104 protein-coding genes and 2 tRNA genes (2 of these 106 cut by a window edge) are annotated in these 115,343 nt (G+C 71.0%); 72 read left to right on the plus strand and 34 right to left on the minus strand.

Annotated features, from left to right (window positions below; genetic code table 11):
• The 4 genes in view from KZJ41_RS11945 to KZJ41_RS11960 are tightly spaced (at most 31 nt apart) and all read left to right on the plus strand, a layout consistent with a single transcriptional unit that may run on beyond the window.
• Nucleotides 1–472: the 3' portion of an XdhC family protein gene (locus KZJ41_RS11945; protein WP_006946618.1), read on the plus strand. Its footprint begins 416 nt before the window's first position; 472 of the gene's 888 nt are visible here — the last part of the coding sequence; its start codon lies beyond the left edge, outside the window; the stop codon is at nucleotides 470–472.
• 25 nt (nucleotides 473–497) lie between these two features.
• Nucleotides 498–1,367, plus strand: coding sequence for a MoxR family ATPase (locus tag KZJ41_RS11950; protein ID WP_006946617.1), 870 nt, complete (start codon nucleotides 498–500; stop codon nucleotides 1,365–1,367).
• Complete coding sequence (locus KZJ41_RS11955) at nucleotides 1,364–2,584, plus strand: VWA domain-containing protein (protein ID WP_185712688.1); 1,221 nt, start codon at nucleotides 1,364–1,366, stop codon at nucleotides 2,582–2,584. Before KZJ41_RS11950 ends, KZJ41_RS11955 begins: the two co-directional genes overlap by 4 nt.
• A 31-nt stretch (nucleotides 2,585–2,615) precedes the next feature.
• On the plus strand, nucleotides 2,616–4,649 hold the full coding sequence (locus KZJ41_RS11960) for a cytochrome c oxidase assembly protein (RefSeq protein WP_006930510.1): 2,034 nt from the start codon (nucleotides 2,616–2,618) through the stop codon (nucleotides 4,647–4,649).
• Here KZJ41_RS11960 and KZJ41_RS11965 read toward each other — a convergent pair.
• Entirely contained in the window at nucleotides 4,646–5,479 is an 834-nt protein-coding gene (locus KZJ41_RS11965; RefSeq protein ID WP_044475557.1) for a tryptophan-rich sensory protein, read from the minus strand. The genes KZJ41_RS11960 and KZJ41_RS11965 overlap by 4 nt on opposite strands.
• A 98-nt stretch (nucleotides 5,480–5,577) precedes the next feature.
• Between KZJ41_RS11965 and KZJ41_RS11970 the strand changes: the two genes are divergently transcribed.
• The 8 genes from KZJ41_RS11970 to KZJ41_RS12005 all read left to right on the plus strand — a co-directional run bounded on the left by KZJ41_RS11970 (nucleotide 5,578) and on the right by KZJ41_RS12005 (nucleotide 17,329).
• Nucleotides 5,578–6,705 carry a S9 family peptidase gene (locus tag KZJ41_RS11970; protein WP_006930518.1) on the plus strand — a complete coding sequence of 376 codons (1,128 nt, stop codon included), beginning with the start codon at nucleotides 5,578–5,580 and terminating at the stop codon, nucleotides 6,703–6,705.
• Nucleotides 6,706–6,779: 74 nt separating this feature from the next.
• Nucleotides 6,780–7,844, plus strand: a complete 1,065-nt coding sequence (locus tag KZJ41_RS11975) for a lipase family protein (RefSeq protein WP_044475560.1) — start codon at nucleotides 6,780–6,782, stop codon at nucleotides 7,842–7,844.
• 78 nt (nucleotides 7,845–7,922) lie between these two features.
• Nucleotides 7,923–9,050: a lipase family protein gene (locus KZJ41_RS11980; RefSeq protein WP_029543063.1), complete on the plus strand. Its 1,128-nt coding sequence runs from the start codon at nucleotides 7,923–7,925 to the stop codon at nucleotides 9,048–9,050.
• Nucleotides 9,051–9,131: 81 nt separating this feature from the next.
• A complete protein-coding gene (gene ettA, locus KZJ41_RS11985) occupies nucleotides 9,132–10,805 on the plus strand; it encodes an energy-dependent translational throttle protein EttA (RefSeq protein ID WP_006930524.1) in 1,674 nt (557 codons plus the stop codon).
• Entirely contained in the window at nucleotides 10,798–11,214 is a 417-nt protein-coding gene (locus KZJ41_RS11990) for a thioesterase family protein (RefSeq protein ID WP_168579522.1), read from the plus strand. Before ettA ends, KZJ41_RS11990 begins: the two co-directional genes overlap by 8 nt.
• 108 nt (nucleotides 11,215–11,322) lie before the next feature.
• Nucleotides 11,323–16,146 carry an NAD-glutamate dehydrogenase gene (locus tag KZJ41_RS11995; RefSeq protein ID WP_006930528.1) on the plus strand — a complete coding sequence of 1,608 codons (4,824 nt, stop codon included), beginning with the start codon at nucleotides 11,323–11,325 and terminating at the stop codon, nucleotides 16,144–16,146.
• Between the two features lie 51 nt (nucleotides 16,147–16,197).
• On the plus strand, nucleotides 16,198–16,632 hold the full coding sequence (locus KZJ41_RS12000) for a thioesterase family protein (protein WP_006930531.1): 435 nt from the start codon (nucleotides 16,198–16,200) through the stop codon (nucleotides 16,630–16,632).
• Entirely contained in the window at nucleotides 16,625–17,329 is a 705-nt protein-coding gene (locus KZJ41_RS12005) for a hypothetical protein (RefSeq protein WP_006930539.1), read from the plus strand. The genes KZJ41_RS12000 and KZJ41_RS12005 overlap by 8 nt, the downstream gene beginning before the upstream one ends.
• Here KZJ41_RS12005 and KZJ41_RS12010 read toward each other — a convergent pair.
• The 3 genes from KZJ41_RS12010 to KZJ41_RS12020 are packed head-to-tail and all read right to left on the minus strand — an operon-like array spanning nucleotide 17,316 to nucleotide 20,264.
• A complete protein-coding gene (locus KZJ41_RS12010) occupies nucleotides 17,316–18,239 on the minus strand; it encodes a DMT family transporter (RefSeq protein WP_006930541.1) in 924 nt (307 codons plus the stop codon). The two genes, KZJ41_RS12005 and KZJ41_RS12010, sit on opposite strands and share 14 nt — an antisense overlap.
• Nucleotides 18,227–19,816, minus strand: a complete 1,590-nt coding sequence (locus KZJ41_RS12015; protein WP_043798962.1) for a glycoside hydrolase family 13 protein — start codon at nucleotides 19,814–19,816, stop codon at nucleotides 18,227–18,229. Before KZJ41_RS12015 ends, KZJ41_RS12010 begins: the two co-directional genes overlap by 13 nt.
• A 55-nt stretch (nucleotides 19,817–19,871) precedes the next feature.
• Nucleotides 19,872–20,264 carry a globin gene (locus KZJ41_RS12020; RefSeq protein ID WP_251550804.1) on the minus strand — a complete coding sequence of 131 codons (393 nt, stop codon included), beginning with the start codon at nucleotides 20,262–20,264 and terminating at the stop codon, nucleotides 19,872–19,874.
• A gap of 174 nt (nucleotides 20,265–20,438) precedes the next feature.
• Here KZJ41_RS12020 and KZJ41_RS12025 point away from each other — a divergent pair, with 174 nt between their 5' ends.
• From KZJ41_RS12025 to KZJ41_RS12040, 4 genes are all read left to right on the plus strand, one after another.
• Nucleotides 20,439–21,062, plus strand: coding sequence for an HNH endonuclease (locus tag KZJ41_RS12025; protein WP_251550807.1), 624 nt, complete (start codon nucleotides 20,439–20,441; stop codon nucleotides 21,060–21,062).
• A 64-nt stretch (nucleotides 21,063–21,126) separates the two neighbouring features.
• Nucleotides 21,127–21,390: a hypothetical protein gene (locus KZJ41_RS12030; protein ID WP_006930550.1), complete on the plus strand. Its 264-nt coding sequence runs from the start codon at nucleotides 21,127–21,129 to the stop codon at nucleotides 21,388–21,390.
• Entirely contained in the window at nucleotides 21,377–21,853 is a 477-nt protein-coding gene (locus KZJ41_RS12035; RefSeq protein ID WP_006930552.1) for a DUF5130 family protein, read from the plus strand. The genes KZJ41_RS12030 and KZJ41_RS12035 overlap by 14 nt, the downstream gene beginning before the upstream one ends.
• A gap of 88 nt (nucleotides 21,854–21,941) precedes the next feature.
• The gene (locus tag KZJ41_RS12040; RefSeq protein WP_338020941.1) at nucleotides 21,942–23,105 is read left to right on the plus strand and encodes an IS30 family transposase; all 1,164 of its coding nucleotides are present in this window, start codon (nucleotides 21,942–21,944) and stop codon (nucleotides 23,103–23,105) included.
• 49 nt (nucleotides 23,106–23,154) lie between these two features.
• Here KZJ41_RS12040 and pepN read toward each other — a convergent pair whose 3' ends face one another.
• Both pepN and KZJ41_RS12050 read right to left on the minus strand, forming a co-directional pair.
• On the minus strand, nucleotides 23,155–25,737 hold the full coding sequence (gene pepN, locus KZJ41_RS12045; protein WP_251550809.1) for an aminopeptidase N: 2,583 nt from the start codon (nucleotides 25,735–25,737) through the stop codon (nucleotides 23,155–23,157).
• 62 nt (nucleotides 25,738–25,799) lie between these two features.
• Nucleotides 25,800–27,044 carry an NAD(P)/FAD-dependent oxidoreductase gene (locus tag KZJ41_RS12050; RefSeq protein WP_006930554.1) on the minus strand — a complete coding sequence of 415 codons (1,245 nt, stop codon included), beginning with the start codon at nucleotides 27,042–27,044 and terminating at the stop codon, nucleotides 25,800–25,802.
• Between the two features lie 139 nt (nucleotides 27,045–27,183).
• Between KZJ41_RS12050 and KZJ41_RS12055 the strand changes: the two genes are divergently transcribed.
• The 3 genes from KZJ41_RS12055 to KZJ41_RS12065 all read left to right on the plus strand — a co-directional run bounded on the left by KZJ41_RS12055 (nucleotide 27,184) and on the right by KZJ41_RS12065 (nucleotide 29,186).
• Nucleotides 27,184–27,804: a DsbA family protein gene (locus tag KZJ41_RS12055; protein ID WP_006930555.1), complete on the plus strand. Its 621-nt coding sequence runs from the start codon at nucleotides 27,184–27,186 to the stop codon at nucleotides 27,802–27,804.
• Between the two features lie 84 nt (nucleotides 27,805–27,888).
• Complete coding sequence (locus KZJ41_RS12060) at nucleotides 27,889–28,368, plus strand: ribose-5-phosphate isomerase (protein ID WP_029543077.1); 480 nt, start codon at nucleotides 27,889–27,891, stop codon at nucleotides 28,366–28,368.
• Nucleotides 28,369–28,388: 20 nt separating this feature from the next.
• A complete protein-coding gene (locus KZJ41_RS12065) occupies nucleotides 28,389–29,186 on the plus strand; it encodes an Fpg/Nei family DNA glycosylase (protein ID WP_006930558.1) in 798 nt (265 codons plus the stop codon).
• Here the strand turns inward: KZJ41_RS12065 and KZJ41_RS12070 are convergent.
• The 4 genes from KZJ41_RS12070 to KZJ41_RS12085 form a co-directional block, all read right to left on the minus strand.
• Nucleotides 29,183–29,974 (minus strand): GA module-containing protein, encoded by a 792-nt coding sequence (locus KZJ41_RS12070; RefSeq protein ID WP_065922672.1) that lies wholly within the window; start codon nucleotides 29,972–29,974, stop codon nucleotides 29,183–29,185. The genes KZJ41_RS12065 and KZJ41_RS12070 overlap by 4 nt on opposite strands.
• A gap of 50 nt (nucleotides 29,975–30,024) precedes the next feature.
• A complete protein-coding gene (locus tag KZJ41_RS12075; protein WP_029543084.1) occupies nucleotides 30,025–31,398 on the minus strand; it encodes a wax ester/triacylglycerol synthase domain-containing protein in 1,374 nt (457 codons plus the stop codon).
• A gap of 166 nt (nucleotides 31,399–31,564) precedes the next feature.
• Nucleotides 31,565–32,443: a sulfite exporter TauE/SafE family protein gene (locus tag KZJ41_RS12080; protein ID WP_006930561.1), complete on the minus strand. Its 879-nt coding sequence runs from the start codon at nucleotides 32,441–32,443 to the stop codon at nucleotides 31,565–31,567.
• A 2-nt stretch (nucleotides 32,444–32,445) separates the two neighbouring features.
• Nucleotides 32,446–33,045 carry a rhodanese-like domain-containing protein gene (locus KZJ41_RS12085; protein ID WP_006930562.1) on the minus strand — a complete coding sequence of 200 codons (600 nt, stop codon included), beginning with the start codon at nucleotides 33,043–33,045 and terminating at the stop codon, nucleotides 32,446–32,448.
• 259 nt (nucleotides 33,046–33,304) lie between these two features.
• On the opposite strand from KZJ41_RS12085, the gene KZJ41_RS12090 reads away from it, so the two are divergent.
• The 5 genes from KZJ41_RS12090 (at nucleotide 33,305) to KZJ41_RS12110 (ending at nucleotide 37,290) form a co-directional block, all read left to right on the plus strand.
• On the plus strand, nucleotides 33,305–34,684 hold the full coding sequence (locus tag KZJ41_RS12090) for a rhodanese-like domain-containing protein (RefSeq protein WP_006942079.1): 1,380 nt from the start codon (nucleotides 33,305–33,307) through the stop codon (nucleotides 34,682–34,684).
• 33 nt (nucleotides 34,685–34,717) lie between these two features.
• Nucleotides 34,718–35,092, plus strand: a complete 375-nt coding sequence (gene trxA / locus KZJ41_RS12095; RefSeq protein ID WP_043796566.1) for a thioredoxin — start codon at nucleotides 34,718–34,720, stop codon at nucleotides 35,090–35,092.
• Nucleotides 35,093–35,129: 37 nt separating this feature from the next.
• On the plus strand, nucleotides 35,130–35,300 hold the full coding sequence (locus KZJ41_RS12100) for a hypothetical protein (protein ID WP_164528111.1): 171 nt from the start codon (nucleotides 35,130–35,132) through the stop codon (nucleotides 35,298–35,300).
• Between the two features lie 169 nt (nucleotides 35,301–35,469).
• Nucleotides 35,470–36,861, plus strand: a complete 1,392-nt coding sequence (locus KZJ41_RS12105) for a wax ester/triacylglycerol synthase family O-acyltransferase (protein ID WP_232334079.1) — start codon at nucleotides 35,470–35,472, stop codon at nucleotides 36,859–36,861.
• A 60-nt stretch (nucleotides 36,862–36,921) separates the two neighbouring features.
• On the plus strand, nucleotides 36,922–37,290 hold the full coding sequence (locus tag KZJ41_RS12110; protein ID WP_029543093.1) for a carboxymuconolactone decarboxylase family protein: 369 nt from the start codon (nucleotides 36,922–36,924) through the stop codon (nucleotides 37,288–37,290).
• A gap of 8 nt (nucleotides 37,291–37,298) precedes the next feature.
• Here KZJ41_RS12110 and KZJ41_RS12115 read toward each other — a convergent pair.
• A tRNA-Gly gene (locus KZJ41_RS12115) sits at nucleotides 37,299–37,372 on the minus strand.
• 138 nt (nucleotides 37,373–37,510) lie between these two features.
• Between KZJ41_RS12115 and KZJ41_RS12120 the strand changes: the two genes are divergently transcribed.
• From KZJ41_RS12120 to clpX, 5 genes are all read left to right on the plus strand, one after another.
• A tRNA-Pro gene (locus KZJ41_RS12120) sits at nucleotides 37,511–37,587 on the plus strand.
• Nucleotides 37,588–37,666: 79 nt separating this feature from the next.
• On the plus strand, nucleotides 37,667–39,043 hold the full coding sequence (tig, locus tag KZJ41_RS12125) for a trigger factor (protein WP_065923492.1): 1,377 nt from the start codon (nucleotides 37,667–37,669) through the stop codon (nucleotides 39,041–39,043).
• Nucleotides 39,044–39,223: 180 nt separating this feature from the next.
• On the plus strand, nucleotides 39,224–39,850 hold the full coding sequence (locus KZJ41_RS12130) for an ATP-dependent Clp protease proteolytic subunit (protein ID WP_003938127.1): 627 nt from the start codon (nucleotides 39,224–39,226) through the stop codon (nucleotides 39,848–39,850).
• 49 nt (nucleotides 39,851–39,899) lie between these two features.
• A complete protein-coding gene (locus KZJ41_RS12135; RefSeq protein WP_006937299.1) occupies nucleotides 39,900–40,562 on the plus strand; it encodes an ATP-dependent Clp protease proteolytic subunit in 663 nt (220 codons plus the stop codon).
• Between the two features lie 228 nt (nucleotides 40,563–40,790).
• Nucleotides 40,791–42,068, plus strand: a complete 1,278-nt coding sequence (gene clpX / locus KZJ41_RS12140; protein ID WP_003938129.1) for an ATP-dependent Clp protease ATP-binding subunit ClpX — start codon at nucleotides 40,791–40,793, stop codon at nucleotides 42,066–42,068.
• A gap of 217 nt (nucleotides 42,069–42,285) precedes the next feature.
• On the opposite strand, the gene KZJ41_RS12145 is transcribed toward clpX, so the two are convergent.
• Both KZJ41_RS12145 and KZJ41_RS12150 read right to left on the minus strand, forming a co-directional pair.
• A complete protein-coding gene (locus tag KZJ41_RS12145; protein WP_029543097.1) occupies nucleotides 42,286–43,629 on the minus strand; it encodes an MFS transporter in 1,344 nt (447 codons plus the stop codon).
• Nucleotides 43,630–43,795: 166 nt separating this feature from the next.
• Nucleotides 43,796–44,446 (minus strand): TetR family transcriptional regulator, encoded by a 651-nt coding sequence (locus KZJ41_RS12150; protein ID WP_029543099.1) that lies wholly within the window; start codon nucleotides 44,444–44,446, stop codon nucleotides 43,796–43,798.
• A gap of 102 nt (nucleotides 44,447–44,548) precedes the next feature.
• On the opposite strand from KZJ41_RS12150, the gene KZJ41_RS12155 reads away from it, so the two are divergent.
• Nucleotides 44,549–45,421, plus strand: coding sequence for a shikimate dehydrogenase (locus KZJ41_RS12155; RefSeq protein ID WP_043796574.1), 873 nt, complete (start codon nucleotides 44,549–44,551; stop codon nucleotides 45,419–45,421).
• An 83-nt stretch (nucleotides 45,422–45,504) separates the two neighbouring features.
• Here KZJ41_RS12155 and KZJ41_RS12160 read toward each other — a convergent pair whose 3' ends face one another.
• Complete coding sequence (locus KZJ41_RS12160) at nucleotides 45,505–46,173, minus strand: TetR/AcrR family transcriptional regulator (protein ID WP_029543103.1); 669 nt, start codon at nucleotides 46,171–46,173, stop codon at nucleotides 45,505–45,507.
• Nucleotides 46,174–46,235: 62 nt separating this feature from the next.
• Here KZJ41_RS12160 and KZJ41_RS12165 point away from each other — a divergent pair, with 62 nt between their 5' ends.
• On the plus strand, nucleotides 46,236–47,414 hold the full coding sequence (locus KZJ41_RS12165) for a S9 family peptidase (RefSeq protein WP_102800220.1): 1,179 nt from the start codon (nucleotides 46,236–46,238) through the stop codon (nucleotides 47,412–47,414).
• Nucleotides 47,415–47,433: 19 nt separating this feature from the next.
• On the opposite strand, the gene fdhD is transcribed toward KZJ41_RS12165, so the two are convergent.
• Nucleotides 47,434–48,246 (minus strand): formate dehydrogenase accessory sulfurtransferase FdhD, encoded by an 813-nt coding sequence (gene fdhD, locus KZJ41_RS12170; protein WP_006937291.1) that lies wholly within the window; start codon nucleotides 48,244–48,246, stop codon nucleotides 47,434–47,436.
• Nucleotides 48,246–50,555 (minus strand): FdhF/YdeP family oxidoreductase, encoded by a 2,310-nt coding sequence (locus KZJ41_RS12175; protein ID WP_203329294.1) that lies wholly within the window; start codon nucleotides 50,553–50,555, stop codon nucleotides 48,246–48,248. The genes fdhD and KZJ41_RS12175 overlap by 1 nt, the downstream gene beginning before the upstream one ends.
• A 239-nt stretch (nucleotides 50,556–50,794) precedes the next feature.
• On the opposite strand from KZJ41_RS12175, the gene KZJ41_RS12180 reads away from it, so the two are divergent.
• Entirely contained in the window at nucleotides 50,795–52,147 is a 1,353-nt protein-coding gene (locus KZJ41_RS12180) for an ammonium transporter (RefSeq protein WP_102800218.1), read from the plus strand.
• 167 nt (nucleotides 52,148–52,314) lie between these two features.
• Here KZJ41_RS12180 and KZJ41_RS12185 read toward each other — a convergent pair whose 3' ends face one another.
• The 5 genes from KZJ41_RS12185 to glnT all read right to left on the minus strand — a co-directional run bounded on the left by KZJ41_RS12185 (nucleotide 52,315) and on the right by glnT (nucleotide 57,550).
• Nucleotides 52,315–52,962: an XRE family transcriptional regulator gene (locus tag KZJ41_RS12185; RefSeq protein ID WP_029543111.1), complete on the minus strand. Its 648-nt coding sequence runs from the start codon at nucleotides 52,960–52,962 to the stop codon at nucleotides 52,315–52,317.
• Between the two features lie 134 nt (nucleotides 52,963–53,096).
• Nucleotides 53,097–54,422 carry an FMN-binding glutamate synthase family protein gene (locus KZJ41_RS12190; protein WP_102800217.1) on the minus strand — a complete coding sequence of 442 codons (1,326 nt, stop codon included), beginning with the start codon at nucleotides 54,420–54,422 and terminating at the stop codon, nucleotides 53,097–53,099.
• A 34-nt stretch (nucleotides 54,423–54,456) separates the two neighbouring features.
• On the minus strand, nucleotides 54,457–55,185 hold the full coding sequence (locus tag KZJ41_RS12195; protein WP_373566472.1) for a protein glxC: 729 nt from the start codon (nucleotides 55,183–55,185) through the stop codon (nucleotides 54,457–54,459).
• A 44-nt stretch (nucleotides 55,186–55,229) separates the two neighbouring features.
• Nucleotides 55,230–56,117: a glutamine amidotransferase gene (locus KZJ41_RS12200; RefSeq protein ID WP_006937281.1), complete on the minus strand. Its 888-nt coding sequence runs from the start codon at nucleotides 56,115–56,117 to the stop codon at nucleotides 55,230–55,232.
• A 56-nt stretch (nucleotides 56,118–56,173) separates the two neighbouring features.
• Nucleotides 56,174–57,550 (minus strand): type III glutamate--ammonia ligase, encoded by a 1,377-nt coding sequence (gene glnT, locus KZJ41_RS12205; RefSeq protein WP_010592825.1) that lies wholly within the window; start codon nucleotides 57,548–57,550, stop codon nucleotides 56,174–56,176.
• Nucleotides 57,551–57,851: 301 nt separating this feature from the next.
• On the opposite strand from glnT, the gene KZJ41_RS12210 reads away from it, so the two are divergent.
• The 9 genes from KZJ41_RS12210 (at nucleotide 57,852) to KZJ41_RS12250 (ending at nucleotide 64,992) form a co-directional block, all read left to right on the plus strand.
• Nucleotides 57,852–58,229: an ethanolamine utilization protein gene (locus KZJ41_RS12210; protein ID WP_029543116.1), complete on the plus strand. Its 378-nt coding sequence runs from the start codon at nucleotides 57,852–57,854 to the stop codon at nucleotides 58,227–58,229.
• Between the two features lie 10 nt (nucleotides 58,230–58,239).
• Complete coding sequence (locus KZJ41_RS12215) at nucleotides 58,240–58,752, plus strand: dimethylamine monooxygenase subunit DmmA family protein (protein ID WP_230304459.1); 513 nt, start codon at nucleotides 58,240–58,242, stop codon at nucleotides 58,750–58,752.
• Entirely contained in the window at nucleotides 58,752–59,747 is a 996-nt protein-coding gene (locus KZJ41_RS12220; RefSeq protein WP_010592824.1) for a PDR/VanB family oxidoreductase, read from the plus strand. Before KZJ41_RS12215 ends, KZJ41_RS12220 begins: the two co-directional genes overlap by 1 nt.
• Nucleotides 59,744–60,751, plus strand: coding sequence for a DUF3445 domain-containing protein (locus tag KZJ41_RS12225; protein ID WP_065922668.1), 1,008 nt, complete (start codon nucleotides 59,744–59,746; stop codon nucleotides 60,749–60,751). The genes KZJ41_RS12220 and KZJ41_RS12225 overlap by 4 nt, the downstream gene beginning before the upstream one ends.
• On the plus strand, nucleotides 60,748–61,224 hold the full coding sequence (locus KZJ41_RS12230) for a dimethylamine monooxygenase subunit DmmA family protein (RefSeq protein WP_006937269.1): 477 nt from the start codon (nucleotides 60,748–60,750) through the stop codon (nucleotides 61,222–61,224). Before KZJ41_RS12225 ends, KZJ41_RS12230 begins: the two co-directional genes overlap by 4 nt.
• Before the next feature lie 24 nt (nucleotides 61,225–61,248).
• Nucleotides 61,249–62,256, plus strand: coding sequence for a DUF3445 domain-containing protein (locus KZJ41_RS12235; RefSeq protein ID WP_050035069.1), 1,008 nt, complete (start codon nucleotides 61,249–61,251; stop codon nucleotides 62,254–62,256).
• Nucleotides 62,257–62,326: 70 nt separating this feature from the next.
• Nucleotides 62,327–63,487, plus strand: a complete 1,161-nt coding sequence (locus KZJ41_RS12240; protein ID WP_231771671.1) for a lycopene cyclase family protein — start codon at nucleotides 62,327–62,329, stop codon at nucleotides 63,485–63,487.
• A 99-nt stretch (nucleotides 63,488–63,586) separates the two neighbouring features.
• Nucleotides 63,587–64,474: a DMT family transporter gene (locus KZJ41_RS12245; protein ID WP_029543126.1), complete on the plus strand. Its 888-nt coding sequence runs from the start codon at nucleotides 63,587–63,589 to the stop codon at nucleotides 64,472–64,474.
• 278 nt (nucleotides 64,475–64,752) lie between these two features.
• On the plus strand, nucleotides 64,753–64,992 hold the full coding sequence (locus KZJ41_RS12250; protein ID WP_044476011.1) for a WhiB family transcriptional regulator: 240 nt from the start codon (nucleotides 64,753–64,755) through the stop codon (nucleotides 64,990–64,992).
• Nucleotides 64,993–65,033: 41 nt separating this feature from the next.
• Here KZJ41_RS12250 and KZJ41_RS12255 read toward each other — a convergent pair whose 3' ends face one another.
• A complete protein-coding gene (locus KZJ41_RS12255; RefSeq protein ID WP_251550811.1) occupies nucleotides 65,034–67,046 on the minus strand; it encodes a SpoIIE family protein phosphatase in 2,013 nt (670 codons plus the stop codon).
• A 97-nt stretch (nucleotides 67,047–67,143) separates the two neighbouring features.
• The gene (locus KZJ41_RS12260) at nucleotides 67,144–68,334 is read right to left on the minus strand and encodes an FAD-binding oxidoreductase (RefSeq protein ID WP_006937253.1); all 1,191 of its coding nucleotides are present in this window, start codon (nucleotides 68,332–68,334) and stop codon (nucleotides 67,144–67,146) included.
• Nucleotides 68,335–68,484: 150 nt separating this feature from the next.
• Between KZJ41_RS12260 and KZJ41_RS12265 the strand changes: the two genes are divergently transcribed.
• From KZJ41_RS12265 to KZJ41_RS12285, 5 genes are all read left to right on the plus strand, one after another.
• Complete coding sequence (locus KZJ41_RS12265) at nucleotides 68,485–69,099, plus strand: N-acetyltransferase (RefSeq protein WP_029543133.1); 615 nt, start codon at nucleotides 68,485–68,487, stop codon at nucleotides 69,097–69,099.
• Between the two features lie 136 nt (nucleotides 69,100–69,235).
• Nucleotides 69,236–69,652: a toxin-antitoxin system YwqK family antitoxin gene (locus tag KZJ41_RS12270; protein WP_251550812.1), complete on the plus strand. Its 417-nt coding sequence runs from the start codon at nucleotides 69,236–69,238 to the stop codon at nucleotides 69,650–69,652.
• 19 nt (nucleotides 69,653–69,671) lie between these two features.
• The gene (locus KZJ41_RS12275) at nucleotides 69,672–70,298 is read left to right on the plus strand and encodes a maleylpyruvate isomerase family mycothiol-dependent enzyme (protein WP_006937247.1); all 627 of its coding nucleotides are present in this window, start codon (nucleotides 69,672–69,674) and stop codon (nucleotides 70,296–70,298) included.
• A 13-nt stretch (nucleotides 70,299–70,311) separates the two neighbouring features.
• Entirely contained in the window at nucleotides 70,312–70,632 is a 321-nt protein-coding gene (locus KZJ41_RS12280; protein ID WP_029543137.1) for a helix-turn-helix domain-containing protein, read from the plus strand.
• Nucleotides 70,633–70,726: 94 nt separating this feature from the next.
• A complete protein-coding gene (locus tag KZJ41_RS12285) occupies nucleotides 70,727–72,730 on the plus strand; it encodes a S9 family peptidase (protein WP_006937243.1) in 2,004 nt (667 codons plus the stop codon).
• Between the two features lie 118 nt (nucleotides 72,731–72,848).
• Here the strand turns inward: KZJ41_RS12285 and KZJ41_RS12290 are convergent, their stop codons facing one another.
• Entirely contained in the window at nucleotides 72,849–73,799 is a 951-nt protein-coding gene (locus tag KZJ41_RS12290; RefSeq protein ID WP_065922663.1) for a TIGR03621 family F420-dependent LLM class oxidoreductase, read from the minus strand.
• Nucleotides 73,800–73,900: 101 nt separating this feature from the next.
• On the opposite strand from KZJ41_RS12290, the gene KZJ41_RS12295 reads away from it, so the two are divergent.
• The 9 genes from KZJ41_RS12295 to proB all read left to right on the plus strand — a co-directional run bounded on the left by KZJ41_RS12295 (nucleotide 73,901) and on the right by proB (nucleotide 85,956).
• Nucleotides 73,901–76,576: a valine--tRNA ligase gene (locus KZJ41_RS12295; protein WP_251550846.1), complete on the plus strand. Its 2,676-nt coding sequence runs from the start codon at nucleotides 73,901–73,903 to the stop codon at nucleotides 76,574–76,576.
• On the plus strand, nucleotides 76,573–78,006 hold the full coding sequence (locus KZJ41_RS12300; protein ID WP_006937237.1) for a folylpolyglutamate synthase/dihydrofolate synthase family protein: 1,434 nt from the start codon (nucleotides 76,573–76,575) through the stop codon (nucleotides 78,004–78,006). The genes KZJ41_RS12295 and KZJ41_RS12300 overlap by 4 nt, the downstream gene beginning before the upstream one ends.
• Entirely contained in the window at nucleotides 78,003–78,428 is a 426-nt protein-coding gene (locus tag KZJ41_RS12305; protein WP_006937236.1) for a DUF4233 domain-containing protein, read from the plus strand. The genes KZJ41_RS12300 and KZJ41_RS12305 overlap by 4 nt, the downstream gene beginning before the upstream one ends.
• A 16-nt stretch (nucleotides 78,429–78,444) precedes the next feature.
• Entirely contained in the window at nucleotides 78,445–78,864 is a 420-nt protein-coding gene (gene ndk / locus KZJ41_RS12310; protein WP_006937234.1) for a nucleoside-diphosphate kinase, read from the plus strand.
• A gap of 385 nt (nucleotides 78,865–79,249) precedes the next feature.
• Entirely contained in the window at nucleotides 79,250–82,348 is a 3,099-nt protein-coding gene (locus KZJ41_RS12315; RefSeq protein ID WP_251550849.1) for a translation initiation factor IF-2 N-terminal domain-containing protein, read from the plus strand.
• A gap of 205 nt (nucleotides 82,349–82,553) precedes the next feature.
• The gene (gene rplU, locus KZJ41_RS12320; protein WP_006937230.1) at nucleotides 82,554–82,865 is read left to right on the plus strand and encodes a 50S ribosomal protein L21; all 312 of its coding nucleotides are present in this window, start codon (nucleotides 82,554–82,556) and stop codon (nucleotides 82,863–82,865) included.
• Nucleotides 82,866–82,901: 36 nt separating this feature from the next.
• Nucleotides 82,902–83,165, plus strand: a complete 264-nt coding sequence (gene rpmA / locus KZJ41_RS12325) for a 50S ribosomal protein L27 (protein ID WP_006937229.1) — start codon at nucleotides 82,902–82,904, stop codon at nucleotides 83,163–83,165.
• Between the two features lie 200 nt (nucleotides 83,166–83,365).
• The gene (gene obgE / locus KZJ41_RS12330) at nucleotides 83,366–84,823 is read left to right on the plus strand and encodes a GTPase ObgE (protein ID WP_006937227.1); all 1,458 of its coding nucleotides are present in this window, start codon (nucleotides 83,366–83,368) and stop codon (nucleotides 84,821–84,823) included.
• A gap of 32 nt (nucleotides 84,824–84,855) precedes the next feature.
• Nucleotides 84,856–85,956, plus strand: a complete 1,101-nt coding sequence (proB, locus tag KZJ41_RS12335; RefSeq protein ID WP_006937225.1) for a glutamate 5-kinase — start codon at nucleotides 84,856–84,858, stop codon at nucleotides 85,954–85,956.
• 10 nt (nucleotides 85,957–85,966) lie between these two features.
• Here proB and KZJ41_RS12340 read toward each other — a convergent pair whose 3' ends face one another.
• From KZJ41_RS12340 to KZJ41_RS12365, 6 genes are all read right to left on the minus strand, one after another.
• On the minus strand, nucleotides 85,967–86,800 hold the full coding sequence (locus tag KZJ41_RS12340) for an NAD-dependent protein deacetylase (protein WP_072635053.1): 834 nt from the start codon (nucleotides 86,798–86,800) through the stop codon (nucleotides 85,967–85,969).
• A 21-nt stretch (nucleotides 86,801–86,821) separates the two neighbouring features.
• A complete protein-coding gene (locus KZJ41_RS12345) occupies nucleotides 86,822–87,757 on the minus strand; it encodes a D-isomer specific 2-hydroxyacid dehydrogenase family protein (RefSeq protein ID WP_029543149.1) in 936 nt (311 codons plus the stop codon).
• Between the two features lie 49 nt (nucleotides 87,758–87,806).
• A complete protein-coding gene (locus tag KZJ41_RS12350) occupies nucleotides 87,807–88,202 on the minus strand; it encodes an ectoine synthase (RefSeq protein WP_006937217.1) in 396 nt (131 codons plus the stop codon).
• Between the two features lie 55 nt (nucleotides 88,203–88,257).
• On the minus strand, nucleotides 88,258–89,538 hold the full coding sequence (gene ectB / locus KZJ41_RS12355; protein ID WP_006937215.1) for a diaminobutyrate--2-oxoglutarate transaminase: 1,281 nt from the start codon (nucleotides 89,536–89,538) through the stop codon (nucleotides 88,258–88,260).
• A 43-nt stretch (nucleotides 89,539–89,581) separates the two neighbouring features.
• Nucleotides 89,582–90,013 (minus strand): diaminobutyrate acetyltransferase, encoded by a 432-nt coding sequence (gene ectA, locus KZJ41_RS12360; RefSeq protein WP_306430614.1) that lies wholly within the window; start codon nucleotides 90,011–90,013, stop codon nucleotides 89,582–89,584.
• A gap of 249 nt (nucleotides 90,014–90,262) precedes the next feature.
• On the minus strand, nucleotides 90,263–92,365 hold the full coding sequence (locus KZJ41_RS12365) for a RecQ family ATP-dependent DNA helicase (RefSeq protein ID WP_251550853.1): 2,103 nt from the start codon (nucleotides 92,363–92,365) through the stop codon (nucleotides 90,263–90,265).
• A 466-nt stretch (nucleotides 92,366–92,831) separates the two neighbouring features.
• On the opposite strand from KZJ41_RS12365, the gene KZJ41_RS12370 reads away from it, so the two are divergent.
• On the plus strand, nucleotides 92,832–94,385 hold the full coding sequence (locus KZJ41_RS12370; RefSeq protein ID WP_029543155.1) for an acetyl-CoA hydrolase/transferase family protein: 1,554 nt from the start codon (nucleotides 92,832–92,834) through the stop codon (nucleotides 94,383–94,385).
• A 20-nt stretch (nucleotides 94,386–94,405) separates the two neighbouring features.
• On the opposite strand, the gene KZJ41_RS12375 is transcribed toward KZJ41_RS12370, so the two are convergent.
• The gene (locus KZJ41_RS12375) at nucleotides 94,406–94,999 is read right to left on the minus strand and encodes a DUF3515 domain-containing protein (RefSeq protein ID WP_251550855.1); all 594 of its coding nucleotides are present in this window, start codon (nucleotides 94,997–94,999) and stop codon (nucleotides 94,406–94,408) included.
• Between the two features lie 145 nt (nucleotides 95,000–95,144).
• Here KZJ41_RS12375 and KZJ41_RS12380 point away from each other — a divergent pair, with 145 nt between their 5' ends.
• From KZJ41_RS12380 to KZJ41_RS12390, 3 genes are read left to right on the plus strand one after another with little or no spacing between them, the layout of a single operon-like run.
• On the plus strand, nucleotides 95,145–96,056 hold the full coding sequence (locus KZJ41_RS12380; RefSeq protein WP_251550966.1) for a thiamine-phosphate kinase: 912 nt from the start codon (nucleotides 95,145–95,147) through the stop codon (nucleotides 96,054–96,056).
• Between the two features lie 10 nt (nucleotides 96,057–96,066).
• Complete coding sequence (locus tag KZJ41_RS12385; protein WP_006938031.1) at nucleotides 96,067–96,588, plus strand: gamma carbonic anhydrase family protein; 522 nt, start codon at nucleotides 96,067–96,069, stop codon at nucleotides 96,586–96,588.
• Between the two features lie 17 nt (nucleotides 96,589–96,605).
• The gene (locus KZJ41_RS12390) at nucleotides 96,606–97,283 is read left to right on the plus strand and encodes a uracil-DNA glycosylase (protein ID WP_006938032.1); all 678 of its coding nucleotides are present in this window, start codon (nucleotides 96,606–96,608) and stop codon (nucleotides 97,281–97,283) included.
• An 11-nt stretch (nucleotides 97,284–97,294) separates the two neighbouring features.
• Here KZJ41_RS12390 and KZJ41_RS12395 read toward each other — a convergent pair whose 3' ends face one another.
• Together KZJ41_RS12395 and rpmB are read right to left on the minus strand one after the other, a co-directional pair.
• Complete coding sequence (locus KZJ41_RS12395; protein ID WP_251550858.1) at nucleotides 97,295–98,086, minus strand: enoyl-CoA hydratase-related protein; 792 nt, start codon at nucleotides 98,084–98,086, stop codon at nucleotides 97,295–97,297.
• Nucleotides 98,087–98,200: 114 nt separating this feature from the next.
• Entirely contained in the window at nucleotides 98,201–98,392 is a 192-nt protein-coding gene (rpmB, locus tag KZJ41_RS12400) for a 50S ribosomal protein L28 (RefSeq protein ID WP_003939060.1), read from the minus strand.
• A gap of 195 nt (nucleotides 98,393–98,587) precedes the next feature.
• On the opposite strand from rpmB, the gene KZJ41_RS12405 reads away from it, so the two are divergent.
• From KZJ41_RS12405 to coaD, 5 genes are all read left to right on the plus strand, one after another.
• Nucleotides 98,588–100,228, plus strand: coding sequence for a DAK2 domain-containing protein (locus tag KZJ41_RS12405; RefSeq protein WP_251550860.1), 1,641 nt, complete (start codon nucleotides 98,588–98,590; stop codon nucleotides 100,226–100,228).
• 60 nt (nucleotides 100,229–100,288) lie between these two features.
• Nucleotides 100,289–102,586, plus strand: a complete 2,298-nt coding sequence (gene recG / locus KZJ41_RS12410; RefSeq protein WP_029543165.1) for an ATP-dependent DNA helicase RecG — start codon at nucleotides 100,289–100,291, stop codon at nucleotides 102,584–102,586.
• A 184-nt stretch (nucleotides 102,587–102,770) separates the two neighbouring features.
• Nucleotides 102,771–106,172 (plus strand): pyruvate carboxylase, encoded by a 3,402-nt coding sequence (locus KZJ41_RS12415; protein ID WP_006938037.1) that lies wholly within the window; start codon nucleotides 102,771–102,773, stop codon nucleotides 106,170–106,172.
• Entirely contained in the window at nucleotides 106,075–106,761 is a 687-nt protein-coding gene (gene rsmD / locus KZJ41_RS12420; RefSeq protein WP_255326740.1) for a 16S rRNA (guanine(966)-N(2))-methyltransferase RsmD, read from the plus strand. Before KZJ41_RS12415 ends, rsmD begins: the two co-directional genes overlap by 98 nt.
• Complete coding sequence (coaD, locus tag KZJ41_RS12425) at nucleotides 106,758–107,252, plus strand: pantetheine-phosphate adenylyltransferase (protein ID WP_006938042.1); 495 nt, start codon at nucleotides 106,758–106,760, stop codon at nucleotides 107,250–107,252. The genes rsmD and coaD overlap by 4 nt, the downstream gene beginning before the upstream one ends.
• On the opposite strand, the gene KZJ41_RS12430 is transcribed toward coaD, so the two are convergent.
• A complete protein-coding gene (locus tag KZJ41_RS12430; protein WP_251550862.1) occupies nucleotides 107,162–107,491 on the minus strand; it encodes a hypothetical protein in 330 nt (109 codons plus the stop codon). The genes coaD and KZJ41_RS12430 overlap by 91 nt on opposite strands.
• Before the next feature lie 97 nt (nucleotides 107,492–107,588).
• Between KZJ41_RS12430 and KZJ41_RS12435 the strand changes: the two genes are divergently transcribed.
• From KZJ41_RS12435 to KZJ41_RS12470, 8 genes are all read left to right on the plus strand, one after another.
• On the plus strand, nucleotides 107,589–108,350 hold the full coding sequence (locus KZJ41_RS12435) for a DivIVA domain-containing protein (RefSeq protein ID WP_251550863.1): 762 nt from the start codon (nucleotides 107,589–107,591) through the stop codon (nucleotides 108,348–108,350).
• Between the two features lie 122 nt (nucleotides 108,351–108,472).
• Nucleotides 108,473–109,087, plus strand: a complete 615-nt coding sequence (locus KZJ41_RS12440) for a DUF177 domain-containing protein (protein ID WP_006933624.1) — start codon at nucleotides 108,473–108,475, stop codon at nucleotides 109,085–109,087.
• Between the two features lie 2 nt (nucleotides 109,088–109,089).
• Nucleotides 109,090–109,272: a 50S ribosomal protein L32 gene (rpmF, locus tag KZJ41_RS12445; protein WP_003939052.1), complete on the plus strand. Its 183-nt coding sequence runs from the start codon at nucleotides 109,090–109,092 to the stop codon at nucleotides 109,270–109,272.
• Nucleotides 109,273–109,292: 20 nt separating this feature from the next.
• Nucleotides 109,293–110,054: a ribonuclease III gene (gene rnc, locus KZJ41_RS12450; protein ID WP_029543170.1), complete on the plus strand. Its 762-nt coding sequence runs from the start codon at nucleotides 109,293–109,295 to the stop codon at nucleotides 110,052–110,054.
• Nucleotides 110,055–110,060: 6 nt separating this feature from the next.
• Nucleotides 110,061–110,930 (plus strand): bifunctional DNA-formamidopyrimidine glycosylase/DNA-(apurinic or apyrimidinic site) lyase, encoded by an 870-nt coding sequence (gene mutM / locus KZJ41_RS12455; protein WP_006933632.1) that lies wholly within the window; start codon nucleotides 110,061–110,063, stop codon nucleotides 110,928–110,930.
• Nucleotides 110,931–111,021: 91 nt separating this feature from the next.
• Complete coding sequence (locus KZJ41_RS12460; RefSeq protein ID WP_006933635.1) at nucleotides 111,022–111,507, plus strand: hypothetical protein; 486 nt, start codon at nucleotides 111,022–111,024, stop codon at nucleotides 111,505–111,507.
• Between the two features lie 194 nt (nucleotides 111,508–111,701).
• Nucleotides 111,702–112,928, plus strand: a complete 1,227-nt coding sequence (gene nhaA, locus KZJ41_RS12465; RefSeq protein WP_037201635.1) for a Na+/H+ antiporter NhaA — start codon at nucleotides 111,702–111,704, stop codon at nucleotides 112,926–112,928.
• Nucleotides 112,929–113,099: 171 nt separating this feature from the next.
• Nucleotides 113,100–115,343, plus strand: the 5' portion of a protein-coding gene (locus KZJ41_RS12470; protein WP_065923490.1) for a UPF0182 family protein. It continues 771 nt past the right edge of the window; 2,244 of the gene's 3,015 nt are visible here — the first part of the coding sequence; it begins with the start codon at nucleotides 113,100–113,102; the stop codon falls past the right edge of the window.

Here is a 115,343-nt window from a genome sequence, read left to right on the forward strand (position 1 = left end):
CACCCGCCCCGGCCCGGGCGCCGCCCCCGACGCCGACGCCACCGCCGTCGTCGTCGCGAGCCTCGGCGGCGAGGAGGCCGGGATGATCCGGGCCGCCCTCGACGCCGGCATCGGCTACGTCGGCCTCGTCGCCAGCCGGCGGCGCGGCGCCGACGTGCTCGCGCAGGCCGAGGTGCGCCCCGACGAACGGGCCCGCGTGCACACCCCCGCGGGTCTCGACATCGGTGCGCGCACCGCCGCGGAGATCGGGCTGTCGATCGTCGCCGAACTGGTGCAGGCGATCCGCCGCGAGAGCCTCGGTGCGCCCGTCGCGCCGGCCGCGCCGCCGCACACCGCGGTGGACCCCGTGTGCGGGATGACCGTCACCGTCACCGCCGACACCCCGCACCTGACCGACGCCGGCACGGACGTGTGGTTCTGCTGCCCGGGCTGCCGCCGCACCTACCAGAAGGAACACGCCGCGTGTTCGTGACGGGACCGGCCCCGGGAGCCGGCCGATGAGCGTGTTCGGCGGCGTCGACGATGTCATCCGCCGGTTCGACGACCAGGATTACCTGCTCGACGAGGGCACCGCCACCGCCCTGTACCTCGCGGTGGAGCTCGGCCGGCCGCTGCTGCTCGAGGGCGAGCCCGGCGTCGGCAAGACCACGGCCGCCAAGGCCCTCGCCGCCGCCGTGGGCACCGAGCTGATCCGGCTGCAGTGCTACGAGGGCCTCGCCGCGAGCGAGGCCCTCTACGACTGGAACTACCAGCGGCAACTGCTCGCGATCCGGCTCGCCGAGACCCGGGGTGAGAGTCTGAGCGAGGCCGACCTCTACACCGAGGAGTTCCTGCTCGAGCGGCCGGTGCTGCGCTGCGTGCGGCACCGCGGCCCCACCGCGCCGGTACTGCTCATCGACGAGATCGACCGGGCCGACGACGAGTTCGAGGCGCTGCTGCTCGAGTTCCTCGGCGAGTTCTCCGTCACGATCCCCGAACTGGGCACCCTCACCGCCGCGCGGCCCCCGATCGTCGTGCTCACCTCCAACCGCAGCCGAGACCTGCACGACGCTCTGCGCCGGCGCTGCCTCTACCACTGGATCGACTACCCGGACCGGGACCGCGCCGTCGCGATCCTGCGCCGCACCGTCCCCGCCGCGAACCTCGCGCTCGTCGAATCGGCCGCCGACTTCGTCGCCTCCGTGCGCCGGCTGGACCTGGACAAGGCGCCGGGCATCGCCGAGACCATCGACTGGGTGTCCGCGCTCGTCGCGCTCGGGGTGGGGGATCTGGTCCACCCGGGCGCGGTGGCGACGCTGACCGCGCTCGCCAAGACCCCCGACGACCGGACCACGATCCGTGCCGAGTACGAGGAGTACCGGGCGTGAGCACCGCGCTGCTGCTGCGCGGCGTCGACCTCGCCGCGTTCACCGTGGCGCTCACCGACCGGTTGCGCCGCGCCGGCGTGCCCGTCGCCGCGACCGCCGCCGCGACCTTGGTGCGGGCGCTGCGGCTGTACCCGCCGCGCACCCGCAGCCGGCTGTACTGGACCGCGCGGGTGGCCCTCGTCGATCGGCAGGACGCGCTCGCGGCATTCGACGCCGTGTTCGCCGAGGTCTTCGACCACCAGGTCCTCGCCGTCGACCCGCACGCCCGCCGCACCGGCCCCGACGGGACGGTCGGTGCCGGCGACGCCGTCGTGCAGGGTGCGGCGCCGAACCCGGCGCCGGCGTCGCCGCAGCCGGGCGTGCCGTGGCACACCCGCAGGCCGCGCCGGTCCGGCGAACCGCCCGAGACGGTCCGGCCCGGGCCGTGGGCCCCGAGCCCCGTCGAGATCCGCGCCGACCAGCCGTTCGCCGACCTGCGGCCCGAGGACCTGCGCACCCTGGGACAGTGGCTCGAGCAGGCCCGGGTGCGCTGGCCGCGGCGCCTCGGCCGCCGCCGCATGCCGCACCACCACGGCCGCCTCGACGTGCGCGCCACCCTCGACGCGTCCCGGCACACCGGGTTCGAACTGGTGCGCCTGCGCCGCGCCCGCCCGATCCGCCGTCCGCGCCGGATCGTGGTGCTGTGCGACGTGAGCCGCTCCATGCACGGCTACGCCGACATCTACCTGCACCTGATGCGGGCCGCGGTGCGCGCCGGCGACGCCGAGGTGTTCGCGTTCTCCACGAGCCTGACCCGGCTCACCGCGACCCTGGCGCACCGCTCCGCCGAGCACGCGGTCGCCCGCGCCAACGACACGGTCGTCGACCGCTACGGCGGCACCCACATCGCCGGCAGCCTCGAGGCGTTGCTCGCCTCCCACCACGGCAACCTGCTGCGCGGCGCCGTCGTGTTCGTCGCCTCCGACGGGTGGGACAGCGACCATCCGCAGGCCCTCGGCCGGGCCGTCGCGCGGGTGCGCCGCCGCGCGCACCGGCTGATCTGGCTGAACCCGCGGGCCGGCCGGCCCGGGTACCGTCCCGAGACCGGGCCGATGGCGGCGGCGCTGCCGCACTGCGACGCCCTGCTGGCGGCCGACACCCTCGATGCCCTGCGCGCGGTGTTCGATCTCGACCCGGCCGCCGGCCGGGTGGCGCACGTCTCCGACGGCCCGTCGTAGCGGCGCTCGTCGAGGTCCTACCCTGTTAGGTATGGCATCACCCGAGCTCGCGTCGGCCGCGCCGACGTCCTCGCCGCCGGCCGGGCGGCGCAACACGTCGGCACTGTACGTCCTCCTCGGGCTCGTCGCCGCGGTCGTCGCGCCGATCGTGGTCGGCCTGTCCGCCGCGCAGGCGCTGGTGCTGCTGGGCATCCCCGACCCCGGTCCGCTCACTACCTACGGGCTGCCCGCGGTGCGGGCGATCGCGGAGGTCGCGGCCGTCGCCGCGGTCGGTTCGCTGTTCTTCGCCGCGTTCCTGGTACCGCCGCAGCGCAGCGGGGTGCTCGACGTGGACGGCTACCGGGCCGTGCGCACCGCGGGCGCCGCCGCCCTGATCTGGGCGTTCTGCTCGGCGGTGCTGGTGCCGCTGACCCTGTCCGACACATCCGGGCAGCCGCTGGCCGAGGCGCTGAAGCCGGAGAACCTGTGGGGTGCGATCGGGCAGATCGACACCGCGCTCGCGTGGGCGTGGACGGCGGCGCTCGCCCTGATCCTGGCGGTGCTGATCCGCGCCGCGGTGCGCTGGTCGTGGGTGCCGTACCTGCTCCTGCTGTCCCTGGTGACGCTGATGCCGCTGGCCCTGACGGGGCACTCGTCGTCGGGCGGATCGCACGACATGGCCACCAACAGCCTGGTGCTGCACCTGGTCGCGGCGGCGGTGTGGGCGGGCGGCCTGTTCGCCCTGCTCGCCCACGGGTGGCGCCGCGGCGCGCACACCGACCTCGCCGCCCGCCGGTTCTCGTTCGTCGCCGGGGTGGCCTTCGCGGTGATGGCCCTGAGCGGCATCGTCAACGCCGCGGTGCGGCTGCCGGCCGACGAGTTGCTCACCAGCACCTACGGCCGGCTCGTCCTGGCCAAGGCGCTGGCGCTGATCGCCCTGGGCGCCCTCGGATGGATGCAGCGGCGCCGCGCGCTGCCCGCGCTCGAGGCGAACCCCGACGACCGGGGCGCGCTTGTCCGGTTCGCGGCCGTCGAGGCCGTCATCCTGGCCGCCACCGTCGGACTGGCCGTGGGGCTGGGCCGTACCCCGCCGCCCCCGCCGGCGACGGTGCCGTCGCTGCTCGAGGTGGAGCTGGGCTACAACCTGGACGGCCCCCCGACGGTCGGCACCCTCTTCTTCGGCGCGTGGCGCTTCGACCTGATCTTCGGCACGATCGCCCTGGTTCTCGCGGTCGGCTACGCGATCGGGCTGTGGACGCTGCGCCGGCGCGGCGACAGCTGGCCCGTCGGCCGGTCGATCGCCTGGTTCTCCGGCTGCTTCGTGCTGCTGGTCGCCACGTCGTCGGGCGTGGGCATGTACTCGCCGGCGATGTTCAGCGTGCACATGGGCGCCCACATGGCGATGTCGATGCTGGCGCCCGTGCTGCTCGCCCTCGGCGGGGCGATGACCCTGGCGCTGCGGGCCTTCAAACCGGCGGGCCGCGACGGCTACCCCGGCCCGCGTGAATGGCTCCTGGCGTTCCTGCACAGCCCGCCGTCGCGGTTCTTCACCCATCCGGTCGTCGCGTCGGTGATGTTCGTCGGCGGCTTCTACGCGCTGTACCTGGGCGGGATCTTCGAGGCCAACGCCGACAGTCACGCCGCGCACGTGCTGATGAACCTGCACTTCCTGATGAGCGGCTACCTGTTCTACTGGGTCGTGATCGGCGTGGACCCGTCGCCGCGCGACGTGACGCCGGTGACGAAGCTGGCGATGGTGTTCGGCTCGCTGCCGTTCCACGCGTTCTTCGGTGTGACCCTGATGAGCATGGGCACGGTGATGGCCGAGTCCTACTACCGCGGTCTCGGCCTGGCCTGGAACAGCGACCTGTTCGCCGACCAGAAGGTGGGCGGCAGCATCGCCTGGTCGGCCGGGGAGATCCCGCTGGTGCTGGTGATGCTGGCCCTGCTGGTGCAGTGGTCGCGCAGCGACGAGCGCACCGCGCGACGGGTGGACCGCGCCGCCGAGCGGGACGACGACGCCGATCTCGCCGCCCACAACGCGATGTTCGCCGAGCTGGCGCGGCGGGACCGCGAGGGCCACTAGGGCCGCCGGCGCCGCGCGGTCTCGGTGCGCAGTCGCACGCCGACCGCGGAGAGCAGCGCGACGGCCGCCGCGCCGCCGGCCGCGACGGCGGCCGGGGTGGAGGTGAAGCCGGTGTCGCCGCTGCGGGCCACCGCGATCCACACCAGCCCCCACGCCATGGCCGCGGCGACGGCGAGCCGCCCGTGCCCGGCGACGGCGAGGAGCACCGACACCGCGGCGACCACGACCAGGACGAGCACCGCCCAGGTGTCGGCGCCCAGCGCGAACGGGTCGACCTCCGCGGCGCGCAGCGCCGCCGCGGTGTTCGCGACCGTGGCCACCGCCACCCAGCCCAGGTACAGGAACATGGTGCCGTCCACGACGACGCCCTCGAGGCGGGACGACGGCGCGGTGCGGGTCAGGCCGAGGAAGATCCGGACCAGCACGGCCAGCAGCGCGGCGATGACCGCGACGCTGACCGCGAGCAGTTCGAGCTGCACGACGAGGATCCACGCGGCGTTGAGCAGCATCGACGCGGCGATCCACCGGCCGAGCGTCCGCTGGCGAGGGTCGGCGTGGTGCGCGGGCAGGGCCTGCCACACCGCGAGCGCCAGCAGGCCCAGGTAGATCACCGACCAGATCGAGAACGCCGGACCGCCCGGCGCCACCGCCGTCGCGTCGGCGGACAGCGCCCCACCGGCCACCTCGGAGATCGGTGTGCCCACCACGGCCCCGGATCCCAGGAAGGAGACGGCGACCGCGGTGATCGCCGACACGGCGACGCCTGCGACGCGGAGCCGGTCGGCGGAGGTGGCCTGGGGTCGCGTCGAGCTCGCCGGGGAAGTCGTCATCCCCGGAAGATGCCCGGCGTCGCCGTGTCCGAAACGTCCCGTCCGTTCGGGCTCGGCTGTTAACTTGAGCGCCTGGCACCGACGACGGAAGGAGTGCGATGAGGGGTACGGGGTGGCGGCTGCGGGCGCTCGCGTGCATCGGCGCCGTGGCGGCCGGGCTGGTCGTGCCCGCGACGGCCGGCGCGCAGCCCGCGCCCGGCGAGGTGGTCGCGGTCGAGTCACTGCCCGGTGCGCTGTCGGTGCCGGGTGCGGCCACGGCCGAGCGGCTGACCTTCCGCACCCAGTGGCGGTCCGGTGCGGAGACCACCGCGTCGGGTGTCCTGTACCTGCCGCCCGGCCAGGCCCCCGCGGGCGGCTGGCCGGTCGTGTCGTGGGCGCACGGCACCGTCGGCATCGGCGACGACTGCGCCCCGTCGCGCAACCCGCGCAGCGACCGCGACCGGGGGTACCTCGGGCACTGGTTGTCCCAGGGCTACGCCGTGGTCGCCTCCGACTATCCCGGCCTGGGCGGCGACGGCCTGCACACGTATCTCGACGGGCCGAGCGCCGCGAACAGCGTCGTCGACGTCGTCCGGGCCGCCCGCGCCGCCGAGCCCTCGCTGTCGAACCGGTGGATCGTGATCGGCCAGTCGCAGGGCGGTCACGCCGCCCTGCACACCGCGCGCCTGGCCACGACGCGGGCGCCGGAACTCGACTTCCGCGGCATGATCGCCACCGGCGCGCCGTCGAACCTCGAGACGGTGTTCCCGTTCGGCGGTCCCGGCTTTCCGGATCTGGGCCTGGACGGCACCACCGTGTTCCTGTCCTACGTCCTGGCCGGCCTGCGGGTCGCGCGGCCCGACCTGGACGTGAACAGCTACCTCACCCCGGTCGGGCGGGACGTCGTCGACGACGCCGAACGGCTCTGCTACGCCGACCTCGGCGACCGCGTCCGCGGCATCGGCGTGGGGGAGATCCTCGCCCGCCCGCTCGGCGACGACCGCATGCGTGCCGCGCTCGCCGACTACATGGGGGTGCCCACCCGCGGCTACGATCGGCCGCTGTTCCTCGGTCAGGGGCTGCGGGATCAGGTCGTGCCGGCGCCGCTGTCGTTCAAGCTCGTCGCCGACCTGTGGTCCGGGGGCACGAACGTCGACTACCGCACCTACCCCAACGGGCATTCCGAGACCATGTTCGACGCCCTGCCGGCCACCACGCCGTTCGCGGCGACATTGCTCGGCAGGTAGAGCAGAGGGGTTGCGCCGTGAGCAGGTGGGGAGTGCGCCGGTCGCTGTGGGCGGCCTGCGCGTCGGTGGCCGTGATGTGCCCGGCCGTCGCGGTCGCCGAACCCGTGCCCGGCGCGGTGATGTCGGTGGAACCGTTGCCGGCCGAACTCTCCGTGCCCGGTGCCGTGGTCGCCGAGCGGCTCACCTACCGGACCCAGTGGCGGTCCGGCGTCGCCGCCGTCGGCACGGGGGTGCTGTTCCTGCCGCCGGGTGAGGCACCCGACGGAGGCTGGCCGGTCGTGTCGTGGGCGCACGGCACCGTCGGCATCGGCGACGACTGTGCGCCGTCGCGCAACCGGCGCATCGAACGGGAGCGGCGGTATCTCGCGCACTGGCTGTCGCAGGGCTACGCGGTGGTGGCCGCCGACTATCCCGGCCTCGGTACCGAGGGCCTGCACACGTATCTCGACGGGCCCACCGCCGCGAACAGCATCGTCGACGTCGTCCGCGCCGCCCGGGCCGCCGAGCCGTCGCTGTCGCAGCGGTGGGTGGTCGTCGGCCAGTCGCAGGGCGGGCACGCGGCGCTGCACACCGCGCGCCGGGCCACGGCGCGCGCGCCGGAGCTCGACTTCCGCGGCGCGGTCGCCACCGGTGCGCCGTCCAACCTCGAGCTGCTGTTCCCGTTCGGGGTGCCCGGCTTCCCCGACCTCGACCTCGACGGGCTCGTCTCGTTCAGCGCCTACATCATGGCCGGGCTGCGGGCGGCACGCCCCGACCTCGACGTGAACAGCTACCTCACGCCCGTCGGACGCGATCTCGTCGACGCCGCCGAGTACCTCTGCTATGGGGATCTCGAGGACCGCGCCGCCGACGTGGATGTGGGGCAGTTGCTGTCCCGGCCGCTGGGCGACGACCGGATGCGGGCCGCGCTCGCCGACTACCTCGGTGTCCCGACCCGCGGTTACGACCGGCCGCTGTTCGTCGGCCAGGGATTGCGGGACCGGATGGTTCCCGCGCCGCTGTCGTTCAAGCTCGTCGCCGACCTGTGGGCCGGTGGCGCCGACGTCGACTACCGCACCTATCCGGACGACCACTTCGCCACCCTCTTCGCCGCGCTCCCGGACACGACACCGTTCGTGGCCGCCCGATTCGTCCGGTAACGCGGGACGGCCGGCGACCGACGTGCGAGGTGGCGCATGCCGACGATCGGCACGCCCCTCGGACGAGCGGAGGACTTCATGGGCCGGAACAGACGGTGGCGACGGGCGCTGGGCGCGATCGGCGCGGTGCTGGCGGGCGTGCTCGCCCCGTCCGTCGCGGCCGCCGACCCCGCGCCGGGCGCGATCGTGTCGGTCGAGCCGCTGCCGGCCGAGATGTCGGTGCCGGGTGCCGCGGTCGCCGAGCGGCTCACCTACCGCACCGAGTGGCGCTCCGGCGCTCCGGCCGTCGGCACCGGCGTGCTGTTCCTCCCGCCGGGGCCGGCCCCGGCGGGCGGCTGGCCGGTGGTGTCCTACGCGCACGGCACCGTCGGCATCGCCGACGGCTGCGCCCCGTCGCGGCACCCGTGGTCCGATCTCGAGCGTCCGTACCTCGAGCATTGGCTCGCCCAGGGCTACGCCGTCGTCGCGGCCGACTATCCGGGCCTGGGCACCGAGGGCGTCCACCCGTATCTCGACGGGCAGAGCGCCGCCAACAGCGTCGTCGACATCGTGCGCGCGGGCCGTGCCGCCGAGCCGTCGCTGTCGCAGCGCTGGGTCGTCGTCGGCCAGTCCCAGGGCGGGCACGCGGCGCTGCACACCGCGCACCGGGCCTCGTCGCGGGCCCCGGAGCTCGACTTCCGCGGCACCGTCACCACCGGGGCGCCGTCCAACCTCGAGCAGCTGTTTCCCATGGGCGGACCCGGATTCCCGGATCCGGGCTTCGAGGGTCTGGTGGCCTTCAGTTCCTACATCTTCGCCGGGCTCCGCGCCGCCCAGCCCGACCTGGACGTGAACAGCTACCTGACCCCGACCGGGCGGAAGTTCGTCGACGCGGCCGAACAGCTCTGCTACAACGAGCTGAACGCGCTCGCCGACGGGGTGCGGGTGGGTGAGCTGGCGGCGCTGCCGCTGTCCGCGGGCCGGTTCCCCGCCGTATTCGCCGACTACCTCGGCGTCCCGACGAGCGGGTACGACCGGCCGGTGTTCCTCGCCCAGGGCATCCACGACACGATGGTTCCGGCGCCGCTGTCGGCCAAACTCGCAGCCGACCTGCGGGCGGGGGGCGCCGACGCCGACTACCGGGTGTACGTGGCCGGGCACAACACGACCATGACCCGGTCCCTGCCCGACACCACCCCGTTCGTGGCGCGGCTGTTCGGGTCGTAGCCGGCCCGCTCCCGGGTCCCGCCGGGCGGGCCCGGTCGTCCGGGATGTGGGTTCTGCGGGTCCGCCCGATACGCTGGACCTATGGCGGAGTTCATTTACACGATGAAGAAGGTGCGCAAGGCGCACGGTGACAAGGTCATTCTCGACGACGTCACCATGAGCTTCTACCCGGGTGCCAAGATCGGTGTGGTCGGACCGAACGGCGCGGGCAAGTCGTCCATCCTCAAGATCATGGCCGGGTTGGACCAGCCCAGCAACGGCGAGGCCTTCCTCGACCCGGAAGCCTCCGTCGGCATCCTGCTGCAGGAACCGCCGCTCAACGAGGAGAAGACCGTCCGCGGCAACGTGGAGGAGGGTCTCGGCGAGATCAAGGTCAAGCTCGACCGGTTCAACGAGATCGCCGAGCTGATGGCGACCGACTACTCCGACGAGCTGATGGAGGAGATGGGCAAGCTCCAGGAGGAACTCGACCACGCCAACGCCTGGGACATCGACTCGCAGCTCGAGCAGGCCATGGATGCCCTGCGCTGCCCGCCGCCGGACGAGCCGGTCACCCACCTCTCCGGCGGTGAGCGCCGCCGCGTCGCCCTGTGCAAGCTGCTGCTGAGCAAGCCCGACCTGTTGCTGCTCGACGAGCCCACCAACCACCTCGACGCCGAGTCGGTGCTGTGGCTCGAGCAGTTCCTCGCGAGCTACCCGGGCGCCGTCCTCGCCGTCACCCACGACCGGTACTTCCTCGATCACGTCGCGCAGTGGATCTGCGAGGTCGACCGCGGCAAGCTGCACCCGTACGAGGGCAACTACTCCACCTACCTGGAGAAGAAGGCCGAGCGCCTCGAGGTGCAGGGCAAGAAGGACCAGAAGCTGCAGAAGCGCCTCCGGGAGGAGCTCGAGTGGGTCCGGTCCGGCGCCAAGGCGCGCCAGACCAAGAGCAAGGCCCGTCTGGCCCGCTACGAGGAGATGGCCGCCGAGGCCGAGAAGTTCCGCAAGCTGGACTTCGAGGAGATCCAGATCCCGACACCGCCGCGCCTGGGCGACGTCGTGGTCGAGGTCGACCACCTCGACAAGGGATTCGAAGGCCGCGTGCTGATCAAGGACCTGTCGTTCACGCTGCCGCGCAACGGCATCGTCGGCGTGATCGGTCCCAACGGTGTCGGCAAGACCACCCTGTTCAAGACCATCGTCGGCCTCGAGAAGCCCGACTCGGGCACCGTGAAGGTCGGCGACACCGTCAGGCTGAGCTACGTCGACCAGTCCCGCGCGAACATCGACCCCAACAAGACGGTGTGGGAAGTGGTTTCGGACGGACTCGACTACATCGAGGTCGGCCAGAACGAGATGCCCTCGCGCGCGTATGTCAGCGCCTTCGGGTTCAAGGGCCCGGACCAGCAGAAGAAGGCCGAGGTGCTCTCCGGTGGTGAGCGCAACCGCCTGAACCTGGCACTGACCCTCAAGGAGGGCGGCAACCTGATCCTGCTCGACGAGCCGACCAACGACCTCGACGTCGAAACCCTGAGCTCGCTCGAGAACGCGCTGCAGAAGTTCCCCGGCTGCGCCGTCGTGATCTCCCACGACCGCTGGTTCCTCGACCGCACCTGCACCCACATCCTCGCGTGGGAAGGCAACGTCGAGGAGGGCAAGTGGTTCTGGTTCGAGGGCAACTTCGAATCGTACGAGGCCAACAAGGTCGAGCGGCTCGGGGCGGAGGCGGCGCGTCCGCACCGCGTCACCCACCGGAAGCTCACCCGTGACTGAGCCGGGGCAGAAGACCTTCACCTGCACGCTGGAGGTCCGCTGGGCCGACTCCGACCGTCTCGGGCACGTGAACAACACGAAGTTCGTGGAGTACATGCAGGAAGCCCGGATCAAGTTCCTGCAGAGCGGCCCGTTCGCGCGCGGCGCCGTGGTGGTGCGGAAGATGGACGTGGAGTTCCTGCGTCCGCTCAAGGACGACTCCGGCCCGATCACCGTCGCCATCTCGGTACTGCACGTGGGCAACAGCTCGTACACCCTGCGGCACGTGATCACCGACGTGCAGGGCAATCCGTGCGGCTCCGGGGACGCGGTGCTCGTCGGGTTCGACCCGCGCACGGAGACCTCCCGGCCGCTGTCCGCCGAGGAGCGGGCGGTTCTCGAGGAGTACGTCGCCGCGCCGGTCGCCTGACCACCCGGCGCGGGATTCCCCCCTCACACCCGGCGCCGCGGATAGGCTCGAACCAGAGCCTGTCCGCGGCGCTGCCGGTTTCCGGCGGCGAATGAGGGAGTGAGCACCATGGCCGAGTCCGCCACACCCCAGGGGGTTTCGTCGAACCGGCGCGGTGAGCTCTCGGCGGCCGCGCTCGAGGACGTCTACCGCCGCTACGCGGACACCCTCGACGCCCCCGATCCGGCCCTGTCCGCCCACCTGGACCTCGGCCGCGAGCGGAGTGCCGACGCCGTCCTGACCCGCGTCTACCGGCCCGGCGATCGGTGGGGCGTCGGCGCCGCCCTGCAGATCGTCACCGACGACATGCCGCTGCTCGTCGAATCCGTCATCGCGCTGCTGACCCGGCTCGGCGTCGCCATCCGCGAACTCGTCCATCCCGTCGTGTCCGTCCGGCGCGACGAGGACGGACGCCTGCTCGAGATGGTGGCCGACACCACGCCCCCGCACGGCTTCGTCGCGGAGTCGTGGATTCACGTCCAGCTGCACCCGGCCACCTCCGAGGCCACCCTCGACACCGTCGGCACCGAGATCGGCGGTGTGCTCGCCGACGTGCGGCAGGTCGGGGCCGACACCGCCGCGATGCTCGCCCGCGAACGCGATCTCGCCGTCGAACTCGACGCGCTCGCCGAGAACCCGCCGCCGCGGCACGCCGCGGAGGAGTTGCGGGAGACGGCGGCGCTGCTGCGCTGGCTCGCGCGTGGCAACTACACCGTCCTCGGTTACCGGCGCTACGACATCGTCGCCGACGCCTCCGGGACGCGGCACGCCCGCGCCGTGCCCGGCAGTGGTCTCGGGGTGCTGCGTTCCGACCTCGCCGCCGACGACGTGATCGACATGTCGGCGACCGTCGAGGCCACCGACCGGCCGCTGCTGGTGCTCACCCAGGCGTCCCTGCCTGCCACGGTGCACCGCTCGGTGTACCCGTACTTCGTGGGCGTTGCCGTCCTCGGCCCGGACGGTCGCGTCGTCGGCGAGCACCGGTTCCTCGGTGTGCTGGCCGTGACCGCGCTGCACGAGAACGTGCTCGACATTCCCGTGCTGGCGCGCCGGGTCCGGGAGGTGGTGGCCCGCGCCGGCGTGGAACTGTCGTCCTTCACCGGACAGGCGATGCTCGAGGTGCTGCAGGCGCTGCCCCGGGTGGAACTGTTCTCCGCCGACACCGACACCCTCTACGAGACCGTCACCGCGGTGGTCGCGATGCGCCGGCAACTGCGGTTGTTCCTGCGGGTCGACCCCTACGGCCGCTTCGTCTCGTGCCTGATCTACCTGCCCCGCGACCGCTACAACACACGGGTCCGGGTCGCGATGCAGCAGATCCTGATGCGCGAGTACGGCGGGGGTTCCATCCACTACACCGCCCGGGTCACGGAGGGCGACCTGGCGCTGCTGCACGTGACCATCCGGACCCCGCCGGGACAGGCCCTGCCGCGGATCGACACCTCCGAGGAGAATCGCCTGCGCATCCAGGCCCTGCTCACCGAGGCCAGCCGCAGCTGGGACGACCACCTCGCCGACCTGGCCGCCACCGACCACACCGTCGATCCCGTGCTGGTGCAGCGCTACGCGGAGGCGCTCCCCGACGGTTACAAGGAGGACTTCGACGCCGTCCGGGCGCTGGCCGACATCGCCCGCCTCGAGGCACTGCGCGACGGCAGCATCGACCTGCTGCTGTACCGGCCCCCCGGCGCCGACCCGCGCCGGTGGCGCTTCACGCTCTACATCGGCAGCGAGGGCATCACCCTCAGCCAGGTGCTGCCGGTGCTGCAGAGCCTCGGCGTCGAGGTGCTCGACGAGCGCCCGTACCAGATCATCCGCGCCGACCGGATGAGCTGCTGGATCTACGATTTCGGCCTGGTCCTGCCCGTCGACCTCGAACCCGACCCGAGGGTGACCACCCGTGTCACCGCGGCGTTCGCCGCCGTGTGGCACGGGCTCTCGGAGCCGGACCGGTTCAACGAACTGGTCCTGCGGGCCGGGCTGGGCTGGCGGCAGGCCATGATGCTGCGCGCCTACGCGAAGTACCTGCGGCAGGCCGGCTTCCCCTACAGTCAGTACCACATCGAAGGTGTGCTGCTCGCCGACCCGGACACCACCGCGCTGCTCGCCGAACTGTTCGAGGCGATGTTCGACCCCGACGAGGCGTCCGCCGACCGCGAGCAGGACGCCGCCGCCGAACTGGTCGGCCGGATCGACGCCGTCGTCAGCCTCGACGCCGACCGGATCCTGCGCGGTCTCTTCGGCCTCATCCGGGCGACGTTGCGCACCAACTACTTCGTGTCCGGCGACGACGGGGCCGTCGCGCTCTCGCGCGCCGACGCCGCGCCCGCCCGGGTCCTGTCGTTCAAGCTCGACCCGACCCGCATCAACGAACTGCCCCAGCCGCGACCGAAGTTCGAGGTGTTCGTCTACGCACCCGACGTCGAGGGTGTGCACATGCGCTTCGGCTCCGTTGCCCGCGGCGGCCTGCGCTGGTCGGACCGGCGCGAGGACTTCCGCACCGAGATCCTCGGGCTCGCCAAGGCCCAGGCCGTGAAGAACGCCGTCATCGTCCCCGTCGGTGCCAAGGGGGGCTTCGTGGTCAAGCGCCCCGTCGCGCCGACCGGGGACGCGGCCGCCGACCGGCAGGCGGTGCGCGCGCAGGGGGAGGCCTGCTACCGGCGGTTCATCGCGGGCCTGCTCGACGTCACCGACAACCTCGACCGCGCCCGCGGCGTGGCCGTGCCGCCACCGCGGGTGGTCCGCCGCGACGGGGACGACACGTACCTCGTGGTCGCCGCGGACAAGGGCACCGCCACCTTCTCCGACCTCGCCAACGAGGTCGCCCGCGAGTACGGGTTCTGGCTCGGCGACGCCTTCGCCTCCGGCGGATCGGCCGGCTACGACCACAAGGCGATGGGCATCACCGCGCGCGGCGCGTGGGAGAGCGTCAAGCGACACTTCCGCGAACTGGGCGTCGACACGCAGAGCGAGGACTTCACGGTCGCCGGCGTCGGCGACATGAGCGGCGACGTGTTCGGCAACGGCATGCTGCTGAGCACCCACATCCGGTTGGTGGCCGCGTTCGACCACCGGCACATCTTCCTCGACCCCCACCCGGAGCCCGCCGCCTCGTACGCCGAGCGGCGCCGCCTGTACGACCTGCCCCGCTCGTCGTGGGCCGACTACGACGCGGACCTGATCAGCACCGGCGGCGGGGTGTGGGAGCGCTCGCTCAAGTCCGTCCCGCTCAGCCCCCAGGCCCGTAGCGTGCTCGGACTCGACGACGACGTCACCGAGCTCTCGCCCCCCGAACTGATCCGCGCCATCCTCCGGGCGCCGGTGGACCTGCTGTGGAACGGGGGGATCGGCACCTACATCAAGGCCGCCACCGAAACCGACGCAGACGTCGGCGACAAGGGCAACGACGCGGTCCGCGTCGACGGCGCCACCGTCCGCGCCCGGGTGGTCGGGGAGGGCGGCAACCTCGGCGTCACCCAGCGCGGCCGCATCGAGTACGCCCGGGCCGGCGGCAAGATCAACACCGACGCGATCGACAACTCCGCCGGTGTCGACTGTTCCGACCACGAGGTCAACATCAAGATCCTGCTCGACTCGATGGTCACCGCCGGCGCCCTCACGTCCACCGACCGCAACCCGCTGCTCGAATCCATGACCGAGGAGGTCGGGCGAATCGTTCTGAAGGACAACATGTCCCAGAACAATCTGCTCGGCTACTCCCGCACCGGCGCGCCCACGATGCTCGGGGTGCACCAGCGGCTGATCGCCGACCTCGTCGCCGAACGCGGTCTCGACCGTTCCCTCGAGGCACTGCCCGGCGACGCCGAGATCGAGCGGCGCCGCCTCGAAGGGGAGGGACTCACCTCCCCGGAGCTGTCCACCCTGCTCGCCCACGTCAAGCTCGCACTCGCCGACGACCTGCTCGACACCGACCTGCCCGACAGCGACACCTTCGCCGGCCGGCTGCCCGGGTACTTCCCGCGGCAACTGCGCGAACCCTTCCGCACCGGCATCAAGTCCCACCCGCTGCGCCGGCAGATCGTCGCGACGATCCTCGCCAACGAGACCGTCGACAACGGCGGGATCACCTACGTCTACCGGCTCTCGGAGGAGGCCGGCGCGTCGAGCACCGACGCCATCCGCGCCTACGCTGCCGTCACCGAGATCTTCGGCCTGCCCGGCCTGTGGGCGCGCATCCGCGCGGCCGACACGACCGCGGCCGTCGCCGACGACCTGCTGCTCGAATCGCACCGCGTCCTCGACCGGGCGTCGCGGTGGCTGCTGTCGAACCGGCCGCAACCCCTGGCCGTCGGTGCCGAGATCAGCCGGTACCGCGCGATGTTCGCGCGGCTCGCGCCGCGCGTGGAGGAGTGGATGCAGGGCCACCACGTACAGGACCTGAAGGAACGCGCCGAGCCGCTGCTCGCGCGTGGCGCCCCGGAGGAGCTGACGTGGGACGTGTTCCGCCTCCTCGACCAGTTCCCGCTGCTGGACGTCATCGACATCGCCGACATCGCCGAACGCGACGAGGCCGAGGTCGCCGAGCTGTACTACGCGATGGACGCGCACATGGGGATCGACTGGCTGCTGTCCGCGGTCACGGCCCTCGAGCGCGGCGACCGGTGGCACTCGCTGGCCCGGCTCGCCCTGCGCGACGAACTGTACGGTTCGCTGCGCACGCTCACCCTCGACGTGCTCGGCACCGCCGAACCCGGCGAGAGCACCCGCGAGATGATCGAGGACTGGGAGCTGACCAACGGCTCGCGGCTCGGGCGGGCGAGGTCGGCGCTCGAGGAGATCTTCCTGTCTGGAAATCTGGACCTCGCGACGCTGTCCGTGGCGGCGCGTCAGGTCAGGAGCATGGTGCGCGCCGGCGCACCCGACAGGAGGTAGGCAGTTGAAGCACGCCGGGGTGGAGCACCGTGGAGCCGCGGGGCCCGCGCAGTGAGGGACGCGACCGAGCAGTTCGGCTTCCACACCGCGGTGGAGGTGCGCTGGTCCGACATGGACGCGTTCCAGCACATCAACCACGCGCGCATGGTCACCCTCCTCGAGGAGGCCCGCATCCCGTGGCTGTTCGCCGACGGCCGGCCCACCGTGAACCTGCGGGAGGGTGCCGTCATCGCAGACCTGCACGTGCGGTACCGCGGCCAGTTGCGGCACGAGGACAGCCCGCTGGACGTGCTGATGTGGGTCGAGCAGGTGCGGGCGGTCGACTTCACCATCGGCTACGAGGTCCGGCCCGGCGGCGCGCCCGCCGACGCCACGCCCTCGGTGGTCGCCTCCACCCAGATCGCGGCGTTCGACATCGGCACCCAGCGGCTGCGCCGGCTCACCGGCCCCGAACGCGAGTACCTGCAGCGGTGGCGTCGTGGCTGATTCCCTCAGTGCGGCCGGGACGTCACCCGAACGGTGGCTGCAGGTCCCGGACCCCGCCGACCGCTCCGACCTCGTCGCGTTCCTGACCCGCGCGGTCCGGCTCGACGAGGCCGCTGTCGTGCGGCTGCGGCAACGCCCCGACGGGCTGCTCTCGGCGTGGGTGAACACCGGGTTCGACGCCCTCGCCGCCCGGGTGCTGCGCGGCACGATCGCCCCGGCGGACACGACCGTCGCCGCGGACGGGCTGCGCGCGGCCCTCGTCGCCGCCGGCGGCGACGGGATGGACCCGGGGTGGGCGATGGACTCGGCGTGGCGCGGGGCCCTGCCTCCGGATGCCGGGTACGTCCACCTCGACGACGTCCCCGCCCGCGTCCTCGTGGACCTCGCGCAGCGCGGCGTCACGCTCAGTCGCGAGCAGGGGCAGGGACCGCCGTCGTCGCTGCTGGCGCAGGAGGTGCTCGAGGTCGCCGGTGGGGGAGAGCGGGCCGGGGTGCCGATGCGGCTGGTGTTCGCGCTCAACGCCATGGGCTTCGTGCCCACGGGCGGTGCCCCCGCGACAGCGGAGATCGACCTCGACCGGATCGACCCGGCCGAAGTGGTGCGCGTGCGGGCGTCGGCGACATGGCTGCGGCTCGACGCCCGCTACGGATCCGTGTACCTCCGCCGCGGCGGAGGTCTCGGCCTCAGCGTGCGCTGACACCGCCGCCGAGATTCCGGCCCAGCAGCGTCAGCGCCGCGACCACGACCACCGTCCCCGCGAGGGCCACCGGGCCGAGCCGCTCGCCGAGCACCAGCACACCGAGCACGGCCGCCACCACCGGTTCCGCGAGCGTGAGGGTGGTCACCGCCGCGGGCGACAGCGTGCGCAGGCCGAGCGCGAACAGCAGGTAGGCGAGCACCGTGGGGACGAGGGCGAGATAGACGACGGTCGTCGCGCCGGCCGCGCTGTCGAGACCGCCCGGCCACTGTGCCAGCAGGATCGCCGCCATGGGCACCGCCGCCAGCCCGAACATCGCGCCCATCGACGCGGCCGGGGTGGCGCCGCGGCCGAGCAGCGCGGCACCCGCGACGGTGTACGTCGCGTAGCCCAGGCCGGCCGCAAGCGCGGGCAGGGCCCCGGCCGCGACGGAACCGGCGCCCGCGGAGGTGCCGCCGCCCGATCCGGCGACGATGAGGACGAGCCCGACGACCGCGATCGCCGTCGACACCGCCCACACGCGGCCGGGGCGGCGCCGGGACACCAGCCACTGCAGCAGCCCGGTGAACGCCGGTCCGGACCCGAGCGCGATCATCGTGCCCGCCGCGACGCCCGCGGTCTGCACCGCGGTGAAGAACCCCAGTTGATACATCACCACGCCGCCGGCGCCGAGCAGCGTCGGCAGCCGGCGGCCCGCCGGGAACAGCGGGCCACGGGCCCGCGCGAACAGCGCGAGCACCGTCCCGGCCAGCACGATGCGGCCCGCCCCGACCGCGACGGCGTCCAACGGGACACCGAGCGCACGCGAACCGAGGGCCTGCGCGGTGCCCGTCGTCCCGAACAGGGCGGACGCCGCCAGCACCAGGGCGACCGCGCTCGCCGGCGAGCGGTGTGCGGTCAGATCAGCCACGCCGCGCCGTTGCCGGGCAGCTGCCCGTCCACCAGCGGCGCGCTGGACAGGATCACCGTGCCCGGCGGCATCTCCACCGGGTGCTCGGTGGTGTTGAGGGCGCAGATCAGCCCACCGGAGCGGCGGAACGCCAGGCACCCGGGCGGACTGCCGTACCAGTCCACGTCGGCGCCGTCGAACTCCGGCCGCCGACGTCGCGCCTCGAGCGCCGCCCGGTACAACGACAGGGTGGACGAGACGTCCTCGAGCTGCGCCTCGACGGTCAGCCCGGCCCACGTGTCCGGCTGCGGCAGCCACGTCTGCGATGCGCTGGTGAAGCCGAACGGCGGCTGCGTGCCCTCCCACGGCATCGGGACCCGGCACCCGTCCCGGCCGCGGTCGGTGTGCCCGGACCGCTCCCACACCGGATCCTGCAGCGCGTCCTCGGGCAGGTCGTCGACGTTGGGCAGGCCGAGTTCGGCACCGTTGTAGAGGAAGGCCGCACCGGGCAGCGCCAGCTCGACGAGGATCATCGCCCGCGCGCGGTCGCGCCCGAGCGGACCGCCGCCGTAGCGCGTCACCTCACGCTCGATGTCGTGATTGGACAGCGTCCACGTCGCGACCCCGCCGCTCGGCGCGACCGCGGCGAGCGACACGTCGATCGCCTCCCGGATCTCGGCGGCATCCCACCGCGCGAGCGCAAGATGGAAGTTGAACGCCAGGTGCAGTTCGTCGGGGCGCAGGTACTCCGAGAACAGCACGTGGTCGTGCACCCAGATCTCACCGACGGCCACCGTGTCCGGATACTCGTCGAGCACCGAGCGGATCCGGCGGTGGATGTCGTGGACCTCGGCGTTGTTGAACCGCGGGTCGTCGTCGAAGTGCCGCAGCAGCCGGTTCTGCTCCCAGTGGTCGAAGTCGGGTAGCCCGCCGGGCTTGGCCATGCCGTGGGCGACGTCGATGCGGAAGCCGTCGATGCCGCGGTCCAGCCAGAACCGCAGGGTCTTCTCCAGGTCCTCGAACACCTCGTCGTTGCGCCAGTTCAGGTCCGGCTGCTCCGGTGCGAACAGGTGCAGGTACCACTGTCCGGGGGTGCCGTCGGGTTCGGTCACGCGGGTCCACGCGGGGCCGCCGAACACGCTCGGCCAGTTGTTGGGCGGCAGGTCGCCGTTCGGCCCGCGGCCGTCGCGGAAGTGGTACCGGGCCCGCTCGGGGCTGTCGGGTGCGGCGACCAGCGCCTCCCGGAACCAGGGATGTTCGGAACTCGTGTGGTTGGGGACCAGGTCCATCATGACGCGGATCCGGCGGGCGTGGGCGGCCTCGACGAGGGCGTCCAGAGCGGCGAGGTCGCCGAACAGGGGATCGACGTCGCGGGGGTCGGACACGTCGTAGCCGTGGTCGGCCATCGGTGAGCGCATCACCGGGTTCAGCCAGATCGCGTCGACCCCCAGCAGCTCCAGGTATCCGAGCTTGTCGCGGATCCCGTCGAGGTCGCCGACGCCGTCTGCGTTCGAGTCGGCGAACGAGCGGGGGTACACCTGGTAGAAGACGGCGTCCGCCCACCAGCGTTGTGCAGGGGTGCCGGGGGGAGTGCTCACAGCCACCCATAGTGCCAAACCGACAGGTGGGCCACGACTCGAACGTGGCCGGCCCTCAGATCGGCGAGTTCATCATCGAGTCCGCCGCCATCTCCATGTACGCGATCAGCTGGCTGCGGTGCTCGTCGTCGACCGTCTGCGAGTCGATCGACGCGATCGCCGTGTGCATGCAGCGCAGCCAGGCGTCGCGTTCGAGCGGGCCGATCCGGAACGGGTGGTGACGCATCCGCAGCCGCGGGTGCCCGCGCTCGTCCGAGTAGGTGCGCGGTCCGCCCCAGTACTGCTCGAGGAACATCCGCATGCGCCGTTCCGCCGGGCCGAGGTCCTCCTCCGGGTACAGCGGGCGGACGATCTCGTCCTCGGCCACTTCCTCGTAGAAGCGCGCCGTGAGCTTGCGGAATGTCTCGGCGCCGCCGACCGCGTCGTAGAAGGTCTGCTCGTCACTCATCAGTTCTGCTCACCGTCCCTCTCGCTCGTCCATTGTGCCGGTTCCGGGAGTGCGCGCCCCAATCGGACGTCTCCGGCACGGGATGTTCACCTCCGGGACCCGGAAAGTCGTCAGAATCGGCGTGCGACGTGCGTAGATCCGTGGTCCACTTGTGAGCAGTCTTCCGGAGGTCGTATGAAGCACCGACGCATCGCACATCGACAACTCCCGCCCGCCGACGCCCACAACGGGGCGCCGGGGGCCAACTCCCTGTGTGTCGTACGCGACGACGCTATCCCGGACTGGGTCAAACGCCGCGTACTTCTGCTCAACGCCACCTACGAACCGCTCACCGCGCTGCCCGCCCGTCGCGCGGTCGTGCTCATGGCCGGCGGCAAGGCCGACACCGTGCACGAGGATCCGCTCGGCCCGCTGGTGCGATCCGCGGAATGGGCGGTGCAGATTCCGTGGGTGATCCGGCTCCGGAGCTTCGTGCACGTGCCGTACCACGCGCGGGTGCCGATGACCCGCGCCGCGCTCATGCACCGCGACCGGAACCGGTGCGCCTACTGTGGCGCCAAGGCCGAGACCATCGACCACGTGGTCCCGCGCAGCCGCGGCGGTGAACACTCGTGGGAGAACTGCGTGGCGTGCTGCGCGTCGTGCAATCACCGCAAGGCCGACAAGTTGCTCAGCGAACTCGGCTGGACGCTGCGCGCCGCGCTCGTGCCCCCGAAGGGCCGGCACTGGCGGCTGCTGGCGACGCTGCCGGAGCTGCATCCGACCTGGTTGCCGTACCTGGGCGAGGGCGCGGCCTGATCCCCGTCGCCGCAAGTCGGGGCAAGCGCGCCGGGATCGCACATGCTGGGCTACCGTTTGCGATGTGAGCATTCTCGAGACAACCCTCATATTCGTTGCCATCCCGGTGGCGATCATCGTGATACTCGGGGTCTTCTCCGTCTTCACGAAGCCGGTTCCGGGCACGCGGCCCGCCGAGTACAAGCTCGGGGACAAGTGGGACCACGATCCGATGCTGTGGAGCGCGGTCGACGAGGTCACCACGCACGGCCACCACGGTGGGCATCATGAACTCGTCGCCGGCGCGCCGGTCGACCCGATCGGAGGTAGGGCAAGTGGCAAGTGGTGACGTGATGCACAGCCGGACGGCTGTGGCTCCCGCGGAACTGCCGTACGGTGCGGCGCTGACGGCGAGTGGCCGGATCTCCCGGACCCGCCCCCTCGACGGCCTGTTCGAGGGCCCGCCGTTCCGCGACCGCGACATGATCGCTCTCGACGATGCGCTCACCGAGGCCACCCGGGCGACGAAGGTGCGCTTCAACGTCTACGTCGCGGACGCCACCGACCCGGCGGCAACCACCGACGCGGTGTTCCCGACCACGCCGGAGGCGCCGAACTCGGTGCTCATCGCCGTGTACCCGAACCAGCGCTCCATCGAGATCCGCAGCGGCCGCGGCGTCGCGGACCGCGTCGACAACCGGGTCACGCAGCTCGGCGTGACCGCCGCGATCTCGTCGTTCGGGCAGGGCGACCTGATCGACGGCATCGTCAGCGCAATCCGCGTCATGGCGAACGCGATCACCGCGCCGTAGTTCCCCTCGCCTCTGTGGCCGAATGTCACATCACGTCGATCGGGGCTGACTCAGGTGGTCCATGCGACACGCTCCCTGACCAGGGGAGATGTCAGTGGGTCGAGCAGCACGAGAGGCGAAGAAGGCTAGGTTCTTCGCCATGCGCATGACGAAGGTGTCGATCGCCAAGGCCGCAGCCGCGGTCGGTGTCAGCCGACAAACCGGCTACCGGTGGGAGGACGAGGCCAACGGCACCGTCCGCCGTGCCCCGCACTGGGAGCACGGCGGACGGTCGTTGTCCCTGGGCGAGCGGGAGCTTGTCGCCCTCGGACTCGCCCGCAACGAGTCGGTCCAGACGATCGCCGCGCACCTGGGCCGGCACCGGTCGGTGATCTACCGGGAGATCGAACGCAACAGCAACCGCGACGGTAGCTACCGCGCCGTGTCGGCCCACGCGCGGGCCTGGACCCGAGCACTGCGACCGAAAGTCGCCAAGCTGATGGCCGCACCCGAGTTGCGCGCGTATGTCGTCGCCAGGCTGAAGCTGCGCTGGTCCCCGCAGCAGATCTCGGCCAGGCTGGTGGTCGACTTCCCCGACCGAGCGGAGATGCGGGTGTCCCACGAAACCATCTACCAGGCCGTGTATGTGCAACTGAAAGGCGAACTGCGAAAAGAGCTTTCGGAGTATCTGCGGCGCCGGCACACCCGTCGGGTGCCGCAGGGGCGAGTGCCGAGCAGTGCCCGCCATATTCCCGACAAGATCCTCATCTCCCAGCGGCCCGCCGAGGTCGAGGACCGGGCGGTGCCCGGGCACTGGGAGGGAGATCTGATCATGGGGGCGCGCAACCGCTCGGCGATCGGCACCCTGGTCGAGCGCACCACCCGGTACGTGGTGTTGCTGCACCTGCCGAAGGTCCGCGACGTGTCCGGCGTCCGCGATGCGATGATCGCCGCGATGCGGTCGTTGCCGGAGGTGATGCAGCGGTCGGTGACCTGGGATCAGGGCCACGAGATGCGTGCTCATGCCCAGATCACCATGGCCACCGACGTCGCTGTCTACTTCTGCGATCCGCACTCGCCGTGGCAGCGCGGCACCAACGAGAACACCAACGGTCTGCTCCGGCAGTACTTCCCCAAGGGCACCGACCTGTCGGTGTACACGCCCGAGGACCTGCAGCAGGTCCAGGACGAGATCAACGGCCGCCCCCGGCAGACGCTACGCTGGCGCACGCCAACCGAAGCGTTCACCGAGCTTGTCGCATCGGCCGCCTGAAACCGCCCGGATCGACACGATGTGACATTCGGCCACACGCGTGTTGCGGCTAGGACGCGTCGAACGCCCGCGCCTTCAGCGACCGGACGATCCCCGCGCGTCCCTCGCTGATCAGCCGGCGCAGCGCGGGCGGATGCTCACCGGCGAGGAACTCGTCGGCCGCGGCGACGGAGGACTCACTGATCGACCACGACGGGTACAGGCCCACGACGACGGTCTGCGCGACCTCGCTGGAGCGGCGCTCCCACACGCCCGGAGCGTCGGCGAAGTACCGCGCGACGAAGGGCTCGAGCAGCTCCGACTGGCCGGCCGGAGCGAAGCCGCCGATGATCGCGCGGGCGGTGATGTTCGGGATCGAGTCGTCGCCCACCACCGTGTCCCACACCTGTTCCTTGACGGCCTCCTGCGGGCGCGCCGCCCGCGCGGTGGCCGCCTGTCGTGCACCGGCGGCCGTCGGATCCCGCTCGGCCTCGGCGTCGATGAACGGCGACTCCACGCCCTCCGCGTCGATCTCCCCGGCCGCGGCCAGCGCCTGCACGATCCGCCACCGCAGATCCGTGTCGACGACCAGTCCGGCCAGCCCGACGCTGGAAGGCTCGGCGCCGAGCAGTTCCCCGAGCACCTCGGTGTGCCACGGCGCGAGCCGGGCCGTGGTCAACGCGTTGACGAACGCGAGCTGATGGTCCGAGCCCGGTTGCGCCTCGCGGGCCAGTTCCAGCAGCCGGTTCGCGTAGTCGGTCCAGCCTCGCTCGGCCGCCCAGCCGGGATCGGCGTAGCTGCCGAGGGCGGTGTGCGCCTGCATCAGCAGCCGCTGTACCACGCCGACCTCCGTCTCGGTCGCGACGCCGCGCTGGACCAGCGCCACGAAGTCGCGGGCCTTCAGCTCGGCCTGCCGGGTCATCTCCCATGCGGCAGACCATGCCAGGGTGCGCGGCAGCGGCTCGGCGATGTCGCCGATCCGGTCCATCAGCACCTCGAGCGACTGGGGATCGAGCCGCACGGAGCAGTACGTGAGGTCGTCGTCGTTGACGAGCACCAGCTTGCCGCGGCCGACGCCGACGAGCTCCGGCACCTCGGTGCGCTCGGTGGCATCGAGGTCGATCTCGACGCGATGTGTGCGGAGCAGCTTGCCCGAACCGTCGTCGTCGTACACCCCGATCGCGAGCCGGTGCACCCGGCGTTCCCCGGCGCCGGGGTCGGCGCCCTCCTGGATCACCGCGAAGCGGGTGAACCGCCCGTCGTCGTCGACGTCGAAATCGGGGCGCAGGATGTTCAGCCCGGTGGTCTTGAGCCACTGCGCGCCCCACCCCGACAGGTCCCGGCCCGACGACTTCTCGAGGGCCGCCAGCAGGTCGTCGAACGTGGCATTGGCGAACGCGTGCTCACGGAAGTAGTCCCGCAGCCCCGCGAGGAACGGTTCCTCGCCGACGTAGGCGACGAGCTGCTTGAGCACGGACGCGCCCTTGGCGTAGGTGATGCCGTCGAAGTTGACCTCCACCGCCGCGAGGTCGGGGATGTCCGCGGCGATCGGGTGGGTCGAGGGGAGCTGATCCTGGCGGTAGGCCCACGACTTCTCGACGTTCGCGAACGTGGTCCACGCGTTCGTGTACTCGGTGGCACGCGACTGGCACAGCACCGAGGCGAAGGTCGCGAACGACTCGTTGAGCCACAGGTCGTCCCACCAGCGCATGGTCACCAGGTCGCCGAACCACATGTGTGCCATCTCGTGCAGCACCGTCTCGGCGCGACGCTCGTACGAGTAGCGGGTGACCTTGGAGCGGAACACGTAGTCCTCGAGGAAGGTCACCGCGCCGGCGTTCTCCATCGCGCCGGCGTTGAACTCGGGAACGAACAGCTGGTCGTACTTCCCGAACGCGTAGGGCATGCCGAAGTTCTCGTGGTAGAACCCGAAGCCCTGCTTGGTCTCGGTGAACAACCGCTCGGCGTCCATGAACTCGGCCAGGGAGGCACGGCAGTAGATGCCGAGCGGGATGGTGCCGTGCGCGTCGCTGTAGGTGTCGGTCCACTCGGTATACGGTCCGGCGATCAGCGCCACGAGGTAGGTGCTCATCCGGGGCGTGGTGCGGAAGACGTGCCGTCCGGGGTCGGCGGCGACGGTGTTCACCGTCGCGGCATTGGAGATCACCTTCCAGTCGGCGGGCGCGCTCACCGAGATGTCGAACCTGGCTTTCAGGTCCGGCTGGTCGAAGCACGCGAACATCCGCTTGGCGTCGGCCGTCTCGAACTGCGAGTACAGGTAGACCGCGCCGTCGGTGGGATCGACGAAGCGGTGCAGGCCCTCGCCGGTGTTGGTGTAGAGGCAGTCCGCCTCGACGGTCAGTTCGTTGCGCGCGGCCAATCCGCTCAGCGCGATCCCGCTCTCCTCGGTGTATCCGGAGACGTCGACGGGCTTGCCGTTGAGGGTGGCCGAGTGCACGGTCTGCGCGATCAGGTCGACGAAGGTCGACGCGCCCTCCGTGGCGTCGAACGTGACGGTGGTGGTCGAACGGAACGTGGTGGTTCCCGGAGCGCCCGCGCCGTCGGTCAGGTCGAGTTCGATGCGGTAGTTGTCGACGGTCAGGACCGCGGACCGCTCGGCCGCCTGCTCGCGGGTCAGATTCGGTGGTGCCACGGAAAACTCCTTCTCACGACGGGATGCGACTCGCCTGCCATCCCATCATGTGAGGGACCGGTTCACCCGGCGACCTCCGCGAGTGGCACCTCCGGATCGGAGAGCCGGTGGGGGTCGACGGATTCGCCGGAGGAGATCAGCGCGCGGATGTCGTCACCCGCGTCCCAGATGTTGACGTTCATCCCGGCGCAGACCCGCCCGGCCGCGTCGAGCCAGAACGCGAGGAACTGCCGGGAGTCGACGTCGCCGCGCGTGATCACCCGCGCGTCGCCGGGTGCGTGCCCGACGTACTCCATGCCGAGGTCGTACTGGTCGGTGAAGAAGTACGGCAGACGGTCGTAGGAGGCGGGCCGGCCCAGCATGGTGGCGGCCGCGACGTCGGGCTGGTGGAGCGCGTTCGCCCAGTGCTCGACCCGGATCCGGGTCCGGAGCAGCGGATGCTCGGCGGCGGCGATGTCACCGACCGCGACGATGTCCGGATCGCTGGTGGCCAGGGACGCATCGACCAGCACTCCGCCGTCCTCCGTCGCCAGTCCGGCGTCGCGGGCCAGTTCGACGTTGGGCGCTGCGCCCACCGCGAGGAGGACCGCGTCGGCCCGGATCTCGGTGCCGTCGCCGAGACGAAGCCCGCTCGCGCGGTTCTCGGCGGTGAGGATCTCCGACACCGTCGTCGAGGTGCGCAGGTCCACGCCGTGATCGCGGTGCAGCTTCGCGAAGACGGCTCCCATCTGCTCACCGAGCGCGGCGGACAGGGGCTGGGGGGCTGCCTCGACGACGGTGACGTCCGCGCCGTGCCCGCGCGCGCCGGCGGCGATCTCGAGACCGATCCAGCCGGCACCGACGATCGCCAGGTGCGCCGCCGGCCCCGCCTCGCGGCGGACGGCGGCAAGCAGCGCGTCGGACTGCTCGACGGTGCGCAACATGTGCACGCCCGCGGCGTCGACGCCCGGCAGCGGGATGCGCCGCGAGCGCGAACCGGTCGCGAGGGCGAGCTTGTCGTAGCGCACGGTGGAACCGTCGGGCAGCGTGACCGTGTGGGCGGCAGGATCGAGCGCGGTGACGGTGACGCCGAGTTCGACCTCGACCCGGTGGTCGCGGTACCAGTCACCGTGCTGCACGGTGAACTCCGCAAGCTGCTTCTTGCCGGCGAAGTAGTCCTTCGACAGCGGTGGTCGCTCGTAGGGAAGGTGTTCCTCCTCGCACAGGAGGAGGATCCGGCCGGGGAAGTCGCGGGCGCGCAACTGCTCGGCCGTCTTGGCCCCGGCGAGCCCGCCGCCGACGATGACGAAGAGTTTCTCGTTGGACATCGCGCATCCCCGTTCCGTGCGGCACCGGTTCCTCGACGGTACGTCGGCGACGGCGCGGGAACCGGCGGTTCGGGAAGAATTGGGCGACGGCCGACGTTGAATCGGACCGTAGTCCGATTTTCTGCAGCGAGGAGACCCCGTGAGCGACCCGATTTCGAAGGACACCGCCGACTTCTGGTTCGACCCGTTGTGCCCGTGGTGCTGGATCACCTCGCGCTGGATTCTGGAGGTGGCGCAGGTCCGCGACATCGAGGCGAAGTTCCACGTCATGAGCCTGGCCGTGCTCAACGAGGGCAAGGACGACCTGCCCGAGGTCTACCGCGAACTGATGACGCGGGCGTGGGGTCCGGTGCGGGTGGCGATCGCCGCGGCGCAGAAGTACGGCGACGAGATCCTCGAGCCGCTGTACACGGCAATGGGCACCCAGATCCACAACGAGGGCAACAAGGACTTCCCGGCGGTGATCGCCAAGTCCCTCGCGGACCTGGGCCTGGATCCGCACCTGGCGCAGGCCGCCGACACCGACGCCTACGACGAGGCGCTGCGCGCCAGCCACGCCGCCGGCATGGATGCGGTCGGCCCGGACGTCGGCACGCCGACCATCCACGTCAACGGCGTGGCGTTCTTCGGTCCGGTGCTCTCACGGATCCCGCGCGGCGAGGACGCCGGCCGGATCTGGGACGGGGTGGTGGCCATGGCGTCCTATCCCCACTTCTTCGAACTCAAGCGCACGCGCACCGAGGACCCGAGCTTCGAGTAGGCGCCTGCGGCGCCGGTGCGTCCTTTGGGCGGTTGCTGCCGCCCAAAGGACGCACCGGCAGCAGCGCTGCCTACTATCTGACGCATGCGCGTTTACCTGGGTGCCGACCACGCCGGCTTCGAACGTAAGAACCAGATCATCGAACATCTCACTGCCAACGGCCACGAGGCCGTCGACTGCGGCGCGTACGAGTACGACGCCCTCGACGACTACCCGGCATTCTGCATCGAGGCCGCTCGCCGCGTCGTCGCGGACGAGGGCAGTCTCGGCATCGTCCTCGGCGGCAGCGGCAACGGTGAGCAGATCGCCGCGAACAAGGTGCCGGGCGCCCGCTGTGCCCTCGCCTGGAGCGTGGAGACCGCCAAGCTGGCCCGTGAGCACAACAACGCGCAGCTCATCGGCATCGGTGGTCGCATGCACAGCCTGGAGGAGGCCCTCGCCATCGTCGATGCGTTCGTCGCCACCCCGTGGTCGGGGGAGGAACGGCATCAGCGGCGCATCGACATCCTGAGCGAGTACGAGAAGACCGGCGTGGCCCCGGAAGTTCCCGGCGCGCCGGCCTGACGAACGGAGCCTGATCCACCGTGCCGGAGGGACCAGCCCTGCACCGGCTCGCCCGGCTGCACCAGCGACGTTTCGCGGGTGCCTCGGTGCGGGTGTCGAGCCCGCAGGGCCGCTTCGCCGACGACGCGGCGCTCGTCGACGGCCGGGTGCTGCTCCGCGCCGAGGCGCTGGGCAAGCACCTGTGGCACCACTACGACAACGGCCTGACGGTGCACGTGCACCTGGGTCTGTACGGCTCGTTCACCGAGGCGCCGGTTCCGCTGACGGATCCGGTCGGTCAGGTACGGATGCGCATGGTCGGCGCCGAGTTCGGCACCGACCTGCGCGGTCCGACCGCGTGCGAGGTCCTCACCCCGGGCGAGGTGCAGGCGATCGCCGCGCGGATCGGTCCCGACCCGCTGCGGCGGGACGCCGAACCCGAACGGGCGTGGACGCGAATCACCAAGTCCCGCAGCGCCATCGGCTCGTTGCTCATGGACCAGTCCGTGATCTCGGGGGTGGGCAACATCTACCGCGCGGAGGTCCTGTTCCGGCACGGCATCCATCCGCAGCGCCCCGGCCGTGATCTCACCAGAGCCGAGTTCGACGCCGTCTGGGACGATCTCGTCGTTCTGATGCGGACGGGGGTGCGACGCGGCGCGATCCACGTCGTGCGGCGCGAACATGACCACGGCGCACCGGCTTACGCCAAGGGCCGTCCCCGGACCTACGTCTACCGGCGTGCGGGTGAGCCGTGCCGGTTGTGCACCACGCCGGTGCTGCACTCGGTCATGCAGGGCCGCAACCTGTTCTGGTGCCCCGCCTGCCAGGTGGGCTAGAAGTCGAACCCGCCGAAGTCCCCGCCGGCCCCGAAATCGCTCCCGCCGTAGTCACCACCGCCGTAGTCACCACCGCCGTAATCGCCGCCGGCGTCGCCGTAGTCCCCGCCGTCCTGGCCGGCCTCGAGACCCTGGTCGTATCCGGAGTCGAAGCCCTGCTCGAAGGCCTGCGCGTCGTACGGCACCCCGGCCATGCCGGAGAACATAGCCGAGAACAGCAGCATCGATCCGACGCCCCACGCCCCGGCGACGAGGGCGGGCTTCCACCACGGCTCCGAGTACCAGCCCGCCGGCACGGGCCGGCCCGCGACGCGCCCGCCCGGGAAGTAGTTCGGGGTGCGCGACGAGGGGGCCGGTGAGGCTGCCACCGTGCGTCCCTCGAAGTCGATCTCGCGGTTCTCGGTCACGCGGCCGGCCGTCTGCTGGCCCTCGAGCGTGGGGATATCGGGACCGGGGTCCATGCCCATCGCGAGGCGGGCCGCCCGGATGTAGTACAGCCCCTCGAGAGCGGTCTGCTTGGCCAGCCGTGCCTGCACCGGTGTGCGGGCCTGCTCGATCTGTGACCCGGCGGCGTTGTAGCGCTCGGACGCATCGGCGAGGGCCTGCTTGGAGGCGGTGTCGGTGCCGGTGAGGTTGTAGATCTGGCCGCCGAGCCGCTCGATGGCCTGCCGGGCGTCGGCCTTCGCGTCGTCGAGTTCGTGGGCGCCACGCCCCGACTTCTTCCGCTGCGCCGCGGACACCAGGAACACGACGGCGACGAGGACGGCGACGATCAGCAGGAGTTCCACGGCGGTCCCTTCCGGCGGACTGGACGGTCACCGTCCAGCCTACCGGCGGGTCAGGCTTCGAGGACGGCGTGGAATCCGTCGCGCATGCAGTCGTCGAACACCTCGAGGTCGGGGATCGCCCCCGTGTCGAGGGTGAACCCGACGCAGCACGTGTGCAGATACGACATCAGGGTGACGTTGAACGCCGAGCCGAGGGTGGGGCCGAAGGCGTAGTACCGTTCCACCTTCGCGCCGGCGACGTACAGCGCCACCGGGGAACCCGGCACGTTGGAGGCGAGGAAGTCGACGTGCTTGAGCATCTCGCCGACGACGGCCGGGGGGAGCAGATTGAGGGGGGTGGCGAGGGTCTGCGCCATCGGCACCGCCGGCTCGTGGCGCCAGCCTTCGACGATCCTGTTCACCTCCTGCATGAGCGTGAGGGGGTCGTCGGAGCGCACGGGAAGCGGGAAACGCGCGAGGTTGATCCGGTTGCCGCCGAGGGTGTCCTGATCGGTGCGGATGCTCAGCGGCATCGTGACCCGCAGCTCGTCGACGTCGGATCCGTGGCGGTGGTGGTATTCGGCCAGGCCGACGAGGACGGCGGTCAGGAAGGCGCTGTTGAGGGTGGCGCCGCCGCGGTGGGCGGCGTCGCGCAGCCGGTCGAGCGGGACGTCGATCACGTGGAGCCGGCGGCTGAGGGTGCGTTCCGTCATGACCGGGGATTCGAGCCGCAGGATCGGGCGCAGGTAGCGGGCGACGGACGCCGCAACCCCCGCGGCGTTGCGGGCGGAACCGATCGGGTTGGTGACCACCGCCCGGGTGGTCGGCCAGATCGAGGCCAGCCCGCGGCCCGCGAGTCCGCGGAGCTGGGACCAGTCCCAGCCGATCGCCTCGGCGGCCAGGTCGAGGCTGTCCGGTGATTCCGGGGCGGGCGGTTCCGGGGCCGGATCGCGGGGCGTGCCGTCGCGGTCGAAGTCGACCAGCCGCGCGGTGATCTGCATACCGCCGATTCCGTCGGTGAGGGCGTGGTGCACTTTGATCAGCAGCGCGGCCTGGCCGCCGGCGAGTCCGTCGACCACCGTCATCTCCCACAGCGGCCGGTCCTTGTCGAACGCGGCCATGGCCGTGGTCCGGGCGAACTCGAGGACGTCGTCGAAGTTCGCCGGCCCGGGAAGGGAGACCCGGCGCATGTGCCAGGACAGGTCGAAGTTCGCATCCGCGACCCATCGCGGCGGCGCGAGACCGAACGGCACCTCGACCACGCGATGCCGGAAGCTGGGCACCTCCCGGGTGCCGCGGTCCATCATCTCGCACAGACGGTCCCAGTCGGGTGAGGCGTCGAGCAGGACGACGGCCACGATCGTCGACCGGAGCGCGGGATCCTTCTCCATGCTCCAGGTGAGGTAGTCCGTCTGCTGCATGTGGCGGTCGGATGCGTTGCTCATCTCGGTAACTTCTCACACGGGCCGCCGCGACAGTCGGGTTTCGCTCCGGCCGCACCTCGAACCGGGACGGCATCACGGCCCGGCGCGGGAATCCGGAGCGGATACTCCGAACTCTAGGCGCCGGGCCGTGATGCCGATAGTGACTTTCGTCCGGGTTGTGAGTCCGTCAGGCGGCCGAGGTGGCGGCTTCCGTCCGTCGTCCGAGCCGCTGCAGGGGGCAGCGGTCGCTGCGGCTGCAGGCGTAGGTGGTGCCGGCGGCGAGGAGGGTGAGTGCCGCCGCGGTGATGCCGACGAGGGGGTGGATCTCCTGGGCGAGGATGACCGAGGACATGATCAGGACGAACCAGCCGAAGCCCTTGCGCAGCGCGTCCGGGTCGACCATGGCGGTCAGGCGGCCGCCGATGAGGCTGCCGACGACGGCGGCGCCGGTGACCATTGCCGCCAGGCGCCAGTCGATCTGCACCGTGGACAGGTAGCCGCCGAGGCCGGCGAACGACTTCATGGCGATCACGATCAGCGAGGTGCCGACGGCGATGGGCATGGGCAGGCCGCCGAGCAGGGCCAGGGCCGGCACGACCAGGAAGCCGCCCCCGGCGCCGACGAGGCCGGTGACCAGGCCGACGACCACGCCGTCGAGCAGGATCTTGCCGACCGGCATGGAGTGGGTGCCGTCCGGGCCCGTGGTCTTGTTCTTGCGGCCGCGGAGCATGGCGATGGCGGTGGCGATCATCATCGCGGCGAAGGCGAGCAGGAGGATGCTGCCGGGGATGAAACGCGAGAGCAGGCCGCCGGCGTAGGCACCGGCCATGCCGGCCAGGCCGAACAGGATGCCGGTGCGCCACTGGACGCGGCCTGCCCGCGCGTGGGAGATCGCGCCGACCGCGCTGGTGACGCCGACGACGAGCAGCGAGGTGGCGATGGCTTCCTTGGCATCCATGCCCGCGACGTACGCCAGCAGCGGGACGGTGAGGATCGAACCTCCGCCGCCGAGCAATCCGAGGGTGACGCCGACGAGGACCGCCAGCGCAACGGTCAGCGCGATCATGATCAGTTCCTTTCGGCCGTAGCGGTCTTCGAGTCGACCAGCTGGGCGACGATGGTCTGCGGATCACACGAGGCGCCGCGGTTGTAGGGCAGCTTGGAGAGCACCATGCCCATCGCGCAGGTGTTGGAGAGCGCGGCGAAGCTCAGGCCGCCGCCGACGCCGGCGGCGAGCCACTTGAGCTTGGGTACCGCGATGCTGCCGAGGACGGAGGTCAGCACGATGGAGCCGGCGACGAGGCGGACCTGGCGTTCGAGGTCCCAGCGCTCGGTGCCGCGGTTGACGGTGAAGCCCTTGGCTTCCCAGCCCATCATGCCGCCCTCGAGGATGTGCACGTTGAACAGCCCGGCGGTGCGGAGAGTCTCCTCGGCCTGGGTGGCGCGCTGGCCCGACCGGCACACGAGGACGACGTTCTCGTCGAGGTGGGCGAGGAACTCGTCGCGGTGCTCGCGCAGCAGGTCCAGGGGGACGTTGTAGGCGCCGGGAATGTGCACGGACTCGAACTCGCCGGGCGTGCGGACGTCCACGACGCGGACGTTCTTGCCGGAGTCGAGGAGCTCGCGCAGGGCGGTGGGATCGAGGGTGGCGGGACTCGGCTCGGTCATGGGGGCCTTTCGGATCGGTGGTCGTGATCGCGGGGTGTGCGATCGGGCTTCGTGCATAAACCCCGGGGGGTATGTCCGCAGCAATGATAAGCATACGGGAGGGGGTATGTGCAAGGCGTGCCGGCGGGGTCGTGGCGGCGGTGCGACGTGCTTCGCCGGTATACCCCAGGGGGTACTTGACATACCCATGGGGGTATATGTCAGGATGGGTCAACGCAGAACGCCACCGGTCTTGGTGACCGAGGAGAGGGAGATCCGAATGATTCTCGAGCAGTACTACATCGAGTGCCTGTCGCACGCGTCGTACCTGATCGGTGACGAGGGCACCGGCCGGGCGGTGGTGGTCGATCCGCGCCGCGATGTCACCGAGTACCTCGACGACGCCGCGCGGCACGGGCTGCGCATCGAGGGTGTGATCAACACGCATTTCCACGCGGATTTCGTCTCCGGGCATCTGGAGCTGCTCGAGGCGACCGGGGCGTGGATCGGGTTCGGGGAGGCCGCCGAGGCGGACTACCCGATCCGGCGGCTGCGCGACGGGGAGCACCTGTCCCTCGGGGAGGTGGACCTCGAGATCCTGGCCACCCCGGGGCACACCTGGGAGTCGATCTCGGTGCTGGTGCGCGAGCATCCGGGGGCGACCCCGGCCGCGGTGCTGACCGGGGACTCGTTGTTCATCGGTGATGTGGGCCGTCCGGACCTGGTGAATCTGGGGGATTCGTCGACCGAGGATCTGGCGCGGGCGATGTACCACACGGTGCACGAGAAGCTGCTGACCCTGCCCGATGCGGTCACGGTGCTGCCCGCGCACGGTGCCGGCTCGTCGTGCGGGAAGAACCTGTCGACGGAGCTGACCTCGACGATCGGGGAGCAGCGGGTGAGCAATCCGTCGGTGCAGCCGATGAGCGAGGAGGCGTTCGTGGCGTTGGTCACCGAGGGGCAGCCGGCCGCGCCGGCCTACTTCTCGGTCGATGCCGGGTTGAACAAGAGCGTGCATCCGCTGCTCGATCGGGGGCGCACCATCCCGGAGCTGAGCCCGGCGCGGGTGCGGGCGGAGCTGGCCGCCGGGACCCGGGTGCTCGATGCGCGCGGTGTGGACGATTTCGCGGCGGGGCATCTGCGTGGGTCGGTCAACGTCGGGTTCGACGGCCGGTTCGCCGAGACCGGCGGGATGGTCGCCGAGGTGGGGGAGAAGATCGTGTTGATCACCTATCCGGGGGAGGAGCAGGACGCGGCGGTGCGGCTGGCCCGGATCGGGTCGGACAACGCGGCCGGTTATCTCACCGTCGATCACGACGGGGTGTTCCCGGCGGAGCTGGCGGATCTGGTGCAGACCGCGCCGCGGACCACCGTCGCGCAGCTCGACGAGTTGCTCGCCGCCGATGCGGTGACGCTGGTCGACATCCGTAATCCCGGTGAACGCGAGTTCGGGGTGATTCCGGGGGCGGTGCCGATCCCGTTGGCGCAGCTGCGGACCCGGCTCGGGCAGGTGCCGACCGGCAAGCCGATCGTGGTGCACTGCGCCGGTGGGTGGCGTTCGAGTGTGGCCGCGTCGCTGCTGCGGGCGCAGGGCTTCGACAACGTCTCGGACCTGCTCGGCGGTTACAACGCCTGGGCCGAGGCCCACGTCCCCGCCTGATCCCGCACCCGAGGAAAACGAAAGGAACCCCCGATGGCAACGACGAATCTCACCCTCGCGGACTTCGAGTCCACGATCACCGACAACGACATCGTCCTGGTCGACTTCTGGGCCTCGTGGTGCGGTCCGTGCCGGGCGTTCGCCCCCGTGTTCGACAAGTCCTCGGCCGCGCACCCGGACGTCGTGCACGCCAAGGTCGACACCGAGGCCGAGCAGCAGCTCGCCGCCATGGCCGACATCCGCTCGATCCCCACGATCATGGCGTTCCGCGAGGGCGTGCTGGTCTACGCCCAGCCCGGCGCCCTGCCGGCGGCCGCCCTCGAAGACCTCATCGGGCAGATCAAGGCCCTGAACATGGCCGAGGTCCACGCCCAGGTCGCCGAACACAAGGCCGCCGCCGGCGCCTGACCCGCCGCCCCCGTTACCCGTCCCGAGGAGGACCCCTATGTGTTACCCCGTCACCTGCCCGAACTGCGGAAAGACCGGCTGGGGCGGCTGCGGCCAGCACGTCGACGCCGTCATGCGCTCCGTGCCCGCACCCGACCGCTGCGCGTGCGGCCAGGACACCGCCGCGGGGGCGCAGGCACGCACCCTCGGCGCGCTCTTCCGACGCTGACCGCACCTCGAGGAGACTGCGCCTCCACCGCACTCTCCGCCGCGGCAACACCCCGCCCTGCTCGAGCAGGGCGGGGTGTTCGCGTAGCAGGCCGAGGGCCAATTACCCTTCCGCGGTCGGCCGACCGGTGAAAAACTCGTAAACGCCCACTCGAGAAGGGACGGCCACGGTGAACAGAGCGATGGGGCCGGTGGACACCATCTGGCTCAACATGGACCGACCCGAGAACCTCATGATCATCGACTCGCTGATGTTCTTCGAGGGCCCCGTCGACTGGTCGCGCGTGGTGTCCCTCGTGCAGCGACGATTCGTCGACACCTACCCGTCGTTCCGGCAGCGGCCGGTGCAACCGCGCACGCATGTCGGGTCGCCGCATTGGGAGGACGACCCGGAGTTCGACCTCGACGACCACCTGATCCGGACGACCCTGCCCCGCAGCGACGACGCGACGCTGCAGCGGTACATCGAACGGCGGATGCCGGTGCCGTTCGATCGTCGCCGCCCGCTGTGGGAGATGCACCTCATCGACGGATACCGGCACGGAGCCGTGATCTACACCCGGCTCCACCACTGCATCGGTGACGGCATCGCCCTCAACCAGGTGATGCTCTCGATGACGGGGGAGACCCCGGACAGCGACCTCGACGACGCCCCGACCGCCGTGCCCGAGCACCATGCCGGTCTCCTCGAGGGGGCCGCCAAGTTCGCGGGGGCCGCGGTGTCGAACACCGCCAGTGCGGCGTCCGGCGCTGCGCACATGCTGCTCGACCTGCCCAAGCTGCTCGATCCGCATGTCCTCGGCGACGCCTTCACCCAGGCCGAACGCACCGGCGAGATCGCGAACAAGCTCGTGCTCGGCCCCAAACCGCACACTCCGCTCAGTGGCGAACCAGGAACGGCCAAACGGGCGGTGTGGTGTGAGCCCTTTCCGCTCGACGACATCAAGCACATCGGTCACCGGACCGGCACCACCGTCAACGACGTGCTCATGGGAGCCGTCGCCGGGGCGCTCGCGACGTACATCCGCGAGCACGGCGGCAAGCCGCAGGACGTGCCCACGATGGTGCCGGTCAACGTTCGCCCCCTCGACAAGCCCCTGCCGAAGGAACTCGGGAATCAGTTCGCTCTGGTGCTCTTCAAGTACCCGTCGGCACTGGAGACCCCGCTCGAACGCATCGTCGAGACCCACCGGCGGATGGAGGTCATCAAGCACTCTCCCGAGGTGACGCTCACGTTCGGCCTGATCAAGGCGATCGGACGGACCGGTCCGGAGCTGGAACGGTTCTTCGTGGACTTCTTCTCCGGCAAGGCGATCGGGGTGACCACCAATGTTCCCGGTCCCACGAGCGACCGGTACATGGCGGGGGCGAAGATCCGCGGTGTGCTCGCCTGGGTGCCGGGCGCCGGCGATCAGACCCTCGGCGTCTCGATCTTCAGCTACAGCGGCAAGGTCCGGGTGGGGTTCAAGGCGGACGCGGACCGGGTGCCCGATCCCGAGAATCTCGTCCGCGCCTTCACCGAGGAGATCGACGGGCTGCTCCGCCTCTCGCACGCCGTGTGACGGCGACGTGAATCCGCCGATTCGGTGTCCGTTCCGGGTGAGGATGTCTACGGTCGGCTCATGAGCGAGCACGGGCACTACCAGGAAGTCCTGAACGCACTGAATCCGCAGCACCGGGCGCTGCGCGCGGCGATTCCCGAGGTGTATCAGGGTTTCAATGCCCTCAGCAAGGCCGCCTTCGCCCCCGGGGCCCTGGATACCAGGACCAAGGAACTGATCGCGCTCGCGATCGGCGTCGTCGACGAATGCGACGGCTGCATCGCCTCCCATGCGCGCAGCGCCGTCCGGGCCGGGGCGAGCAGGCAGGAGGCGGCCGAGGCGATCGGGGTCGCATTTCTGATGCAGGGCGGCCCGGCGACGATCTACGGGTCGCGGGCCTACACCGCGTTCTGCGAATTCGCCGACGCCGAGGAACAGCGGGACCGGTGACGGTCCGGTGGAGGGGATGACGGGAATCGAACCCGCGTAGCCAGTTTGGAAGACTGGGGCTCTACCATTGAGCTACATCCCCATGCATGCGATCGACCCGGGATCGCCGGGTCTGCCGCGTGCAGGAACAGACTGTACCGAACCTCGCTTTGGATTTCATAATCGGGGGGCCGTAGGATTCTCCCTCGGGTCCCCGGAAGGTTCCGGGTGCCGGTGTTGACGGGATGTGGCGCAGCTTGGTAGCGCATCCGCTTTGGGAGCGGAGGGTCGCAGGTTCAAATCCTGTCATCCCGACCAGGAAGAACCGGGTGGACGACCGAGCACCCGGTGACAGCTTGATCGAACGACCAACGAGCACGACAGAAGGAGCATGTCCGTGAAGAGCACCGTCGAGCAGCTCAGCCCGACGCGAGTCCGTATCAACGTTGAGGTGCCCTTCGAGGAGCTCCAGCCTGATTTCGACCGCGCGTTCAAGGCCCTCGCCAGCCAGATCCGCCTTCCCGGCTTCCGGCCCGGCAAGGCCCCGCGCAAGCTGCTCGAGGCCCGCGTCGGACGTGGCGCCGTGCTCGAGCAGGTCGTCAACGACGCCATCCCGGCCCGCTACAGCGAGGCCGTGACCGCCAACGAGGTCAAGGTCATCGGCCAGCCCGAGGTCGACATCACCAAGCTCGAGGACAACGTCGAGCTCGTCTTCACCGCCGAGGTCGACGTCCGGCCGGAGATCACCCTCCCCGACTTCTCCGCCATCGCGGTCACCGTCGATCCCGTCGAGGTCACCGACGAGGCGGTCGAGGAGCAGCTGCTGTCGCTGCGTCAGCGCTTCGGCACCCTCACCGGTGTCGAGCGGCCGGTGCAGGACGGCGACTTCGTGTCCATCGACCTGTCCGCCACCGTCGGCGGCGAGGAGGTCCCCGAGGCCTCCACCACCGGTCTGTCCCACGAGGTCGGTTCGGGCCAGCTCATCGACGGCCTCGACGAGGCGCTCGTCGGCCTGTCCGCGGGCGAGTCGAAGGAGTTCACCACCACGCTCGTCGCCGGTGAGCATGCCGGCGAGGAGGCCGTGGTCACCGTCACGGTGAACAGCGTCAAGGAGCGCGAGCTGCCCGCCGAGGACGACGAATTCGCGCAGCTCGCGAGCGAGTTCGACACCCTCGAGGAGCTCAAGGCCGACCTGCGCGAGCGGGTCTCCCGCGTCAAGAAGGTCGAGCAGGCCGGTCAGATCCGCGACAAGGTTCTCGACGCCCTGCTCGAGGCCGTGGAGGTGCCGCTGCCCGAGGCCGTCGTCCAGGCCGAGATCGACGGCGCCCTGCACGATGCCATCCACGCGCTCGACCACGACGAGACCAAGCTCAACCAGCTCCTCGAGGAGCAGGGCTCGAGCCGCGAGGAATTCGACAACGACACCCGCGAGTCGGCCGAGCGCGCCGTGAAGGTGCAGCTGCTGCTCGACGCGATCGCCGAGGCCGAGGGCACCACCGTCGAGCAGGAGGAGCTCACCGAGCGCATCTTCTTCCAGGCGCAGCGCTACGGCATCCCGCCGGAGCAGTTCATCCAGCAGATCGGCCAGGCGAACCAGCTCGGCGCCGTCTACGCGGACGTCCGGCGCGGCAAGGCCCTCGGCAACGTCGTGGACCGGGCCACGGTCACCGACACCAGTGGCGCCACGATCGACACCTCCGAGCTGTTCGGCACGAAGAGCGACGCCGAGTCCGAGGACGCCGAGGCTCCGGCCGGCGAGGGCGACTCCGAGTAGTAGAGCGAGACCCGTTGCCGCGCCGCGCGATTGCATGTGCGACGTCGCAACGGTTCTGCGCAGGGAACGCAGAGCGGAAATTTCCGCTTTGAGCGAAGTGGGGCGGCACCGGGCATCCGGTGCCCCCCACTTCGTTACTGTCAGTGTCAGCAATCCACGATTGACGAGAAGGCAGGTACCGTGACTCCTCAGAATCCGGCGACATCCATCGGTCCCACGATGACCTCGGCCACCGCTGGGCTCAACCTCAGCGACTCGGTCTACGAGCGGCTGCTGCGCGAGCGGATCATCTTCCTCGGTACCCAGGTCGACGACGACATCGCGAACAAGCTCTGCGCGCAGATCCTGCTGCTGTCCGCGGAGGACCCGACGCGCGACATCTCCCTCTACATCAACTCCCCGGGTGGATCCGTCACCGCCGGTATGGCGATCTACGACACCATGAAGTTCGTCGAGTGCGACGTGGCGACCTTCGCGATGGGCCTGGCCGCCTCCATGGGGCAGTTCCTGCTCTCGGCCGGCACGCGGGGCAAGCGGTACGCCCTGCCGCACGCGCGGATCATGATGCACCAGCCGTCCGCCGGTATCGGCGGCACGGCCAGCGACATCGCGATCATGGCGGAACAGTTCGCGCACACCAAGCGGGAGATGGCGGAACTGATCGCCGAGCACACCGGCCAGACCGTCGAGCAGATCACGAAGGACTCGGACCGCGACCGCTGGTTCACCGCCAAGGAAGCACTCGAGTACGGCTTCGTCGACCATGTCGTCTCGCGGGCGCAGCAGGCCGGCGGCACCGGCAACTAGTTCCGAGCCCTCCGATCCGCTCTACGCCCCACGAATTCCTGGAGAAGCGATGACCAACCTGTTCGATCCGCGCCAGCTCGGCGGCCAAGCTCCGGCTTCCCCCGCGAGCCGCTACATCCTGCCCTCGTTCATCGAGCACTCGAGCTACGGGGTCAAGGAGTCCAACCCGTACAACAAGCTGTTCGAGGAACGCATCATCTTCCTCGGCGTGCAAGTGGACGACGCCTCGGCCAACGACGTCATGGCGCAGCTGCTGGTGCTCGAGTCGCTGGACCCGGACCGCGACATCACGATGTACATCAACTCGCCCGGCGGCTCGTTCACGTCGCTGATGGCGATCTACGACACCATGCAGTACGTGCGTGCCGACATCACGACCGTGTGCCTCGGCCAGGCCGCCTCGGCCGCGGCGGTGCTGCTCGCCGCCGGTACCCCCGGCAAGCGGCTCGCCCTGCCCAATGCGCGCGTGCTCATCCACCAGCCCGCCACCGGCGGCATCCAGGGCCAGGTGTCCGACCTCGAGATCCAGGCCGCGGAGATCGAGCGCATGCGCCGCCTGATGGAGACGACCCTGGCCAAGCACACCGGCAAGGACCCCGAGCAGATCCGGAAGGACACCGACCGCGACAAGATCCTCACCGCCGCGGAGGCCGTCGACTACGGTCTGATCGACAACGTGCTCGAGTACCGCAAGCTCTCGGCTCAGAAGTAACCGCCTCGGCCCGGCCCGGAGCGCGCCTCGCGCGCCTTCGCGGCCGGGCCGGTGTGCTCGAGCGGCATTACCGCCGCCCCGCACAAAATATGGCCCGAATCGCCCGGAACCGGTCGACCGCCGTCGCAGTCTCCGGGTACGGTCGTTCCAAGGGCCCGCTCCCCGGACCGGCGCTGTCGGCGGTCGCGGGATCGGTTGCACGCTTACGAGGAAGTAGGGACCTGACAGATGGCACGTATCGGTGACGGGGGCGACCTGTTGAAATGCTCTTTCTGCGGAAAGAGCCAGAAGCAGGTCAAGAAGCTCATTGCGGGCCCAGGGGTCTACATCTGCGACGAGTGCATCGACCTGTGCAACGAGATCATCGAGGAAGAACTGGCCGAGTCCAACGAGGTCAAGCTCGACGAGTTGCCCAAGCCGGCCGAGATCCGCGAGTTCCTCGACAACTACGTCATCGGGCAGGACTCCGCGAAGCGGACCCTGGCGGTGGCGGTCTACAACCACTACAAGCGGATCCAGGCGGGGGAGAAGGCCCGCGACACCCGGGGTGAGTCGGTCGAGCTGGCCAAGTCGAACATCCTGCTGCTCGGGCCCACCGGCTGCGGGAAGACGTACCTGGCGCAGACGCTGGCGAAGATGCTGAACGTGCCGTTCGCGATCGCCGACGCCACCGCCCTGACCGAGGCCGGGTACGTCGGTGAGGACGTCGAGAACATCCTCCTCAAGCTCATCCAGGCGGCCGACTACGACGTCAAGCGCGCCGAGACCGGGATCATCTACATCGACGAGGTCGACAAGATCGCCCGCAAGAGCGAGAACCCGTCGATCACCCGCGACGTGTCCGGTGAGGGCGTCCAGCAGGCGCTGCTGAAGATCCTCGAGGGCACCCAGGCGTCGGTGCCGCCGCAGGGCGGACGCAAGCATCCGCACCAGGAATTCATCCAGATCGACACCACCAACGTGCTGTTCATCGTCGCCGGTGCGTTCGCCGGGCTCGAGAGGATCGTCTCGGACCGGGTCGGCAAGCGCGGAATCGGCTTCGGCGCCGAGGTGAAGTCCAAGGCCGAGATCGACACCACCGACCACTTCGCCGAGGTCATGCCCGAGGATCTGATCAAGTTCGGTCTCATTCCCGAGTTCATCGGCCGCCTGCCGGTCGTCGCCTCGGTGACGAACCTGGACAAGGATTCGCTGGTGCAGATCCTGTCGGAGCCGAAGAACGCGCTCGTCAAGCAGTACGTCCGGCTCTTCGAGATGGACGGGGTGGAGCTCGAGTTCACCCAGGACGGGCTGGAAGCTGTCGCCGATCAGGCGATCCTGCGTGGTACCGGTGCCCGCGGCCTGCGCGCCATCATGGAAGAGGTCCTGCTGCCGGTGATGTACGACATCCCGAGCCGCGACGACGTCGCCAAGGTGGTCGTCACCGCCGAAACCGTCAACGACAACGTGCTGCCGACTATCGTGCCGCGCAAACCCGAACGGGAGCGTCGCGACAAGACCGCCTGATCCGACCGCGTGAAAGGCCCCGGCATCCGTGCCGGGGCCTTCGCCGTAGGTGGGGTGCTTCCGCCGGAGCCTGCGACGCCGCGGTGGCCGCGACGCCACAGTGCCCGCGACGCCGCGGTGGCCGCGACGCCACAGTGCCCGCGACGCCACAGTGGCCGAATGTCACATCACGTCACTCGAAGCGACGTGATGTGACATTCGGCCACGTAAGCGGAGGTCAGATGCGGTTGCCGAGTTCGCGCAGCGGGGTGCGGAAGGTTTCCTTCGCCGACAGGGCGGACACGGCGCACACCAGGCAGGCGCCGGACGTCAGGAGGGCGACGGGCAGCCAGTTCGTCGGATCGCCGCCCATGAGCGCGGTGCCGATGGCGGGGGCGAAGCCGGCGATGGCGAAGCCGAGCTGGGTGCCGATCGCCATGCCGGAGTAGCGGACCTTGGTGTTGAACATCTCGGCGTAGAACGCCGGCCAGATCGCGTTGGGCGCGGCGTAGAGCAGGCCCATCAGGGCGATGCCGGCGGCGAAGATCAGCGCGACGTTGCCCGTGGAGATGGCCTGGAAGTACACGAAGATGAACACCGCCGAGCCGAGGACGCCGGTGACGAAGACGGGCTTACGGCCGACGCGATCCGACAAGGCGGCGAGGGCGGGCTGGCTGAACAAGGCGACGGCGTTGGCGGCGATCGCGACCCCCAGCATCGTCGACTTGGCGATGCCCACCTCGGCGCTGGTCGCGAACGCCAGGCCGAACACGGAGAAGATGGTGCTCACCACGGCGACGAAGGCGCAGAAGATCACCCGGGTCAGGTTGGCCGGATGGGTGCGCAGCAGGTCGGCGACCGGCAGCTTGGCGACCTCGTGGGACTTCTTGGTCTCCGCGAACTCCTCGGGCTCCTCGAGCTTGAGCCGCATGACGTACGCGGCGGCCAGCACGAACAGGCTGCCCCAGAACGGTACGCGCCAGCCCCAGCTGTAGAGGATGTCGTCGGGCATGGCCGCGACGGGCAGGAACACCAGGCTGGCGAGGATGAAGCCGGCCTGGGTGCCGTTGAGCGTCCAGCTCGCGAAGAATGCTCGCCGGTTCTGCGGGGCGTGCTCGAGAGTCAGCGAGCTGGCGCCGGACTGCTCGCCGGCGGCGGAGATGCCCTGGAAGATTCGCATCAACACGAGCAGCGCGGGAGCGAGTACGCCGATCGACTCGGCGCTGGGGATCAGGCCGATGCCGAAGGTGGCGACGCCCATGAGGATGAGCGTGAACAGCATGACGTTCTTGCGTCCGACCCGGTCACCGAAGTGGCCGAGCACCACGGCGCCGAGCGGCCGCGCGACGTAGGCGACACCGAAGGTCGACAGGGACAGCAGCGCCGCGTGGCCGCTGTCGGGGAAGAACACGGTCGGGAAGATCAGGGCGGCGGCGGATGCGTAGATGTAGAAGTCGTAGTACTCGAGCATGCTGCCGAGGAAGGCCGACGACGCTGCGCGCTTGACCTTGGTGGTGTCGTGCGGGCGGGTTTCGGTCGTCATACCGGAATTCTCCGGCGTGTCGAGGGTGTGCGCGGTCATCGCGTCTCCTGTGCGGAAAAGGGGAGGGGATGTTCGAGATACGAACCCGGGTTCGTACTGCGTTGTCTCGAATGTAGGCGCCATCACACGGTGAACGCAAGATGTATGAACTAGATAGTTCATAAAGTTTCGGAACGCGTCCCCGTGCGCATTCCCCCGAGGTCCCTCAGTCGGGCAGGGTCGTCAGGAACGCGACGAGGAGGTCGCCCAGCATCCTCCGATGCCTGGTCCGCAGCTCGTCCGCGGCGAGGTTCTGGTCGAACAGGGCCTGCCAGGTGTACCGGTTGGCGGTGCGGAAGACGCAGAAACTGCTGATCACCAGGTGGACGTCGAGGGCGTCGACGTCGTCGCGGAAGAGGCCGTCGGCCCGGCCGCGTTCGAGGATGCCGGTGAGCACGTCGACGGCGGGGGCACCCAGGCCGGCGAGATGGGGAGACTGCCGGATGTGCTCGCCCCGGAGCATGTTCTCGTTGGCGACGATGCGGATGAAGTCGGGATGCTGGTCGTGGTGGTCGAACGTGGCCTCGGCCAGCACGCGGATGGCGTCGACGGGGCCGAGGTCTTCGAGGTCCAGCTCGCGCTCCTGGGCGCGGATCGTCCCGTAGGAACTCTCGAGGACGGCCCGGTAGAGGCCCTCCTTGTCGCCGAAGTAGTAATAGATCATCCGCTTGGTGGTCTGCGTGCGCTCGGCGATCTCGTCGACCCGGGCTCCTGACAGTCCCTTGTCCGCGAACTCCGCGGTGGCCACCTCGAGGATGTTCTCCCTGGTGAGGTCGCTGTTGCGGCGTCGTCGGCCGGTCGTCTGCTCGGGTGCCATGGCGCCACCCTATCGACCGGGGTCTTGTCTCCGTGCCGCCCGTGGCCGTACGCTATGGCTTGTAACTCACTAGTTCGTACATTGTGACGTGAAAGGCCCGCCATGACCGACTCGATTCTCTGCGGCCTCATCGGAACCGGCATCGGTGCCTCGCTGACACCCCCGATGCACGAGGAGGAGGGCGCGCGGCAGGGTCTGCGCTACGTCTACAAGATCATCGACCTCGACGAGCTGGGCCTCTCGGTCGCCGACCTGCCGCGGCTGCTGCGCACCGCGCGCGAGCTGGGCTTCCGGGGCCTGAACATCACCCATCCCTGCAAGCAGGCCGTCCTCGACCATCTCGACGACCTGTCGCCCGAGGCGAGCCGCCTCGGCGCCGTCAACACCGTGCTGTTCGACGGCGGGCGCGCGATCGGTCACAACACCGACTGGTCGGGCTTCGGCCGCAACTTCGACCGCGGACTCCCCGGCGTCGCGCTCGACGCGGTCGTCCAGCTCGGGGCCGGTGGGGCCGGGGCGGCGGTCGCGTACGCCGCGCTCACCCGCGGGGTGCGCGCGTTCACCGTCGTCGATCCCGACCTCGCGCGCGCCACCGCGCTGCGCGACACGCTCACCGTGCTGTTCCCGGACGTTGCCGTCTCGTCCGCGACGCCGGCCGAGCTGCCGCGGCTGCTGGCCGCCGCGGACGGCCTGATCCACGCGACGCCCGTCGGCATGGCCGCACATCCCGGAACGGCCTTCGACCCGGCACTGCTGCGCCCCGACCTGTGGGTCGCCGAGGTCGTCTACCGGCCCATCGAGACCGAACTCGTCCTGCGTGCCCGCGCACTCGGCGCCCCGACCCTCACCGGCGCGGGCATGGCCGTCTTCCAGGCCGTCGACGCATTCCGCATCTTCACCGGGGTGGAGCCCGACGCCGACCGCATGCTTGCCCACATGACGGCCCTGATCGAGGCGGAGCGGGTGCCGGCCTGATCTGTCCGTGGGGACGACGGCGCCGCCTCACCGCGGTCGGGACGACGGCGCCGTGTCACCGCGGTCGGGACGACGGCGCCGTGTCACCGCGGTCGGGACGACGGCGCCGAATCACCGCCCGGCACGCGCAACATCGCGCAGGCGAGCTCGACGATCTCCGACTCGAAGGTGGACAGGTCGGTCGCGTCCCCGGCCTCGTGGGCGCGCTCCCACGAGGCGAACGAGCCGATGACGAAGCGCACCGTCAGCCCCACACGCCGACGGGCGTCGGCTTCGGGGAGGTCGAGACACTGCGCGATCGTCTCCAGGAGGGAGGCGAGGACGGTGAGCGACTCGTCGGACGGGTAGTAGTCGGCCTGGACGGCCCCCGGCTGGGGGACCGCCAGGAACACCAGGGGGGCGGTGGCGAGCCACTGCTCGTTGAAGCGAGCCCAGTAGCTGGGCCTTCCGCGGGCGATCTCGGTGACGAGCGGATGGACGTAGGCATAGACGAGCCGTTCGAGTGCCGGGGAGCCGTCGAGGTGGGCTGCGTCCGTCAGTGCCGCCCGCTGGGCGTTGACGTGCGGCGCGTGCCGGCTCCAGACCGCGTCGAGCAGTCCGTGCCACGAGCCGAAGTGATAGGCGATCGCCGAATTGTTGCGCTGACCGGCGGCTGTGACCACCTCGCGCGCCGAGACGCCGTGGATGCCGCGACGGGCGACGAGTTCCTCCGCGGCATCCAGCAGAGCGAGACGACCTGTTGACACTGCCATGCGTCCACTGTACTAAGAAGTTCGACTTTCCAATTAATAAGAACTTCTTAACGGAGGATTCCATGGGTCATCTCTCCTCCCGGAGCGTCCTCGTGGCGCTCGCGGTCACCTCGGTGCTGGCCGCCACGGCCTGCGCGGATTCCGAACCGGCCCCCGCTGCCGAGCGTTCCCCCGGCTCGCTGATCAGCACCCGGCCGCTGACGAGCGCGGCGGCGCTGCCCAGCGCGGCGCGCACGGAACTGATCACCTACCTCTCGGAGGACGCCACGGGACGCCCGATCCTCGTGTCGGGCACCGTCGCGATCCCGCGCGGCGACGCCCCCGGCGGAGGATGGCCGGTGATCAGCTGGGCGCACGGCACGACGGGTGTCGGAGATGCCTGCGCGCCCTCGGCCGACACGGTCGGCGGACCCGCCCACAGCTACCTCTCGCGGACCACCGCGATGCTCGATCGGTGGGTCGCCGACGGCTACGCCGTGGTCCAGACCGACTACGAGGGCCTCGGAACGCCGGGCGGACATCCCTACATGAACGGCGACAGCGCCGCGAACACGGTCGTCGACATCGTGCGTGCCGCACGCGAGGCCGAGCCCGGCATCGGAAACCGGTGGACGGTGATGGGGCACAGCCAGGGCGGGCATGCGGCCCTGTTCACCGCCGCCCAGGGCGCGGAGCGCGCCCCCGAACTGGAACTGCAGGGCGCGGTCGCGTTCGCGCCGGGAAGCCGGACGAGCGAGACCGCCGCCTACTTCGCAACCGGGGGCCCGGGGATCGCGCAGGCCCTGACCTTCCTGCCCGTCCTGTTGCTCGGCGCCGAGGCCGCCGACCCCGAGGTGTCCGCCGACGCGATGCTCACGGACGCGTCCCGTCCGCTGCTCGCGGCGGCGCGCACCGGGTGCATGGACGACGTGCGCAAGGTGGCCGCGACCGTTCCCGTGGACCAGGTGTTCGCGCCCGGTGCGGACGTCGGGCGCCTGACCGAGTACTTCGCCACGCAGGAACTCGAGCAGCTCGCCCTCTCGGTGCCGACCCTCGTCGTGCAGGGCACCGCGGATGTGCTCGTGGCCCGGCAGGTCACCGACGAGGTGACGAAGACCCTGTGCGGCAACGGTTCCCCCCTTGCCTACCGGGTCTACGACGGTGCCGACCACCGCGGCGTGCTCGAGGCCTCCCACGACGACGTGCGGGCCTTCGTCGACGGGGTCCGCTCGGGCGACGCGCCCGAACAGGCCTGCAGCTGAGCCGCTCCCGGGCCCCCGCTCATACGACGGATCCGGTGTAGACGTTCATCGAGTCGCCGCGGAGGAAACCGACCAGGGTCAGGCCGGACTCCGCGGCGAGATCGACCGCCAGCGACGAGGGGGCCGACACCGCTCCGAGCGCCGGGACGCCGGCCATCACGGCCTTCTGCACCAGCTCGAAGGAGGCCCGCCCGCTGACGACGAGGACGGTGTCCGGCAACGGGACCCGGTTCTCGGTCAGTGCCCAGCCGAGCACCTTGTCGACCGCGTTGTGCCGGCCCACGTCCTCCCGCAACGCCAGCAGGGTGCCGTCGGGGGTGAACAGCGCGGCGGCGTGCAACCCACCCGTGCTCTGGAAAACCTTCTGCCGCTGCCGCATTCGTGGTGGCATCGAGGCCAGCGCGCGGGCGGAGACCACGAAGCCGTCGGTCAGCGGGAACCGGGTGCGCCCGCGGATCCGGTCGAGGGACTCCTTCCCGCACACCCCGCACGCGGAGCTGGTGAGGAAGTTGCGGGCGCCCGCACCGTCGGGAACGGAGATCCCCGGCGCGAGGTGGACGTCGAGCACGTTGTAGGTGTTGGCGCCGCTGTCGTCGACGCCGTCGCAGTAGCGCACCACGGAGACGTCCTCGCGGCCGCCGATGATCCCCTCGGCGAGCAGGAATCCGTGGGCGAGTTCCACGTCGTGGCCCGGCGTGCGCATCGTGACCGTCAGGGCGCGGCCGTTGAGGCGGATCTCCAGCGGTTCCTCTACCGCGAGGCTGTCCGGTCGGCGTGCTTGCCCGTCCGCGGTGATCCGCAGGACGGGCCGGCGCGCGGTGACCCGCCCCATCAGTCGGCCCCGGCCCGCTCGAGTCGGACGACGATCGCCTTGGAGACCGGGGTGTTCGACTTCGTCGCGACGTGGTCGAGGGGGACCAGCGGATTGGTCTCCGGGTAGTAGGCGGCCGCGTTGCCGCGCGGGGTGCTGTACGCGACGATCCGGAAGTCGCGGACGCGACGCTCCTGCACCGCGCCGTCGGCGGGCCACTCGGACACGATGTCGACGAGGTCGCCGTCGGCGAATCCGAGTTCGGCGATGTCGTCCGTGTGGACGAACACGACCTTGCGGCCGTTCTTCACGCCGCGGTAGCGGTCGTCGAGCCCGTAGATGGTGGTGTTGTACTGATCGTGGCTGCGCAGCGTCTGCAGCACGAGCCGGCCCGGGGGAGTGGGCACCCACACCAGGTCGTTGACGCTGAAATTGGCCTTGCCGGTGTGCGTGCGGAATTCGCGGTTGTCGCGGGGCGGGTGCGGCAACTGGAACCCGTCGCGCCGGCGGACCTTGGTGTTGTAGTCCTCGCAGCCGGGCACGACCCGCCCGATCGAGTCGCGGATCAGGTCGTAGTTGCCCTCGAACGCCGACCAGCGGACCGGATGGTCGGGGCCGAACAGCTCGCGGGCGAGCCGGCAGACGATCGCGACCTCGCTGTGCAGCTGGTCGCCGACCGGCTGCAACCGGCCCCGTGACAGGTGCACCATGGACATCGAATCCTCCACGGAAACAAGCTGTTTGCCGCTCTCCTGGATGTCGAGGTCGGTGCGTCCGAGGGTGGGCAGGATCAGCGCTGTGCGCCCGTGCACGAGATGGCTGCGGTTGAGCTTGGTCGAGATCTGCACGGTCAGCTCGCAGCGGCGCAACGCCTCCTCGGTGGCGTGGGTGTCCGGGGTCGCGGCGACGAAGTTGCCGCCCATCGCCATGAAGAAGCTCGCCCGGCCGTCGCGCATCGCGCGGATCGCCTCGACGGTGTCGTACCCGTGCCTGCGCGGGCTCGTGATCCCGAACTCGAGGTCCAGCGCGGCGAGGAAGGACTCGGGCATCTTCTCCCAGATGCCCATCGTCCGGTCACCCTGCACGTTCGAATGCCCCCGCACCGGGCAGACCCCGGCCCCGGGCTTGCCGATCATCCCGCGCAGCAGCAGCAGGTTGACCGCCTCGGCGATGGTGGCGACGGCATGGGTGTGCTGAGTCAGGCCCATCGCCCAGCACGCCACGGTGCGTTGGGAGGTGGCCAGGTCCCGGGCGGTGGACCGCAGCTGCGCCTCGCTCAGCCCGGTGGCCTCGAGGACGGTGCCGAGGTCGACCGCGCGGACGTGCCGCTCGTAGTCGTCGAAGCCGGCGCAGTGGGCCTCGACGAAGGCCCGGTCGATCACGGTGCCGGGCGCGGCGTCCTCCGCCTCGAACAGCAGCCTGCCGAGCCCCTGGAACAGCGCCATGTCGCCACCGAGGCGGATCTGCAGGAACTCGTCGGCGATGTCCGTGCCGTGGCCGAGCACGCCGTCGACGCGCTGCGGGTCCTTGAACCGGAGCAGCCCCGCCTCGGGGAGCGGGTTGATCGCGATGATCTTGGCCCCGTTCTCCTTGGCCTTCACCAGGGTGGAGAGCATGCGCGGATGGTTGGTGCCCGGGTTCTGACCGGCGACGAGGATGAGGTCCGCGTGCTCGAGGTCCGGCACCGACACCGAGCCCTTGCCGATTCCGATGGTCTCGACGAGTGCGCTGCCGGAGGACTCATGGCACATGTTGGAGCAGTCCGGCATGTTGTTGGTGCCGTAGCTGCGGATCAGCAGCTGGTAGAGGAACGCGGCCTCGTTGCTGGTGCGGCCCGACGTGTAGAAGACGGCGTGGTCCGGGGTGGGGAGCGCACGCAGGTGGTCGGCGATCAGCCGGTACGCGTCGTCCCAGTCGACGGGGGTGTAGTGGGTCGCGCCGGGGCGGAGGACCATCGGATGGGTCAGGCGGCCCTGCTGCCCGAGCCAGTAGCCGGTCTTCTCCGACAGTTCCGCGACGGAGTGACGGGCGAAGAACTCGGGCGTGACCGTCCGCAGGGTGGCTTCCTCGGCGACGGCCTTGGCGCCGTTCTCGCAGAACTCCGCGGGCTTGCGGTGGCCGGGCGTCTCGGGCCAGGCGCACCCCGGGCAGTCGAAACCGTGCCGCTGGTTGAGCCGCGGCAGCGTGGCCGCCGTGCGGGCCACGCCCATCTGCTCGTAGGCGCGTTTCAGCGACACCAGGACCGCCGGGACACCGGCGGCGTGGTCCTTGCGTCCGGTGACCTCGAGGTCGGATTCCACGATGTCGTGCAGCGGACCGTGTCGAGTCATGTGTCCATCCTCACCCGCGAGCGATGCGCATACCAGTTCGAACGCTACCGGTCGCCCCCGAGCGAGCGCTCGGCGGTGGGCAGTGCCGGGGGCGAGCCGCCGTTACACGAAGTTCACCGGCGGCTCCCACGCAGATTACACACTGGGTTCACTCTCAGGTGACGGTGATTAACAACATAAGACAGTCACCGCGACACGTACGAGGGGCGATCCCTCGGGACTGAACAAGGTGGACACCTATGGAAGAGGCAATCGCTGCCGCCGACACCGCCTGGATCCTCGCGGCCTTCACGGCGGTCTCGCTGATGGTTCCCGGGCTGGCGCTGTTCTACGGCGGCATGGTGAGCGTCCGCAGCACGCTCAACATGATCATGATGACGTTCGCGGGCTTCGCGCTCGTCGGAGTTCTGTGGGTTCTGTTCGGCTACTCGGCGGTGCTCGGAAACTCGCTCGGCGGTGCCGGACTGCTCGGCAACCCCCTCGAGTATCTCGGGCTCGGCCAGCTGCTCGAGGCGCCGGCCGAACCGGGACTCCCGCCGGCGCTGATAGCCGGATTCCAGCTCTTGTTCGCGGGCATCACGGTCGCCCTCGTGTGCGGCGCCCTTGCCGACCGCATGAAGTTCTCGGCCTGGATGGTGTTCGCCGGGCTGTGGGCTGTGCTGGTGTACTTCCCCGTCGCGCACTGGGTCTTCGCGTTCGATTCCGAGGACGGGTCCGTCGTCGGCGGCTGGATCGCCAACACCCTCGGTGCGGTCGACTTCGCCGGCGGCACCGCCGTGCACATCAACGCCGGCATCGCGGCCCTCGCGGTCATCATCGTCCTGGGCAAGCGGCGCTCGTTCCTGAATCCGCCCCGCCCGCACAGCCTTCCGCTGACCGTTCTCGGTGCCGGCATCCTGTTCTTCGGCTGGTTCGGGTTCAACGGCGGTTCCGCGCTCGCCGCGGACAACAACGCCTCGGTCGTCGTGCTCAACACCATCGCCGCGTCGTGCGCCGGCATCTGTGGCTGGCTGATCGTCGAGAAGCTGCGGGAGGGTCACGCCACGACCCTCGGCGCCGCGTCCGGCCTCATCGCCGCGCTCGTCGCGATCACCCCGGCCTGCGGTGCCGTCTCGCCGCTCGGCGCACTGGTCGTCGGTGCCCTGGCCGGTGCGCTGTGCTGCTACGCGATCTCGCTGAAGTTCCGCCTGGGCTACGACGACGCTCTCGACGTCGTCGGCATCCACCTCGTCGGCGGTGTTCTCGGCACGCTGCTCATCGGTTTCCTGGCGGTGCCGGAGGCTCCCAGCGGCGCGGCCGGGCTGTTCTACGGCGGCGGAATCGGCCTGCTCGGCACCCAGACCGTCGCGGTGCTCGCGGTGCTGGCCTACTCCTTCGTCGTCACCTGGATCATCGCCAAGGGTCTCGACCTGGTGATGGGCCTGCGCGTCGATCCGGAGGCCGAGTACGAGGGTCTCGACGTCGTCGTGCACGGCGAGACCGCCTACGTGCTCGACGCGGTGGGCTTCACCGGCACGTCCCGTACGGAGGCGGCGTCGGTCGCGGAGGCGGCGACGGCACTCACGTCCAAGGCGGCAGCCGAGAAGCTCTGACCGAGGACCGACAACGGGTGAGGCCCCCGCTACGGCGGGGGCCTCGTTCGTCGTCGAGCGGGAGATTCTCGCGACGAGGGGGCGGTTACCGCTGCCTGCACCCGCGATGCACCGCGGCGGTGTCCCTCTCGACGCGGAAACCCCCCCGCTCGTGGTGGAGAGCGGGATCAGTCCTGGTGTTTGTCCGGGTACGCGGTGACCGCGAGGAACCGGATGGGCAGGGTGACGAGCTCGTTCGGCCCGTGGATGCCCTCGCCGTCGAGCAGCAGGGCGTCGCCGGGTTGGAGCCGGTACTCGGATTCGCCGTGCCCGTAGACCATCTCGCCCTCGAGCATGTAGAGCAGCTCGGTCCCCGGATGCTGGAACAGCGGGAAGACCTCGCTCGCGTCGGTGAGCGTCACCAGCACGGGCTCTAGCCGCTTGTGCTGGCCCCGCAGCGTGCCGAGCAACTCGTAGTGGTGTCCGACGCGGGTGCCGCGGCCGACGATCTCCGCGCCCTGGCCGGCCTTGACGAACACCGCCTCGCGCTGCGCGTCGGCGCCGCGGAACAGCGACGTCACCGGTACGTCGAGACCTGCGGCCAGGCGGGCGAGGGTCGAGAGGCTGCACGACGTCTGGGCGTTCTCGATCTTCGACAGCATCGCCTTGGAGATGCCCACCTTCGCGGCCATGTCGCCCACGGAGAGCCCGCTGGCGATCCGCAACTTGCGGACCTCCTGTGCGATGGCGCGTTCCAGGTCCACCCCGGTCGGGGTGTCCCGCGGGACCTCCCGGCCCGGCGCGTCGTGCAGTACGGGGCGCTCGGGGCTGCTCATGTCCTCACTGTACGTGCTGTTTCCCGACAGTGGACGATCGTGCGAGGGGCAGGCACACGGAACGAGCGAATGTGCCTTACCGTCGGACAGGCCGACAGTAAGGCACATTCGCTCGGTGGAAGGCGGGCAGCGGCTCAGAAGCCCTGGCCGGGCACCCAGTTGGTGCCGGCCAGTGGCACCCGCGCCATGGCGGCCGACTCGATGGTCAGGGCCACGAGGTCCTGCGGCTCGAGGTTGCGCAGGTGCGACTTGCCGCAGGCGCGTGCGATGGTCTGGGCCTCCATGGTGAGCACGCGCAGGTAGTTCGCGAGGCGGCGGCCGCCCTCGACCGGATCGAACCGGGCCTGCAGGTCCGGATCCTGCGTGGTGATGCCGGCGGGGTCCTTGCCGTCCTGGAAGTCGTCGTAGAACCCGGCGGCCGAGCCGAGCTTCTCGTACTCCGCCTGGTACCGGGGGTTGTTGTCGCCCAACGCGATCAGCGCCGCGGTGCCGATGGCGACGGCGTCCGCGCCGAGGGCCATGGCCTTGGCGACGTCGGCGCCGGACCGGATGCCGCCGGAGACGACGAGCTGCACGCCACCGGGCGTGCGGTGCATTCCCATCTCCTGCAGCGCCTGCACGGCCTGGGGGATCGCGGCGAGGGTGGGAATGCCGACGTGCTCGATGAACACGTCCTGCGTGGCGGCCGTGCCACCCTGCATGCCGTCGACCACGACGACGTCGGCACCGGCCTTCACGGCGAGCTTGACGTCGTAGTAGGTGCGGGTTGCGCCGACCTTGACGTAGATCGGCTTCTCCCACCCGGTGATCTCGCGCAGTTCGATGATCTTGACGGCGAGGTCGTCCGGGCCGGTCCAGTCGGGGTGCCGGCACGCGCTGCGCTGGTCGATACCGACGGGCAGGGTGCGCATTCCGGCGACGCGCTCGGTGATCTTCTGCCCGAGCAGCATGCCGCCGCCGCCGGGCTTGGCGCCCTGGCCGAGGACGACCTCGATCGCGTCGGCCTTGCGCAGGTCGTCGGGGTTCATCCCGTAGCGCGACGGCAGGTACTGGTAGACGAGGTGCTTGGACTGACCGCGTTCCTCCGGCGTCATGCCGCCGTCGCCGGTGGTGGTGGACGTGCAGACCTCGCTGGCGCCGCGCCCGAGAGCCTCCTTCGCCCGCCCGGACAGCGCCCCGAAGCTCATGCCGGCGATGGTGACCGGGATGTCGAGGTGCAGCGGGTACTTCGCGTGCCGGTCGCCGAGGACCACGTCGGTCTCGCACTTCTCGCGGTAACCCTCGAGCGGGTACCGCGACATCGACGCGCCGAGGAACAGCAGGTCGTCGAAGTGCGGAAGCTTGCGCTTGGCGCCCCATCCGCGGATGTCGTAGATGCCGGTCTCGGCGGCACGCTGGATCTCGTGGATGACGTTGCGGTCGAAGGTGGCCGACTCACGAAGTCCGGGCTGGAAGGTCATGGGAGTCTCCTGGGATGCGGTGCGGGCGGTGCGATCAGTACGCCGAGGCGTTGTCGACGTGGAAGTGGTAGAGCCCGCGGGCGGAGCCGTAGCGGGTGAACTCGGCGGGGTCGGCGTCGAAGCCGGCCGCCCGGAGGAGTTCGCGCAGTTCCTCGAGGTGCTCGGGCCGCATCTCCTTCTTGACGCAGTCCGCACCGAGGGAGGCGACGGTGCCGCGGATGTAGATGCGCGCCTCGTACAACGAATCTCCGAGGGCCTCGCCGGCGTCGCCGAGGACGACGAGCCGTCCGGCCTGTCCCATGAAGGCACTCATGTGGCCGATGCTGCCGCCGACGACGATGTCGACGCCCTTCATGGAGATGCCGCAGCGGGCGGCGGCATTGCCCTCGATCACCAGCAGCCCGCCGTGGGCCGTGGCGCCGGCGGACTGGGAGGCGTCCCCGGTGACGCGCACGGTGCCCGACATCATGTTCTCGGCGACCCCGACCCCGGCGTTGCCCGCGACGGTGACGGTCGCATGCTTGTTCATCCCGGCGGCGTAGTAGCCGACGTGGCCTTCGATGCGCACGTCGATCGGCCGGTCGAGCCCGCACGCGAGGGCGTGCTTGCCCTGGGGATTGGTCACGGTCACCGCGGCCGGGGCCTCGGTGGCCTGCAGTGCGGCGTTCAGTTCGCGCGTGGTGGTGACGTCCAGGTCGTACGTCGCCGTGGCGGGGAGCGTGTCGGTGGGCAGTGTGTCGGTGCGCAGCGTCTCGGTGGTCATGGGCGTCTCCGGCGTCGAAGAGATGGGGGAAGCGTCGGTGCTGGTCAGCGGTGCCATACGTAGACCCGCTCCGGCTCGGGCTCGAAGATGTGAGCGTCCGCGATGCCGGGCAGGCCGGCGAGGGCCCGGAACTCGGAGGCCATCGCGACGTACGCGTCGGTCTCGGCGACGATCGCCGGCTTGCAGGCGATCGGGTCGCGTACGACGGCGAACGAGTCGGACGTCGACACGAGGAGGGTGTAGAACCCGTCGAAGCGCTCCCCGAGCAGACGCAGGGCCTTCTCCAGGTCGGCGCCCTCGGCGAGGTGCTTGGCGACGAACCGTGCCCCGACCTCGGTGTCGTTCTCGCTGTCGAATGCCACACCCTCGGCCTCGAGTTCGCGCTTGACCGACAGGTGGTTGGAGAACGAGCCGTTGTGCACCAGGCACTGGTCCGGGCCGACGGCGAACGGGTGCGAGCCGGCGGCGGTGACGGCCGATTCGGTGGCCATGCGGGTGTGGCCGACGCCCTGCCAGCCGGAGGCGGCCGGGATCCCGAAGCGCTCGGCCAGCGCCACCGGATCGCCCATGCCCTTGAGGACGGTCACGTCGTCGCCGAAGCCGATGATCGTTGCACCGGGGTCGACGGCGCGGACGGTGTCGGCGAGCAACTGGGCCGGGACCGGCGCGTGGAGCACGGTGGTGGGGGCCAGGTCGATCGCGGTCACGGTCACGCCGAGTGCGGCACCGGCGGTGGCGGCGACGTCCGGGGCGGCGCCGAGCAGGGACACCGACGCGTGGCCGGCGGGGGAGAAGGTGGGGTCGCCGTAGAGGGCGACTCCGGCCGAATCCGGCCCCCGGTCGACCATCTGGCCGAGCATGCCGGTCAGCAGGCCACCCAGCCGGGGGGCGAGGGAGGCGTCACGCAGGTGAAGCCCGACGATTCCGCACATGGGTCGTCTCTCCTTTACAGGTCGTCGTTCGCGGTGGCCCGTTCGGACCGAACGGGTCAGAAGGCGGTCAGGTAGCTGTCGATCTCCCACGAGGTCACGGTGTTGTGCCAGTGGAAGAACTCCTCCCGCTTGAGGGAGGCGAAGTACTCGGCGACGCCCGGGCCGGCGGCGTCGAGGGCGCCGGTGACGACGGGGTCGGCGGTGAGCGCGTCCATCGCGTGCAGCAGGGTCATCGGCAGCGTCTCCGAGTTCGGGGTGCCGCCGGGTGCGCCGGGATCGAGCTTGCGGTCGATGCCGTCGAGGCCCGCCGCGACGGTCGCGGCGGCAGCGAGGTACGGGTTGGCGGAGCCGTCCCCGCCGCGCAGCTCGACGCGGTTGCCGTCCGGAACGCGGAGGTAGTGGGTGCGGTCGTTGCCGCCGTAGGTGGCGTGCCGCGGCGACCACGTCGCGCCGGAGCTGGTCGCGGTGGCGCCGGTCCGCTTGTAGGAGTTGACGGTCGGGGCGATCACGCCCTGCAGGGCGCAGGCATGGTCGAGGATGCCGGCGATGAACGCGTAGGCGGTCTCGGACAGGCCGAGACCGCGGGGGTCCTCGGCGTCGGGGAAGGCGGAGCCGTCCTCCCGCCACAGCGACAGGTGCATGTGCATGCCCGAGCCGGTGCGGTCGGCGAACGGCTTGGGCATGAAGGTCGCGGTCATGCCGCGCTGCTCGGCGAGCACCGAGATCAGGTAGCGCAGGGTGACGACGCGGTCGGCGGTGGTCATCGCGTCGGCGTACTGGAAGTTCTGCTCGAACTGCCCGTTGCCGTCCTCGTGGTCGTTGGCGTAGTTGCCCCAGCCGAGGGAGTTCATCGCCGCGGAGATCGAGGTCAGGTGCTCGTACATGCGGGTGACGTCACGGGCGTCGTAGCAGGGCTGCCGGGAGGTGTCGAGCACGTCGGCGGTGCGCAGCGTCCCGTCCTCGTCGCGCTGGACGAGGAAGTACTCGATCTCGGCGCCGACCTTGACGGACAGGCCCCGTTCGGCCGCCTTGCCGAGAACCTCCTTCAGGATCACCCGCGGGGCGTAGGGCCAGGGCTTGCCCTCGACGTGGGGATCGCAGTGCACCAGCGCAAGGCCCGGGCGCACGAACGGGATCGGCGTGAAGGAGGTGGGATCCGGGATAGCGACGAGGTCGGGATCCCTGGGGACCTGACCCATGGCTCCGGCGGCGTAGCCCGCGAAGCCGACCCCGTCGGACTGCAGCTCGTCGACCGCCTCGACCGGGACGAGCTTGGCGCAGGGCTTGCCGGCGAGGTTGGTGAACACCGCGAGGATGAAGCGGGTGTCGGTGGCGCGGGCGAGTGCGGCGAGATCGGCGGAGCCGGCGGCATCGGCGGGGGCGTCCGTGGAGGGCAGACGCATCACGGGGAGGTCGGTGGCTTCGAGCGTCATGGGGACTCCTGGGGTTCGGCTGCGAAGTTTCATAAGGTGAATCGCTGTCGAATGCAATGAAACATAGCATGCATGACGGGCGTGTTACGCCGCCGTGAGTTTGTGGTGACGGTCCGGCTCGGCCCGCGCCGCTCGGGGGAGAAACGAATGTTCCTGACGCTGAGAGGATTCGGTTACACGCGTTAACGCGTCGGCAACCGTCGGTGCGTTTCATCTCATTACTGTCTGTTTCACGTCAGCGATCGACGTTCCGTCCTCCCGCCCACGGCCGGTGCAGCCGGCCTCGTTCCTAGGAGCACTCATGGCAGAAACCACCACGGTTCCCGCATTCCGCGTCACCGCCGACTTCTGGAAGACCCTGCCCCAGATGTCCACCGAGGAATTCCCGGGCACCGAGGGCTTCATTGACGACGTCTATCCCAACCCCGAGGGGTCGGAGATGGCCGCGGGCTACTTCAAGCTCGCGCACACCGACGCCCCGCTGGACTACCTGTACGAGTACGACGAGATGAAGGTCGTCCTCGAAGGGGAGTTCCGCCTGGAGAACCTGGATACCGGCCAGGTGGAGATCGCCCGCGCCAAGGACGCGATCTTCTTCCCCAAGGGCTCGCGGATCCGCTTCACCACCCCCGACGGCGCCCTGGCGTTCTACGTCGGCCAGCGCACGTTCGCACCGTAAGGATCCGGCCATGAGCGTCTGTATGGAGACCACCAGCGTGCCGCGCTGGGACGAGGAGCGGACCGTGGCCGACGGCGGCAGGACGGTCACCGTCCTGTCGTTCGGCGACGCCGCCACCGACCACGCCCGCCGCCTGGTGACCTCCTTCGAAGGCCGGCGAGTGAGCTGGCTACGGGCGCCCGCCACCTGGGGCGACGCGGCCGCGGAGGTGCTGCAGCGCCAGCTCTCCGCGGCCCGCGTCGGCTGGCGGCTCGTGCTGGTGGGCGACGAGGCCGCCGTCCTCGCCGCCCGGGCCGTGGCCGTCGCCGCGGGGGCGCTCGACGACGAGATCCTGCCCGAGGTGCTGACCACGGACACGCGCACGGTGTACTGCGCCCACTGCGGACACACCCACGACGCCACCGCCGCGATCGGGCAGACCAGCACGTGCCCCGCGTGTTCGGCGGAACTCGTCGTGTACCACCACGTTTCGCGCCACCACGGCGCATATCTCGGCTACCAGCTCGACGCGGAGGAAAGCTGATGACCCTCGTATCCGATGCCGGAACGGCCGTCCGGCGCAGCGACGCGACCCTCGCCCTCACCGTCGCCGAGGTGGCCACCGTCGCCACCGGAGTGCGGCACGTGCGGTTCGTCGACCCCACCGGTGCGCCGCTGCCGTCGTTCACCCCGGGCAGCCACGTCGTGCTCTCCTGCGGCGCCCACGACGACGGCCGGCCCCGCCGCAACTCCTACTCCCTGACCGGTCCGGAGCTCGAACCGCAGAGCTACTCGATCTCCGTGCGGCTCGACGAGACCGGCCGGGGCGGCTCCCGCTGGATCCACGCCCTCGAGGTCGGGGACGTCGTGGAGGTCAGCAGGCCCCGAAGTGCCTTCGCGCCGATCCTCACCGCGCGTCACCACATGCTCGTGGCCGGCGGTATCGGCGTCACACCCATCCTCTCGCACGCGCGCGCCGCCGCTCAGTGGGGCCGCTCCTTCGAGGTCCACTACACCTTCCGCGAGGGCGACGGCCCGCACCTCGGCGAGTTGCGCGAACTGTGCGGAGACCGCCTGCACACCTACCACACCCCCGAGGAGTTCTGGGCCGCACTCGGCCCGGCCCTGCTCGATCAGCCGCTCGGCACCCACCTGTACGTGTGCGGGCCCTCCGGTCTCATCGACGAACTCACCCGTCGCGCCCGCGGCGCGGGCTGGCCGGATGCCCGCATCCACTACGAGCACTTCGGTGTCGGCGACCTCGAGCCCGGAACCCCGTTCACCGCGCATCTGCGCCGCACCGGGGTCGACATCGCCGTGAACTCCGGCGTGAGCCTGCTCGAAGCGCTCGAGGCGCGCGGGGTACCGGTGCCCAACCTGTGCCGGCAGGGGGTGTGCGGCGAGTGCCGGATCCCGGTGGCGGACGGCGCGATCGAGCACCGCGACCTGTACCTGACCGACGCGGAGAAGCACGCCGGCGACTGCATGATGCCGTGCGTCTCCCGCGCCGGCGGCGAGCGATTGGAGCTGGACCTGTGACTGCCGCAACCGAATTCGAGGTGCTCCCGGAACGCGTCGCGCGGTTCCCGTTCCCCTTCCCGCGGGACACCTACCGGTACAGCACCAACGTCGAGCCGGCCGGGACCCGCGCGGACACGGCGGCCGGCGGCTGGGGCGAGCACCCGGTCGACATGGACGGCTTCCTTCTCGACGAACTCGCCGAACGACGGCGCGTGCTCGACGCCGACCCGAGCCGCTTCCAGGCGCTCGGGCACATGGAGGTCGCGCAGTGGGACGCGATGCTCACCCTCATGAAGATGCTGGCCGAGGCATACCCGCAGACGTTCGCGCTCGACCGTGACGGCACCGTCCGGCGGTGGAGCAACCGCGCCCTCGACCTCGAGCAGACGTTCGTCTACGGGCAGTCCGCCACCCTGCCCGAGCCGCCGCTGCTGTACATCGGCCGGCAGATCCAGGAGGACGTCGTGCTGCTCGATCAGCGCGACGGCGCCCTGTGGGGTGACGCGGGCCTGGTGACGTTCGCCGCGGACTGGTCGCTGCGCTTCGACGTCGGGATGAGCTTCCTGCAGATCCACGGTCCCGTGCCCCGCATCCACACCGAAGGGGTGATCACCCGCGCCCAGTCCTTCCTCATGGGACTGCACGCCGGGCAACGGTATCGGCGCACCAACTGGACCCTCACCGTGGACCGCCGGCTCGACACGGCCACCGAGACGTATCCCGAATGGGGACGCGATCGGCGCCTGCTCGCCGAGGGCCCACTCGACGACGTCGGCCGTCGCCTGCACCTGCGGGTCGAGGTGCAGCACCTGATCCGGCTCGGCGCGTCCGGCGCGATCATGTTCCTCATCCGCACCTACCTGCTGCCCTTCGAGGAGATCGCGCTGGTGCCGGAATGGGCCGACCGGCTCTACCGGGTGCTCGAGGAACTGCCCGAGGACATGGCCGACTACAAGGGCATCACGCGCACCCGCGAACCCGGTCTGAAGTGGTTGCGCGAGTTCGGAGGTGTGCGGCCGTGAAGAACTCGGGATTCGTCACCGGTGCGGTGCCCCCGATCGATCCGGGCGGGCGCATCCACCTGCTGTTCAGCCTCGGCGACTGCGCCGACGCGCGGGCCGCGGTGACGGCCTGGGCGGCGCAGGCACTCGCCCTCGGCCGCGTCGCGACCACGGTGCCGAACGCGAGCGCGGACGAGGTGTCGCGGCTCGTGCGTGAGGCCCGCGCCGGCGCCCGCGTGCTGATCGCCGGCCCGCGGCGTGAGGCGATGGCCGCGACGGCTGCGGCGCGTACCGCCGGCGTGCTGCCGTGCGAGATGACCACCTACGTCACCGCCGCCGACGGAGTGTCGCTGTTCTGCCCGCACTGCGCCACCACCCAGTCCGTCGACGCCGCTCCCGGGGCGGTCGTCGCCTGCGGTTCGTGCGGCCTGGACCTCGAGATCCGTCCTCATCTGTCGGGACATCACGGCACCTACCTCGGCGCCGTGGCCTGACCCGCCATCCGGAAAGGAACCTTCGTGACCACCTCCGTCGCCAGCGACCTGTCCTGCCTGCCGTGGCCTTTCCCCGAGGGCGACAGGACGTTCCGTTACGCCGTGAACGTCGAACCGGCGCCGCGCCGCACCGAGACCGCCGCCGGGGCCTGGGGCGAGCACATCGTCGACCTGGGCAAGAGCCACGACGAGTACGTCGAGATGATGCGGTTGCGTCGCTCGATCGTCGAGGCCGACCCCGGGCGCGTGCAGATGCTGCCGCACATGACGCCGGCGTGCTGGGACCTGATGCTCTACTACATGCGCGACATGGCGGCCTCGTTTCCCGACGTCATGCATCTCGACGTCGAGAACGGCGGATACCGCTGGCGCAACGACCTTCTCGGAATCGATCAATGGTTCGTGCCGGGGGATTCGGGCACCCTGCCGGAGCATCCGCTGGTGTTCATCGGGTGTCAGCTGCCCGACGACGTGCTGCTGGTGACCGAGCGCGACGGGCACCTGTGGTTCGACGCGGCGCTGGTCACGTCGTCCGCCGACTGGTCCGTCAAGTTCGACATCGGCATGAGCCTGCACGAGATCCACCGGCCCGTTCCCGGCCTGACCCCGAACGGGGTGACCGACCGCGCCGAGCAATTCATGCGGCGCCTCACCACCGAGCGGCCGTACCGGCGGGTGAACTGGACCTTCTCCGCGGTCGGTTCGCGGCGCCGGGACACCAGCCTCGAGACGATGCCCGAGTGGATGGACGACATGCCGCGGCTGATCGCCGAACGCGACTGGGGCCGCATCCAGTTGCGCATCGAACTCGAGCACCTGATCCGCCTGCCGATGACGGGGGCGCTGGTGTTCAACATCCGCACCTACATGGCACCGCTCGAGGAGATCGCGCAGGTCCCGGCGTGGGCCGAGCAACTCGCCGACATCGTCGAGGAACTGCCCGCCGAGATCGCCGCGTACAAGGGCATCGACTCCTACCGCATGCCGGCGATGGCCTGGCTGCGCGAGCGGACGCGCGCCCGGGCCGCGTAGTGGCGCACCGGATTCACCGGCGGCCGGTACGGTGACGGAGGGAGGGTCTCCGGCGAGGGGAGAAGCGAGCGTGCGAGCGTGGAGCGGACCGGTCGACGGCGGCATCGCCGTCCTGGGTGCGGGCCTGAGCGGACTGTCGCTGGCGGCCCATCTCGCCGCCGTCCCGGCGCGACCCGGTCCGGTGGTGCTCGTCGACGACGGCGCCCGCGACATCCGTGACGCCGGCTGGGCGTTCTGGTCCCGCCGGTCCGGGCTGCTCGACGCGGCCGTCTCCGCGCGGTTCGCCCGGATCCGGGTCCATGCGGGCGGACGGGCCCGCACGCTCGGCCTCGGCCGGTACCGGTACGGCGTCGTCCGCGGAGCCGACCTGGCGTCGGTGGTCGGCGAGGTTACGGACCGAGTCGACGACATCGGGCTCCGCACCGGCCGGGTGGCGCAGGTGCACGACGGGGCCCGCCCGCGTGTCGCCCTGTCCGACGGCACGGAGCTGCACCCCGAGTGGGTCTTCGACGGCCGGGGCCCCGACGCCGACGACCGGGGGACGAGCCCCGATGCGTGGCTGGACTTCCGCGGGTGGCGGATCCGCACCGAAGCTCCCCTGTTCGATCCCGACGTCCCCACCCTGTTCGACTTCCGCACCGATCAGCGCCGGGCGGCGTCCTTCGTGTACGTGCTGCCCACCGATACCCGGCACGCCCTCGTCGAGCACACGAGTTTCGCGCACCCCGACGGCGGGCCCGTCGGCACCGCCGCTCACGACGAGGCGCTCCGGGAGTACCTGGCGGCCGTGCTCGGCGCGGACGAGGACACCTACATCGTGGAGGCGGACGAGTCCGCACGGCTTCCGTTGGCGTCGCGGCCGCCCGCGCGGCGCAGCGGCAACATCGTGCGCATCGGCGCCGCGGGCGGAATGCTCAAGGGCAGCAGCGGATATGCGTACCAGCGGATCCAGTGCGACAGTGCGGCGATCGCGCAGTCGCTCGCCCGGCACGGGCATCCCTTCGACGTGCGGCCTGCTCCGTCCCGGTTCGCCCGGTACGACCAGGGGCTGCTGCGGGCCGTCGTCGAGCGGCCCGCGGTGCTCGAGCGCGCCTTCGCGGGGCTGTTCGACCGGTCCTCCGCGGAGCCGATCCTGCGGTTCCTCGACGAGGAGTCGACGTGGCGCGACGAGGCGGCGCTGTTCGCGTCGCTGCCCGCAGCCCCGCTGCTCAGGGCGATGGCCGGCCGCTGACCGTGCCCGGGTGATACCGCGCGACCGGCCGCGGGCGACCCGGTCGGGCCCGGCTCGTTCGATCGGCGAGGTACCGCGCTTCGCCCTAGGGTTGGGCGCGTGTCGGACTCGGTGGGCGCAGCGCTGCTGGCGATCGCCGCGGCCTTGTGCATCGCGGTGGGTACGGTCGTGCGTCAACGCACGGCGGCCGGTGTGCCGGACGACGCCGTGGGCACGCTGGGCCCGATCACCGCTCTCGTCCGCAACCCCGTGTGGTGGCTGGGCACCGTCGCCGGCGTCGGGGGATACGCCTTCCAGGCCGCGGCGCTCGGCCGGGGCTCTCTGCTGCTCGTGCAGCCGCTGCTGGTGCTGTCACTCCTGTTCGCGCTGCCACTGGGTGCCCGCCTCGCCGATCGCAGCGTCGGCCGGAGTGAGTGGCTGTGGGCGGCGGCGCTCACGGGGTCGGTCGCCGTGCTCGTGGTGCTGGGGAATCCCCGGCCGGGACTCGCCCGGGCCGAGCCGCTGCACTGGGTGCTCACCTGTCTCGTCGGTGCCCCGCTGGTGGCGGCCGGTCTGATCGCCGCCCGGCGGGTGCGCGGCGCGCGCAAGGCGCTGCTGCTCGGCGCCGTGGGCGGCGCCCTGTTCGGGGTCTCGGCCGTACTGACCAAGGGAGTGGTCGACATCGCGTCCCGCGGTGTGCTGCCGCTCGCCACCGCTCCCGAACTGTGGGCGCTCCTGCTCCTCGCCGCGGGGGCGGTGACGGTTCAGCAGGCGGCGTTCCAGGCCGGTGATCTGCGGGCGTCGTTGCCCGCCACCACCGTCCTGGAACCGGTCGTGGCGTCGCTGCTCGGTTTCGTGGTCCTGGGGGAATACCTCGACGCGGACCGCGCCATGAGTGTGGTTCTGGTCACCGCGGCGGCGGTGATGGTGGCCGCGACGGTCGCCCTCGCGCGGGGCGACGCGGCCGCGTCGTCCCCCGACCAGGCGGTATGTCCTCCGGGGGAATAGCCCGGCCGGCGGCGCCGCCTACGGTCTCGCGAACCTTCGACAAATCTCGCTCTTTGTTGGCATGAATTTCGGTGGCGCGGGGTACTCCCCGGTCCATGAGATCGACGAACCGAGAATCGGCCCTTCGGGGTTGTCCCGGCGCGTGGATCGAAGTGAGCGAAAGGTCGCAGACTTTCGTCCGGTCCGCTCGCACTGCGTGCGAGCCTGCTGTCAAGGAGAGCCCCGTGCCATTGTCACCTCACCCGCTCCGGCCGACCGTCGATGTCTGGAACTGGCAGATGCAGGGCTTGTGCCGCGGCGTCGACTCGTCGGTGTTCTTCTCGCCCGACGGCGAACGGGGCCGAGCGCGGTACCAGCGAGAGTCGAAGGCCAAGGAGATGTGCCATCGGTGCCCGGTCATCGAGCAGTGCCGCGAGCACGCGCTCACCATGGGCGAACCCTACGGAGTGTGGGGCGGGATGTCGGTCTCCGAGCGGGAGAAGTACGTGCAGTCCCGGAGACGGAAGATCGCGAGCTGAGCCGGATTTCGCCCGGCACCGACCCCCGGTCGGTGCCGGGTTCACGTCTCCGGATCCCCTGACGGCTCCGGGATGTCGCCGCCGCCGGGGTCGGCCCGGCCGTGGAGTCCGACCAGGCTGAGCACGTGGTGGGCGGTGCTGCCGGGTGGCGCCACCAACGTGACGGTGGAGTGCTGCTTGGCCGCGCGGTCGCGGGCCGTCGAGAGCAAGGAGACCCCGGCGGAGCCGAGGTTGGTGACCTCGCTCAGATCGACTGTCACCGACAGCGTTCCGCTGTGGGATACGGCGTCGAGGCACCCCTTGAGGATGGGCGCGGTGTCGATGTCGATGTCCCCCCGCACCGCGAGACGACCGGGTTCGGTTTCGGCGACGGCGAATTCGGGCGAGACCTCGGGACGGCCGACGATCGCGCCTTCCGTGAACTCGGTGACGACGCGGGCGCTGCGGGTGAGCCGGAACGTGACCGTCGCGGTCGTGCCCGTGTCGTCGCTGTCGACGACGAGGTCGTCGGCGAAGATCCGGACCATCGTGAGCCCGCGGCCGCGGCTGGTCGGTAACCGATGTGGCTCCGGGGTTTTCGCGGGGGTCTTCCAGCGGCCCCGGTCCCGCACGCGGACCCGGAGGCAGCCGTCGCCGTCGAGCGTTCCGTCGATGTCGACCGGGGCATGCCCGGCGTCGCCGCCGGAATAGGCGTGCTCGACGACGTTGGACACGAGTTCGGAGACCGCGTGCTCGACGGCCACAGTTCCGGCATGGTCGGCACCGATGCGCACGAGCCATCGCCGCAACGACGTCCGTGCCGACCTCGGTGCCTCCCGGTCGGCGTGGAGCCGAAGCTGCAGGGGATCCGGCATGGCCGTGCGCTGAGCGGCCACGATGGTCACGTCGTCGCTGTATCCGGTTTCCCGGAGCAGGAATTCGAGGATCTCCGCGCACACCCGATCCACCGTCCGGGCGCGCGTGTCCGGGATCGGGAACGATCGGCCGGCCACGCTCAGGGCCGCCCGCTCCGCGAGTTCGGCGGTGCTCGCCGGCGGGGGCCGGCCGGGGCGCTCGATCAGTCCGTCGGTGTAGAGCAGCACGACGTCGCCGGCGGCGAGGGCGTCGGTGGCGACGGGGAACGTCGAGCCGGTACCGATCGGCGTTCCGCCCGAGGGTGGGAGGTATCGGACCGCCCCGGCCGGGCTCGCCACCAGCGGCGGGGGATGCCCGCTCGTGCAGTAGCGGACCCGGCCGGTGGCGGTGTCGAGGACGACGACACAGACCGTCGCGGTGCGGGCGCCGGGGACGTGCGCCGAGAAGGCGTCGAGGGTGGACAGGGCGGCGGCAACGTCCGCGCCCGCGAGGATCTGCTGGCGCAGCACCGCGCGGAGCTGCCCCATCACGGCGGCGGCCTCGACGCCGTGCCCGACGACGTCCCCGGTGATGAGCACGAGTTCGCCGTTCGCAAGGGCCAACGCGTCGAACCAGTCGCCGCCGGCGGCCGTGTCCTCGGCGGCGACCAGGTAGGCGGCCGCCACCTCGGCCCCCGGCACGACCGGGACGGACGGCGCCAGCAACGCCTGCTGCATCACCGTCACCGCGTCGCGGGCCTGCTCGTACTTCTCCGACATCAGCTGGGCCCGTGCCTCGGCGCCGCGCCGGGCCAGGACACTGTCGGTCACGTCGGAGGCGAAGAAGAGCAGCCCGGCGACGCCGCGGTCGGGGTCGCGACGGGGGGCGATGGTGAAGTCGAAGTAGCGCTCCCGGACCACGCCGCTACCGTCGGTATCGATCTGCAGGCGCCACTCCTTGGCGGTCTCGGCGACGCCGGTCGCCGCCACCCGGTCGAGCAGCTCGAAGAACTGCTGGCCCTCGAGTTCCGGTACGACCTCGCGCACCGGCCGGCCGAGGAGGTCGTCGCGCCCCAGCAGCGCCCGGTAGGCGGCGTTGGTCGCGACGTACACGTGATCGGGTCCCTGCCACGCGCCGAGGTCGAACGGCAGTGCTTCGAACACGCGGAGAACCGTGTCCGGCTCTCCCGTGGCCGAGAACAGGTCCTCGCCTTCCGGCATGCCGTGTACCTTCTCCGGTTTCCGCGGTGAAGCGTCACCTTCAGTTCTATACCCCTCCGGGGCTTCGGTACAGCGGCGTGCCGGCCGGCCCGGTTCGTCAGCGCATCTCTCCGGCCCCGACGTACGGATTGAGGCTGGCGAGCGGTTTGCCCTCGGCGAAACGGGAGTAGCGGAAGTCGGCGCCGTCGACGGCGGCGTCGCTGCTGATGCCGTCGAGCAGGAGGTCGGCGGCGAGGCGGCCCACGGCCGGGGAGATCTTGTAGCCGTGGCCGCTGAAGCCCACGAGCAGGAACAGCCCCGGGGCGGGGGACGGCCCGATGACCGGGTTGTAGTCGGGGGTGGTGTCGTAGCACCCCGCGTACGACGAGGCGAGCCGCGGATCGGGCATGGCCGGCAGCAGCCGGTCCAGCTTCGCGATGGCGGTTTCCACGAACGGGTCGTCGGCGCGATTGACGTAGTCGTCCGGGTCGGCCCACTCCGGGGTGGAGTGGTCGCTGTTGCCCACCAGCAGGTCCCCGTTGGGCTCGCGCCGGATGTACTGCAGGTTCACCAGGTCGGAGAAGGTGGGGATGTCCGGGGTGGGTTCGCCCTGGTCGACCAGCAGGAGTTGTTCCCGCTGGGCCCGGATCGGGATGTCCACCCCGGCGGTCGCGCCGAGCGCCGGCGACCACACGCCGGTCGCGAGCACGACGGTGCCCGCGTGGATCTCGGAGCCGTCCGCGAGCCGCACACCGTAGACCTCGCCGCCGTCGCGCTGCAGGAGCGAGGTGACGGTGGTGCTCTGACGCACTCGCACGCCGAGGGCACGGGCGCGGGTGCCGTAGGCCATTCCGGTCATGTAGGCGTCGCCGTGGCCGCCGAGTGGTTCGTACGCGAAGGCCGCGAAGGGATCGAGGGCGATTCCGGGCAGCAGTCGGCGGACCTCGTCGGCGTCGATCGTCTCGACGGGCACACCGAGGGAGCGGTGCATCTCGACGTTGGCGGCGAGCGGGGCGGTGTTGTCGGGCCCGACGCCGACGACGTATCCGGTCTGCCGGAAGCCGATGTCGGTGCCGAAGATCTGCTCGGCCTCGGAGAAGACCTGCACGCCGTGCCAGGCCATCGCCGCCAGCGACGGAACGCCGTAGTGGCAGCGGACGATGCCGCTCGACTTGCCGGTCATGCCGGAACACAGAGTTCCGCGTTCCAGGACGAGAACGTCGGTTTCGCCGCGCTCGGCGAGGCACCAGGCCGCAGCCAGGCCCTCGAGTCCGCCGCCGACGATGACGATGTTCGCGGTTTCGGTCATCGTGCTTCCTCACAACTCGCAACAGGGGTGGTTTCGTGCTGAGAAACAGTGTTGCACGAAATGAAACAGTTGTGCCCGCCCCCATGTGACAACGACGTAAAACCTGCTGGGCGGCAACGTTCCATCGTTGACGCCGGTAGCCTCGTCCGCATGACCCCCGCCGTCCGCCCGGTCACCAGACGGGACATACCGGTCTTCGCCCGCACCCTCGCCGATGCGTTCTTCGACGATCCGGTGATGATGTGGATGTGGCCCGACGACGAGCGCCGGCGCCGAGGTCTGCCACGCATGTTCGCCGCGGAGGCGCGCCACCACCTGCTGGCGCACGGCGGACTCGAGATCGCCGAGGGTCCGGACGGTGCCACCGGGGGTGCGACCATGTGGGCGCCACCGGGCCGATGGGAGGTCACCGGCTGGCGGTCGGTCCTGGTCACCGCGGGAATGATTCACGCGCTCGGCGGCCGCGCCCGCGTCGGCGCCGAGGTCAACGGCGCGCTCGAGGATGCGCATCCGGCCGAGCCGCACTGGTACCTCTCCGCCATCGGGACCGGAAACGCCACGCGTGGAGGGGGATTCGGGAAGGCGCTGTTGCGGTCCCGGCTGGACCGCTGTGACGCCGAAGGCGTGCCCGCCTATCTCGAATCGAGCAAGGAGAAGAACATCTCCTACTACGAGCGGTTCGGCTTCCGGGTCACCGGCGAGATCGCCGTCCCGAACGGCGGCCCCACCCTGTGGAAGATGTGGCGCGCGCCCGTGACGCGGTGACTCGGCGCGCGTCCCGCCGAGCTGTTGATATGCAAGCAATCGCTTGCATATACTCGTCGCTCGTGGGAGATCTCTCGACGGTCACCGCCGGGCCCAACGGCGCGCGCAGCGCCCTGGGCCGGTTCGGGACTTCCGGATGAGCACGCCGGCCGAGAGTCCGAACGCCGTGGACGGTCACGGCCGCAAGACCGGCGAGTGGGCGGAGCCCGACCCGCACGGCGGGGTGATGATGGGCAACTACGTCGACGGTGAGCGCCACGGCACGTGGCGGCACTACTTCGCCGGCGGGGCGTTGCGTTCCGAGGGCGGTTACGACCGCGGCGTCCTGCACGGCCCCTGGACCTGGTACCGCGCCACCGGCGGCCTGCTGCAGCGCGGCGGGTTCGCCCGCGGTGAGAAGCACGGCCACTGGGAGCGCTGGACCACGGCGGGAACGCTCGTCGACAGCGGAAACTGGGAGCACGGCAGGAAGACCGGCGAGTGGACCTACTACGACACCGACGGGAGCATCAGGAAGACGACCACCAACCGGCCGAGGCTGCCGCGCGGGTGACCGAACGAGGGGGAGTGCGGTGACATCGACCTTCGACCGGGATCGAGCCCTGCTGATACGGCTGTGGCGCTCGTGGGCCGAACGGGCACGGGAATTGAGCGACGAGCAGTGGACGGCCCCGACCCGGCTGCCGGGCTGGACCGTTCGGGACCTCTACGTCCACGTCACACCGGACGCCCTGATCGCGCTGCTCGCCGACCCCGCGTCCGACGGCACGGCGAAGGTCACCAGCGCCGCGGAGATGCTCCGCGTCTTCAACGCCGACCCGGTCGCCGCCGAACCGATGCACCGACGGATCGCCGAGATGGTTCGCCGCGCCGCCACCGACGTCGGCCGGGGGACGCTCGTCGAGCGATTCGCCGTCGAACTGCCGCAGGCGTTCGATCGCCTGACCGGCCTCGGCCGTGAGACCGTCGTCCCACATCCTCTGCTGGGCTCGGTGACGCTCGGCGCGCTCCTCGACCTGGCCATCCTCGAAACGACCGTTCACCTGCTCGACGTCGTCGACGCGGTCGGCGGACCGCCGCCCGAACCGGAGGCACTCGAACGCACCCGCAACGTGCTCGCCGCCGTCCCGGATGCGCGGGCCTTCATCGAGGCGGCATCGGGCCGGTCGGGCGCGCGGATACTGCCGGTGATGCGATGAGGCAACCGCGCATGTGACGCGGCACGGCTCCCGCGATCTCGTCCGCGTGCTCGGACTGCAGAGCAGCAACGTCAGCGCGACGGTGCGCAGCCTGGTCCAGCTGGGACTGGTGGCCCGCACGTCCAACCCCCGCGACGGACGGTCCCACCCCCTGCACCGGACGCCCCCGCCCCTGGCGGAACGCAACGGCCACCTGATCCGCCGGATGTGGATCACCGGTGTGGCGCGCCTGCTGTCCGAGATGGAGCCGGACGACGCGGCCGCCCTCGTCGCCGTCGCCCCGCTGCTCGAGCGCCTGGCCGCGCTGTCCGCAGACCACCCGCTGGCGGGTTGACCGCTCGTTCCCGCGCGGCGCGCCGGCGGCGTATCCCGACCGGGCCGTGTCGGCTCCCCGGTGACGCCTCCGGCGAGCACTACCCTCGGGCACCATGACCGCATTCGACGACCTCGACGACTATCTCGCTCTCCCTCGCGTCACCGCGCTCGCGCTGTCGCCGGACGGGACCCGCGTCGTGATCGCCCAGTCCACCCTGGACGAGGAGGGGACCGGGTACGTCGGGGCGCTGTGGGAGGTCGACCCGCAGGGGCATGCGCCCGCCCGGCGGCTCACATGGGGTGCGAAGGGCGAGTCGAATCCCGTCTTCACCGCCGCCGGCGACCTGCTGTTCACCGCCGCCCGGGCCGACGGGACGGACGGCGACGACGCCCCCGCCGCGCTGTGGCGGCTGCCCGCCGCCGGCGGCGAAGCACAGCGCGTGGTCTCCCGCAAGGGTGGGGTGCGCGGCGTGTGGGCGGCCGAGGCGGCGGACCGGATCGTGGTGACGGCGGACGTACTCGGCCGCACCGACGGCGACGACGAGCGGATCCGGGACGCCCGCAAGAAGCGCAAGGTCTCCGCCGTGCTGCACACCGGATACCCGGTGCGCCACTGGGATCACGACCTCGGACCGGCCGAACCGCACCTGCTCGCCCTCGCGGACGGCCCACACGCGCCCCTGTCGGACCTGACCCCCGGGCCCGGAGGCGCCCTGCGTGAGGCGTCCCTCGACCTCGCCGCCGACGGCAGCTTCGTCGTCACCACCTGGTCGGTGCCCGGGCCGCTCGCGTCCCGCCGCACCACCCTGGTGCGCATCGACACCGACACCGGACTGCGCACCGTCCTCGTCGACGACGAGGCCGCCGACGTGTTCGCCCCCGCGATCGCGCCGGACGGCACCCGGGTGGCGTTCCTGCACGAGACGCACTCCGACCCCGAGACGGCGCCGCGAATCACTCTGCGGCTGTTCGACCTTCGATCGGGTGAGACGACCCAGCTGGTGCCCGGGTGGGACCGGTGGCCGACGTCGGTCGTCTGGCGGCCCGACTCCGGGGCCCTGCTCGTGACCGCCGACGAACACGGCCGCGCCCCGATCTTCCAGGTGGCGCTGTGGGCCGACGTCCCCACGCCGTTGACCACCGACGCCGCCGCCTACACCGACCTGCGCGTCGCGCCCGACGGAACGTGCGTCTACGCCCTGCGCGCCGCCTACGACACACCGCCGCACCCGGTGCGGATCGCGCTCGACGCCCCCGGCACCGTCACCGCGCTGCGCGCCCCCGCGGAGCAGCCCGAACTGCCCGGCCGCCTCACGGAGATCACGACCGCGGCCGCCGACGGCACCCCGCTGCGGGCCTGGCTGGCCCTGCCGGCCACCGCCGATCCCGACGCGCCCGCGCCACTGCTGCTGTGGATCCACGGCGGCCCGCTCGGCTCCTGGAACACCTGGTCGTGGCGGTGGAACCCGTGGCTGCTCGTCGCCCGCGGCTACGCCGTGCTGCTCCCGGACCCCGCGCTGTCCTCCGGTTACGGGCAGGACTTCGTCCAACGCGGGTGGGGCCGCTGGGGCAAGGAGCCCTACACCGATCTGATGGCCCTGACCGATGCGGCGATCGAACTACCCGAGATCGACGCCGAGCGCACCGCCGCGATGGGGGGATCCTTCGGCGGCTACATGGCCAACTGGATCGCCGGGCACACCGACCGATTCCACGCGATCGTCACCCACGCGAGCCTGTGGGCCCTGGACCAGTTCGGGCCCACCACGGACTCGGCCTGGTACTGGGCCCGGGAGATGACTCCCGAGATGGCGGTGGAGAACTCGCCGCACCTGTACGTCGCCGACATCGTCACCCCCATGCTGGTGATCCACGGCGACAAGGACTATCGCGTGCCGATCGGGGAGGGACTGCGGCTGTGGTACGAGCTGCTGTCCGAGTCGGGGGTACCCGCCGCCGCCGACGGCTCCACCGTGCACCGCTTCCTCTACTTTCCCGACGAGAACCACTGGGTGCTCAGCCCCCAGCACGCGAAGATCTGGTACGAGGTGGTCGAGGCGTTCCTCTCGGAGCACGTGCTCGCGCGCCCCCGGGAACTGCCCGAGGTGCTCGGCTGACGCGGATCGCGCCGGTGCGCGGCTGACGACGCGGATCGCGCCGGTGCGCGGCTGACGACGCGGATCGCACCGGTGCGCGGCTCGGGATTCGAGCAGCATCTCCGCCGGGGGGCGACGCTCACCCGCCCAGCATCCGCACCCGCTCCAGCACCGGGGCGAAGGCCTCGAGATACGGCCCGTGGACGGTGTAGTAGGTGAAGCCGTAGCGGTCGCGGTTGCGCAGGACCTGATCGGCCATCCGTTCCACCGTGCCGATCAGTGCGAACGGCGTGTCCAGCAGCTCCTCGACGCTCATCATCGGACCGTAGCGCTCGAGCAGTGCCCGCGCCGCGCCCTCTCGGTCGTCGGTCACCACGACCGCCTGGACCAGCACCTGCCACTCGAGGCGGTCCGCGCGGGCGCCGGCGCGCTCACGGGCGAACCGCACGCGCTCGTCGGCCTCGGTGGCCGTCGCGATGCGCAGCACCCCGGGCGCCTGCCCCGGCACCTGCACGGCACCGGCCACCCCCACGATGTCGGCGCGCTCGGCCGCCAGCTGCAGCACCCGGTCCCCGGTGCCGCCGATCAGCAGCGGGGGACCGGTGCCGCCGAACCCGCGCCGCTGGACCGGCTGCAGCGGTGCCAGGCCCATGCCGGCGCGCAGCTCGGCGTGTTGCGGGTACCCACCCTCCGCGAAGCGGCGCCCCAGACCGTCGATCAGGGCCTCGAGCCGATCGACGCGGCGGCCGATCGGCTCCCAGCCGATGCCGGCCTCGTCGAATTCCCACTTCATGTGCCCGGCGCCGAGGCCGAGCTCGAGCCGGCCGCCGGTGAGGACGTCGGTGGTCGCGACGTCGCGGGCCAGCAGCTCCGAATTCCAGAACGGGGCGTTGAGGACGAGCGTGCCCACCCGCAGCCGCTCGGTCGCCTGCGCCGCGGCGACGAGCGTGGGAAACGGCGCGGCGACCCCCAGGTGGTCCGCGGCGAACAGCGTGTCGTACCCGAGGGCCTCGATGCGGCGGCACCGGCCGGCGAACGCGCCGGCCGACTCCAGGGCGAAGACGTTCGTGGCGAAGCGGAACTCGTTCACATCTGTCACGGTGCCGTACCCGTGATCCGCAGTCCAGCAGGCCCGCTCCGGGTCCGTGGGGCGTGTGCAGGCGGTTTGCCTCCGCTGACTACGATTGCGGGGTGACCAGTGCGCCAGAGAACCACCAGAACCCCGCCGACGCCCTCCCCAAGAGCTGGGACCCCAGCACCGTAGAGGACGAGCTGTACCAGGGCTGGGTGGACGCCGGTTACTTCGTCGCCGATCCGTCCAGCGACAAGCCCGGCTACTCGATCGTGCTGCCGCCGCCGAACGTCACCGGAAGCCTGCACATGGGCCACGCCCTCGACCACACCCTGATGGACGCGCTGTCGCGCCGCAAACGCATGCAGGGCTACGAGGTGCTCTGGCTGCCCGGCATGGACCACGCCGGCATCGCCACCCAGACCGTCGTCGAGAAGCAGCTCGCGGTGGACGGGAAGGCCAAGGAGGACTTCGGCCGCGAACTGTTCGTCGACAAGGTCTGGGACTGGAAGCGCGAGTCGGGCGGCACCATCCAGGGCCAGATGCGCCGCATCGGCGACGGCGTCGACTGGTCCCGCGACCGGTTCACCATGGACGAGGGCCTTTCGCGGGCCGTGCAGACGATGTTCAAGCGGCTCTACGACGACGGGCTGATCTACCGGGCCGAGCGACTGGTGAACTGGTCGCCCGTGCTGCAGACCGCGATCTCCGACATCGAGGTCAAGTTCGAGGAGGTCGAGGGCGAACTCGTGTCGCTGCGCTACGGCTCCCTCAACGACGACGAGCCGCACGTGATCGTCGCCACCACCCGGGTGGAGACGATGCTGGGCGACACGGCCGTCGCGGTGCACCCGGACGACGAGCGCTACAAGCACCTGGTCGGCACCACCCTCGAGCACCCCCTCACCGGCCGGCGGATCCCCGTGATCGCCGACGAGTACGTCGACCCCGAATTCGGCACCGGCGCCGTGAAGATCACGCCCGCGCACGACCCCAACGACTTCGAGATGGGCCTGCGGCACAACCTGCCGATGCCCACCATCATGGACAAGGCCGGCAAGATCGCCGACACCGGAACGCAATTCGACGGCATGGACCGGTTCGAGGCGCGGGTCAAGGTGCGCGAGGCGCTGGCCGAGCAGGGGCGGGTCGTCGCCGAGAAGCGTCCCTACCTGCACAGCGTCGGTCACTCCGAGCGCAGCGGCGAGACCATCGAGCCCCGGCTGTCGATGCAGTGGTGGGTCAAGGTCGATGCGCTCGCCGAGGCGGCGGGCGACGCGGTCCGCAACGGCCACACCGTGATTCACCCGGCCAGCCAGGAACCGCGCTGGTTCGCCTGGGTCGACAACATGCACGACTGGTGCATCTCGCGGCAGTTGTGGTGGGGGCACCGCATCCCGATCTGGTACGGCCCCGACGGCGAGGTCGAGTGCTTCGGTCCGGACCAGACCGCCCCCGAGGGGTGGGAGCAGGACACCGACGTGCTCGACACCTGGTTCTCCTCGGGCCTGTGGCCGTTCTCCACGATGGGCTGGCCCGACACGACGCCGGAGCTCGAAAAGTTCTATCCCACAAGCGTGCTCGTCACCGGTTACGACATCCTGTTCTTCTGGGTGGCCCGGATGATGATGTTCGGCCTGTACGTCGCGAACGACGAGGCGATCACCGCCGGCGGGAAGTCCGGCGTCCAGGTGCCGTTCAAGGACCTGTTCCTGCACGGCCTCGTGCGCGACCAGTACGGCAAGAAGATGTCCAAGTCGCGCGGCAACGGCATCGATCCGCTGGACTGGGTGGAGCGGTACGGCGCCGACGCACTGCGCTTCACCCTGGCCCGCGGCGCCAACCCCGGGAGCGACCTCGCCGTGGGCGAGGACCACGCGCAGTCCTCCCGCAACTTCGCCAACAAGCTGTTCAACGCGACCAAGTTCGCCCTGATGAACGGCGCCGTCGTCACCGAGCTGCCGGCGCGCGCTGCGCTCACCGACGCGGACCGGTGGATCCTCGACCGGCTCGAGCAGGTCCGCGCCGAGGTCGACGAGGCGTTCGAACGGTTCGAGTTCTCCAAGGCGTGCGAGGCGCTCTACCACTTCGCGTGGGACGAGGTGTGTGACTGGTACCTCGAGCTCGCCAAGGTGCAGCTCGCCGACGGCAGCGAGTACGCGGAGGGGACCAAGGCGGTCCTCGGCAACGTCCTCGACCAGCTGCTGCGCCTGCTGCACCCGGTGATCCCGTTCGTCACCGAAACCCTCTGGAAGGTGCTCACCGGCGGCGAGTCCGTGGTCGTCGCGTCGTGGCCGGGCACCAGCGGGGTCGCGGCCGACGCCGACTCCGCGCGCCGCGTCGAGGATCTGCAGAAGCTCGTCACCGAGGTCCGCCGCTTCCGCAGCGACCAGGGCCTCAAGCCGTCGCAGAAGGTCGCCGCGCGGCTCACCGAGATCGACGCCGCCGACCTGGCCGCCCAGGTGCCGGCCGTGCGGTCGCTGGCGCGACTGACCGAGCCGGCGGACGGGTTCTCCGCCACCGCCTCCATCGAGGTGCGCCTGTCCCGCGCCACCGTCACCGTCGAGCTGGACACCTCCGGCACCGTCGACGTGGCGGCCGAGCGTGCCCGGCTGGGCAAGGACCTCGCGGTCGCCGAGAAGGAGCTCGCGGGCACGTCCGCCAAGCTCGGCAACGAGGCGTTCCTCGCCAAGGCGCCCGCGGCGGTCGTCGAGAAGATCACCGCCCGCAAGCAGATCGCGGAGGAGGAGATCGCCCGGATCACCTCCCGACTCCAGGAGCTGGGGTCGGCGTGAGCGAGGACCGGTCCGCGGCGACGCCGGCGCAGCCTTCGCCGGTCGACCTGGCCGAGCTGACCCTCGTCGAGGCCGAACTCGACAAGCGCTGGCCCGAAACGAAGATCGAGCCGTCTCTCACCCGGATCGCGGCGCTGATGGATCTGCTCGGATCCCCGCAGCGCAGCTATCCGGCCATCCAGATCGCCGGCACCAACGGCAAGACGTCGGTGAGCCGGATGATCGACGCCCTGCTGACCCGGTTGCACCGGCGGACCGGCCGCACCACGAGCCCGCACCTGCAGCTGGCCACTGAGCGGATCAGCATCGACGGAGCGCCGGTCTCGCCGCGCACCTACGTCGACACCTATCGCGAACTCGAGCCGTACGTCGCGATGATCGACGCCCAGTCGCAGGCTGCGGGCGGCCCGGCGATGAGCAAGTTCGAGGTGACCACGGCGATGGCCTTCGCCGCGTTCGCCGAGGCTCCCGTCGACGTCGCCGTCGTCGAGGTGGGGCTCGGTGGCACCTGGGACGCCACCAACGTCGTGGACGCGCAGGTGGCGGTGATCACCCCGATCGGGCTCGACCACACCGAGTACCTCGGTCCCGACCTCCCCACGATCGCGGGGGAGAAGGCCGGGATCATCAAGAAGGCTGCCGACGACGGGCTGGTTCCCCGCGACACCGTCGCCGTCCTGGCCCAGCAGGAGCCCGAGGTGATGGAGGTGCTGCTGCGACGGGCCGTCGAGGCGGATGCCGCCGTGGCGCGCGAGGGCTCCGAGTTCAAGGTCCTGGCCCGGCGCATCGCCGTGGGGGGTCAGCAGCTCGAGCTGCAGGGCCTGGGCGGGGTGTACACCGACATCTTCCTGCCGCTGCACGGCGAGCACCAGGCCCGCAACGCCTCGCTCGCGCTCGCCGCCGTGGAGGCGTTCTTCGGCGCCGGCGCCGACCGGCAGCTCGACGGCGACGCGGTGCGCGCGGCGTTCGCGTCGGTGCTCAACCCGGGCCGGCTCGAACGGGTGCGCAGCGCCCCGACGGTCTTCCTCGACGCCGCCCACAACCCCCACGGGGCGAAGGCGCTCGCCGCGGCCCTGGCCGACGAGTTCGACTTCCGCAAGCTGGTCGGAGTGGTGTCGGTGATGGCCGACAAGGATGTGCCCGGCCTGCTCGACGCGCTCGAGCCGGTGTTCGACGAGATCGTCGTCACCCACAACGGTTCGCCGCGGGCCATGGACGTCGACGAGCTCGCCGACCTGGCCGTGGCCCGGTTCGGCGACGAACGCGTGGTGGTCGCGCAGACACTGCCCGACGCCCTCGAGACGGCCATCGCCATCGCCGAGGAGGTCGCCGAGCCGGGTGAGGCAGTATCGGGGGCGGGCGTCGTGGTCACCGGTTCGGTGGTGACCGCCGGCGCCGCCCGCACTCTCTTCGGAAAGGACCCCGCGTGAGCGAGGCAGCTGACAACCCCGGCGAATCGCCGGATCGGGACTCCGCCGTCCGGCCCCCGGCGAAGGACCCGTGGAAGGGACTGCGCGGCGTCATGGCCGGCACGCTCGTCCTCGAGGCCATCGTGGTCCTGCTCGTGCTGCCGGTCGTCGCGGTCATCGGTGGGGGGCTGACGTGGTTCTCGGGCGGCTACATCGTGCTCCTCGCCGTCGCGATGATCGCGGGCGCCGGGCTGCAGGGCCGGCCGTGGGCGCTCTGGTACAACCTCGCGCTGCAGGTGCTGACCCTGCTGGGCTTCGTGGTGGACCTGTCGCTCGGCATCGTCGGCGTGCTCTTCAGCGTGGTCTGGGGCTACATCCTGTACCTGCGCAAGGACATGAAGGACCGCGAGGCGCGGGGTCTGCTGCCGGGGCAGCGGGGCTGACCACTACGCTGTGCGCGTGACTGAGCGGACCCTGGTACTGATCAAGCCCGACGGCGTGGCCCGTCGTCATGTCGGAGAGATCCTCTCGCGCATCGAGCGCAAGGGACTCGACATCGTGGCACTCGAGCTGCGCACCGCCACCGAGGAGGTGGCCGCCGCCCACTACGCCGAGCACGAGGGCAAACCCTTCTACCCCGGCCTGATCGAGTTCATCACCTCGCGCCCGCTGGTCGCGGCCGTGCTCGAGGGCCCCCGGGCCATCGCCGCGTTCCGTCAGCTCGCGGGCGGCACCGATCCGGTGGAGAAGGCCGTTCCCGGCTCCATCCGCGGTGATCTCGGGCTCGACGCCGGGGAGAACCTGGTGCACGGCTCCGACTCGGTGGAGTCCGCCGAGCGCGAGATCGCCCTCTGGTTCCCCGCCCTCGCCGGGTCCTGATCCGTATCGACTGCCCCGCCACGGCGCCCTCCGGGGCGCCGTTGGCGTATCCACGGACCTCTGTGTGGGATACTGAGGTAGGTCGCCCCGCTTCGAGTGTTGCGGAACGACCGAACGACATCACGGATCGATGCCCGACATCGCTGTGACCGGGGACGCAGGAGACACCTCGCTCGGTTGCACGCTGGATGCACCGGCGCTCGATCCGCGATCCAGCCAGGCACCGCTCGGCCGTGCAGTGAAAACGGGCACCGGACGACCGCGCGATGCGAGACCGCACATCTCGCGCCTCCCGGTGCGAGCACACACAGACAGCGCCCTCGCGTGGCCGCGTCACATCGCTCGAGACGAGGATGGACGCGCCCGGGGGCCCGAGGAGACCTACGTGGCCGAACAAGCGCCGCCGAACGACAATTCCAACGAAGAGGGCACCGTGGTGCTGCCGCCGAAGATGCGCGTGCACGCCCTTGCCAAACTGCTCGGCCTGACCAGCAAACAGGTCATGGCCAAGGCCGCCGACCTCGGCACCGAGCTGCGCAGTGCCCACTCGAGCCTGCAGCGCGACCTCGCCGAACAGATCCGCGCCGCGCTCGGCGCACCGGCCGAGGCCGAACCGGTGCCCACCGCGGAAGCCGCACCGGAACCGGTGGGTGAGGCGCCCGAGGTGCCCGCCGGAGAGGCCGCCGTCGCGGTGCCCGCCGAGGTCCCCGTGGAGGAGCCGGCGGCCGCGGTCCAGGACACTACCGCTCAGGAACCCGCCGCGGAGTCCGTCGAGGCACCCGCGGCCCCGGCCCTGTTCACCGGCGTGGAGCAGGAGACCCCGGTGTTCGCCGCGCCGGAACCGAGCACCGCCGAGCCCGTCGTCAGCGCACCGCTGTTCCTGCAGCCGGAGGTCACCACTCCCGTCGAGGCCCCGTCCCGTCGACGCCGTTCCCGGCGAGCGGCCGAGGCACCCGAGCCCGCCGTCGCCGAGGAGGTCACCGAGGAGACCGCCGCGGTGGAGGAACCGGCCGAGGAGACCGCCGAGGAGGAGGAGCCGCGTCGGCGCCGTCGTGGCCGCCGTGGCCGTGGCCGTGGCCGCGGCGAACAGCCCGAGACGCAGGACGAGACCACCGCCGAGGAGGGGACAGCTGCGGCGGAGGCCGAGGAAGCGGAGGCCGAGGAGCCGACGGAGGCCGAGGAGCCGACGACGGAGGAAGCCGCGACCGCCGGGCCGGAGGCCGGGGAGGCCGAAGGCGGGGAGGCCGAGCAGGCCGAGGCCGAGCAGGCCGAGGCCGAGGAGGAGTCCGCGGAAGGTCCCTCGCGCCGTCGTCGCCGTCGTCGTCGCCGCAAGGGCAGCGCGGACGTCGCCGAGACCGTCGCCGAGGACGACTCGGTCCCCACCGTCGTCCACGAGCGCGAGCCGCGGCCCAAGGCCCGCGCCGCCAAGGACGAGGTGCAGGGCATCACCGGTTCCACCCGGCTCGAGGCCAAGCGCCAGCGCCGCCGCGACGGCCGGGACGCGGGCCGCCGTCGGCCCCCGATCCTCACCGAGTCGGAGTTCCTCGCCCGTCGCGAGTCCGTCGACCGCGTCATGGTGGTGCGGGAGAAGACCGGTGACGGTGCGCACCCCGGGAACATCACGCAGGTCGCGGTCCTCGAGGACGGCGTCCTGGTCGAGCACTTCGTGACCAGCGCCGGATCCGGTTCGATGGTCGGCAACATCTTCCTCGGCCGTGTCCAGAACGTGCTTCCCTCGATGGAGGCGGCGTTCATCGACATCGGCAGGGGCCGCAACGGCGTCCTCTACGCCGGCGAGGTCAACTGGGAGGCCGCCGGGCTCGGCGGCAACTCCCGCAAGATCGAGCAGGCCCTCAAGCCGGGTGACCGGGTGCTCGTGCAGGTCAGCAAGGACCCGGTCGGGCACAAGGGCGCCCGCCTGACCACGCAGATCAGCCTCGCCGGCCGATTCCTGGTGTACGTGCCGGGCGGCTCGTCCACCGGCATCAGCCGCAAGCTGCCCGACACCGAGCGCAAGCGGCTCAAGGAGATCCTGCGCGAGATCGTCCCGGCCGAGGCCGGCGTGATCATCCGCACCGCGGCGGAGGGCGTGAGCGAAGACGAGCTCGCCCGCGACGTGCAGCGCCTGCAGACGCAGTGGGCTTCCATCGAGGAGCAGGCCGCCAAGCTCGAGTCCGACGGCTCGGGGCAGCCGAAGACCCTCTACGAAGAGCCCGACCTGCTGGTCAAGGTGATTCGCGACCTGTTCAACGAGGACTTCTCCAAACTCGTCATCGAGGGCGAGAACGCCTGGACCACCGTCGAGAGCTACATCCGCACCGTCGCACCGGACATGGTGCCCCGCGTGGAGCGGCACGATCCCGACTCGGGTGGACGCGACGTGTTCGCCGCCCACCGCATCGACGAGCAGCTCGCCAAGGCGCTCGACCGCAAGGTGTGGCTGCCGTCCGGTGGCACGCTCGTCATCGATCGCACCGAGGCGATGACCGTCGTCGACGTCAACACCGGCAAGTTCACCGGGGCCGGCGGCAATCTCGAAGAGACCGTCACCCGCAACAATCTCGAGGCGGCCGAGGAGATCGTGCGGCAGATGCGGCTGCGCGACATCGGCGGCATGATCGTCGTCGACTTCATCGACATGGTGCTCGAGTCGAACCGCGACCTGGTGCTGCGACGCCTCACCGAGGCGCTCGGCCGGGACCGCACCCGCCACCAGGTCTCCGAGGTGACCTCGCTGGGGCTCGTGCAGATGACGCGCAAGCGGCTCGGCACGGGTCTGGTGGAGGCGTTCTCCACCACGTGCGAGCACTGCCACGGCCGCGGCATCGTCGTGCACAGCGAACCCGTCGAGGCCGGCGCGGCCGAGGACGGTGGGCGGCCCGCCCGTGCCGAGAGCGGCTCCCGGCGCCGCCGGGGCCGTGACCGCGGCGCCCAGCCGGAGGCGGCGACGACCGAGACGGCCGCGCCCGCGCCGGTACCCGAGGTGGCGACAGTGGACGCGACCGTCAAGCGTGCCCACCCGGTGGCCCTGGCGATGGCTGCGCACCACGGGAACCACGACGAGAACCCGGCGGAATCCGGCGCCGAGCAGGCGCAGGCAGCGCCGGCCCAGCCGGCCGAAACACGCGAGGCTGAGCCGGCCGAAACACGCGAGGCTGGGCCGGCCGAATCACGCAAGGCTGGGCCCGCCGACACGCGCGAGGCGCGGCCGGCCGAAGCACCGGAGGCCGAAAAGCAGGCAGCGGAGCCGGCGGCCCGTCGCCGTCGCCGGGTCTCACGGGCCGCCGCGGCCCCGACGGGCGACGGCACCGGCGCCGGCACCGTCTTCGTGGTGCCCACACCGGCCCCCGCACCGGAGCCTGCGGCGGTGGCCGCCGCGCCGGTCCCGGACGGGGAGAACGCCGAGCCGGTGGTCGTTCGACGGCCGCGTCGTCGCCGGGCCGCGGGCCGGCCCGCCGGCCCGCCGGTCGAAGCACAGGCATGAGGTCCGACCGGGCCCGACACCGCGCGGGCCCGGTTTGACCCTGGCAGTCACCTTCCCGTAATCTTGGTCAGTCGCTACTCGGCGATACGGCCCTGCTGCGCCCGATGCGGGAAGGTGGCGGGCCCCGAGTCAGCAACCACACCAGACCAGTCGCGTTGCACACCGTGGCGCGAGCACGTTCGAACTAGCAAGGGGTAGCCGTCCGATGGCAACGTACGCGATCGTCAAGACCGGCGGTAAGCAGTACAAGGTCGCTGAGGGCGATCTCGTCAAGGTCGAGAAGATCGAGGGTGAGCCCGGCACTGCTGTCTCGCTTGCTCCGGTCCTCGTCGTCGACGGAGCCGAGCTGACCACCGACGCCGACAAGCTGGCGAAGGTCACGGTCACCGGCGAGATCGTCGAGCACACCAAGGGCCCGAAGATCCGCATCCACAAGTTCAAGAACAAGACCGGCTACCACAAGCGCCAGGGTCACCGTCAGAAGCTGACGGTCCTGAAGGTCACCGGCATCAAGTAATTCGGGCTTCCGCTTCAAACCCCAGGAGGGTTCGTCATGGCACACAAGAAGGGCGCATCCAGCTCCCGTAACGGTCGCGATTCGAACGCCCAGCGTCTCGGCGTCAAGCGCTTCGGCGGCCAGGCCGTCAACGCCGGTGAGATCCTGGTGCGCCAGCGCGGCACCCACTTCCACCCCGGCGTGAACGTCGGCCGTGGCGGCGACGACACGCTGTTCGCCCTCGCTGCCGGTGCCGTCGAGTTCGGCACCAAGCGTGGTCGCAAGACGGTCAACATCGTTCCGGTCGCGGCAGACGCCTGATCTGCCGTCCGAATCGGACACCGCGGAGGTTCCCTTCGCACATACTCCCAGTAGGGGCGGACCAGGGTCGCACACCCGGGTCCGCCCCTACTGTTTTCGGGACGACCGGTACCGGTCGTTCCGGCACAACTCCGGTAGTCCCGGCACAGTGGGGCTACCGGTCGACACAACAGTTCCACCATTCGACGGAGGTCCACCCCATGTCCCGCTTCATCGACCGGGTGGTGCTGCACGTCACCGCCGGCAAGGGTGGTAACGGCTGCGCCTCCGTCCATCGCGAGAAGTTCAAGCCGCTCGGCGGCCCCGACGGCGGTAACGGCGGCAACGGCGGCAACGTCGTGCTCGAGGTGGACGAGGGGGTCCACACCCTCCTCGACTTCCACTTCCACCAGCACGCGAAAGCCACGAACGGCACGCAGGGCGCGGGCAGCAACCGCGACGGCGCCAACGGCGGCGACCTCGTGCTCAAGGTGCCCGACGGCACCGTCGTGCTCGACAAGGACGGCCGGATCCTGGCCGACATGGTCGGCGCCGGCACTCGCTTCGTCGCCGCCCACGGTGGCCGCGGCGGCCTCGGCAACGCGGCCCTGGCGTCGAAGGCCCGCAAGGCCCCCGGCTTCGCCCTGCTCGGCGAGGAGGGGGAGGAGCGCGACCTCGTCCTCGAACTCAAGTCCGTCGCCGACGTCGGGCTGGTCGGGTTCCCGTCCGCCGGCAAGTCCTCGCTGGTGTCGGTGCTCTCCGCGGCCAAGCCGAAGATCGCCGACTACCCGTTCACCACCCTCGTTCCCAACCTCGGGGTCGTGCAGTCGGGCGACACCACGTTCACCGTCGCCGACGTGCCGGGCCTGATCCCCGGCGCCAGCCAGGGCCGCGGTCTCGGCCTGGACTTCCTGCGTCACCTCGAGCGCTGCGCCGTGCTCGCGCACGTCGTCGACTGCGCGACGCTCGAGCCGGGGCGCGATCCCGTCTCCGACATCGACGCACTCGAGGCCGAGCTGGCCGCCTACCAGCCGGCGTTGTCCGGCGACAGCAGCCTGGGCGACCTCGCCGATCGTCCCCGCATCGTCATCCTCAACAAGGTCGACGTGCCGGACGCCGCGGAACTCGCCGATTTCGTCACCCCCGAGCTCGAGGAGCGGGGCTGGCCGGTGTTCCGGATCTCCGCCGTCAGCCGGGAAGGGCTGCGGCCGCTGACCTTCGCGTTGGCGCGGATGGTGGAGGAGTACCGGCAGGCGCATCCGCCGGCCGCGCCGCGGCGGCCGGTCATCCGGCCCGTCGCCGTCGACGAGACCGGCTTCAGCGTCGTCGCCGACCCCGAGACGCCGGGTGGCTTCATCGTGCGCGGCACCCGGCCCGAGCGCTGGGTGCGTCAGACGGCGTTCGACAACGACGAGGCCGTCGGCTACCTCGCGGATCGGCTCGCCCGCCTCGGTGTCGAGGACGAACTCGTCAAGCAGGGCGCCGAACCGGGTGCCTCCGTCACCATCGGCGACGTCTCGTTCGAGTGGGAGCCGCAGACCCAGGCCGGCGTGGACGTCGTGCCCACCGGCCGGGGCACCGACGCCCGCCTCGACCAGGTCGATCGGGTCGGCGCCGCCGAACGCCGCCACGCCAAGCGGGTCCGCCGCGGTCTCGCGACCGACGACGACGAGTTCTGACCACCGCACCTCGAGCCCAGAAGCAGGAGATCGTGAGCGATACCCGGGAGGCCGTCGCCGGCGCGCGCCGCGTCGTGGTGAAGATCGGCTCGTCCGCCATCACCAGCCTGGTCGGCGGCCTCGACCGGGACCGCCTCGACTGCCTGGTCGACGCTCTCGAAGAGCGCATGCGCTCCGGCTCGGACGTCGTGGTGGTGTCCTCCGGCGCGGTCGGCGCCGGCCTCGCCCCGCTGGGCCTGACCATCCGGCCCCGCGACCTGGCCACCAAGCAGGCCGCGGCCAGCGTCGGACAGCTTGCCCTGGCCCACGCGTGGGGCACCTCCTTCGCCCGGTACGGCCGCACCGTCGGGCAGGTGCTGCTCACGGCCGACGACATCGCGCGGCGCACCCAGCACCGTAATGCCCAGCGCACCCTCGACCGGCTGCGCGCGCTGCACGCCGTGCCCGTGGTCAACGAGAACGACACCGTCGCGACCGCCGAGCTGAGGTTCGGCGACAACGATCGCCTCGCCGCGCTCGTCGCGCACCTCGTCGGCGCCGACGCGCTGATCCTGCTCTCCGACGTCGACGGTCTCTACGACGGCGATCCCCGTAAGGGCGACGCCCACCTCATCGCGGAGGTGACGAGCCCGGAGGACCTCGACGGCGTCGTCGCCGGGTCCGGGGGCGCCCTCGGCACGGGCGGTATGGCGTCGAAGCTGTCCGCCGCGCGCCTGGCCGCGGATTCGGGTGTGCCGGTGCTGCTCACCGCCGCGTCGCAGGCCGACCGTGCCCTCGGTGCCGCGGACGTGGGCACCGCGTTCGCGGCCCGGCCCGACCGGATGTCGGCGCGGCGTTTCTGGGTGCGGCACGCCGCCGACACCCACGGCACCCTGCACCTGGACGCGGGCGCGGTACGGGCGGTGGTGGAACGGCGCCGCTCGCTGCTCGCGGCGGGCATCACGGGAATGAGCGGGCGCTTCCACGGTGGGGACGTGGTGGCGCTGGTCGGTCCCGACGGCCGCACGGTGGGACGCGGCGTGGTGGCCTACGATGCCGCCGAGCTGGACTGGATGATCGGGTTCTCCACGCGGCAGCTGCCGGCGGACCTGCAGCGGCCGGTGGTGCACGCGGACGATCTCGTGACGCTGTAGGCGCGGGCGGTCACCGGCCGGACGTGGCCGCCGGTGCCGCGGTGACCAGGGCCGTGAGCACCTCCGAGCAGCCCGCGTCGACCTTCACGGTGGCGAGGGGATCGCCGCGCGTGACGCCACGGTTGACCACGGCCACCGGCATGCGGCGCTTGGCGGCGTGCCGCACGAACCGCAACCCGGACATCACCGTCAGGGAACTGCCGACCACGAGCAGGGCCTCCGCCTCGTCGACGAGCGCGAAGGCGCGCTCCACGCGCTCGCGTGGCACCGATTCACCGAAGTAGACGATGTCCGGCTTGAGCATCCCCCCGCACCGCTCGCAGTCCACCATGCGGAAGCTGCCGGTGTCGTCGACGACCGCGTCGGCGTCCGGCGCCACCTCGAGACCCGTCGTCCCCCGAACCCGTTCGAGGAAGCCCGGATTGGCGGCGGTGAGCCGCTCGGCGAGGGTGAAGCGCGAGATCCGGAGGTCGCACGCCAGGCAGCGCACCTGCGCGTAGCAGCCGTGCAGGTCGATCACCCGCCGGCTCCCGGCCTTGGTGTGCAGCAGGTCCACGTTCTGGGTCAGGACGCCCAGGACGGTGCCGCGGCGTTCGAGCGCGGCGAGGGCGCGGTGCCCGGCGTTCGGCCGTGCGGAGTCCATGTGCCGCCACCCGACATGGTTGCGCGCCCAGTAGCGGCGCCGGAATTCCGGATCCCCGACGAACTGCTGATAGGTCATCGGGTTGCGGGGTGGCGCGCCGGGGCTGCGGTAGTCCGGGATGCCGGAGTCGGTCGAGATGCCCGCGCCGGTGAGCACGCACAACCGCCGGCCGTCGAGCAGGTGGTGCAGCGGTTCGATCACCCCGTCCAGGGTAGCGGCGTGTCAGTACCCGGCGCTCGGGTCGACGACCGCGGCGAGATCGAGGCCGGCCGCGAAGCGCGTGACGTTCTCGGTCACGTGCTCGGCGAACGCGGGGATGCGCAGCGCCGGGGGATTGGAGTCGTGCGGGGTGATCATGGCGTTGCGCAGCGACCACAGCGGGTGCCCGTCCGGCAGCGGTTCCGGGTCCGTGACGTCCAGGCCGGCGCCCGCGATGACGCGGCGGCTCAGGGCGTCCACCAGCGCGTCGGTGTCGACGAGGCTGCCGCGGGCAACGTTGATCACCCAGGCGGTCGGCTTCATCGCGGCCAGCTCGTCGGCGCCCACCAGTTGCTCGGTCTCGGCCGTGGCGGGGGCGGCGATCACGAAATGGTCTGCGCGGGGCCATACTTCGTCGATCCGTGCGACGGGGACCGTCTCCACGGCGCCCGGGACGGGGCGGCCGCTGCGGGTGACCGCGAGCGCCTGGGCGCCGAGCGAACCGAGCATGGGGATCAGGGCCCGGCCGATGCCACCCGCCCCGATGATCCCGACGGTGGCGCCGCGCAGGGTGCCCAGCTGGGGGTAGAACACGCTCGGGGTCCACGACGTGGCCGCCAGGTGGTCGGGCAGCGCCCGCACGCCGGCGAGCAGCAGCATGAGCGCGTGTTCGGCGACCGTCGCGGCGAACGCCCCGGCGGCCGACGTCCACGTCACCTGGGGGTGAGCGCGGATGACGCCGGCGTCGAACCAGTCCTCCACGCCGGCGGCGGGCAGCTGAACCCACCGCACCGACGCCGGCAGCACCGCGGGGAACTCGTCCGGTCCGGCGGTCCAGACCACCGCGTCCGGGCGGTCGTCGAACCCGCACACGCGACCGCCGCCGGCCCCGATCGCCCGGTCGAACACGATGTCCGGGGCGGGGCCGACGGCGATGCGCGGCTGTCGCTCGTAGGTCATGGCTCCGACTCTAGGCGCGAACGCCCGGCCGGTCACTCGCTGCGGGCACTCAGACGACCTCGACGAGGGGGTACACGCCGTTCTCGTCGTGGACCTCCCGGCCGGTGACCGGCGGGTTGAACACGCAGAACATGCGCATCCGGGTGTCCGGCTCGACGCGGTGCCGCTCATGGCCGTTGAGCAGGTACATCGTGCCGGGTGCGAGCGGGTACACGGTGCCGGTCTCGAGGTCGGTGAGGGTGCCGGTGCCCTCGATGAGCCACACCGCCTCGATGTGGTTCGCGTAGTGGAACTCGTTGACGGTGCCGGCCTCGATCGTGGTCTCGTGGAACGAGAACCCGACCTTGTCGCCGCCGAGCACGATGCGCTTGCTGCGCCAGTTGCCGTTGTCCGACGTGATGTCGCGCTCGGTGCCGGTGATTTCCTCGGTGGTACGGACGATCATACGTAAGTCCTTCGGAAGCTTGTCTTCTCGTGCATGGGTCGACGGCGGCCGGGGGTCAGGCCCGGACCACCGAGGTGGCCTCGCACAGGATGTTCAGACCGTGCTCGAGCTCGTCGTCGCTGATCGTCAGCGGCGGAAGCAGCTTGACGACCTCGTCGGAGGGGCCGGAGGTCTCCGCGAGCAGGCCCTGCTCGAACGCGAGGGCGCACACCTTCTGTGCGTCGTTCGGCTCGTCGAAGACCAGGCCCTGAACCATGCCGCGACCGCGGGTGGAGACGCCGTCGAACATGTCGGACAGGTTCATGAAGGTCTGCCGGATCCGCTCGCCCTTGCGCAGCGTCTCGCGCTCGAGGTGGTCGTCGGCCCAGTAGTGCTGCAGCGCCTTCGCCGCGGTGACGAACGCCGGGTTGTTGCCGCGGAACGTGCCGTTGTGCTCGCCCGGGCCCCACACATCGAGGTCGCGCTTGAACAGCGTGAGCGCCAGCGGCAGGCCGTACCCGCCGATCGACTTCGACAGGGTCACGATGTCCGGGGTGATCCCGGCGACCTCGAACGAGAAGAACGGGCCGGTGCGGCCGCAGCCCATCTGCACGTCGTCGACGATGAGCAGGATGTCGCGCTCGGCGCACAGATCCGCGAGGGCACGCAGCCACTCGGGGCGGGCGACGTTCACGCCGCCCTCGCCCTGCACGGTCTCCACGATCACCGCCGCCGGGCGGTTCAGACCGCTGCCGGAGTCGTCGAGCACGCGGGAGAACCAGTGGAAGTCCTCGGTGACGCCGTCGAAGTAGTTGTCGAACGGCATCGGGGTGGCGTGCACCAGCGGCACACCGGCCCCGGCCCGCTTCATGGAGTTGCCCGTCACCGACAGCGCACCCAGGGTCATCCCGTGGAATGCGTTGGTGAAGTTGATGATCGACTCGCGGCCGGTGACCTTGCGGGCGAGCTTGAGCGCCGCCTCGACCGAGTTGGTGCCCGTCGGGCCGGGGAACTGGACCTTGTAGTCGAGGCCGCGGGGGGCCAGGATGTGGCTCTCGAACGACTCGAGCAGTTCCCGCTTGGCGACGGTGGACATGTCGAGGCCGTGGGTGATGCCGTCACCCATGATGTAGTCCACGAGCGCGGTCTTCAGGACCGGGTTGTTGTGCCCGTAGTTGAGGGCTCCCGCGCCGGCGAAGAAGTCGAGGTAGTCCTTGCCGTTCTCGTCGCGGAGCCACGATCCGGACGCCGTTTCGAACACGGTCGGCCAGCCGCGGCTGTAGCTGCGCACCTCGGATTCGAGGTAATCGAAAACGCTGTGCTTGGCGGGGGTTTCGGGGTGCTCCAGGATGGTCATTCGTCGTCCTCCTGCGGCGAATTCGCTTTCGCCGGTCGTGTATTCATTCGCCGATCGTGTAGAGATCCTCGGCCATGTGGGAATCGGGAAAATCCGAAGGGGTGAACAATTCGCTCCGGGTGATGCGCAGTCCGCGTCGCCGGGCGAGCGCGGTGAACAGCGCGATGGACGCCTCGTTGTCCGGGCTGACGGTCGTCTCGAGCCGGTTCACGCCGGTGTCGGCGAGCCGGTCCCACAGGCTGTCGAGCATCCGGCCGGCGATGCCGCGGCCGCGTTGGGCCTGGTCGACGGCCACCTGCCAGACGAACAGCGTGTTCGGCGACTCGGGACGGCGGTAGCCGCTGATGAAACCCACCGCCTCGTCGTCCCCGCCGGTGGCGACGACCGAGGTCGCCGCGAAATCGCGGCACCAGAGCACGTATGCATAACTGGAATTGACGTCGAGCACTTTCGAATCACGCGCGATCTGCCACATGCGAATTCCGTCGGAAATACGCGGTGCGCGGAAATTCGGCTCGGTCGGCGCGCTCGCCGTTTCGGCGGGCGTACGGGGCGGGGTACTTCTCTGCGTCACAGGCGTCATAAGCGGTCTCGAACCTAACAACTTCGTGGGCGGGATTCACCCGCCTTGTCGGGATCCGTCGCCGGGTACCCCGGCTCCGCGCAGGTGAGACACCCATGTGAGAAGAGTCACTTCGTGTAGCGCCCGGGCCGAGCGCGGCGATTATTTCGGGCTCGCCAGCGCCAGCGGCAGCACCGCGGAGGCCCCGGCCCGGATCAGGGTCCGCGCCGCCATCGTCATCGTCCAGCCGGTGTCGGTGACCGCGTCGACGAGCAGGATCGGCCCCCGGGTTCCGCTGAGGTCGGGGCTCTCCCACGCGTCCACGAGGCCGGCGATCCGGTACGCCGAGTTCGCTGCCGTCACCGGGGGCCGGCCGGGCCGGGCACGCAGCACGCCGAGATCCTCGAGCCGGCCGAGCTGCGCCAGCCGCGCCGCGAGGGAACCGACCAGGCGAGGATGGGTCGCCGACTCCACGGCCATCACCGCGGTCGGGCGATCCGACCAGTCCCACGCCTTGAGCACCGCCACGGCGGCCTGCACCACCGCGTCGGGCACCGGCGCGTCGGGGCCGTCCAGCAGCGCCCGCAGCCGCGGACCCCATCCGAGGTCCGACAGCCGGCCGAGTACCCGGCCCGGCTCGGGCCCGTCGGTGATCTTCCCGGACAATGCCACGCCGAGTTTGGCCATTCCCGTCGGCCACTGCCGCCGCGGCGGCAGGTCCACCCCCGGCCGGTCCAGCCGGGCCCGCACCCGGCCCAGCTCGGTGTCGTCGACGTCCGCCGGCCACCGCGCCCCGCAGCAGTTGTCGCACCGCCCGCAGCCCGGGGTGTCGGACGTCAGGTCGGGATCGTCGAGCTGGGTGCGCAGGAACACCATCCGGCACCGGGTGGTCCGCTCGTACTCGAGCATCGCCTCCTGCTCGGCCTCGCGGGCCCGCTCGAGCGTCGCGTACCGGGCGGCGTCGTACTCCCAGGGCACGCCGGTGGCGATCCAGCCGCCCTTCACCCGGCGTACCGCACCGTCCACGTCGAGCACCTTGAGCACCATCTCCAGCCGGGACCGGTTGAGGTCGACCAACGGCTCGAGGGCCTGCGTGGACTGCGGCCGCTCCGGCTCGAGCACCTCGATCACCCGCCGCACCACCTCCTCACCCGGGAAGGCCACCGACGCGAACCAGCTCCAGATCTGCCGGTCCTCGGGGCCCGGAAGCAGGATCACCTCCGCCCGCTCGGTCGCACGGCCCGCGCGACCGACCTGCTGGTAGTAGGAGATGGGTGAGGACGGTGCTCCCAGGTGCACCACGAACCCGAGGTCCGGCTTGTCGAAACCCATGCCCAGGGCGGAGGTGGCGATCAGGGCCTTGACCCGGTTGGCGAGGAGGTCCGCCTCCAGCTGCTCCCGCTCGGCCGGATCGGACTGCCCCGTGTATGCCACGACGGTGTGACCGTGCTCGGAGAGCAGCGCGGCCAGGTCGTGCGCGGCCGACACGGTGAGGGTGTAGACGATCCCGGAACCGGGCAGCTCGTCGAGGTGCTGGGCGAGCCACGCCGCCCGGCGCGCGGGCTCGTCGATCCGCAGCACCGACAGGTGCAGCGACGGCCGGTCGAGACCACCGCGCAGCACCAGGGTCTCGCCCGTGCCCTCCCCGACGCCGAGCTGCGCGGCCACGTCCGCCACGACCCGGTCGTTCGCGGTCGCGGTGGTCGCGAGCACCGGAATGCCCTCGCCGATTTCGGTGACGAGGGTGCGGATGCGCCGGTAGTCCGGCCGGAAGTCGTGTCCCCAGTCCGAGACGCAGTGCGCCTCGTCGACCACCACCAGTCCGGCGTCGCGGGCGAGCGCCGGCAGCACCTGGTCGCGGAAGTCCGGGTTGTTGAGCCGCTCCGGGCTGACGAGCAGGACGTCCACCGCGCCCTCGGCGACCTGCCGGTGGATCTCCTCCCACTCGGTGACGTTGCCGGAATTGATCGTGGCCGCGCGGACGCCCGCGCGCTGCGCCGACTCGACCTGGTTGCGCATCAGGGCCAGGAGCGGGGAGACGATCACGGTCGGCCCGTGCCCGTGGGCGCGGAGCAGCTTGGCGGAGATGAAGTAGACGGCCGACTTGCCCCAGCCCGTGCGCTGCACGACCAGCGCTCGCCGGCGATGCACCACCAGTGCCTCGATGGCGCTCCACTGGTCCTCCCGCAACCGGGCGGCGGGTCCCGCCAGGTCGCGGAGCAGTCGTTCGGCTTCGTCGCGCAGATCCGTGGTGGCGGTGCTCATGGGACCTATCGTGCCGGACCGCGCCGACACCGTCCGTGCCGGACGAGGACGACACCGTCCGTGCCGGACGAGGACGACACCGCCGCGCCGCCGCGAGGGGCGTCCGCGCCGGCCGTGGCGTTCGCTTCGGGGACGAACGTGCCGTGTTGCGCGACGAACGGGGTCGTTCCATCGGCGAACGACCCGTCGGTCCCGTCGGGCCGCCGCCGCCCGGCCCGGCGGCGGCGCGGCACGTCGGTCGCGCCGGGGTCGTCGGCGCCACGGTCGCCCCGACCCGGAGCCGCTGCGCTCGTTGCAATCGAACCGACTGCGAGACAGTTGCTTTCGGGGACTGGTGGGACGGCGGTTCGTTCGGCCGGGGGCCGTGGGTGCGGCACGCGGCGGGGTGAGTGGTCCGCGCCCCATCCGGTCCGCCGCTGTGACGGAGGCGTCGTCGGCCGCCGGACGTGCTCGTACCCTGTTCGTTATGCAGACGCAGTTCCTCCGCCCCGCATCCGACTCCTCTCCGAGCCGAATCGACCATCCGGCGTTCCGGCAGAAGGTCGTGTCGGCGGAGGAAGCCGTCCGCTGGATCCAGCCCGGCCACACCGTCGCCATCAGCGGTTTCGCCAGTGCCGGCACGCCGAAGGCGATCACCCCGGCGCTCGCGGAACGCATCGGGGCCGCGCGCGCCGCCGGCACCGACTTCACGGTCAACCTCCTCACGGGCGCGTCGGTCTCCGCCGAGACCGAGCGGATGCTGTCGGAGGTGGCCGGCATCTCCCTGCGGATGCCGTACCAGGCCGAGCCCACCGCCCGCCGCAACATCAACAACGGCCGCATGGACTACGTGGACATCCACCTGTCCCACGTCGCCCAGCAGGTCTGGGAGGGCTACTACGGGCACGTCGACGTCGCGGTCGTCGAGGTCTCCGGCGTCACCGAGACCGGTGAGCTGATCCCGTCCGCGTCGATCGGCAACAACAAGACCTGGCTCGACGTCGCCGAGAAGGTGATCCTCGAGGTCAACTCGTGGATTCCGGCCGCGATGACGGGCATCCACGACGTGTACTACGGCACCGCGCTGCCGCCGCACCGCAAGCCGATCATGCTCACGGACGTCGAGGACCGCATCGGCCAGAGCACGTTCCGCGTCGACCCGGACAAGGTCGTCGCCGTCGTCGAGACCCACGCCCGCGACAGCGCCAGCCCGCTGACCCCGCCGGACGCGGTGAGCCAGGCGATCGCCGCGCACGTGCTCGATTTCTTCGAGCACGAGATCTCCCGCGGCCGGCTGCCCGCGGACACGCTCCTGCCGCTGCAGTCCGGCATCGGCAACGTGGCCAACGCCGTCCTCCAGGGTCTCGATGCCGGTCCCCACAAGGGTCTGACCTGCTACTCCGAGGTCATCCAGGACGGGATGCTGCACCTGATCAAGCACGGCACGGTCCGCTTCGCGTCCGCCACGTCGCTGGCGCTGAGCGAGGCCGGAATCGACGAGCTGGTGTCGAACATCGACTTCTACCGCGAGCACATCGTGCTGCGCCCTCAGGAGATCAGCAACCACCCCGAGATCGTGCGCCGCCTCGGCATCATCGCGATGAACGGCATGCTCGAGGCCGACATCTACGGCAACGTCAACTCCACCCACGTCATGGGCACCAAGATCATGAACGGGATCGGCGGATCCGGCGACTTCGCCCGCAACGGCTACCTGTCGATGTTCCTGAGCCCCTCCACCGCGAAGGGCGGCAGCATCTCGTCGATCGTGCCGATGGTGCCGCACGTGGACCACACCGAGCACGACGTGCAGGTCCTCGTCACCGAGCAGGGACTTGCGGACCTGCGCGGATTGTCGCCGCGGCGCCGCTCCCGGGTCGTCGTCGACAACTGCGCCCATCCGGACTACCGGGACATGCTGCACGACTACGTCGACCGGGCCGAGGCCGTGCCCGACGCCGGGCACACCCCGCACCTGCTCGGCGAGTCCCTGTCCTTCCACCAGCGTTTCCTGGAGTCGGGATCCATGCTGGCACAGTAGGTTCCGAGGGGCCGGCGCCGTCAGCCGCCGGCGACCGGCGCGGGGTCGATCGGCTGTTGCGGGAGCGACCGCGTGACCGCCGCCGATATCGTCTGCAGCGGAGTCGGACCCGAGCCGTTCGGCACTGTCAGCGCCACGTACACCGGGCGGTCCACGACGAACCACGTGCTCGCATCGATGCCCTCCGCGGCGCCGGACACCTCGAACCACTGGACGCCGTCGACCACCTGCAGCGCCGCCGCCTGATCGAACTCCGCCGGTCGCTCGAGCCCGCACCGCAGCACCACCGGCTCGCCCTCGACGGGCTGCCAGGCCGCGGCCCCCACCGGGGCCGGGTCGGCCAGCTCCGCGCGGCGGAGGTCGCCGACCTCCTCGGGCAGCGCCCCCAGCAGCGCCGCGCACTCCGGGGACTCGGCCTGCGGCGCCACCACCGGCCCCAGTGCCACGGGCGCCAGCTCCGGGGTGCGGTTCGCCAGCACCGCCGCCACCACGATGCCGATCAGCAACGCCACCGGCAGCGCGACGGCCGTGGCGATCAGGGCGGGACTGCGGTGGTGTTCGGCGTCGCCGGCGGGGGCGGGGTCGGGGTCGGGGGAGACTGTCGGCTCGGTCATAATCTCTCGAATTTGCGGGGACGGTAGCGTGGTCGAAACTACCGTGACCACCGACGCCCGCACCCCACCGACCCACGAACGGGAGGACCGCATCACCGCGCCCGACCGCACCGGCCCCACCGTCGCCGACCTCGGCGAGTTCCCCGTGATCGACCGTGCGGTCGCCGGGCGTCGCCAGCCCGCCACCACGCTCGTCGGACCGGGCCACGACGCGGCCCTCGTCGCCGCCGCCGACGGGCGCGTCGCCGTCTCCACGGACATGCTCGTCGAGGGTCGGCACTTCCGGCTCGACTGGTCCACCCCCCGCGACGTCGGGCGCAAGGCCGTCGCCCAGAACGGCGCCGACGTCGCCGCGATGGGCGCGCGCCCCACCGCCTTCCTCGTCGGGCTCGGCTGCCCGCCGGACACCCCGGTCGACGTGCTCGACGGTGTCTCCGCCGGGATCGGCGAGGCCGCGGAGGCGCTCGGCGCCGGCGTCGTCGGCGGCGACCTGGTGCAGGCGTCGCAACTGATCGTCGCGGTGACCGTCCTCGGCGACCTCGAGGGGCGCGCGCCGCTCCTGCGGTCTGCGGCCCGGCCCGGCGACACCGTCGCGCTGGCCGGATCCACCGGGCGCTCCGCCGCCGGGCTGGCCGTGCTCACCGCCGGCCTCGCCGGCCACCCGGACCTGGTGGCCGCCCACCAGGTGCCGGCGCCCCCGTACGCCGCGGGACCCGCGGCGGCGGCCGGCGGCGCCCACGCCGCGACCGACATCTCCGACGGCCTGCTCGCCGACCTCGGGCACATCGCCGCCGCATCCGGCGTCGCGATCGACGTCTCGCGCGAGCTGCTCGAACCCGGCGCCGAGCTGCGGGCCGCCGCCGGGGAACTCGGGGCCGACGTATGGGAGTGGGTGCTCACCGGCGGCGAGGACCACGCCCTTGCCGCGTGCTTCCCGCCGCACGTGCCGCTGCCGGCGGGCTGGCGGCCCGTCGGCACGGTGCGCGAGGGCGGCGGCGTCACCGTCGACGGCCACGGCCGGCCGGGTCCCGGAGGCTGGCAGAGCTTCTCGAGATAGGTTTCACAGCATGGCTGTGTATGCGCTCGGCGACCGTGTGCCCGATATCCATCCCGACGCCTGGGTCCACCCCGATGCGGTGGTCATCGGCAACGTCACCCTCGGCGCCCGCGCCTCGGTGTGGCCCACCGCGGTCCTGCGCGGTGACTACGGCCGGATCGTCGTCGGCGCCGAGAGCAACATCCAGGACGGGACGATCATCCACTGCACCGCCGTCGACGCCACCGTCATCGGCGCCGGCACCGTGGTCGGCCACAACGCCCACATCGAAGGCTCCACCATCGGCGACGGCTGCCTGATCGGGTCCGGTTCGCTCGTGCTCAACGGCTCCGCCGTCGGCGACGGGGCGATCGTCGCGGCCGGCGCGCTCGTGGCCCCGCGTTTCCAGGTGCCGCCGCGGTCCATGGCGATCGGCGTACCCGCGAAGATCCGGGAGGGTTACGAGGTGCCGGAGGGCCACGTCGACGCCAACGCCAAGATGTACGCGGCGAACGCCGAGTACTACCGCAGCGCGCTGCGCAGGATCGACTGAGGGGCCGGGCACCACCGATGGCTGTACGACCCCTGCCGGAGATCGTCGAGGAAGGCTGGGCGCGGGCGCTGGCTCCCGTTGCCGCCGACATCGCCGCGATGGGCGACTTCCTGCGCGCCGAGAACGCCGCCGGACGCGGCTACCTGCCCTCCGGCGCGAACGTGCTGCGGGCCTTCACCCAGCCGTTCGACCGGGTGAAGGTGCTCATCGTCGGCCAGGACCCGTATCCGACGCCGGGTCATGCCGTCGGACTGAGCTTCTCGGTCGCGCCGGAGGTGCGTCCGGTGCCGCGCAGCCTGGCCAACATCTACCGCGAATACAGCGACGACCTCGGCCTGCCGACACCACCCAACGGCGACCTCACACCGTGGTCGGCACAGGGGGTGCTGCTGCTCAACCGCGTCCTGACGGTGCAACCCGGCCAGCCGGCGTCGCATCGGGGCAAGGGCTGGGAGAGCGTGACCGAGCAGGCGATCCGGGCGCTCGTCGCGCGCACCGCGCCGCTCGTCGCGATCCTGTGGGGCCGCGACGCGGCCACCCTCGAACCGATGCTCGGCGACGTGCCCACCGTGAAGTCGGCGCACCCGTCACCGCTGTCGGCCTCCCGCGGGTTCTTCGGGTCCCGCCCCTTCAGCCGCGCGAACGCGCTGCTGACCGAGCAGGGCGGGGACCCGGTGGACTGGCGCCTGGCCTGAACGGGCGTGGCTCAGCCGCGGCCGATCGACTCGAAGTCGGGGCGCCGCTTCTCGACGAACGCGTCGACACCCTCGATGCCGGTCGGGCCGTTCGCGGCCGCCGCGATCGCCGCGGCCTCCGCGTCGAGCTGCTCGGACAGCGACCGCCCCGCCGAATCGGCGAGCAGTTGCCGGATCCCGGCGTAGGCGGCGGTGGGGCCGTTCGCGAGGGTGCGGGCCACCCGCATCGCCTCGCCGGGCACCTCGTCGTCGGCGACGAGGCGGCTGAGCACCCCGAGCCGCACGGCCTCGTCGGCGTTCAGGACACAGTCGGTGAGGATGATCTCCCGCGCCCGGGCGACTCCGACGATGCGCGGCAGGGTCCACGACATGCCGCCGTCGGGGGTGAACCCGATCGACGGGTAGGCCGGCCGCAGCTTCGTCGAGGGGCCCCCGAGCGCGATGTCGGCGTGCAGCACGATGCTCATGCCCGCGCCCGCCGCCCAGCCCTGGACGGCGGCCACCACGGGCACGCGGGCCGCGTCGAGGGCGCGGACGAAGTCGTGGAACAGGCGTGCGACGTCGCCGACGAACTCGCCGCGGTCGGGCGCGGAAGCGAAGGCGCGGACGTCGCCGCCCGCGCAGAAGTTGGCACCCTCACCGACGAGCAGGACGGCGCCGACCTCGGGGCCGGCGGTGCGCAGGGCCTCGACGCCCTGGGCCATGCCCGCGGGGGAGAGGGACGTGCCGCGCTCGGCGGTCGCCACGGCGATGCGCAGGACGCCGTCCTCGAGGCGGACGTGGGACAGTACTGATTCGGTCACCCGGGGCACCCTACCGGTCGCCCCGCCCGGCGGGTACGGGGTCACGGCGACGATGGCGGAACACGACGAGGCCCCGGCGTCGCAACGCCGGGGCCTCGTATGCCGAACCGGGGATCAGCCGCGAACGACCTTGCCCGCCTTGAGGCAGGAGGTGCACACGTTGACCTTACGCGTGTTGCCCGGGGCAACCTGAGCGCGCACGCTCTGGATGTTCGGGTTCCAACGACGGTTGGTACGCCGGTGCGAGTGCGAGACCGACTTACCGAAGCCGGGGCCCTTGGCGCATACGTCGCAGACGGCAGCCATAGTCGCGAACTCCTTGGTGAGTAGTGGATATTTTCGTGTCTTCGTCGGCCTGCGAACACGAGGAGGCGTCCGCCATCCGTGCGAGGCAACCCTGCAAGCGTAGCGGGTGGGAGTGGCAATGGCCAAACCGGCCGTCCGACGGGGGCACCGCTACCCTTGCGTCACCGGTTGCGTGGTGGCGAAGGGGGGAAGCAGGTGCTCGAGGTCGGGGAAGCAGTCGACGGGACTGCCCTGCGCCGATGGGTGGATCTCGGGTTGCGGGCGCTCGCCGAGCGCCGCGACGAGATCAACAGCCTCAACGTCTTCCCCGTCCCCGACGGCGACACCGGTACCAACCTGCTCGTCACCCTGCGCTCCGCGGCGGCCGAACTCGACACCTCCGCGGCGGACGCCGAGGACGTCGCCACGATCGTCGGCGCCCTGGCGCGCGGCGCGTTCCACGGCGCCCGCGGCAACTCCGGTGTCCTCCTCGCGCAGATGCTGCGGGGCCTGGCCGACGCCCTCGACGGGGCCGTGGTCGTCGACGGCGCCGCACTCGGGCGCGCCTGGCGGCACGCCGCAGACCTCGTCACCCGCGCGCTGAGCTGCCCCGCCGAGGGCACCATCGTCAGCGTGCTGCACGCGGCCGCCGACGGCGCGCACGCGGCCGGCCGCTCCGGTTCGCTCGTGACGGTGGCGACCGCAGCGGCCGACGCCGCCGCCGAGGCCCTGCAGCGCACCACCGCGCAACTCGACGTGCTGGCCGAGGCCGGCGTCGTCGACGCAGGGGGCCTCGGTCTGCTCCTGCTGCTCGACGCGTTCGTCGAGACGGTGTCGGGCCGGCGTCCGGACCGGGCACCGATCGCGACGTCGAAGCCCGGCGCTCCCGCCCGGCATGGTGGGCACAACGGGCACGAACCCCGCCACGGCGGCGATCAGGACTTCGAGGTCATGTACTTCGTCGAGGGCTCCGACACCGCCCGCATGGACACCCTGCGTACCCGCCTCGACGCCCTCGGGGACTCGGTCGCCGTCGTCGGCGACGGCGCCGGCACCTGGTCCGTGCACGTGCACTGCTGCGACGCGGGCGCTGCCGTCGAGGCCGGCCTGGAGGCCGGGCGGCTGCACCAGGTCACCGTCACGTGCTTCGCGCTGGAGGCACAGCAACGGATCGGCGTCGGCCCGGTGGCTTCCGGGGCCGGAAACCGCTCGGTGCTCGCCGTCGTGGCCGGCGACGGGGCAGCGGAGCTGTTCGAAGCCGAGGGCGCGGCGATCGTGCGGGCGGACGATCCGATCACCCGCCGGCACCTGCTCGACGCGATCCGCCGGCTGGGCAGCCGTGACGTGATGGTCCTGCCCAACGGTGCGCTGCCCGCCCAGGAACTCGTCGCGGTCGGCGCGGCGGCCCGCGACCACCGGCGCGAGGTGATGTTCCTGCCCTGCTCGTCGATGGTGCAGGGACTGGCGTCGCTTGCGGTGCACGACCCGGGCCGCGAGGCCGCCGACGACGCCTTCGCCATGTCCGAAGCGGCCGCCGCGACCCGGTGGGGCTCGCTGCGCATCGCGAACGAGCGGGCCCTGACCTGGGTGGGAACGTGCGAGCCGGGGCACAGCCTGGGCCTGTCGGGTCATGATGTCGTAGTCATCGAGCATGATCTGGTGACGGCGGGAGCGTCGCTGCTCGACAAGGTGCTCGCCGCGGGCGGAGAGCTCGTGACGATGCTCGTCGGCTTCGACGCGCCCGACGGACTCGCCGAGCGGCTGACCCGGCACGTCAACGACCGCCACCCCGAGGTGGAGGTGCTGGTGTACCACGGGGGACAGCGCAGCGACCTGCTGCAGCTCGGTGTGGAGTAGCCGGCACAGGAACAGTCGGACGCCGGCCCCCCGGCGTCGATCGGAGCGGAGAGGACGGCAGTGGCGACACTCGCGGACCGACTCGATCATCTTCTCGGCCGCAAGACCGCGGATGCACTCGCCGACTCGTTCGGCATGACCACCGTCGAGGACCTGCTGCGCCACTATCCCCACCGGTACGCCACCCAGGGCGCCGAGCTCGGCGACTCGCAACCGGTCGAGGGCCAGCACGTGACGATCATCGCGCGGGTGGCCAGGGCCGACGAGGTGCGGATGAAGAGCCGGCCCGGCACCCGGCTCGCCGTCGTGCTCGAATCGGACCGGCAGAAGATCGACGTCACCTTCTTCAACCCGCAGAAGGTCAAGTACAACATCAAGCCCGGGGTGCGCGGCATGTTCTCCGGCACCGTCAAGTACTTCCGCGACAAGTGGAGCCTGGCCCACCCGAGCTACATCATCCTGCCCGAGCCTCGCGGCCCCGAGATCGGTGGCGCGGCCCCGCGGCCCACCCGGGTGCGCGGCGCCGGCGCGCTCGCCGGCATGGCCCGCAGTGCCCAGGGCGACGGCGGCATCGACATGTCGATCTTCGATCGGGCCCTCATCCCGATGTACCCCGCAACCCGCGACGTCGAGTCGTGGACCGTGATGCGCTGCGTGCGGCAGATCCTCGATCAGCTCGAGACCGTCGACGACCCGCTGCCCGAGTGGGTGCGTGGCGAGCACGGCCTGATCGGGCTGGACGAGGCGCTGCGCCGCATCCACCTGCCCGACGACCGGGACGACGTCACCGCCGCCCGGGAGCGCCTGCGGTTCGACGAGGCCGCGGCGGTGCAGCTCGTCCTCGCCCGGCGCCGCCACGACGTCGCGGTGCGCACGGCCCCGGCGTGCCCGCGCCGCAGCGGCGGTATCGCCGACGAGTTCGATCGCCGGCTGCCGTTCGAACTGACCGCCGGGCAGCTCGCGGTCGCCGACGAGATCGCGGCGGACCTCGCCGGATCGCACCCGATGAACCGGTTGCTGCAGGGCGAGGTCGGCTCGGGCAAGACGATTGTGGCGCTGCGGGCGATGCTGCAGGTCATCGACGCGGGACACCAGTGCGCACTGCTCGCGCCGACCGAGGTGCTCGCCGCCCAGCATGCGCGCTCGCTGGCGAAGATGCTCGGCGATCTCGCCGCGGCGGGCGAACTCGCCGCCCACGAGCTGGCCACCAAGGTCACCCTCGTGACGGGCTCGATGAGCGCGGTCCGCAAGCGGCAGGCCCTGCTCGACATCGTGAGCGGCGACTCGGGGCTCGTGATCGGCACCCACGCGCTGATCCAGCAGGGCGTCGAATTCTACGACCTCGGCCTCGTCGTCGTCGACGAACAGCACCGGTTCGGCGTGGAGCAGCGCGACGTGCTGCGCAACCGCGGCCGCGACGGTGCCAGCCCGCACGTGCTGGTCATGACGGCGACACCCATCCCGCGCACCATCGCGATGACCGTCCTCGGCGACCTCGAGGTGTCCACATTGCGGGAACTGCCCCGCGGCCGGTCGCCCATCACCAGCCGGGTCGTGGCGGCGAAGGTGCATCCCAGCTGGGTGGCGCGCGCGTGGGAACGCATCGGCGAAGAGGTCGCGGCGGGCCGGCAGGCGTATGTGGTGTGCTCGCGCATCGGCGACGGCGACAGCGACGAGGACGCCGACCTGGTCGGTTTCGACGAGGCGGAGACGACCGGCGGGCGCGGGGGCAGGGGCAAGCCGCCCGAGACGAAGTCGGTGCTCCAGCAGTTCGAGGAGCTCGCGGGCGGCCCGCTGGCCCACCTGAGGGTCGGGTTGCTGCACGGGCGACTGCCCGCGGACGAGAAGGACGCGGTGATGCGCGACTTCGCCGCCGGAGACATCGACGTGCTGGTGTGCACCACCGTCGTCGAAGTCGGCGTGGATGTGCCCAACGCGACGGTGATGGTGATCGTGGACGCCGACCGGTTCGGGGTCAGCCAGCTGCACCAGCTGCGCGGCCGGGTGGGCCGGGGCGGGCATCCGGGGCTGTGCCTGCTCGTGTCGGATTCGAAGCCCGGCGCGCCCGCCATGGCCCGCCTCGAGGCCGTCGCCGCGACCACCGACGGATTCGCGCTCGCCCAGCTGGACCTGCAGCAGCGCCGCGAGGGCGATGTGCTCGGTGTCGCCCAGTCGGGCACCACCTCGACGCTGCGGATGCTCTCGCTCGTCGACGACGTCGAGGTCATCGCGGCCGCGCAGGCCTTCGCCCGCGCCGTGACCGACCGCGATCCGCGGCTCGAGGAACACCCCGGTCTGGCCCGCATGGTGTCGGCCGCGCTCGACACCGAACGGGTCGCGTATCTCGAGAAGTCGTGAGGTTACGTTCCGCGCACGCCGGGCGCGGCGCCGTTGTGAGGTGACGCCCGCCGCACCCGCGACGTTTCCGGCACGTTAAGGATCCCTCGACCTGCATCGTTTCAGTCGGACAAAGACGTGCATCCGTCCCACGATCTGGGATGCGGACGCCGAACGGAGTGTTACGTCGCGGTACCGTCGTCCAATGTTCTCCAAAGTGCTTGTCGCCAACCGAGGCGAGATCGCGATCCGCGCGTTCCGCGCCGCCTATGAACTGGGTGCCGGGACCGTCGCGGTGTTTCCGTACGAGGACCGCAATTCCCTGCACCGGCTCAAGGCCGACGAGGCCTACCAGATCGGGGAGCAGGGGCATCCGGTCCGTGCGTACCTGTCCGTGGCGGAGATCGTCGCCGCCGCGAAGAAGGCCGGCGCCGACGCGGTCTACCCCGGCTACGGTTTCCTGTCCGAGAACCCGGACCTGGCGGCGGCGTGCGCGGCGGAGGGCATCACCTTCATCGGTCCGTCGGCGCACGTGCTGGAGCTGACCGGAAACAAGGCGCGGGCGATCGCGGCGGCCAAGGCGGCGGGTCTGCCGGTGCTGGCGTCGTCGGAGCCGTCGGCCGATCTCGAGCAGTTGCTCGCGGCTGCCGAGTCCATGGAGTTCCCGATCTTCGTCAAGGCCGTCGCCGGCGGCGGCGGGCGTGGCATGCGGCGCGTGGCCGAGCGTGGCCAGCTGCGGGAGGCGATCGAGGCGGCGTCCCGGGAGGCGGATGCGGCGTTCGGCGATCCCACGGTGTTCCTCGAGCAGGCGGTGGTCGATCCCCGGCACATCGAGGTGCAGATCCTGGCCGACGGCCAGGGCAATGTGATGCATCTGTTCGAGCGGGACTGCTCGCTGCAGCGCCGCCACCAGAAGGTCATCGAGCTGGCCCCGGCACCGAACCTCGCCCCCGAGCTGCGCGAGCGGATCTGCGCGGACGCCGTCGCGTTCGCGAAGCAGATCGGTTACAGCTGCGCCGGCACCGTCGAGTTCCTCCTCGATTCCCGCGGCAACCACGTCTTCATCGAGATGAACCCGCGCATCCAGGTCGAGCACACGGTCACCGAGGAGATCACCGACGTCGACCTCGTGCAGGCGCAGATGCGCATCGCCTCCGGTGAGTCGCTGACCGACCTGGGCCTGTCGCAGGACAAGGTCGCGATCCGCGGGGCGGCGCTGCAGTGCCGCATCACCACCGAGGATCCGGCCAACGGCTTCCGGCCCGACACCGGGCGCATCAGCGCGTACCGCACGCCCGGCGGCGCCGGGATCCGTCTCGACGGCGGCACCTCCGTCGGCGCCGAGGTCTCCGCCCACTTCGATTCGATGCTGGTCAAGCTCACGGCCCGCGGCCGCGACCTGCCCACGGCCGTCGCCCGCGCCCGCCGCGCGGTCACCGAGTTCCGCATCCGCGGCGTGTCGACGAACATCCCCTTCCTGCAGGCCGTGCTCGACGACCCGGACTTCCGGGCCGGGAACGTCACCACGTCGTTCATCGACGAGCGGCCGCAGCTGCTGACCGCCAAGACCTCCGCCGACCGCGGCACGAAGATCGTCGAGTACCTCGCCGACGTGACGGTGAACAAGCCGCACGGCGAGCGCCCGACGACGGTGTACCCGCACGACAAGCTGCCGAAGATCGACCTCGACGTCGCCCCGCCGGAGGGTTCGCGGCAGCGGCTGCTCGCCCTCGGCCCGGACGGCTTCGCGAAGGCGCTGCGCGAGCAGAAGGCCCTCGCCGTCACCGACACCACCTTCCGCGACGCGCACCAGTCGCTGCTCGCGACGCGCGTGCGCAGCAAGGATCTGCTCACCGTCGCCGGGCACGTCGCGCGGATGACCCCGCAGCTGCTGTCGATCGAGGCGTGGGGCGGCGCCACCTACGACGTCGCGCTGCGGTTCCTGCACGAGGACCCGTGGGAGCGTCTGGCGGCGCTGCGGGAGGCGATCCCGAACATCAACCTGCAGATGCTGCTGCGCGGCCGCAACACGGTCGGCTACACCCCGTACCCGGAGATGGTCACCCGCGCGTTCGTGCGGGAGGCCACCGACACCGGCATCGACATCTTCCGCATCTTCGACGCGCTGAACAACGTCGACCAGATGCGGCCGGCGATCGACGCGGTCCGCGAGACCGGCACCGCCCTGGCCGAGGTCGCGATGTCCTACACCGGGGACCTGTCCGATCCCGGCGAGACGCTCTACACCCTCGACTACTACCTGCGCCTGGCGGAGCAGATCGTCGAGGCCGGGGCCCACGTGCTGGCGATCAAGGACATGGCCGGGCTGCTGCGCGCACCCGCGGCCGCCACCCTGGTCTCGGCGCTGCGCAGCAACTTCGACCTGCCGGTGCACGTGCACACGCACGACACCCCCGGTGGTCAGCTCGCGACGTACCTCGCGGCGTGGCAGGCCGGCGCCGACGCCGTCGACGGCGCCTCCGCCGCGCTGGCCGGCACCACCAGCCAGCCCGCGCTGTCGGCGATCGTCGCCGCGGCCGCGCACTCGGAGTACGACACCGGTCTGGACCTGCAGGCCGTGTGCGACCTCGAGCCGTACTGGGAGGCGCTGCGCAAGGTGTACGCGCCGTTCGAATCGGGCCTGCCCGCCCCGACGGGCCGGGTGTACACCCACGAGATCCCCGGCGGGCAGCTGTCGAACCTGCGGCAGCAGGCCATCGCGCTGGGTCTGGGCGACCGGTTCGAGGAGGTCGAGGCCAAGTACGCCGCGGCCGACCGGATGCTCGGCCGGCTGGTCAAGGTCACTCCGTCGTCGAAGGTGGTCGGTGACCTCGCCCTGCACCTGGTGGGTTCCGGCGTCGCCAGCGACGAGTTCGCGGCCGACCCGGCCCGCTACGACATCCCGGACTCGGTGGTCGGATTCCTGCGCGGCGAGCTCGGCACCCCGCCCGGCGGGTGGCCCGAGCCGTTCCGCTCCAAGGCCCTCGAGGGCCGCGGCGCCCCCAAGCCCGAGGTGCCGCTGACCTCCGAGGAGGAGAAGGCGCTCGACGACACCTCCAGCGAGCGGCGCGCCACCTTGAACCGGCTGCTGTTCCCCGGCCCGACCCAGGCGTTCCTCGAGCACCGGGACCGCTACGGCGACACCTCGGAGCTGTCGGCCAACCAGTTCTTCTACGGTCTGCGCCGCGGTGAGGAACACCGGGTGCGCCTGGACAAGGGTGTCGAGCTGCTGATCGGGCTGGAGGCGATCTCCGAGCCGGACGAGCGCGGCTTCCGGACCGTGATGTGCATCCTCAACGGGCAGCTGCGCCCGGTCTCGGTGCGCGACAAGTCCGTCGCCAGCGAGGTTCCGGCCGCGGAGAAGGCCGACCGCAACAACCCCGGGCACGTCGCCGCGCCGTTCGCCGGCGCCGTGACCCTCCTCGTCGCCGAGGGCGACCGCGTCGCGGCCGGTGACACCGTCGCCACCATCGAGGCGATGAAGATGGAGGCCGCGATCACCGCGCCGCGTGGCGGCACCGTCACCCGCGTCGCCCTCGCCGGCGTGTCCCAGGTGGAGGGCGGCGACCTGCTGGTCGTCGTGTCCACCGAGGAGAGCGCGGAGTGATCGGACGGTTCTCCGGGACGGTGCGATGACCCGGATCGTGGCCGGCCGGGCCGGGGGGCGGCGCCTGAAGGTGCCGCCCCGCGGGACCCGGCCCACCTCGGAGCGGGTCCGCGAGGCGCTGTTCAGTTCGCTCACGGCCCGGATGGAGCTCGACGGCGCGTCGGTGCTGGACCTGTACGCCGGCTCCGGCGCGCTCGGGCTCGAGGCGCTGTCCCGGGGCGCCGTCCACGCCTTGCTCGTCGAGTCCGACGCGCAGGCCGCCGCCGTGATCCGCCGCAACATCACCGAACTCGGTCTGCCGGCGGTGCTGCGGGCTGCGCCGGTCGCCGCCGTGCTCGGCGGTGCCCCGGACCGGGTCTACGACCTCGTGCTCGCCGATCCGCCGTACGCGGTGACCGAGCAGGCGGTGTCCGCGATGCTCACCGCCCTCGTCGACGGGGGCTGGGTGGGGGAGGGCTCGGTGGTGGTGCTCGAACGCTCCTCCCGCTCGCCGGAGACGGTGTGGCCGCAGGCCCTCGAACCGGACCGCGTTCGCAAGTACGGCGAGACCCGGATCGAGATCGCTACCTGCTACGGTTCGGACTCATGAGCAGTGCGGTCTGCCCCGGTTCGTTCGACCCCGTGACCAACGGCCACCTCGACGTCATCTCTCGGACTGCCGTGCAGTTCGACGAAGTGACGGTGACCGTCGTGATCAACCCCAACAAGCAGGGAATGTTCTCGGTTCCCGAGCGCATCGAGATGCTCACCGAAGCCACTGCCCACCTGGGCAACGTGCGCGTCGACTCCTGGCAGGGCCTGCTGGTGGACTATGCACGCGCCCACGGCATCACGGCCATCGTCAAGGGCCTGCGCGGCGCCAACGACTTCGACTACGAGCTGCAGATGGCGCAGATGAACCACAAGCTCACCGGCGTCGACACCCTGTTCGTCGCGACCAACCCGGCCTACAGCTACCTGTCGAGCTCTCTCGTCAAGGAGGTCGCCACCTACGGCGGCGACGTCGCCGACATGCTCCCGGCGACGGTGCACAAGCGGCTGCTCGCGCGGATCGCGGAGCGCACAGCGGCGAAGCGCTGATCCGGCACGGCGGCGAAGCGCTGATCCGGCACGGCGGCGAAGCGCTGATCCGGCACGGCGGCGAAGCGCTGATCCGGCACAGCGGCGAAGCGCTGATCCGGCACGGCGGCGAAGCGCTCATCCGGCACAGCGGCGAAGCGCTCATCCGGCACAGCGGCGAAGCGCTCATCCGGCACAGCGGCGAAGCGCTCATCCGGCACAGCGGCCGAGGCTGACCCCGCCCGTTCGATCGCCGACACACCGGGTCCGCGATGCGCGACTCCGGCGGCACCTGCGGCAGACTTGCATCCGGCGGCGGTCGCACCGGCCGCGCCGGGACGACGATTGGGGTTGGGCGTGTACCGGGTATTCGAGGCACTCGACGAGCTGGTCGCGATCGTCGAGGAAGCACGCAGTGTCCCGATGACCGCGAGCTGCGTGGTCCCACGCGGCGACGTACTGGACGTGCTCGACGACGTCCGCGACGCGTTGCCGGCCGAACTGGACGACGCGCAGGACGTCCTGGATCATCGGGACAAGCTCATCGGCGACGCGCGGGCCCAGGCCGACAAGACCGTCGCGGACGCCGACGCGGAGGCCCGCGAGACCCTCGACAACGCCCGCGCCGACGCGGACCGCATGCTCGCCGACGCGAAGGCACAGGCGGACCGGATGGTGCAGGAGGCCCGCGCCCACGCCGACGATCTGCTGCGCGACGCCCAGGCCGAGGCCGACGACACGATCGCCGACGCCAAGGAGCAGTACGAGTCCGTGACGGCCCGCGCGCAGGCGGAGGCCGACCGCATGATCGAGGCGGGCAAGGCCTCGTACGAGCGGTCGGTCGCCGACGGCGAGGCCGAGCAGGCCCGTCTGGTGTCGCAGACGGAGGTCGTGCAGGCCGCCCACGCCGAATCCGCGCGGGTCATCGATGCCGCCCACGCCGAGTCGGATCGGCTGCGGTCGGAATGCGACGAGTACGTCGATTCCAAACTCGCCGAGTTCGAAGACGTGCTCGGCACGACGTTGCGGTCGGTGGGCCGCGGCCGGCAGCAGCTGCGGACGGGCGCCGGTGTGCCCGACTACACGGAGGCCGAACGCCGGTCCGAGCGGCGCCGCTGACGCATCCGGCTCCCGCGCCGGGCGATTTCGTCGCGCCCGGGTCCGTCGCGTATCGTGGAGTGGTTGCCCAGTCGCCCCGTGGGGGCGGCGTCCGTCACCTGGAAAGAGGAAGAAGCATTCCCGTGTCTGCCCGCCGTCACAGCCCCCAGCATCCCGACCGGGATTCGGGTCTCGTGCTGGACGTACGCTCGCTCGGACGCCGTCCGGGCTCCATGCGCACGGTCCACACTGTGGTACCTGCGCCGTTGCGGATCGGACTCGACTCGATCGCGATCGAGGAAGGCACGGATGTGGAACTCGATCTCCGGCTGGAAGCGGTGTCCGAGGGGGTCCTCGTCACCGGGACCGTCCGTGCCGATACAGTCGGCGAGTGCTCGCGCTGCCTCGAGCCCTTCGAGGACTCGGTGGAGCTGTACCTGACGGAGCTGTTCGCCTACCCGAACAGCGTCACGGAGCAGACCACCGACGAGGACGAGGTCTACCGCCTGGTGGACGACACGATCGACCTCGAGCCGGTCATCGTCGACACCGTCGGACTGGAGCTTCCGCTGCGGCCGTTGTGTAGTGACGACTGTGCGGGACTGTGCCCCGAATGCGGCATTCGCCTGGCGATTGCGGAATCCGGGCACGGGCATGAGAGAATGGATCCTCGCTGGGCTGGGTTGGCAGCCGCTTTCGGCGCAGGCTCCGAAGAACCCAGCAGTGCATCCGACAGCAAGAACAACGAGGAGAAGTAGACGTGGCCGTCCCCAAGCGCAGAATGTCGCGTTCGAACACCCGGTCGCGGCGGAGCCAGTGGAACACCACTGCGCCGACGCTCGTCACCTGCCCGAACCGCGGCTGCGGCGAGAAGAAGCTGCCGCACGTGGCGTGCCCGTCCTGCGGCACCTACAACGGCCGTCAGGTGACCGCTGCCGTCTAGTTCTCGAATTCTGAGACATCGTGACGAGCGATTCGACCACCGCATCCGAGGGCGGCGAAGGGGAACACGCGTCCCTTCTCGCCGCCCTCGGTGTCGATGTGGATCCGGAGCTGCTGACGCTTGCGCTCACGCACCGCTCCTACGCGTACGAGAACGGTGGCCTGCCGACCAACGAGCGTCTCGAGTTCCTCGGCGACGCCGTCCTCGGCCTCACCGTGACCGAGAAGCTGTACCTGTCGCATCCGGACAAGTCCGAGGGTGAACTCGCGAAGATCCGGGCGTCGGTGGTGAACATGCACGCCCTCGCCGAGGTCGCGCGGTCTCTCGGTGACGGCGGCCTCGGGCCGCACCTGCTGCTCGGCAAAGGTGAGGAACTCACCGGTGGCCGCGACAAGCCCAGCATTCTCGCGGACGGCATGGAGTCGCTGCTCGGCGCCGTCCACCTGCAGCACGGTATCGACGTCGCACGCACCGTCGTGCTGCGCCTGTTCGCCGAACTCCTCGAGCGGGGTCCGCGGCTCGGCGCCGGTCTCGACTGGAAGACGAGCCTGCAGGAGCTGACCGCGGAACGAGGCGTCGGCGTGCCGGCGTACGAGATCACCGCCACCGGCCCGGACCACGACAAGGAATTCACCGCGACGGTGATCGTCGCGGGCGACGCCCGCGGTGTCGGCGTGGGTCGGACGAAGAAGGAAGCCGAGCAGAAGGCCGCCGCCGCGGCCTGGCAGAGCCTGTCCGACAGCGACGCCACCCCCACCGGCGCCGCCGCCGACCAGAACTGACCCGACGTGCCCGAACTGCCCGAGGTCGAGGTCGTCCGCCGCGGCCTCGACGCGCACGTCCGCGGCGCCACCATCGAGTCCGTCCAGGTGCTGCACCCGCGTGCGGTACGCCGTCACGAACCCGGCCCGCGGGATCTCGCGCTGCGGCTGACCGGGCAGACCGTGGCTGCCGTCCAGCGTCGCGGCAAATACCTGTGGCTCGTCTTGGGACCCGCCGACGTCGCACTGGTCGTCCATCTCGGGATGAGCGGGCAGATGCTGGTCCAGCCGCCGGCGGTGCCGGACGAGAAACACCTGCGCATCCGCGCCGTTCTCGACAACGGCGCCGACCTGCGGTTCGTGGACCAGCGCACCTTCGGAGGCTGGGCCCTCGCCCCGCTCGTCGAGGTCGACGGTGCCGTCCTGCCGGAGCCCGTCGCGCACATCGCCCGCGACCCCCTGGATCCGGCGTTCGACGCGGCCGCCGTGGTGAAGGTGCTGCGCGGCAAGCACACCGAGATCAAGCGCGTCCTCCTCGACCAGACCGTCGTGTCCGGCATCGGCAACATCTACGCCGACGAATCGCTGTGGCGGGCCGGCGTGCACGGCAACCGCGCGGCCGACCGGCTCGGGGGGCCGACCCTGCGGCGGCTGCTCGACGCGGCCCGCGACGTGATGGGCGAGGCGCTCGCCCAGGGCGGTACCTCGTTCGATGCCCTCTATGTCAACGTCAACGGCGAGTCCGGATACTTCGACCGGTCGCTGAACGTCTACGGCCAGGAGAACCTGCCGTGCCCACGATGCGGGACGCCGGTGCGGCGGGAGAAATTCATGAACCGCTCGTCGTTCAGCTGCCCCCGGTGCCAGCCGCCGCCACGGGGCGCACGGCGAGCCTGACTTCGGCCGTCCTCCGCGGCCGTCGAAGCGGTGAATCCGTCCCGCGATCCCTGCCGACCGTGCACAGTGGGAACGGCGGAGGAGGACGCACATGCGAACATCGAGGAGAGTCGTACCGGCTGCCGCGGCGGCGCTGGTAGTGGCACTCGCGGTCGTCGGATGCGGCACCGACGACTCGTACCCGAGCGAGTCGGCGCAGACGACCACCGAGGCAGCCCGGGAAACGGCCCCGCCGACCGGCACGGCCGAGTCCGAGCCCGGGCCGGCGGGTACCGAGACGCAGGGCACCGAGGCACAGGGCACCGAGACGACGGATGGAATCCCGGCCTATCAGCCGTCGACGCTCGTCAGCCGGGCGATCGGCTCGGCCGTCCTGACGACGTCCGACCCGATCGAGCAGGTCAGCACCTTCTACCTCGACTTCGTGGACCGGGAGGGCTGGCAGACGGTCTCCGAGAGCGTCACTCCCTACAGCACGAGTCTCACGATCAGGAAGCCGGGGAAGGGCGCCTCCATCTCGGTGTCCTCGGGCGGGGACGGGACGCTGGTCTCGATCAGCACCTATCCGTCACCCTGATCCGTCGCCCTGACGGGGCCGCCCGGCTGCCTCGGCTCGGATCCGCGCTCCGGGTGGGATACGGTGGAACCGGTGCGCCGGGAAGTCTGGTCGGCAGACGACGACTGCTGCCCGACATCCGAGGACATTCGATGACGACACCCTTCGCCCGCCTGCCGTTGCTCTCCCGTGGATCGTGGGAGGAATCCAAGCGGGTGGCCGAGATTCTCCGCAAGGAGACCGTCGGTGGTGTCCTGCTGCTCATCGGCGCGCTCGCGGCCCTGGTCTGGGCCAACACCCCGTGGTCCGACGCCTACCACAGCCTCCGCGACACCACGGTGGGGCCGTCCGCGCTGCACCTGGACCTGTCACTCGGGACGTGGGCGGCCGACGGTCTGCTGGCCATCTTCTTCTTCGTCGTCGGCCTGGAACTCAAGCGTGAGTTCGTCGCCGGCGACCTGCGGGACCTGCGGCGCGCCGCCGTGCCGATCACCGCAGCGGTGGGAGGGATGGCGGTACCCGCGGCGGTGTTCGTCGCGGTGAACCTGCGCGGCGGAGCGGACGCGCTGACCGGATGGGCGGTGCCCACCGCCACCGACATCGCCTTCGCCGTGGCCATCCTGGCCGTCATCGGGACGCATCTCCCGGCGGCCCTGCGCACCTTCCTGCTCACGCTCGCCGTCGTCGACGACCTGCTCGCCGTCACCGTGATCGCGGTGTTCTACACCGATGAGCTCGACCTGGCATATCTCGGGCTCGCGATGCTCCCGCTGCTCGCGTTCGCCGTGGCGGTGCAGCGCGGCATCCGGGCCTGGTGGCTCCTGGTGCCGCTGGCGGTGCTCACGTGGTTCCTGGTCCACGAATCCGGTGTCCACGCCACCGTGGCCGGCGTTCTGCTCGGTTTCACCGTGCCCGTCGCCCGCAGGACGCGCACCGGCACGGAGGCCATGGCCGAGCAGTTCGAGCATCGGCTCCGGCCGCTGTCGGCCGGGGTCGCCGTCCCGATCTTTGCGTTCTTCGCCGCCGGCGTGACGATCGGTGGCCTCGACGGCCTGGGTGAGGCGCTCCGCGATCCGATCTCGGTCGGTGTCGTCGCGGGCCTCGTGCTCGGCAAGGTCGTCGGGATCTTCGGCGTCACCTACCTGATGGCCCGGTTCACCCGCGCCCACCTGGACGAGGGACTGAGCTGGCTGGACGTGCTCGGCGTCGCGCTGCTCGGCGGCATCGGCTTCACCGTCTCCCTGCTGATCGGAGACCTCGCCTACGGCGCCGGCACCGTCGCGGCCGACCACGTGAAGGTTGCGGTCCTCGTCGGCTCCCTCACCGCGGCGCTCGCCGCGTCGGTGGTGCTCCGCTCCCGGAACCGCGCCTACCGCAGGATCGCGGAGCTCGAGTCTCTCGACGAGGACCAGGACGGGATCCCGGACGTCTACCAGCACTGAACCCGGCGGGGCCTGCACGACCCAGTTCTGTGCGGGAGGAATCGGCGCCGGTCGGCGATTCCCTGGGCGGAGTGATGTCCCCCACCTAGAATGGGTGGACGGACATCGCGGCCGCATCGTGTGGACCCGGCCCCGTCCACCGGCCGCCGCGGTGCATGCGGGCGATCGGAGGTGGACGTGCATCCCTCCGAACCAGGGCGGTTGCTGCCGCGCCGGGCGCATCGGGCGATCGTCGCCCTTCTGGTCCTCTTCGCTCTGCTGATCGCCGGACCCCGGCTGATCGCGGTGTACACCGATTGGCTCTGGTTCGGAGAGGTCGGCTACCGGGAAGTGTGGGGCACCATCATCGTGACCCGGTTGGTGCTGTTCGCCGCGGTCACGCTGGTGGTGACCGGTCTGCTCTTCGGGGTGACGGCGTGGGCGTACCGAGCGCGACCGTTGTTCGCCGTCGGCCCGGACGATCCGATCGAGCGGTACCGAATCGTGGTGCTGAGGCGCCCGAAACTGTTCGCGATCGGTATCCCGTTGCTGCTGGGACTGTTCTTCGGCCTGAGCGCACAGAGTCAGTGGGCCAGAGTGCAGCTGTTCCTCCACGGCGGATCATTCGGTAGCGTCGACGCGCAGTTCGGGTACGACGTCGGGTTCTACGTCTTCGACCTGCCGTTCTACCGGCTCGTGCTGACGTGGGCGTTCCTCGCGCTGTTCCTGGCACTCGTGCTCTGCACGGCCACCCACTACCTTTTCGGGGGACTACGGCTGCCGTTCGCAACCGGCGCCGGGGACCGTCGTGGTGCCACCGGCGCGGCGGGTGCGACGACGCGCGCCGCCCGAATCCAGATCGCCGTGCTCGCCGGGAGTTTCGTCGCGCTCAAGGCGGTCGCGTACTGGTTCGACCGCTACCAGCTGCTGTGGAGCGGCCGGAAGGAACCGACGTTCACCGGGGCCGGATTCACCGACATCAACGCGGTGCTGCCGGCTCGCCTGATCCTCGTGGCGATCGCCGTGCTGTGCGCGGCAGCGTTCTTCGCTTCGATCCTGCTGGACGACCTGCGGGTGCCGTTGATGGCAACCGCGCTGCTGGTCCTGTCGTCGATCGTCGTCGGCGGGATCTTCCCGGCCCTCACGGAGCAGTTCTCGGTGCGCCCGAACGCGGCCGATCGCGAGAGCCCGTACATCGAGCGCAACATCGCCGCGACCAGGCAGGCGTACGGGATCGAGGCCGATCGCGTCGAGTACCTCGACTATCCCGGGGTCGGAACCCGGCCGCCGCGCGAGATCCCGGCCGACGTCACCACGATCGCCAACGCCCGGCTGCTGGACCCGAACGTGCTCTCGAGGACCTTCACCCAGCAACAGCAGCTGAAGAACTTCTACGGTTTCACTCCGCAACTGGACATCGACCGGTACACCATCGACGGGGAGGTCGGCGACTACATTGTCGCCGCCCGAGAACTGTCCCCGAAGAGCCTGAGCGGCAATCAGACCCAATGGATCAACCGGCACACCGTCTACACCCACGGCAACGGATTCGTGGCGGCGCCGGCGAACCGGGTCAACGCCGCCGTCCGGGACGCAGCCGCGGCCGGAAGCGGCAGCGACAGTGGATACCCCATCTACACGGTCAGTGACATCGCTTCCCAGGCCTCCGGTCGGCAACTGATCCCGGTCGAGCAGCCGCGCATCTACTTCGGCGAGCTGATCGCGGCGTCGGACCCGGACTACGCGATTGTCGGCGGGTCCGCCGGTGCGGCGCCGCGCGAGTACGACACGGATACCTCGCAGTACACTTACACCGGCAGCGGGGGCGTGCCGATCGGAAGCTGGATCAACCGGCTGGCGTTCGCGGTCCGGTACGGCGAGCGCAACATCCTGTTCTCCGGCGCCATCGGAGCGGACTCGAAGATCATCTTCGATCGCGATCCGAAGACCCGCGTGGAACGGGTCGCGCCGTGGCTCCGCACCGACGGCAATCCGTACCCGGCGGTCGTGGACGGACGGATCGTCTGGATCGTCGACGGGTACACCACCCTGGCGCACTACCCGTACGCCCAGGCCGGCGCGTTGCCCGACGCCCACGTCAGCGATACCGGCCGGCTGCTTCCGGGTGAGCCCCTCTCCTACATCAGGAACTCGGTCAAGGCCACCGTGGACGCCTACGACGGCACCGTCACCCTCTACCAGGTGGACACGAACGACCCGGTGCTCGCGGCGTGGATGGGGGCCTTTCCCGGCGCCGTGCAACCGCCGGAATCGATCACCCCGGAATTGCGCTCCCACTTCCGTTACCCCGAGGACCTCTTCGGTCTTCAACGGGACCGGCTCGCCAAGTACCACGTCGACGACCCGCGGGAGTTCTTCACCAACAACGCGTTCTGGTCCGTCCCCAGCGACCCGACCTCCGAGGCCGTGGGGTCG

It is taken from the genome of Rhodococcus sp. 11-3 (assembly GCF_023704055.1).
Classification (GTDB): Bacteria; Actinomycetota; Actinomycetes; order Mycobacteriales; family Mycobacteriaceae; genus Rhodococcus; species Rhodococcus aetherivorans.

Coding starts and splice junctions, on each gene's coding strand:
- KZJ41_RS12025 (WP_251550807.1), top strand. CDS start 20,439: ATGAAGCACCGACGCATCGCACATCGACAACTCCCGCCCGCCGACGCC.
- obgE (WP_006937227.1), top strand. CDS start 83,366: ATGTCCCGCTTCATCGACCGGGTGGTGCTGCACGTCACCGCCGGCAAG.
- KZJ41_RS12210 (WP_029543116.1), top strand. CDS start 57,852: ATGGCAGAAACCACCACGGTTCCCGCATTCCGCGTCACCGCCGACTTC.
- KZJ41_RS12220 (WP_010592824.1), top strand. CDS start 58,752: ATGACCCTCGTATCCGATGCCGGAACGGCCGTCCGGCGCAGCGACGCG.
- KZJ41_RS12285 (WP_006937243.1), top strand. CDS start 70,727: ATGACCGCATTCGACGACCTCGACGACTATCTCGCTCTCCCTCGCGTC.
- clpX (WP_003938129.1), top strand. CDS start 40,791: ATGGCACGTATCGGTGACGGGGGCGACCTGTTGAAATGCTCTTTCTGC.
- KZJ41_RS12265 (WP_029543133.1), top strand. CDS start 68,485: ATGACCCCCGCCGTCCGCCCGGTCACCAGACGGGACATACCGGTCTTC.
- ectB (WP_006937215.1), bottom strand. CDS start 89,538: ATGACCATCCTGGAGCACCCCGAAACCCCCGCCAAGCACAGCGTTTTC.
- KZJ41_RS12345 (WP_029543149.1), bottom strand. CDS start 87,757: ATGACCTACGAGCGACAGCCGCGCATCGCCGTCGGCCCCGCCCCGGAC.
- ettA (WP_006930524.1), top strand. CDS start 9,132: ATGGCGGAGTTCATTTACACGATGAAGAAGGTGCGCAAGGCGCACGGT.
- KZJ41_RS12260 (WP_006937253.1), bottom strand. CDS start 68,334: ATGACCGAAACCGCGAACATCGTCATCGTCGGCGGCGGACTCGAGGGC.
- KZJ41_RS12350 (WP_006937217.1), bottom strand. CDS start 88,202: ATGATCGTCCGTACCACCGAGGAAATCACCGGCACCGAGCGCGACATC.
- ectA (WP_306430614.1), bottom strand. CDS start 90,013: ATGTGGCAGATCGCGCGTGATTCGAAAGTGCTCGACGTCAATTCCAGT.
- KZJ41_RS12215 (WP_230304459.1), top strand. CDS start 58,240: ATGAGCGTCTGTATGGAGACCACCAGCGTGCCGCGCTGGGACGAGGAG.
- KZJ41_RS12080 (WP_006930561.1), bottom strand. CDS start 32,443: ATGATCGCGCTGACCGTTGCGCTGGCGGTCCTCGTCGGCGTCACCCTC.
- KZJ41_RS12255 (WP_251550811.1), bottom strand. CDS start 67,046: ATGCCGGAAGGCGAGGACCTGTTCTCGGCCACGGGAGAGCCGGACACG.
- KZJ41_RS12100 (WP_164528111.1), top strand. CDS start 35,130: ATGTGTTACCCCGTCACCTGCCCGAACTGCGGAAAGACCGGCTGGGGC.
- KZJ41_RS12375 (WP_251550855.1), bottom strand. CDS start 94,999: ATGACCGAGCCGACAGTCTCCCCCGACCCCGACCCCGCCCCCGCCGGC.
- KZJ41_RS12075 (WP_029543084.1), bottom strand. CDS start 31,398: ATGAGCAACGCATCCGACCGCCACATGCAGCAGACGGACTACCTCACC.
- KZJ41_RS12270 (WP_251550812.1), top strand. CDS start 69,236: ATGAGCACGCCGGCCGAGAGTCCGAACGCCGTGGACGGTCACGGCCGC.
- KZJ41_RS11995 (WP_006930528.1), top strand. CDS start 11,323: ATGGCCGAGTCCGCCACACCCCAGGGGGTTTCGTCGAACCGGCGCGGT.
- KZJ41_RS12185 (WP_029543111.1), bottom strand. CDS start 52,962: ATGAGCAGCCCCGAGCGCCCCGTACTGCACGACGCGCCGGGCCGGGAG.
- KZJ41_RS12250 (WP_044476011.1), top strand. CDS start 64,753: ATGCAGGGCTTGTGCCGCGGCGTCGACTCGTCGGTGTTCTTCTCGCCC.
- KZJ41_RS12200 (WP_006937281.1), bottom strand. CDS start 56,117: ATGTGCGGAATCGTCGGGCTTCACCTGCGTGACGCCTCCCTCGCCCCC.
- KZJ41_RS12180 (WP_102800218.1), top strand. CDS start 50,795: ATGGAAGAGGCAATCGCTGCCGCCGACACCGCCTGGATCCTCGCGGCC.
- KZJ41_RS11970 (WP_006930518.1), top strand. CDS start 5,578: ATGAGGGGTACGGGGTGGCGGCTGCGGGCGCTCGCGTGCATCGGCGCC.
- KZJ41_RS12415 (WP_006938037.1), top strand. CDS start 102,771: ATGTTCTCCAAAGTGCTTGTCGCCAACCGAGGCGAGATCGCGATCCGC.
- KZJ41_RS11950 (WP_006946617.1), top strand. CDS start 498: ATGAGCGTGTTCGGCGGCGTCGACGATGTCATCCGCCGGTTCGACGAC.
- KZJ41_RS12370 (WP_029543155.1), top strand. CDS start 92,832: ATGCAGACGCAGTTCCTCCGCCCCGCATCCGACTCCTCTCCGAGCCGA.
- KZJ41_RS12365 (WP_251550853.1), bottom strand. CDS start 92,365: ATGAGCACCGCCACCACGGATCTGCGCGACGAAGCCGAACGACTGCTC.
- KZJ41_RS12150 (WP_029543099.1), bottom strand. CDS start 44,446: ATGGCACCCGAGCAGACGACCGGCCGACGACGCCGCAACAGCGACCTC.
- fdhD (WP_006937291.1), bottom strand. CDS start 48,246: ATGGGGCGGGTCACCGCGCGCCGGCCCGTCCTGCGGATCACCGCGGAC.
- KZJ41_RS12050 (WP_006930554.1), bottom strand. CDS start 27,044: ATGTCCAACGAGAAACTCTTCGTCATCGTCGGCGGCGGGCTCGCCGGG.
- KZJ41_RS12145 (WP_029543097.1), bottom strand. CDS start 43,629: ATGACCGCGCACACCCTCGACACGCCGGAGAATTCCGGTATGACGACC.
- rpmA (WP_006937229.1), top strand. CDS start 82,902: ATGGCACACAAGAAGGGCGCATCCAGCTCCCGTAACGGTCGCGATTCG.
- KZJ41_RS12155 (WP_043796574.1), top strand. CDS start 44,549: ATGACCGACTCGATTCTCTGCGGCCTCATCGGAACCGGCATCGGTGCC.
- KZJ41_RS12040 (WP_338020941.1), top strand. CDS start 21,942: ATGTCAGTGGGTCGAGCAGCACGAGAGGCGAAGAAGGCTAGGTTCTTC.
- KZJ41_RS11975 (WP_044475560.1), top strand. CDS start 6,780: ATGTGCCCGGCCGTCGCGGTCGCCGAACCCGTGCCCGGCGCGGTGATG.
- KZJ41_RS11960 (WP_006930510.1), top strand. CDS start 2,616: ATGGCATCACCCGAGCTCGCGTCGGCCGCGCCGACGTCCTCGCCGCCG.
- KZJ41_RS12160 (WP_029543103.1), bottom strand. CDS start 46,173: ATGGCAGTGTCAACAGGTCGTCTCGCTCTGCTGGATGCCGCGGAGGAA.
- KZJ41_RS11980 (WP_029543063.1), top strand. CDS start 7,923: ATGGGCCGGAACAGACGGTGGCGACGGGCGCTGGGCGCGATCGGCGCG.
- glnT (WP_010592825.1), bottom strand. CDS start 57,550: ATGACGCTCGAAGCCACCGACCTCCCCGTGATGCGTCTGCCCTCCACG.
- KZJ41_RS12085 (WP_006930562.1), bottom strand. CDS start 33,045: ATGACCGAGCCGAGTCCCGCCACCCTCGATCCCACCGCCCTGCGCGAG.
- KZJ41_RS12175 (WP_203329294.1), bottom strand. CDS start 50,555: ATGACTCGACACGGTCCGCTGCACGACATCGTGGAATCCGACCTCGAG.
- KZJ41_RS12390 (WP_006938032.1), top strand. CDS start 96,606: ATGGCTGTACGACCCCTGCCGGAGATCGTCGAGGAAGGCTGGGCGCGG.
- rplU (WP_006937230.1), top strand. CDS start 82,554: ATGGCAACGTACGCGATCGTCAAGACCGGCGGTAAGCAGTACAAGGTC.
- KZJ41_RS12385 (WP_006938031.1), top strand. CDS start 96,067: ATGGCTGTGTATGCGCTCGGCGACCGTGTGCCCGATATCCATCCCGAC.
- coaD (WP_006938042.1), top strand. CDS start 106,758: ATGAGCAGTGCGGTCTGCCCCGGTTCGTTCGACCCCGTGACCAACGGC.
- KZJ41_RS12195 (WP_373566472.1), bottom strand. CDS start 55,185: ATGACCACCGAGACGCTGCGCACCGACACACTGCCCACCGACACGCTC.
- KZJ41_RS12060 (WP_029543077.1), top strand. CDS start 27,889: ATGCGCGTTTACCTGGGTGCCGACCACGCCGGCTTCGAACGTAAGAAC.
- KZJ41_RS12460 (WP_006933635.1), top strand. CDS start 111,022: ATGCGAACATCGAGGAGAGTCGTACCGGCTGCCGCGGCGGCGCTGGTA.
- KZJ41_RS12020 (WP_251550804.1), bottom strand. CDS start 20,264: ATGAGTGACGAGCAGACCTTCTACGACGCGGTCGGCGGCGCCGAGACA.
- KZJ41_RS12090 (WP_006942079.1), top strand. CDS start 33,305: ATGATTCTCGAGCAGTACTACATCGAGTGCCTGTCGCACGCGTCGTAC.
- KZJ41_RS11965 (WP_044475557.1), bottom strand. CDS start 5,479: ATGACGACTTCCCCGGCGAGCTCGACGCGACCCCAGGCCACCTCCGCC.
- KZJ41_RS12190 (WP_102800217.1), bottom strand. CDS start 54,422: ATGACCTTCCAGCCCGGACTTCGTGAGTCGGCCACCTTCGACCGCAAC.
- KZJ41_RS12110 (WP_029543093.1), top strand. CDS start 36,922: ATGAGCGAGCACGGGCACTACCAGGAAGTCCTGAACGCACTGAATCCG.
- KZJ41_RS12165 (WP_102800220.1), top strand. CDS start 46,236: ATGGGTCATCTCTCCTCCCGGAGCGTCCTCGTGGCGCTCGCGGTCACC.
- trxA (WP_043796566.1), top strand. CDS start 34,718: ATGGCAACGACGAATCTCACCCTCGCGGACTTCGAGTCCACGATCACC.
- rpmB (WP_003939060.1), bottom strand. CDS start 98,392: ATGGCTGCCGTCTGCGACGTATGCGCCAAGGGCCCCGGCTTCGGTAAG.
- KZJ41_RS12135 (WP_006937299.1), top strand. CDS start 39,900: ATGACCAACCTGTTCGATCCGCGCCAGCTCGGCGGCCAAGCTCCGGCT.